Annotated in this window: 102 protein-coding genes (2 of these 102 running past the window's edge); 55 read left to right on the forward strand and 47 right to left on the reverse strand. The window is 62.2% G+C overall.

Translation table 11 applies throughout. The features are described 5' to 3' along the window. A protein-coding gene (trxC, locus tag KO539_RS21135) for a thioredoxin TrxC (protein WP_219311476.1) crosses the window boundary here: on the reverse strand, window positions 1-145 show its 5' end (the start). The gene continues 308 nt to the left of window position 1, outside the view; only the first 145 of its 453 coding nucleotides appear in the window; the start codon lies at window positions 143-145; its stop codon lies beyond the left edge, outside the window. A gap of 147 nt (window positions 146-292) precedes the next feature. Between trxC and KO539_RS21140 the strand changes: the two genes are divergently transcribed. After that, window positions 293-1,723, forward strand: coding sequence for a coniferyl aldehyde dehydrogenase (locus KO539_RS21140; RefSeq protein WP_219311478.1), 1,431 nt, complete (start codon window positions 293-295; stop codon window positions 1,721-1,723). Here the strand turns inward: KO539_RS21140 and KO539_RS21145 are convergent, their stop codons facing one another. Further along, the gene (locus KO539_RS21145) at window positions 1,724-2,329 is read right to left on the reverse strand and encodes a LysE/ArgO family amino acid transporter (RefSeq protein WP_034757131.1); all 606 of its coding nucleotides are present in this window, start codon (window positions 2,327-2,329) and stop codon (window positions 1,724-1,726) included. Window positions 2,330-2,533: 204 nt separating this feature from the next. Here KO539_RS21145 and KO539_RS21150 point away from each other — a divergent pair, with 204 nt between their 5' ends. Both KO539_RS21150 and KO539_RS21155 read left to right on the forward strand, forming a co-directional pair. After that, the gene (locus KO539_RS21150) at window positions 2,534-3,424 is read left to right on the forward strand and encodes a LysR family transcriptional regulator ArgP (RefSeq protein WP_035817600.1); all 891 of its coding nucleotides are present in this window, start codon (window positions 2,534-2,536) and stop codon (window positions 3,422-3,424) included. A 105-nt stretch (window positions 3,425-3,529) separates the two neighbouring features. After that, a complete protein-coding gene (locus tag KO539_RS21155; protein WP_219311480.1) occupies window positions 3,530-4,564 on the forward strand; it encodes an alpha/beta hydrolase in 1,035 nt (344 codons plus the stop codon). A 118-nt stretch (window positions 4,565-4,682) separates the two neighbouring features. On the opposite strand, the gene KO539_RS21160 is transcribed toward KO539_RS21155, so the two are convergent. The 6 genes from KO539_RS21160 to KO539_RS21185 form a co-directional block, all read right to left on the reverse strand. Next, entirely contained in the window at window positions 4,683-5,321 is a 639-nt protein-coding gene (locus tag KO539_RS21160) for a phasin family protein (RefSeq protein WP_035817596.1), read from the reverse strand. 280 nt (window positions 5,322-5,601) lie between these two features. Next, on the reverse strand, window positions 5,602-5,937 hold the full coding sequence (locus tag KO539_RS21165) for a hypothetical protein (protein ID WP_219311482.1): 336 nt from the start codon (window positions 5,935-5,937) through the stop codon (window positions 5,602-5,604). Window positions 5,938-5,963: 26 nt separating this feature from the next. Continuing rightward, the gene (locus KO539_RS21170; protein WP_219311484.1) at window positions 5,964-6,335 is read right to left on the reverse strand and encodes a VOC family protein; all 372 of its coding nucleotides are present in this window, start codon (window positions 6,333-6,335) and stop codon (window positions 5,964-5,966) included. Window positions 6,336-6,450: 115 nt separating this feature from the next. Continuing rightward, entirely contained in the window at window positions 6,451-7,722 is a 1,272-nt protein-coding gene (locus KO539_RS21175) for a YncE family protein (protein WP_219311486.1), read from the reverse strand. A 55-nt stretch (window positions 7,723-7,777) separates the two neighbouring features. Beyond that, window positions 7,778-8,662, reverse strand: coding sequence for a creatininase family protein (locus KO539_RS21180; protein WP_307789190.1), 885 nt, complete (start codon window positions 8,660-8,662; stop codon window positions 7,778-7,780). Between the two features lie 153 nt (window positions 8,663-8,815). Beyond that, window positions 8,816-9,280 (reverse strand): SRPBCC family protein, encoded by a 465-nt coding sequence (locus KO539_RS21185; RefSeq protein ID WP_219311488.1) that lies wholly within the window; start codon window positions 9,278-9,280, stop codon window positions 8,816-8,818. Between the two features lie 204 nt (window positions 9,281-9,484). Here KO539_RS21185 and KO539_RS21190 point away from each other — a divergent pair, with 204 nt between their 5' ends. The 6 genes from KO539_RS21190 (at window position 9,485) to KO539_RS21215 (ending at window position 13,342) form a co-directional block, all read left to right on the forward strand. Then, window positions 9,485-9,904 (forward strand): hypothetical protein, encoded by a 420-nt coding sequence (locus tag KO539_RS21190; RefSeq protein ID WP_219311490.1) that lies wholly within the window; start codon window positions 9,485-9,487, stop codon window positions 9,902-9,904. A 90-nt stretch (window positions 9,905-9,994) separates the two neighbouring features. After that, on the forward strand, window positions 9,995-10,846 hold the full coding sequence (locus KO539_RS21195; protein WP_219311492.1) for a toxin-antitoxin system YwqK family antitoxin: 852 nt from the start codon (window positions 9,995-9,997) through the stop codon (window positions 10,844-10,846). A 292-nt stretch (window positions 10,847-11,138) separates the two neighbouring features. Further along, window positions 11,139-11,351, forward strand: a complete 213-nt coding sequence (locus tag KO539_RS21200; RefSeq protein WP_219311494.1) for a hypothetical protein — start codon at window positions 11,139-11,141, stop codon at window positions 11,349-11,351. 43 nt (window positions 11,352-11,394) lie between these two features. After that, window positions 11,395-12,186 (forward strand): hypothetical protein, encoded by a 792-nt coding sequence (locus KO539_RS21205; protein ID WP_219311496.1) that lies wholly within the window; start codon window positions 11,395-11,397, stop codon window positions 12,184-12,186. A gap of 117 nt (window positions 12,187-12,303) precedes the next feature. Continuing rightward, window positions 12,304-12,828: an HAD family hydrolase gene (locus KO539_RS21210; protein ID WP_219311498.1), complete on the forward strand. Its 525-nt coding sequence runs from the start codon at window positions 12,304-12,306 to the stop codon at window positions 12,826-12,828. A gap of 109 nt (window positions 12,829-12,937) precedes the next feature. Then, window positions 12,938-13,342, forward strand: a complete 405-nt coding sequence (locus KO539_RS21215) for a hypothetical protein (protein ID WP_035817575.1) — start codon at window positions 12,938-12,940, stop codon at window positions 13,340-13,342. Between the two features lie 603 nt (window positions 13,343-13,945). Here the strand turns inward: KO539_RS21215 and KO539_RS21220 are convergent. The 3 genes from KO539_RS21220 to KO539_RS21230 all read right to left on the reverse strand — a co-directional run bounded on the left by KO539_RS21220 (window position 13,946) and on the right by KO539_RS21230 (window position 18,024). Further along, window positions 13,946-15,592 (reverse strand): methyl-accepting chemotaxis protein, encoded by a 1,647-nt coding sequence (locus tag KO539_RS21220; protein ID WP_219311500.1) that lies wholly within the window; start codon window positions 15,590-15,592, stop codon window positions 13,946-13,948. Window positions 15,593-15,675: 83 nt separating this feature from the next. Then, window positions 15,676-16,797, reverse strand: a complete 1,122-nt coding sequence (locus KO539_RS21225) for a patatin-like phospholipase family protein (RefSeq protein WP_257626388.1) — start codon at window positions 16,795-16,797, stop codon at window positions 15,676-15,678. 312 nt (window positions 16,798-17,109) lie between these two features. Continuing rightward, complete coding sequence (locus tag KO539_RS21230) at window positions 17,110-18,024, reverse strand: LysR family transcriptional regulator (RefSeq protein ID WP_219311502.1); 915 nt, start codon at window positions 18,022-18,024, stop codon at window positions 17,110-17,112. Between the two features lie 116 nt (window positions 18,025-18,140). On the opposite strand from KO539_RS21230, the gene KO539_RS21235 reads away from it, so the two are divergent. The 13 genes from KO539_RS21235 to KO539_RS21295 all read left to right on the forward strand — a co-directional run bounded on the left by KO539_RS21235 (window position 18,141) and on the right by KO539_RS21295 (window position 37,810). Beyond that, window positions 18,141-19,697, forward strand: a complete 1,557-nt coding sequence (locus tag KO539_RS21235) for an MFS transporter (protein ID WP_219311504.1) — start codon at window positions 18,141-18,143, stop codon at window positions 19,695-19,697. 218 nt (window positions 19,698-19,915) lie between these two features. Then, a complete protein-coding gene (locus tag KO539_RS21240; RefSeq protein WP_219311506.1) occupies window positions 19,916-21,136 on the forward strand; it encodes a carbohydrate porin in 1,221 nt (406 codons plus the stop codon). A gap of 416 nt (window positions 21,137-21,552) precedes the next feature. Beyond that, complete coding sequence (locus KO539_RS21245) at window positions 21,553-22,563, forward strand: substrate-binding domain-containing protein (protein ID WP_219311508.1); 1,011 nt, start codon at window positions 21,553-21,555, stop codon at window positions 22,561-22,563. A gap of 240 nt (window positions 22,564-22,803) precedes the next feature. Continuing rightward, the gene (locus tag KO539_RS21250) at window positions 22,804-24,441 is read left to right on the forward strand and encodes an alpha-amylase family glycosyl hydrolase (protein ID WP_219311510.1); all 1,638 of its coding nucleotides are present in this window, start codon (window positions 22,804-22,806) and stop codon (window positions 24,439-24,441) included. 88 nt (window positions 24,442-24,529) lie between these two features. Beyond that, the gene (locus KO539_RS21255) at window positions 24,530-25,615 is read left to right on the forward strand and encodes an ABC transporter ATP-binding protein (RefSeq protein WP_219311512.1); all 1,086 of its coding nucleotides are present in this window, start codon (window positions 24,530-24,532) and stop codon (window positions 25,613-25,615) included. A gap of 109 nt (window positions 25,616-25,724) precedes the next feature. Beyond that, the gene (gene malE, locus KO539_RS21260; RefSeq protein WP_051958308.1) at window positions 25,725-26,945 is read left to right on the forward strand and encodes a maltose/maltodextrin ABC transporter substrate-binding protein MalE; all 1,221 of its coding nucleotides are present in this window, start codon (window positions 25,725-25,727) and stop codon (window positions 26,943-26,945) included. 128 nt (window positions 26,946-27,073) lie between these two features. After that, on the forward strand, window positions 27,074-28,585 hold the full coding sequence (malF, locus tag KO539_RS21265; protein ID WP_219311514.1) for a maltose ABC transporter permease MalF: 1,512 nt from the start codon (window positions 27,074-27,076) through the stop codon (window positions 28,583-28,585). A 10-nt stretch (window positions 28,586-28,595) separates the two neighbouring features. Then, entirely contained in the window at window positions 28,596-29,486 is an 891-nt protein-coding gene (malG, locus tag KO539_RS21270; RefSeq protein ID WP_034783032.1) for a maltose ABC transporter permease MalG, read from the forward strand. A 1-nt stretch (window position 29,487) separates the two neighbouring features. After that, the gene (locus KO539_RS21275; RefSeq protein WP_219311516.1) at window positions 29,488-31,116 is read left to right on the forward strand and encodes an alpha-amylase family glycosyl hydrolase; all 1,629 of its coding nucleotides are present in this window, start codon (window positions 29,488-29,490) and stop codon (window positions 31,114-31,116) included. Then, window positions 31,113-32,024 (forward strand): carbohydrate kinase family protein, encoded by a 912-nt coding sequence (locus tag KO539_RS21280; RefSeq protein WP_219311518.1) that lies wholly within the window; start codon window positions 31,113-31,115, stop codon window positions 32,022-32,024. Before KO539_RS21275 ends, KO539_RS21280 begins: the two co-directional genes overlap by 4 nt. Window positions 32,025-32,118: 94 nt before the next feature. Continuing rightward, on the forward strand, window positions 32,119-33,405 hold the full coding sequence (locus KO539_RS21285) for an O-acetylhomoserine aminocarboxypropyltransferase/cysteine synthase family protein (protein ID WP_219311520.1): 1,287 nt from the start codon (window positions 32,119-32,121) through the stop codon (window positions 33,403-33,405). Window positions 33,406-33,958: 553 nt separating this feature from the next. Continuing rightward, window positions 33,959-36,655 (forward strand): TonB-dependent receptor, encoded by a 2,697-nt coding sequence (locus KO539_RS21290; RefSeq protein WP_219311522.1) that lies wholly within the window; start codon window positions 33,959-33,961, stop codon window positions 36,653-36,655. A gap of 186 nt (window positions 36,656-36,841) precedes the next feature. After that, a complete protein-coding gene (locus KO539_RS21295) occupies window positions 36,842-37,810 on the forward strand; it encodes an IS1595 family transposase (protein ID WP_219311525.1) in 969 nt (322 codons plus the stop codon). 78 nt (window positions 37,811-37,888) lie between these two features. On the opposite strand, the gene KO539_RS21300 is transcribed toward KO539_RS21295, so the two are convergent. The 9 genes from KO539_RS21300 to KO539_RS21340 all read right to left on the reverse strand — a co-directional run bounded on the left by KO539_RS21300 (window position 37,889) and on the right by KO539_RS21340 (window position 47,216). Then, window positions 37,889-38,929 carry an AAA family ATPase gene (locus KO539_RS21300; protein ID WP_219311526.1) on the reverse strand — a complete coding sequence of 347 codons (1,041 nt, stop codon included), beginning with the start codon at window positions 38,927-38,929 and terminating at the stop codon, window positions 37,889-37,891. Then, the gene (locus KO539_RS21305; RefSeq protein WP_219311528.1) at window positions 38,926-40,305 is read right to left on the reverse strand and encodes a capsule biosynthesis protein CapK; all 1,380 of its coding nucleotides are present in this window, start codon (window positions 40,303-40,305) and stop codon (window positions 38,926-38,928) included. The genes KO539_RS21300 and KO539_RS21305 overlap by 4 nt, the downstream gene beginning before the upstream one ends. Next, window positions 40,302-40,895 (reverse strand): hypothetical protein, encoded by a 594-nt coding sequence (locus KO539_RS21310; RefSeq protein WP_219311530.1) that lies wholly within the window; start codon window positions 40,893-40,895, stop codon window positions 40,302-40,304. The genes KO539_RS21305 and KO539_RS21310 overlap by 4 nt, the downstream gene beginning before the upstream one ends. Window position 40,896: 1 nt before the next feature. After that, a complete protein-coding gene (locus KO539_RS21315; RefSeq protein ID WP_219311532.1) occupies window positions 40,897-42,660 on the reverse strand; it encodes a VWA domain-containing protein in 1,764 nt (587 codons plus the stop codon). Further along, the gene (locus KO539_RS21320; protein WP_219311534.1) at window positions 42,657-43,628 is read right to left on the reverse strand and encodes a hypothetical protein; all 972 of its coding nucleotides are present in this window, start codon (window positions 43,626-43,628) and stop codon (window positions 42,657-42,659) included. Before KO539_RS21320 ends, KO539_RS21315 begins: the two co-directional genes overlap by 4 nt. Window positions 43,629-43,637: 9 nt before the next feature. Further along, a complete protein-coding gene (locus KO539_RS21325) occupies window positions 43,638-44,105 on the reverse strand; it encodes a hypothetical protein (RefSeq protein WP_219311536.1) in 468 nt (155 codons plus the stop codon). Beyond that, a complete protein-coding gene (locus KO539_RS21330; protein ID WP_219311538.1) occupies window positions 44,102-45,682 on the reverse strand; it encodes an AAA family ATPase in 1,581 nt (526 codons plus the stop codon). Before KO539_RS21330 ends, KO539_RS21325 begins: the two co-directional genes overlap by 4 nt. 74 nt (window positions 45,683-45,756) lie before the next feature. After that, window positions 45,757-46,362, reverse strand: coding sequence for a glutathione S-transferase (locus tag KO539_RS21335; RefSeq protein WP_046683630.1), 606 nt, complete (start codon window positions 46,360-46,362; stop codon window positions 45,757-45,759). After that, complete coding sequence (locus KO539_RS21340) at window positions 46,359-47,216, reverse strand: alpha/beta fold hydrolase (RefSeq protein WP_219311540.1); 858 nt, start codon at window positions 47,214-47,216, stop codon at window positions 46,359-46,361. Before KO539_RS21340 ends, KO539_RS21335 begins: the two co-directional genes overlap by 4 nt. 99 nt (window positions 47,217-47,315) lie before the next feature. Here KO539_RS21340 and KO539_RS21345 point away from each other — a divergent pair, with 99 nt between their 5' ends. After that, complete coding sequence (locus tag KO539_RS21345; RefSeq protein WP_219311542.1) at window positions 47,316-48,179, forward strand: LysR family transcriptional regulator; 864 nt, start codon at window positions 47,316-47,318, stop codon at window positions 48,177-48,179. Between the two features lie 59 nt (window positions 48,180-48,238). On the opposite strand, the gene KO539_RS21350 is transcribed toward KO539_RS21345, so the two are convergent. The 8 genes from KO539_RS21350 to KO539_RS21385 form a co-directional block, all read right to left on the reverse strand. Then, a complete protein-coding gene (locus KO539_RS21350; protein WP_219311544.1) occupies window positions 48,239-49,387 on the reverse strand; it encodes an ABC transporter permease in 1,149 nt (382 codons plus the stop codon). Continuing rightward, a complete protein-coding gene (locus KO539_RS21355) occupies window positions 49,384-50,565 on the reverse strand; it encodes an ABC transporter permease (protein ID WP_219311546.1) in 1,182 nt (393 codons plus the stop codon). The genes KO539_RS21350 and KO539_RS21355 overlap by 4 nt, the downstream gene beginning before the upstream one ends. Before the next feature lie 6 nt (window positions 50,566-50,571). Beyond that, the gene (locus KO539_RS21360) at window positions 50,572-51,546 is read right to left on the reverse strand and encodes an HlyD family secretion protein (RefSeq protein WP_035817531.1); all 975 of its coding nucleotides are present in this window, start codon (window positions 51,544-51,546) and stop codon (window positions 50,572-50,574) included. 2 nt (window positions 51,547-51,548) lie between these two features. After that, the gene (locus tag KO539_RS21365; protein WP_257626389.1) at window positions 51,549-52,958 is read right to left on the reverse strand and encodes a TolC family protein; all 1,410 of its coding nucleotides are present in this window, start codon (window positions 52,956-52,958) and stop codon (window positions 51,549-51,551) included. Window positions 52,959-53,135: 177 nt separating this feature from the next. Then, a complete protein-coding gene (locus KO539_RS21370) occupies window positions 53,136-54,740 on the reverse strand; it encodes a bifunctional aspartate transaminase/aspartate 4-decarboxylase (RefSeq protein WP_219311548.1) in 1,605 nt (534 codons plus the stop codon). Between the two features lie 46 nt (window positions 54,741-54,786). Further along, window positions 54,787-56,475 (reverse strand): aspartate-alanine antiporter, encoded by a 1,689-nt coding sequence (aspT, locus tag KO539_RS21375; protein WP_219311550.1) that lies wholly within the window; start codon window positions 56,473-56,475, stop codon window positions 54,787-54,789. 56 nt (window positions 56,476-56,531) lie between these two features. Beyond that, window positions 56,532-58,214: an aspartate-alanine antiporter gene (gene aspT, locus KO539_RS21380; protein ID WP_219311552.1), complete on the reverse strand. Its 1,683-nt coding sequence runs from the start codon at window positions 58,212-58,214 to the stop codon at window positions 56,532-56,534. A gap of 29 nt (window positions 58,215-58,243) precedes the next feature. Continuing rightward, window positions 58,244-58,423, reverse strand: a complete 180-nt coding sequence (locus tag KO539_RS21385; protein ID WP_219311554.1) for a hypothetical protein — start codon at window positions 58,421-58,423, stop codon at window positions 58,244-58,246. Window positions 58,424-58,726: 303 nt separating this feature from the next. Between KO539_RS21385 and KO539_RS21390 the strand changes: the two genes are divergently transcribed. Continuing rightward, window positions 58,727-58,975, forward strand: a complete 249-nt coding sequence (locus KO539_RS21390; RefSeq protein WP_181877857.1) for a heavy-metal-associated domain-containing protein — start codon at window positions 58,727-58,729, stop codon at window positions 58,973-58,975. A gap of 18 nt (window positions 58,976-58,993) precedes the next feature. On the opposite strand, the gene KO539_RS21395 is transcribed toward KO539_RS21390, so the two are convergent. Genes KO539_RS21395 through KO539_RS21405 form a run of 3 tightly spaced genes read right to left on the reverse strand, consistent with a single transcriptional unit; the run spans window position 58,994 to window position 61,482 of the window. Then, window positions 58,994-59,521 carry an SCP2 domain-containing protein gene (locus KO539_RS21395; protein WP_099380266.1) on the reverse strand — a complete coding sequence of 176 codons (528 nt, stop codon included), beginning with the start codon at window positions 59,519-59,521 and terminating at the stop codon, window positions 58,994-58,996. A 20-nt stretch (window positions 59,522-59,541) separates the two neighbouring features. Continuing rightward, window positions 59,542-60,438 carry a U32 family peptidase gene (locus tag KO539_RS21400; RefSeq protein WP_219311556.1) on the reverse strand — a complete coding sequence of 299 codons (897 nt, stop codon included), beginning with the start codon at window positions 60,436-60,438 and terminating at the stop codon, window positions 59,542-59,544. Between the two features lie 9 nt (window positions 60,439-60,447). Then, on the reverse strand, window positions 60,448-61,482 hold the full coding sequence (locus KO539_RS21405; protein ID WP_219311674.1) for a peptidase U32 family protein: 1,035 nt from the start codon (window positions 61,480-61,482) through the stop codon (window positions 60,448-60,450). A 165-nt stretch (window positions 61,483-61,647) separates the two neighbouring features. On the opposite strand from KO539_RS21405, the gene KO539_RS21410 reads away from it, so the two are divergent. The 7 genes from KO539_RS21410 (at window position 61,648) to KO539_RS21440 (ending at window position 70,658) form a co-directional block, all read left to right on the forward strand. Further along, complete coding sequence (locus KO539_RS21410) at window positions 61,648-62,064, forward strand: hypothetical protein (RefSeq protein WP_176390219.1); 417 nt, start codon at window positions 61,648-61,650, stop codon at window positions 62,062-62,064. 118 nt (window positions 62,065-62,182) lie between these two features. Next, a complete protein-coding gene (locus tag KO539_RS21415) occupies window positions 62,183-63,931 on the forward strand; it encodes a ribonucleoside triphosphate reductase (protein ID WP_219311558.1) in 1,749 nt (582 codons plus the stop codon). Continuing rightward, window positions 63,928-64,125 carry an anaerobic ribonucleoside-triphosphate reductase gene (gene nrdD / locus KO539_RS21420; RefSeq protein WP_219311560.1) on the forward strand — a complete coding sequence of 66 codons (198 nt, stop codon included), beginning with the start codon at window positions 63,928-63,930 and terminating at the stop codon, window positions 64,123-64,125. The genes KO539_RS21415 and nrdD overlap by 4 nt, the downstream gene beginning before the upstream one ends. Next, the gene (locus KO539_RS21425) at window positions 64,118-64,822 is read left to right on the forward strand and encodes an anaerobic ribonucleoside-triphosphate reductase activating protein (RefSeq protein WP_219311563.1); all 705 of its coding nucleotides are present in this window, start codon (window positions 64,118-64,120) and stop codon (window positions 64,820-64,822) included. Before nrdD ends, KO539_RS21425 begins: the two co-directional genes overlap by 8 nt. Window positions 64,823-64,970: 148 nt before the next feature. Further along, a complete protein-coding gene (locus tag KO539_RS21430; protein ID WP_219311565.1) occupies window positions 64,971-69,026 on the forward strand; it encodes a Pls/PosA family non-ribosomal peptide synthetase in 4,056 nt (1,351 codons plus the stop codon). Window positions 69,027-69,047: 21 nt separating this feature from the next. Continuing rightward, window positions 69,048-69,563 (forward strand): 4'-phosphopantetheinyl transferase superfamily protein, encoded by a 516-nt coding sequence (locus KO539_RS21435; RefSeq protein ID WP_219311567.1) that lies wholly within the window; start codon window positions 69,048-69,050, stop codon window positions 69,561-69,563. 198 nt (window positions 69,564-69,761) lie between these two features. Continuing rightward, entirely contained in the window at window positions 69,762-70,658 is an 897-nt protein-coding gene (locus KO539_RS21440) for a LysR family transcriptional regulator (RefSeq protein WP_219311569.1), read from the forward strand. On the opposite strand, the gene KO539_RS21445 is transcribed toward KO539_RS21440, so the two are convergent. Next, entirely contained in the window at window positions 70,655-71,332 is a 678-nt protein-coding gene (locus KO539_RS21445; RefSeq protein ID WP_219311571.1) for a phosphoribosylanthranilate isomerase, read from the reverse strand. The genes KO539_RS21440 and KO539_RS21445 overlap by 4 nt on opposite strands. Before the next feature lie 21 nt (window positions 71,333-71,353). On the opposite strand from KO539_RS21445, the gene KO539_RS21450 reads away from it, so the two are divergent. After that, window positions 71,354-71,491, forward strand: a complete 138-nt coding sequence (locus KO539_RS21450; protein WP_219311573.1) for a hypothetical protein — start codon at window positions 71,354-71,356, stop codon at window positions 71,489-71,491. Window positions 71,492-71,553: 62 nt separating this feature from the next. Further along, a complete protein-coding gene (locus KO539_RS21455) occupies window positions 71,554-71,958 on the forward strand; it encodes a hypothetical protein (RefSeq protein WP_219311575.1) in 405 nt (134 codons plus the stop codon). A gap of 89 nt (window positions 71,959-72,047) precedes the next feature. Here KO539_RS21455 and KO539_RS21460 read toward each other — a convergent pair whose 3' ends face one another. The 7 genes from KO539_RS21460 to KO539_RS21490 all read right to left on the reverse strand — a co-directional run bounded on the left by KO539_RS21460 (window position 72,048) and on the right by KO539_RS21490 (window position 77,208). Then, window positions 72,048-73,082, reverse strand: a complete 1,035-nt coding sequence (locus KO539_RS21460; RefSeq protein ID WP_219311577.1) for an RNA methyltransferase — start codon at window positions 73,080-73,082, stop codon at window positions 72,048-72,050. Between the two features lie 64 nt (window positions 73,083-73,146). Then, entirely contained in the window at window positions 73,147-73,488 is a 342-nt protein-coding gene (locus tag KO539_RS21465; RefSeq protein ID WP_034756972.1) for a zinc ribbon domain-containing protein YjdM, read from the reverse strand. 90 nt (window positions 73,489-73,578) lie between these two features. Further along, complete coding sequence (gene dmeF / locus KO539_RS21470; protein WP_219311579.1) at window positions 73,579-74,550, reverse strand: CDF family Co(II)/Ni(II) efflux transporter DmeF; 972 nt, start codon at window positions 74,548-74,550, stop codon at window positions 73,579-73,581. Window positions 74,551-74,560: 10 nt separating this feature from the next. Continuing rightward, window positions 74,561-74,836 carry a metal/formaldehyde-sensitive transcriptional repressor gene (locus KO539_RS21475; RefSeq protein ID WP_034756961.1) on the reverse strand — a complete coding sequence of 92 codons (276 nt, stop codon included), beginning with the start codon at window positions 74,834-74,836 and terminating at the stop codon, window positions 74,561-74,563. 58 nt (window positions 74,837-74,894) lie between these two features. Then, window positions 74,895-75,719: a TlpA disulfide reductase family protein gene (locus KO539_RS21480; protein WP_219311581.1), complete on the reverse strand. Its 825-nt coding sequence runs from the start codon at window positions 75,717-75,719 to the stop codon at window positions 74,895-74,897. Window positions 75,720-75,793: 74 nt separating this feature from the next. Beyond that, window positions 75,794-76,330, reverse strand: coding sequence for a DUF2325 domain-containing protein (locus tag KO539_RS21485; protein WP_225242253.1), 537 nt, complete (start codon window positions 76,328-76,330; stop codon window positions 75,794-75,796). Window positions 76,331-76,602: 272 nt separating this feature from the next. Beyond that, complete coding sequence (locus KO539_RS21490; RefSeq protein WP_219311583.1) at window positions 76,603-77,208, reverse strand: hypothetical protein; 606 nt, start codon at window positions 77,206-77,208, stop codon at window positions 76,603-76,605. A gap of 222 nt (window positions 77,209-77,430) precedes the next feature. On the opposite strand from KO539_RS21490, the gene KO539_RS21495 reads away from it, so the two are divergent. The 15 genes from KO539_RS21495 (at window position 77,431) to KO539_RS21565 (ending at window position 95,061) form a co-directional block, all read left to right on the forward strand. Then, the gene (locus tag KO539_RS21495) at window positions 77,431-80,772 is read left to right on the forward strand and encodes a type VI secretion system Vgr family protein (protein WP_219311585.1); all 3,342 of its coding nucleotides are present in this window, start codon (window positions 77,431-77,433) and stop codon (window positions 80,770-80,772) included. Then, window positions 80,769-82,310 (forward strand): hypothetical protein, encoded by a 1,542-nt coding sequence (locus KO539_RS21500; protein WP_219311587.1) that lies wholly within the window; start codon window positions 80,769-80,771, stop codon window positions 82,308-82,310. Before KO539_RS21495 ends, KO539_RS21500 begins: the two co-directional genes overlap by 4 nt. A gap of 2 nt (window positions 82,311-82,312) precedes the next feature. After that, a complete protein-coding gene (locus tag KO539_RS21505; protein WP_081922354.1) occupies window positions 82,313-83,323 on the forward strand; it encodes a PoNe immunity protein domain-containing protein in 1,011 nt (336 codons plus the stop codon). Window positions 83,324-83,415: 92 nt separating this feature from the next. Beyond that, window positions 83,416-83,829: a PoNe immunity protein domain-containing protein gene (locus KO539_RS21510; protein WP_219311589.1), complete on the forward strand. Its 414-nt coding sequence runs from the start codon at window positions 83,416-83,418 to the stop codon at window positions 83,827-83,829. 107 nt (window positions 83,830-83,936) lie between these two features. After that, window positions 83,937-84,962, forward strand: a complete 1,026-nt coding sequence (locus KO539_RS21515) for a PoNe immunity protein domain-containing protein (RefSeq protein WP_219311591.1) — start codon at window positions 83,937-83,939, stop codon at window positions 84,960-84,962. Continuing rightward, on the forward strand, window positions 84,913-86,067 hold the full coding sequence (locus tag KO539_RS30600) for a PoNe immunity protein domain-containing protein (protein WP_219311593.1): 1,155 nt from the start codon (window positions 84,913-84,915) through the stop codon (window positions 86,065-86,067). Before KO539_RS21515 ends, KO539_RS30600 begins: the two co-directional genes overlap by 50 nt. Next, complete coding sequence (locus tag KO539_RS21525; RefSeq protein WP_219311595.1) at window positions 85,988-87,397, forward strand: type VI immunity family protein; 1,410 nt, start codon at window positions 85,988-85,990, stop codon at window positions 87,395-87,397. Before KO539_RS30600 ends, KO539_RS21525 begins: the two co-directional genes overlap by 80 nt. A gap of 292 nt (window positions 87,398-87,689) precedes the next feature. Beyond that, window positions 87,690-88,715, forward strand: a complete 1,026-nt coding sequence (locus KO539_RS21530; RefSeq protein WP_219311596.1) for a PoNe immunity protein domain-containing protein — start codon at window positions 87,690-87,692, stop codon at window positions 88,713-88,715. Window positions 88,716-88,805: 90 nt separating this feature from the next. Next, entirely contained in the window at window positions 88,806-89,831 is a 1,026-nt protein-coding gene (locus KO539_RS21535) for a PoNe immunity protein domain-containing protein (RefSeq protein ID WP_219311598.1), read from the forward strand. Continuing rightward, window positions 89,831-90,208, forward strand: a complete 378-nt coding sequence (locus tag KO539_RS21540) for a hypothetical protein (RefSeq protein WP_219311600.1) — start codon at window positions 89,831-89,833, stop codon at window positions 90,206-90,208. Before KO539_RS21535 ends, KO539_RS21540 begins: the two co-directional genes overlap by 1 nt. A 40-nt stretch (window positions 90,209-90,248) precedes the next feature. Beyond that, window positions 90,249-91,325, forward strand: coding sequence for a type VI immunity family protein (locus tag KO539_RS21545; protein WP_219311602.1), 1,077 nt, complete (start codon window positions 90,249-90,251; stop codon window positions 91,323-91,325). Next, complete coding sequence (locus KO539_RS21550) at window positions 91,322-92,203, forward strand: PoNe immunity protein domain-containing protein (RefSeq protein ID WP_219311604.1); 882 nt, start codon at window positions 91,322-91,324, stop codon at window positions 92,201-92,203. The genes KO539_RS21545 and KO539_RS21550 overlap by 4 nt, the downstream gene beginning before the upstream one ends. A gap of 1 nt (window position 92,204) precedes the next feature. Next, entirely contained in the window at window positions 92,205-93,122 is a 918-nt protein-coding gene (locus KO539_RS21555; protein ID WP_219311606.1) for a PoNe immunity protein domain-containing protein, read from the forward strand. Between the two features lie 2 nt (window positions 93,123-93,124). Beyond that, window positions 93,125-93,961, forward strand: a complete 837-nt coding sequence (locus tag KO539_RS21560) for a PoNe immunity protein domain-containing protein (protein WP_219311608.1) — start codon at window positions 93,125-93,127, stop codon at window positions 93,959-93,961. After that, on the forward strand, window positions 93,958-95,061 hold the full coding sequence (locus KO539_RS21565; RefSeq protein WP_219311610.1) for a hypothetical protein: 1,104 nt from the start codon (window positions 93,958-93,960) through the stop codon (window positions 95,059-95,061). Before KO539_RS21560 ends, KO539_RS21565 begins: the two co-directional genes overlap by 4 nt. Window positions 95,062-95,079: 18 nt before the next feature. Here KO539_RS21565 and KO539_RS21570 read toward each other — a convergent pair whose 3' ends face one another. From KO539_RS21570 to KO539_RS21590, 5 genes are read right to left on the reverse strand one after another with little or no spacing between them, the layout of a single operon-like run. Continuing rightward, window positions 95,080-96,723 (reverse strand): DUF2235 domain-containing protein, encoded by a 1,644-nt coding sequence (locus tag KO539_RS21570; RefSeq protein ID WP_219311612.1) that lies wholly within the window; start codon window positions 96,721-96,723, stop codon window positions 95,080-95,082. Between the two features lie 3 nt (window positions 96,724-96,726). Next, on the reverse strand, window positions 96,727-97,389 hold the full coding sequence (locus tag KO539_RS21575) for a hypothetical protein (RefSeq protein WP_219311614.1): 663 nt from the start codon (window positions 97,387-97,389) through the stop codon (window positions 96,727-96,729). Beyond that, on the reverse strand, window positions 97,386-98,321 hold the full coding sequence (locus tag KO539_RS21580; protein WP_219311616.1) for a DUF4123 domain-containing protein: 936 nt from the start codon (window positions 98,319-98,321) through the stop codon (window positions 97,386-97,388). Before KO539_RS21580 ends, KO539_RS21575 begins: the two co-directional genes overlap by 4 nt. Window positions 98,322-98,323: 2 nt before the next feature. Further along, a complete protein-coding gene (locus KO539_RS21585; protein WP_219311618.1) occupies window positions 98,324-101,221 on the reverse strand; it encodes a type VI secretion system Vgr family protein in 2,898 nt (965 codons plus the stop codon). Then, on the reverse strand, window positions 101,218-101,967 hold the full coding sequence (locus KO539_RS21590) for a hypothetical protein (protein ID WP_219311620.1): 750 nt from the start codon (window positions 101,965-101,967) through the stop codon (window positions 101,218-101,220). Before KO539_RS21590 ends, KO539_RS21585 begins: the two co-directional genes overlap by 4 nt. 267 nt (window positions 101,968-102,234) lie before the next feature. Here KO539_RS21590 and KO539_RS21595 point away from each other — a divergent pair, with 267 nt between their 5' ends. From KO539_RS21595 to tssA, 7 genes are read left to right on the forward strand one after another with little or no spacing between them, the layout of a single operon-like run. Next, window positions 102,235-103,077, forward strand: a complete 843-nt coding sequence (locus tag KO539_RS21595; RefSeq protein ID WP_219311621.1) for a M15 family metallopeptidase — start codon at window positions 102,235-102,237, stop codon at window positions 103,075-103,077. Between the two features lie 11 nt (window positions 103,078-103,088). Next, on the forward strand, window positions 103,089-103,358 hold the full coding sequence (locus tag KO539_RS21600) for a PAAR domain-containing protein (protein ID WP_035817470.1): 270 nt from the start codon (window positions 103,089-103,091) through the stop codon (window positions 103,356-103,358). 31 nt (window positions 103,359-103,389) lie between these two features. Continuing rightward, window positions 103,390-104,826 (forward strand): hypothetical protein, encoded by a 1,437-nt coding sequence (locus KO539_RS21605; RefSeq protein WP_219311623.1) that lies wholly within the window; start codon window positions 103,390-103,392, stop codon window positions 104,824-104,826. 55 nt (window positions 104,827-104,881) lie between these two features. After that, entirely contained in the window at window positions 104,882-108,646 is a 3,765-nt protein-coding gene (tssM, locus tag KO539_RS21610; RefSeq protein ID WP_219311677.1) for a type VI secretion system membrane subunit TssM, read from the forward strand. After that, window positions 108,643-109,626, forward strand: coding sequence for a type VI secretion system-associated protein TagF (gene tagF, locus KO539_RS21615; RefSeq protein ID WP_035817466.1), 984 nt, complete (start codon window positions 108,643-108,645; stop codon window positions 109,624-109,626). The genes tssM and tagF overlap by 4 nt, the downstream gene beginning before the upstream one ends. A gap of 2 nt (window positions 109,627-109,628) precedes the next feature. After that, on the forward strand, window positions 109,629-110,441 hold the full coding sequence (locus KO539_RS21620) for an OmpA family protein (RefSeq protein ID WP_176391020.1): 813 nt from the start codon (window positions 109,629-109,631) through the stop codon (window positions 110,439-110,441). Window positions 110,442-110,489: 48 nt separating this feature from the next. After that, on the forward strand, window positions 110,490-111,527 hold the full coding sequence (tssA, locus tag KO539_RS21625; RefSeq protein ID WP_219311625.1) for a type VI secretion system protein TssA: 1,038 nt from the start codon (window positions 110,490-110,492) through the stop codon (window positions 111,525-111,527). A gap of 13 nt (window positions 111,528-111,540) precedes the next feature. Here the strand turns inward: tssA and tssH are convergent, their stop codons facing one another. The 3 genes in view from tssH to tssF are tightly spaced (at most 55 nt apart) and all read right to left on the reverse strand, a layout consistent with a single transcriptional unit that may run on beyond the window. Further along, window positions 111,541-114,198 (reverse strand): type VI secretion system ATPase TssH, encoded by a 2,658-nt coding sequence (gene tssH / locus KO539_RS21630; RefSeq protein WP_219311627.1) that lies wholly within the window; start codon window positions 114,196-114,198, stop codon window positions 111,541-111,543. 55 nt (window positions 114,199-114,253) lie between these two features. Next, complete coding sequence (gene tssG / locus KO539_RS21635; RefSeq protein WP_219311629.1) at window positions 114,254-115,339, reverse strand: type VI secretion system baseplate subunit TssG; 1,086 nt, start codon at window positions 115,337-115,339, stop codon at window positions 114,254-114,256. Further along, on the reverse strand, window positions 115,303-115,343 hold the 3' portion of the coding sequence (gene tssF, locus KO539_RS21640; RefSeq protein WP_035817455.1) for a type VI secretion system baseplate subunit TssF. 1,804 nt of this gene lie beyond the right edge of the window; the window shows 41 of its 1,845 coding nt (coding positions 1,805-1,845); its start codon lies beyond the right edge, outside the window; its stop codon occupies window positions 115,303-115,305. The genes tssG and tssF overlap by 37 nt, the downstream gene beginning before the upstream one ends.

Below are 115,343 nucleotides of genomic sequence, written 5' to 3' on the forward strand. Positions count from 1 at the left end.
CCAGGTCCACGGGCTGTCCCGTAAACAAATCCTTCTGGCACTTGCCGCAAGTGGGCTGCTCAATCAGGCGGCTGGCCGGCAAGCGGTTGACGGCGTCGCAATGGGGGCACACGATGTGCAGGGAGTCTGGCGTGGTCGAGGTCATGGCATTCCTGGAAAGGGTAGCGTACAGTTGCCGGACATTTTACGGCGTATCGTGCAAGGCCGTCGGCACGCTGGCGGCGCCTATCTGGATACTCGACTATAGTGTGCCGGAACGGCGCGCGCATTGCCGAGCCAGCCAAGGAAAACAATGCCTGATGTCGCAGAAAATAGGGAATTGAAGAACGCCGAGCTGGCTGCTGCCCTGGCCTTGCAGCGTGCCGCCTGCCTGGCCCACCCCGTGCCGACCCTGGCCGAGCGCAAACGCGACCTGCAAACCTTGCAGCGCTTCATTCGCGAGCATAAAGACGCGCTCTGCGAAGCGATCAGCGCCGATTATGGCAACCGTTCACGCCACGAAACCTTGCTGGCGGAGATCTTTCCCGCCATTGACGGCATCACCCATGTATTAAAACACTTGAAAAAATGGATGCGGCCGCAGCGCCGTGGCGTCGACTGGCGCAATTTCCCTGGCGCCCGCAACCGCGTGATGCCGCAGCCGCTGGGCGTGGTGGGTGTCATCGTGCCGTGGAATTTTCCCGTGAACCTGAGCCTGGTGCCCTTGACCTACATTTTTGCCGCCGGCAACCGCGCCATGGTCAAGATGAGCGAAAACTCGCGCCACCTGGCGCGACTGCTGATCGACACCATGCCCGCCTACTTTCCGCCTGAAAAACTGCAGTTCTTTGACGAGACGGGCGGCGTGGGCATTGACTTCTCGCAACTGCCGTTCGACCATCTGCTGTTTACGGGCTCCGGCCAGACGGGCCGGGCCGTCATGGCGGCCGCCGCGCGCAATCTGTGCCCCGTGACCCTGGAGCTGGGCGGCAAGGCGCCCGCCATCGTCTGCGCCGATTTCGACGTACGCACGGCAGCCGAGCGCATCCTGTTCGTCAAGTACCTGAACGCGGGGCAAATCTGCACCAGCGTCGACCACGCCTGGCTGCCCGAAGCCAGCATCGCCGCCTTCGTCGACCATGCGCGCCAGATCATGCCGGCCCGCTATGCCGGGCTGAATACGCCAGACTACACGTCCATCATCGACGCGGCTGCCTTTGAACGGCTGCTGCAGGCGCTCGACGAGGCGCGCACACGGGGCGCGCAAGTGATTTCGCTGCTGCCGGGCCCGGCATACGACCGGGCCACGCGCAAGATCGCGCCGCACATCGTGCTCGACGCACCCGAAGACAGCCTGCTGCTGACGCGGGAAATCTTCGGCCCCATCCTGCCGCTGCGCGGCTACACGAATCTGGAAAGCGTCATCGACAGCATCAACGCGGGGCCGCGCCCGCTGGCCATCTATCCGTTCAGCAATGATGCCCGTACGGTGCAGCTGCTGATCGACCGGGTGATGTCGGGCGGCGTGTCCGTCAACGACGCCCTGTACCATGTGGGCCAGCACGACCTGCCCTTCGGCGGCGTGGGCGAGTCCGGCATGGGCCACTACCATGGCGTGGAAGGTTTTCACACCTTCAGCAAGCTGCGGCCCGTGTTTTACCAGGCCCGCTACAGCGCTTTGACACTGCTGTGGCCGCCGTATGGCAAGCTGGCCAGCCGCGTGCTGGCCTTTCTGACCCGCTGATTACAGGAACAGCGAGGCGGCGATGGCCCACATGACGAGGGCGATGATACCGTCGAGCACACGCCAGGCCATGGGCTTGGCAAACACGGGCGCCAGGTAGCGGGCGCCAAAGCCCAGCAGGAAGAACCACAGGGCCGAAGCCATGATGGCGCCGCCGGCAAAGTAGAAGCGTCCCACGCCTTCATGCTGGCCGCCGATCGAACCGAGCAAAATCACCGTATCGAGGAAGGCGTGCGGGTTCAGCAGGCTGAACGCCAGCGCCGCGCCGATCACGGCCCAGTAGCCTTCCGGCGACTTGGCGGCCGACACCGTCAGGGCCGTTGGACGCCAGGCGGACTTGGCCGCGCGCAAGCCATACGCGATCAGGAAGGTGGCGCCGCCGGCCTTGGCCCACAGCAGGAAATTAGGATTGTCGGCAATGAAGGTGCCCATGCCGGCCACGCCGGCCGTGATCAACATCGCATCGCACACGAGGCAGACCAAGATGCAGGTGAGCACGTAATGGCGCTTCAAGCCCTGCTTGAGCAAGAAGGCATTTTGCGTGCCGATGGCCACGATCAGGCTCGCTCCGAGCCCCATGCCTTTCAAGAAAATTGCGCTGTCCATATCGATTCCTTTCTATTGCTTTCCATCACGCGCACGGCCGCCCACGCTCTGCCGGCAACGGCAAAGTCATCAAAGGTAGGTGGAGGGTGGTGCGGAACCAGGAGGACCGCGCGGGAGAGTGGAGTTGTTACCCTATTTCAACAGTGTAAAGAAAAAGTAAATATAAGTATAATGAATGATTCTAAACATATATAAGAGAAACTTATGCGCGTCGTCGATTACCGTGGATTGGCCGCCCTCGACGCCGTGATCGGCCTGGGCAGCTTTGAAAAGGCCGCGCAGGCGCTGGCGATCAGCCAGCCGGCCGTGTCGCAGCGCATCCGCACCCTGGAAAACCTGGAAGGCACCTTGCTGATCATCCGCAGCCACCCGCCCCTGCCGACGGAAGCGGGACAGCGCCTGATCGCCCACTACCGGCAAGTCAAGCTGCTCGAAGCGGCCCTCGACGCCCAGCCCGGTCCCACCACGCAATTGCCGGCGCTGGCCATCGCCGTCAACGCCGACAGCGCCGCCACGTGGATTCCGGAAGCGCTGGGGCCGCTGCTGTCGCCGCCGTCCTGCCTGCTCGATATCCGCCTCGACGACCAGGACCACACCCTGAGCCAGCTGCGCGAAGGGCGCGTGTTTGCCTGCGTCACCAGCGCCAACGACCTGGTGGCCGGCACCACGGCCACGCCGCTGGGCGGCATGCGCTACCTGTGCGTGGCCTCGCCCGCGTTCGCGCAGCAATGGTTTCCCCATGGTTTTACGGTGGAAGCCGTCAGCCAGGCGCCCGCCATCACGTTCGGCAGCAAGGATGCGCTGCACGAGCGCTATCTGCAGCACCGCCTCGGCTACACGGGCCGCTATCCGCACCATGTGCTCGGTTCGGCGCGCGACTTCGTGCGCTTCATCGAAGCGGGCTATGCTTATGGCATGGTGCCCTTGCTGCAGGCGGAAACGGCGCTGGCCGCCGGCAGGCTGGTCGACGTGGCGGCCGGTCAGGCGCTTGACGTGCCCCTGACATGGCATGCCTGGGATATCCAGACGCCCCTCACGCGCACCCTGTCGGACGCCGTCATCGCCACGGCGCGCAAATGGCTGTTACAGGATTGATTGACGCATGCAACATTTTTCTATGCTATACAGCAACTTCCCCGTGTGCGCCCTGCCCGGCCTGGCCTACACTGCAAGCATCAACCATCACCATCAGGAGCAAGCATGACGATCCTGCGCACCACCCTGCTCGGCGTGCTGGGGGCCATCCCGCTGGCTGCCGGCCTGGCCGCCTGCTCACCCTTGATTGCCATCAATGCCTTGTCGTCCGGCAGCGCCTCGCAAGTGACGCGCGGCCTGGCCTACGGCCCCTTGCCGCGGCAAAAGCTCGATGTCTACGCGCCAAAAGTGCGCACGGGACCGGTGCCTGTGGTGGTGTTCTTTTATGGCGGCAACTGGACGACGGGCGAGCGCGCCGACTATGCCTTCGTTGGCCACGCGCTTGCCGCGCGCGGCTACCTGGCCGTGATCGCCGACTACCGGCTGTATCCGGACGTGCATTACCCTGAAATCTTGCAGGATGCGGCCCGCGCCGTGGCTTGGGCCGCCATGGAGTCCAGCCGCCATGGGGGCGATCCGGCGCGCCTGTTCGTCATGGGCCATAGCGCCGGCGCCTACAATGCGGCGATGGTGGCGCTCGACGCCAGCCTGCTGGCGCGCCACGGCATGCGCCCGCACGACTTGCGGGGCTGGATAGGCCTGGCCGGCCCCTATGATTTTTTGCCGATCGAAAATACCACCACCCGGCCCGTTTTCTTTTACCCGGACACGCCCGCCGCTTCGCAACCCATCCATCACGTGACGGCCGAGGCCCCGCCCTCCCTGCTGATCGCCCCCTTGCCCGGACAGGATAAACTGGTCGATCCGCAACGCAACACGGGCGGCCTGGCCCAGGCTTTGCGCGCGCTTTCCAGACCTGTGACGGAAACCTATTTCGACCACGTGGGCCACGCCACCCTGGTTGCCACGCTGGCCGCACCGTTGCGCAGGCTGGCGCCCACCCTGGACGCCGTCAGCGCTTTTATCGATGCCAACAGCGGCACCGGTGACGCGGTCTCGTCCGCGCTCTTGTCCGCAGATTTGTCCGCAGACGTGCCAGCCAAGGCCTTGCAGGCAAGCATAGCCTTGCCGTCCCGCTCAGCTGGCGCGGCCACGATCGCCCCCGAGCTGCACGCATACGACAGAGCGCCCGCCCCGTGAAGGGCGGGCGCTCTACCCAGACCAATACGCACGATATTGCGTGCCAGTTGGCCGCATGGCTAGCCACATATCAAGGCTCGGCCCTTGCGATGCGGCTTAGCTGCAAGCAGCCTCGTGCTTACTCTTTACGGCTGGCGGTGCTGCTTTTGCTTTGTGCGGAGCCCGCTTGCGAGGCGCTGCCGCTGGCCGAGCTTTCGCTGCCGGCCGACTGCTGGCTGCCCTGGTGGCTGCCGCTTTGCAGGCTTTGGCCATCACGGCTTTGCGCGCCGCGTTGCTGGTCGCGGCTGGCGCCGTTTTGCTGATAGGCCTGGAACGGTTCGGCGATGCGCTGCATGGCTTCCTGCTGCTTGCGCACGTTTTTCTCCGTTTCTTCCGAAGCAGTACGGGCGACTTCTTCGGCCAGGGCCTTGGCGGTACGGCTCGTTTCATTCACATGACGCTCTGCCACGTTGGCCAGTTCGACCTGCGTATCGGCTGCCAGACGCGACACTTGTTGCTGGTACTTGCGCAGTTGCTCGGCGGCTGGCTGGCCCGAGGCGGCAGCCACCTGGAACACATCTTCAGCACGCTCGACCGTCAGCAGGTTCTGGCTGGTGACCGTGGTTTCTTCCAGCAAGCCTTGCGCCAGTTGCATGTTCAGGTCGCTGAAGTGCTGCACCGACTGAAACAAGGACTTGGACAGGCCATTGAAGAAAGCCAGTTGCGCTTCCAGGTGGTTTTTGGCGGCGGGGGTAACACTACGGGAATATGGATACATGGAGTTCCTCATTAAATAGCGGTTGGGTGGACATAAACAGATGGCGACACCACCGGCAGTCAAACGGTGAGGCAGACGGCCGGGCTACGCCACGAAACGCGAAAAAACATATCCGGTTGGTGGGAAGATGCTTTGCAACGCGAGTCCCAAGGCTACGTGAGCACCGCAGGTGAGGGATGATCTGGATCAAAGGTGCGCTCGGCTGCGCAGAAAGTTTTGGCTGGACGGCTTGCCCTTGGCAAACGTCAGTGACGGGAAGGAAAATCTGTGCCAGGCACGCTCAAGCAGCGGCGCTCGCGCCCGGCACGACGGGCTTGTAGCCATGGCTGCGCAACGACGCTTCCAGCCAGCGGTTGCCATACCAACCACGCGCCAGCAGGTAACTGAGCTCCGCGGCGGCCATCAGCAGCATCATCGGGCCGATGCGCAGTTCGGTGGCCAGATGGCTGCCAAACCACAGGCAGGCATCCATCGCCAGCATGAGCAGCAACAGCCACCAGCGGCGCTTGGCGACGGCCCAGAACGAGCCCAGGAACAGGGCCGGCCAGGAAAAACCCGCTTTCACGTAGGCATAGCGGCCGGCATCGTCGGCAAACAGGGTGGCGCTGTGCTTCATGCTGCTCTCTTCAGAAAATAACGGTATCAGGGTTCGGGACGGTGGCAGACGGCTTCGACATTGTGACCATCGGGCCCCAGCACGAAAGCGCCATAGTAATTCGGATGGTACAGGGCGCGGATGCCTGGCGCGCCGTTATCCTTGCCGCCCGCTTCCAGCGCGGCCTTGTAAAACGCATCCACCTGGGCACGGTTGTCCGCCGCGAAGGCGAGATGCATGCCGGCATGCGGCGCGCCGCCCACACCGAACCAGAAATCGGGCTTGCCATCCTTGCCCAGGCCGACCCAGCCCTGCTCTTCCATCACCACCGACACGCCCAAGGGCGCCAGGGCGGCCGAAAAGAAGGCCTTGCTGGCCTGTGCATCGCTGACATTCAAACCAATGTGATCAAGAATCATGATGGCGCTCCCTGGAGGTAATGGAATAGGAAATACAGTATGCGTTAGTATTGCCTTTTAAGCAAGCATAACTGCAGATCCCGCACCGTTGCTCCAGAGAGTGCCAGGCACCCGCTTAGCGCAGATTGCCCGTGTGACCAAGTGAATAGCGGCCCGGCTGCGGCCACACAGTCAGGCCGTGCGGTTCCTGGCCGACTTTCACCTTGGCAACGTCGCCGCTGTTCGTATCGATGCGGTAGACCACGTCGTCGAAACGACCGGACAGCCACAGATACTTGCCGTCGGCGGACACATTGCCCATGTCTGGACTGCCGCCACCGGGAATTGGCCAGTTCGACACGACTTTTTCCGTGGCGAAATCGATCACGCTGACGCTGCCCTTGCCCTTCGGCTTGCCATGGATGCGGTGCGTGCCGCGGTTGGCCACGTACAATTTTTTGCCGTCACGGCTAGGATACAGGCCGTGCGCGCCCACGCCCGTCTGGATGAAGCCGATTTCCTTCAGGGTGGCGCCATCGACGATGTGCACGCCGTCGGCATCCATGTCGGCGATAAAGAATTTCTTGCCGTCCGGCGAGATGCGTATGTCTTGTGGCATGCCTTTCTTGACGCTGCAGATTTCATTTGCCGGGCCGCCCACGGGGCCGGATTCGGCAAAGCGCTTGGCCGGCATCTGCAATTTCAGGTAGCCGTCGACCTTGCGGCCCACCAGGTCGATCTTGGCGATGGTGCCGTCGAACTCGCAGGTGAACATGGCGTAGCGGCCGTCATTTGAAAAATCCGCATGGTTGATGCCGCCGCACTGGGGCGTGTCGATCGAATACTGCACGGCCATGGTCTTCGGATCGCGGAAATCGAGGCGGTGGCGCGCTTCGGCCACGACAATGGCCGACTTGCCGTCCGGCGTGTAATACATATTGTAGGGATCATCGACAGGCACTTCCTTGCCCGGCTTGCCCGTCAACGGGTCGATCGGCGTCAAACTGCCCTTGTCCGTGCGCTCGGCATTGTTCGCCACCCACAGGGTGCGCAAGTCCCACGACGGCACCACGTGCTGCGGGCCGCTGCCGACCTTGAACTTGTCGACCACTTTCAGGCTGTCCTGATCGATCACATACACGTCGTTCGAGCGCAGGTTGGGCACGTAGACCCGGCGCAAGTGATCCTTGACGACGGCGCTCATATTGCTGCTGGCGATGCTGCCATACACGTTTTTCGGATCCACCAGCGGCGGCATGCCCGGCAGCGGCGAATACGCGGCGGCCGGCGCTGCGGCGGCTGGAGCCGCTGTGCTGGCGCCGATGACCTGGCTGGCCACGCCCAGGCCGGCCAGTGCGGCAGCCAGGGCGGACAAGGTGACGATGGTGCGTCGTTGAGATTTTTTCATGTGATTTCGCGTCGTTTCGTTGCAAAAAGCCGGAAGTTCAGCACTTCCAGCGGAGTTATTTAGTACGTTGCAGCAGCTGCTTGATGGCAGCCACCGAAGTGTCCACCTGCAGCTTGATACCGATCTGGCCCAGCTCCGCCGTGGCACGGGTCGCGTCGCCGCGCACGCCGTCCGCCACGCCCGGTTTCGGGCCGTGCGCCATGGCCTCGCTGCGTACCAGCGACGGGTCCGTCGCCAGCATCAGCGCCGCGTCCGCCAAACCAGCGTGCAGGCCGATCTCGGCGCTGCTGTGGCCGCGTTTCTGCAGCTCGGCGATATAGGCCGATTGCGTGATGTCATAGTAGTCGAGCAAGGCGTATGCACGCGCATCCTTGGCGGCGGCAGCCTTGCCCCAGGCCCGATTGAGCTTGTTGGCCACGTTCTGCTCGTTCTTTTGATAGCCGCCATGGTCGCCGAGAAAGATGATGTCGCGGAAACCATGCTGGCGCAGGCTGGCGGCCGCCCCTTCCAGCACGGCTTCGAAGGCGGCTGGCGGTATCGAGATCGTGCCGGCAAAACGCATGTGGCCGGTTGGCGGAGCAATCGCGCCTTCGGGCACATAGGAAACGACGGGCGCGACGATGGTATTGCCCAGCTTTTGCGCAATCTGCCGCGCCAGCAGCCCGGCGCGCACATTGTGCTTGCCCAGCGCGATATACGGCCCGCTCTGCTCGACGCCGCCTATCGGCACCAGCACGGTGGTGGCGCCGTGGTCTATACGGCTGCGCAACTCCGTACTGGTCAGCTCTTCCAGCATGACGCTGCTGCTGGCGGGCGCGGCCGCCATGGCGGACGCCGCTGGAATCAGGCAGAACAGGGTCAGTGCAAACAGGGAGCCGAGTGGCTGGGACAGGCTGGATGGCGCGCAAGGCGCCGTTCGCTGGGGGAACTGCAGAGTCATAAGCCAACATCTTTCCGAGGTCATAGCGTGACGCCGTGCCCGGCCTTGCCAGGCAAGCTGGCTGCCACGCAGGAATTGTATTCCATCATGACAGGAAGGGCACGTTAATTTGACGCGGTGCTTTGCAAGGAATTGACGAGGGGAAACTATCTATCAGGCTGTCGTCGCGTTTGCCCCATTCACCTCGCCATCATGGAGAGCCGCGTGGCGTTTCTCGGCATAGGCCTTGAGCGAGCGCATCGTCTTGGGTAGCCCTTGCCGCACTTGTTTGGCAACGGCTGGCCCGAACAGAAAAGCAAGCGCTCCCGTGAACCACACGCGGTGAACGACTTGCGATCCGCCATCTGCGGCAACCACCGTGTGCTCGAAGTGGATGCGGAACAAAGGGATGTAGCCCTCGACGGTGAACGAGCGCCCTGCAGTGCGCTCGGTGACCACCATCGGAATACCCATCCCCTTGTTCGGAACTATCCTGCCCTGTGTTCCCACCGCAAATGGCCCATTGAGCCGGGCTTGCTTGGTGTCCGGATCCCACAGCTGCCATCGGTCGACCTCGCTCCAGATTTGATCAATGACCGTGGGCGGGACCGCAACGTGAATGCTTTCTTCGATTTGCATCAATCGGGTTCTCCCTACTATTATCAATATAATTGCATTCCGGCTGTACTGGCCGGGCCATGAAGAGCGCCTTGTCTATAGCCAGGCTCAAGCGCTATGCCATTGAGCAGGCGCGCTTGACAAGGCCAGTGACCAGGCATGTAGTCACACCTGAGCACGATGCTACCTTAGAAACGCTGCCCAGGGCACCTTGGATGTTGAAAGATGATAAACAAAACACATTGGCGGGTTGAGGAGCTAAAACATCACTCGGCCGATATCGTCTGGCTTGATGCCGAGGATGCTCGCCGTGCCTATGATTTGGTGGTCCTGCATGACTCGAAGACGCATCTCGGCTTGAACATTCACACCGTTGATTCCATCGAGCGGTTCGCCTTCGGAGACGACGTGGCCATCGCAACCAGCTGGTTACGGGAGCGCGTGCCAGGAATTCAGCAGGTCGTGGTGGTGTTTGGCGAAGACGAATGCTTCGCATGCAGCAGTGTGTTCCTGGTCGAGAATTGGTCGGATATTTTTGTACCGTCACGTGACGACGCGATGATCTATTCGAACGACACGCCGTTCATCCTGTTTTATTGCCATGAAAATGCATTCGAGGTGGGGCAGCGAATTGTCTTTGATTAAAGGCCGAGTTCGGCCAGGAACGGACGTTGGAAAGCACTCATCGGTTCCCCCCAACCATTATTATTAGAGGCGTATTGTTTAGAGATGTGCTTGATCAATCAGAAAATGAAATACCTGGCGTTAAGTGCCATGCTCCTTTGGCCAATAGCTGCGAAGGCCGATATTATTCAACGGCATGTGTTTACGGCTATTTCTAGCGGGCAGGACAGCGAAGGTACCGAGGTACTCACTGTGGCGGAAGCTACTGCCTGTGGTGGCAATCAGCTGCGCATGAAGGAGGGGATGCTCGAGAACAAAGACGAATATGCGGACCTCAGATCCGGACTCGTCCAACGGATCCACGATAAGACACCAATGGCCGTGACCTTGTTTGGCTGCCCTGTAGGGAAAACTGGCGAGGAGGCGGTGCCGTTTGCACGCATGATTGCCGGTTGCGGCCCCAGTTCCTGTTTCGACGATAAGGCGCGCCTGTACTTGGACGAAGAGCTCATGCCGCAGGTCAAGGAGCGCTCGCCTTATCTGCTGGTGTTGCCCTTGCCGAAAGCAGCGCTTCCCGGTACTTGGAAGGTGGAGATCTTCGATACGATAAGACGCGACGTGGTGCGAATCTCCGGACAGACCGATGCGGCTGATTTTGTTTCAGGCAAGATGGTAGGTGATTACAGGGATTATGATAGCGATGGCAATATCGGATCACAGGTAGGGCTCGATGCAAATGGGCGCAAACATGGAGTCGGGACTACATATTTTAACGACGGCAAGCTGGAGTCGTTGGGGCAATGGCGCAATGGTCTGCCCGTAGGTGTGCAAAACAGTTACCACCGTAACGGTAAGCTATACATTCGGCTAGTTTACAATGAGAAAGGCGAGCTCCTGGGTACTGAGCAGTTCAGCGAGCAAGGCGTACTGGTGCATTCAGATGGTCAAATGTCGAAAAAATGAACTGATGCAGTGTGCCAGGCGCCAGAAGTATGTAGAGAGATGTAGCAACCATGCAAGGCGCCGTAGAGTGTAGGATAGTTTTTCTATTAAGTGAGGTTGACTGAAAGCGGCCATAAGCAGACAAAAAAACATGGGAAAGCCCATGAAGATCAAACTCTATCCTATGAAATCCTTGTTTTTGGCGCCGCTGTCGGGTATCCCGGCAGTCACATAGGCAGGTATCGCCGGCTCCCAAGCGCGCATCCACGCGACGGCAGCGGTACGCGGCGGTGCCATCGCGGCATTGAGTTTTGTGGAAGAGGACGGCTATTTCATTTTGCCTGTGAAAAAAGACGAGGAGCGTATATCGCTCATCCTTCGGCTGATCGCGTTGCGCTCCGTATTCTTCGCCGGCTGGGGCTGGAATGCGGCCGAGGTGGTAACGTACTACAGGGATCAAGGCCATATCAACGGCCCGTTCAGGATCATCGCCTGGACCGGTCCCGGGCAGTACACGGCCACTTAGCGTCAGGCTTGACGGCCTGTCGACCATCGCTTAAGTTAATGCAATGGAAAAACACACTGAAACGACACCACTCGATCTGCGTTCTGCCGCATGGGCAAGTCTGACGGATGGTTACGGCGGCGCTGAAAAAATTCCCGCGATGCTGCAAGACCTGCGGCGGGGAGACGCAGAGGCCCTGGACGATTTGTATGGCCATATTTGTCACCAGGGCTCGATTTATCCGGCGTCGGTCGCCGCATTCCCGCACTTGGTTTCCCTGGCGGCGGCGGTGACATCGCCGGACCTGCGCGCCGGCGTGCTGTCGCTGGCGGCGTCGATTCATGAAAGCGCCGGCCTCGACGAGGAATTGAAGGCATCCCCTTATGTCGCGGCCTTTCATGCCGCAGTCCCGGCCGCGCTCGCCATGGCAAGCTCCGACCTGCGGCAGGTCGAGGACACGGTGACTGGCATCTACATGCTTAAGGCCGCCGCTTCATTCGCTGGATTTGCCGGCGTGGCGCGAGTGCTGAGCGGCTTTACCAACGAGGAGTTCTGCCTGGCATGTCCTGCCTGCGACGCAGAGCTCTATGTCTGGCCGGTAGCGCAAGGGTTGTCAGTCGCCGCCGAGGATCCCGTCTTTACGCCTGCAGCGAAAACGCTGCTGGTGATTGCCGGCCCTGCCGACAATTCACCCCACCTTGCCGCCTTTGCCTGGTTGCAAGCGCAAACGGACGCTTTGCCATTGCTGGATGACATCGCGTTTCGCTTACCTTTCCTATTTGGCAGCGCATGTTGCGCCGGATGCGGTCACGTTTTTTCACTGATGGATGCGCTGCTCAGCGATGCAGTGGATTAATCCGGCTGCCTCACTGGAGCGCGCCTATTGAAGTCAAGCACAAAACAATAATGTTTGGCACAGGAGGCCGAGGTAGACATGCTCTCGGGGAGTTCCGCTTTCGGCCAAAAGCAGACAATGAAAGACAGGAATATGGCGCAAGTTCGACTGATCGTTTTTGACTTAGACGAAACTCTGGTGCACGCAACCGAGGTCGTTTTGCCTTGCCCTCACGCTTTTCAAATTGGGCCGTACTTTGTCTACGTACGGCCGTTTGCAGCCGAACTGATCAGGTTTTGCGCATCGCACTTCGAGATCGCGGTCTGGTCCTCATCAAGTGAACGTTACGTCGAGACGGTCACAAGCCAGCTGTTCGGCACTTCGTTTCCGGTTGCATTTTCGTGGACGATTTCGAAGTGTGTTCAGAAGGTCGATGCAAAAAGTAACGGTTATGTGTACATCAAGGACCTGCGCAAAGCGTTGAAGTACGGGTATGCGGCAGACGAGATCATTATGATCGACGACAGCCCCGAAAAGATTCAACGGCAGCCGACGCGGCATCTCTGCCTGCCCGCTTTCACAGGCGATCCGCTTGATAATGAGCTTCTTGGCGTTATCGAACGCGTCAAGGCAATGGCGGGAATCCAGTCAGCTACCGCTTAATGGGAATGTCCGCAATGGGGCGCAACCTGCCAACGACGGCAAACGGCCAGGAGCGGACATTTAGCGTTAATGCAGTCGTCACCTAACAAACTTATTTCGGCACGGATAAATGGCGACCTTACTTGAGAACGGCGGGACAGTTGATCTGTGGGGCGGCTGGGTCGTAAGGCTACCGCCTGCATACCATGAGCGGAATGACAATGGCTTGTGGTCTGCATGGGGCGCCGACTGGACAGTCGATGTGCACATCATGGAGGTTGGGGGACAAGCAAACGGCCAGCCTGCGTCACCTGAGGAAATGCTTGGCAAAGAGCGTACAGTCAACGTAAGCGGAAATGGCTGGGTAGGCAGTCGCGAGGTCTTGCATGAGGCCGACAACGGGCGCGAAGTATATCGGCTTGCAGCAAATCTAGCGGCGACAAATACCGTGATGTCTTTCTGGGTTTCGTATTTCGAAGCACACCGGAAGCCTTTCGCCGAAGAACTCATGCTTAACGTTGCGCACAGCGATTAAGGGCAAGGTAAGCAACGGCGCGGAAGTTGCCAATGACTGTAACCGGCCAAAAGCGGCCCTTCATTCCAGTCCGTGTGAAACGTAAGGTCAACAATGAAACGAATTTCAGGCATATCGATAGCGCCGAAGGAATTGGACGAGCTGCAGGCGATCGCCCGAGTGGCGACTCGTACTGCGCTCGACGGATACGAACCAATGCCCGAGGAGTGGGCAAAAAATCTAACGCTTGGAACGGTTTTCGATGGTGACGACCGAATTTTTGAGCTATACATCGCCGCAGAAAAGCCAGCTGACGCTGTGGTAATCAGTACTGCACGGGTCAACCGAAAATCGAGAAATGTCGTGGTCACAATCTCAAATCTCACGGAGCGAAAGCGAAGCTAGTCTCTTAGTTGCTGAGGAATGGCTACTATGGGGCGAAAGCGAACTCACGCGCCCGACAGTGAAGCAGACACCCTGACTGGCGAGAAGCCGGGCGGTGCCCCTCCCTCCGCCCTGCCAGCCCGAACAACTTTACTGCCACTCGCCACAGTTGCAGAACTCAAGGCCCCCATCCGACGACGCCAGCACCAAACCCCCGGCGTACCGGGGCAGTCACAAGGTTCAAGCGCGGGTGCTGCGGCCCGGCAAGGCCAGGCGCCGGCTGGCGGCGGCTGTTGCCGGGGCCGGCAAGCCGCCCGCCACTTTCAACGCTTTCCCTTGGGTATCGCCGCGCAGGCGGAACACGGCCACCACGTCGACCAGCTCGATGGCACGGTCTTGCAGCGAGGAGGCTGCCGCGGCCGCCTCTTCCACCAGGGCTGCGTTTTGCTGGGTGACCTGGTCCATTTGCGAAATGGCCTGGTTCACTTGCTCGATGCCGGCGCTTTGTTCGTGGCTGGCGTTGGCGATGTCGCCCATGATGTCCGTCACGCGCAAGATGCTGGCGACGATTTCTTCCATCGTCGCGCCGGCCTGGTCGACCAGCACGCTGCCCGTGTTGACTTTATCGACGGAATCCTCGATCAATCCCTTGATTTCCTTGGCGGCCGCCGCCGAGCGCTGCGCCAGGTTGCGCACTTCGGTGGCGACCACGGCGAAGCCCCTGCCCTGCTCGCCTGCGCGGGCCGCTTCGACGGCCGCATTCAGCGCCAAAATGTTGGTTTGGAAAGCAATGCCGTCGATCACGCCGATAATGTCGGCGATCTTCTTCGCCGATTCGTTGATCGAACCCATCGTGCCCACCACTTGCGCCACCACGGCGCCGCCTTTGCGGGCCACGTCCGAGGCCGACACGGCCAGCGCGTTCGCCTGGCGCGCATTGTCCGTGTTCTGGCGCACGGCCGAGGTCAGCTCTTCCAGGCTCGATGCCGTTTCTTCCAGGGAAGACGCCTGCTGCTCCGTGCGCACGGACAAGTCCGCATTGCCAGCGGAAATCTGCGCGGCCGCCACGCTGACCGTATCGGCCGAGGTGCGCACGGTGGCGATCACGCCGACGATACGCTCGAGGAATTTGTTGAAGGCCGTGGCCGTGCGGCCCACTTCATCCATGCGTTCGACGGGCATGGCGGCGGACAGGTCCAGCGAGGCGCTGACCCTTTCCAGCGTATGTTCGATATTGCCCAGGCCGCCGCTGATGGTGCGGTAGATATGCCAGGCCAGCGCGCCCGTCAGCAGCACGGCCACGCCCAGCACGGCCAGCATGGTGTTGAACGCCGTGTCGTAGGCGGCCAGGCTCTCGGCCTTCACGTCGTCGACCAGCTTGTTGTTGTAGGCGATGTGGTCATCCATGCTCTTTTTCGCGGCGGCGGCCGTGATGGCCAGCGGCGTGCCGGCCAGCAAGGTGGCGCGCACGCCATCCATATCGCCCGCGTAGGCGGCGGCAAAGAATGGCGCCAGCGCGCGGCGGTACGCTTCCATGGCGGCCTGGTCGGCGTCGAGCATCTTGCTGTCCGTCGCGTCGTACAGGCGCTCGGCGCGGTAGGTGGCGATGACCTTGTCGAAATTCGTGTTGGCGTCGGCCACGGCCTTGTCCAGCGCTGTCTTGTCGGCCAGGTTAGAGAACACGGACAGGCGGTAGCCGGCCAGACGCGAATCGGCCAGGAAACCCTTGGCCGCATTCAAGCCCTGGATGCTGGGGATGATGCGGTTTTGCACGGTGTCAAAACGCTCCTGGGCGCGCTGCAGCTGGATGGCGCCGCCGGCGCCCAGCAATAGCAGGGCCAGCAAGGCGATGGTGAGGGTCAGAATTAATTGCTTGGTGATATTCATGGTGTGTCACAGTAAAAAGTAGCCTGGCAAGGCCAGGCGGGATATGAGCTGCCGATCGGGTGGCCGGGATCGCTTGCAGGCGGCTAAGCCGCCAGCGGGGAAGCCTCGGGCGCGCGGCGCAGCAAGTCGCCATGCTGGCGGCAAAACGCCAGGCCCGCCTTGTGGCCCACGTCGAACAGCAGCTGCATGTTCGAGCTCGACCAGTCCAGGGTGTCGGGCCAGTGCTGCTCGGGAATGCCGCCCATCAGGTCGAGTTTCAGCAGACGCCGCTTGGGCTGGCCCGTGCTTCTGTCCGTGTTGTGCTCGAGTTCAAACAGGCGCAGCTCGCTCTTGGAAATTTTCACCAGCGGCGTGATGATGGAGCGCACCCAGGCGTCGTACAGGTTGCGCGGCTTGCGCAGCAGGCGCTCGTCACCGAGGATGTCGAGGATGACCAGGGTGTCGGCGTCATGGTGCTCGCCCTTGCCTTCGATAAACGGGTCGAAATTGAGCGTATCGAGCGCCGCGCCTTCGATGTAATCGTCGCCCGCGATGGTCGTCGGTGCATACAGAAACGGAAACGACAGCGCGGCGCGCACGTGAATCGGCTCGATCTCGTGCTTGCCCCAGATTTGCATGCGGTGCTCGCTGAGGTTGTAGGCATTGATGTAGAAATCGGGGCGCATGCGCGCCACGCCCGAAAAATCCACGGCTTTTTCCAGGAAGGGCAAGTGCGCGCACAGGCCCAGGCTTTTCGCCGACAGGTCCGATGGCGACAGCGACGACACCATCAATTTCCCCCAGTCCGACCAAGCCGTGGGCACGCCCGCAAACGTTTGCTGGAACGCCTGAAAAAAAGGATTGTTGGCCGGCGGCTGGAAGGCGTCGCGGAACGTGCTCGCCTGCATGCCCGGCTTCTGGAAGACCTTGTAGTTGATCGGAATCATCTTGTAGATGCTGTCGGCCACGCCCGTGTCGGCCCAGCTTTGCAAGGCCTGGCGCGGCGTGGCTTCATGCGGCGTCGTGTAAAGCAAACCCATCAACACACCGGCGCCCGAGGCGGAAATGACGTCGAACTCGATGCCTTCGTCGAGGAACGCGGCCAGGGCGCCGGCGATCAAGGTGGAATTTGGTGCGCCGCCACCCAGCAGCAGACCCGTTTTGCGGGCCGGTTTCGCTGGCGCGGCTGGCGCCGGATCCGGCGGCGTCGTCGTGACTGTCTTCATGCACACTCCCTGAACGGAACGGGGTAATTACCCCTAATTGTTAGTTACTACACGCTTATGGCGCCTCGTCATGTATTTATTTCCACAACCATGAAGTTGATGCAATGTTGTGGAAACAGATATTAAATTAACATAAATAAATTCCTTATGGCAATTTAGTTAACGCATGATGGGTATTCAGAAAGGACATAAGGTGACGGCGCGCGGCGTAGCGTGGTGCATTGCAACAAATAAATGTTCCGCAATGCTAGGAAAAATCTCTGTAGGGTAGGAATATTCCTCAACCAGCCGCCATGGCGGCTGTCAGAGCATTCAGGGGATGGAAGGTGGCGAGGAGAAATGCAGGTGGGTACACAAATGGTCAACAAAAACACGAATCTTGGGCGACAGGTGGCGGCTTGACGGCCACAGCACCCAGAACTTGCTTGAGTACAGTAAGTACTCGGCCAGCACGGCTTGCAGCTCACCCCGTCCGATGGCGTCACGCACGATAAAGTCCGGTAAATAAGCAAGGCCCACACCCTGCGTGGCGGCGCCGATCAAGGCTTCGATATTGTTGCAGGTCAAGGCGGTCGGCAAGCGCAACTCGCCGCCGTTGTCGCCCCCGGCGCGCTGCAACGCCCATTCCTGCAGCTTGCCCGTGGTGGGAAATTTATAGCGCACGCAAGCGTGCCCTTCCAGCGCGCGCGGTGTGGCTGGCACGCCATGGCGGGCGAAATACGCGGGCGAGCCGACGATGGCAAAGGCAAACGGCCCCAGTTCGCGCGCCATCAGCCGCGAATCGGTGAGCGTACCGCTGCGCACGGCCACGTCGACGCCTTCGGCCACCACGTCGACCAGGCGGTCATTGAAATCGAGGTCGAGCTCGATCTCCGGATACAGACGGGTAAACTCGGCCAGCAAGGGCAGGATGATGCGGTAGCCGATCACGGGCAGGCTGACCTTGAGCTTGCCGCGCGGCGCCTCGGCCAGGTGCGACAGTTCCGCCTCGGCATCGCCGAGGTCGGCCAGGATGCGCTGGCAGCGCTCGTAAAACAGCGCGCCCTCGTTGCTCAGGCTGATGCGCCGCGTGCTGCGGTTGAGCAAGCGCACGCCCAGCTTTTCTTCCAGCCGCGCCACGCTCTTGCCCACGGCCGAAGCCGACACGCCGAGCAGCCGACCGGCCGCCACATAACTGGAAGTTTCCGCCGCGCGCACGAAGGCAGCAATGCCGTTCAGATTATCCATACCGTCTCGCCATCTTGATTAGGGAATATTTGTCCGTTATGAGTGGATTTTCAGCCACTTTTTCATGGATTGCGTCCATATTATCATCAGATTCCCCTCTTTCTGGAATCATCCCCATGGATACGAATCTTCCCGCGCAAGCCCCGGAACCAGCGGCAGCACGCCGCACGCTGGTGCTGGCCGCCGTCAGCCTGGCTGCGCTGTGCATGCCGCTCAGTTTTACGGGACCGGCCATCGCCATTCCCGCCATCGCCGCCGACCTGCACGGCACGCCGCTGGCGCTGGCGTGGATCACGAATGCCTTCATGCTCAGCTTTGGCGGCTGCCTGATGGTGGCTGGCGCGCTGGCCGACCGCTATGGCCGCAAGCGCGTGTTCTTGCTGGGCATGGCTGTGTTTTCCGCCGCCGCGCTGGCGCTGGCGGCCGCGCCCGGCATTGTGTGGCTCGACGTGCTGCGCGCCGTCCAGGGCCTCGGTTGCGCCATGGCCCTGTCGAGCGGACTGGCTGCCCTGGCGCAGGAATTCGATGGCCCTGCCCGCGCGCGCGCCTTCAGCCTGATCGGTACTGCCTTCGGCGTGGGCCTGGCCTTCGGCCCCTTCCTGGCTGGCACCTTGATCACGCACACGGGCTGGCGCGCCATTTTTATCGCCACGGCCGCAGCCGGCCTGGCCGCCCTGCTGGCCGCCGCGCACGCCATGCGCGAAACGCGCGACCCGCAAGCGCAAGGCGTCGACTGGCCCGGCGCCCTGACGTTTACCGGTGCGCTGTCCCTGTTTACCTATGGCTTGCTGCAGGCGCCCGACAGTGGCTGGGGCAGCGCCGCCAGCCTGGGACTGCTCGGTGGCGCGGCCATGCTGCTGGCCGTTTTCATCCGCGTGGAGCGGCGCGCGGCGCGGCCCATGCTGGACTTGACCCTGTTCCGCCTGCCCGCCTTTGCCGGCGTGCAGCTGCTGGCCGCCGCGCCCGCGTTTTCCTTCGTCGTGCTGCTGGTGCTGCTGCCGGCCCGCTTCATCGGCATCGAAGGCTACAGCGCGCTGGAAGCGGGACGCATGATGATCGCCCTGTCCGCGCCCATGCTGGTGCTGCCGGTACTGGCCGGCATGGCGGCGCAACGCATTGCCGCCGCGCACATTTGCGCCAGCGGCCTGCTGCTGGCGGCGGCCGGCTTGCTGTGGCTGTCGACGTGCGCGCCGGGCCAGCCGCCTGCCACCTTGATCGGGCCGTTGCTGCTGATCGGCTGCGGCATCAGCCTGCCGTGGGGTTTGATGGATGGCCTGGCCATCAGCGTCGTGCCCGTCGAGCGGGCCGGTATGGCGGCCGGCATCTTCAATACGACGCGCGTGGCGGGCGAAGGCCTGGCGCTGGCCATCGTCAGCGCGCTGCTGGGCACGTTCAGCGTCGCGGCGCTGGGCGGTGCCGGCATCGGCGCGCACGAGGCGGCGCACGCCGGCCCCTTCCTGGCGCTGGGCGAGCTGCGCCATACAGCTACCCTGTTGCCGCAGGCCGGCGCCGGCGAACTGGCGCAAGCGTACGGTACGGCCTTCCGCCATTTGCTGTATGTGCTGGCCAGCATTACGACGGCGTCGGCACTGCTGATCCTGACATTCCTGCGTCATCCGGCCGGTGCTACCGAACATATTGCCACCGCGCCCGCCAGCAAGACGACAAACTGACCCGCTAGCTTCGCCCCTGCAAGACCGGGCGGCTCACGTGCCGCCCTTCCTCCCCTGATGTTTCCCCGCAACACCTCAAAAGTTTCAAGGAATAAAACTAGTTTACTGATCAAAGCGCTTTGAACTATACTCAAAGCGCTTTGAGACATAACTAAAGCGCTTTGGTTGTGCGAAGTTATGCGCACCGATCCCACACCTATAAAAACACTGGAGACGCAATGAACAAACATTTCTTGAAAACTTTGCCTGCCGCCGTGGCGTTGGCCTTGAGCGCTTCGGCCGCCCAGGCCGCCCTGCCGATCGATTTCGGCGGCTACATCCGCTCGGGCTTCGGCACCAGCAGCGAAGGCGGCAAGGAAGCGTGTTTCGGCCTGGCCGGCGCCTCGTCCAAGTATCGCCTGGGCAATGAGTGCGAAACCTACGGCGAGCTGAAATTCGGCGGTGAAGCCTTCAAGGCAGCCAACGGCACCACTTTCCGCATCAATACCCTGGTGGCCTTCTCCGTCAACCAGAACCAGGACTGGGAACAATCGGACCCGTCGTGGCGCGAAATGAACGTCGTCGCCGACAAGATCGGCACGGGCGCCTTCGCCGAAGCGCGCGCCTGGGTCGGCAAGCGCTACTACGACCGCCAGGACGTGCACATCACCGATTACTACTTCTGGAATAACAGCGGCCCTGGCGCCGGCCTGGAAAACATCGACCTGGGCGCCGCCAAACTGGCCTACGCCATCGTGCGCACGGCCGACGACGGCGACAGCAATCGCATGGGCCTGTCCCACGACCTGCGCTTCTCCGGCATCAAGGTCAACCCGGACGGCGAACTGACCCTGGGCTTGCAATTCAACCAGAAACGCAACGCGCAAGGCGCGGCCCCCATCGCCAGCGGCCACTTGCTGACCATCATGCATACGCAAGGCAATCTGCTGGGCGGCTTCAACAAGGTGGCATTGCAGTACGGCAAAGGCAGCGCCGCCAACACGGGCGGCTTCAGCCTGGGCGCCGGCAAGGATGACAAGGTCGTGCGTCTGACGGAACAAATCATGATCCAGCCCAAAGGCGCCTGGTCGGGCATGGGCACCTTCGTCTATGAAGACAAGGAAACGGCAGGCGTGAGCAGCAAGTGGACGTCGATCGGCGCGCGCCCCGTCTACCACTTCACGGACAACTACAGCCTGGCCGTGGAACTGGGCCACGACATCGTCAAGCCGGAAGGCGGCGAGAGCCGCAACCTGACCAAGCTGACCTTCGCGCCGCAACTGTCGGCCGGCAACAGCTTCTGGTCGCGCCCCGTGCTGCGCGCCTTCTACACCTACGCCAAATGGAACAAGGCAGCCCAGTCGGCCGCCGCCGCGGAATCGGCGCTGTCGTCGACGGGCGTGTTCGGTGGCAAGACGAATGGCAGCTCGGTCGGTTTCCAGGTCGAGTCGTGGTGGTAAGAGCATCTGAAAAACGTCCATGGCGGCGTTGCACGGTCTTGCCGTATTAGCGTACTGTCTGCGACCGTGCGCCTTGCCCTGAACGTTTTATCAGACGCTCTTTATTGATCAGAGGCATCCAACACTGGCTGACGCCGCAAGGCTCCAGCCACTGGCAGCAGCACCGCCCGCATTTCGGGGCAGGTAGTAACCGGACCCACCATTTCGCCGCTGCACGCGATGGCCGGCAGCTTCAATGTAGTGATTCAGCAGTATCCTCTTTTAGCGCGGGCGCCCCTGGGTTTGCCCGCGTATTTTTTTGGGCGCCGCCGCCGCTTGCCATACCCCTGATCAATCCGGCATTTATCAGATAAACTACCCTTTATCGCGCCGCAACGCTCCCGACCCACCCTGGATAGACCCCGACTGCAGCATCCATGAACCTCAAAAATCTCGCCAAAACGCTAGGAATATCCGAAACCACCGTCAGCCGCGCCTTGAATGGCTATCCTGAAGTAAGCGAACGCACGCGCGAGCGGGTGCTGGCTGCCGCGCAGGCCGCTGGCTACCGCCCCAATCCCATGGCGCGCAGCCTGGCCGTCGGGCGCACGAATATCGTCGGCATCATCTACCCGCTGATGCCGAACGACCTGGCCGACCCCATGTTCATCGAGATCGTCGGCGGCATGTCGGAAGCGCTGGAAGCGCAGCAGATGGACATGATGATCGCGCCCGCCTCGGCCACCAATGAATTCCACACGTATGAACGCATGGTCAAGGGCCGCCGCATCGATGGCCTGATCGTCGGCCGCACAAAGCCGTTCGACGAGCGCATCGCCTACCTGGCGCAGCAGGGCATGCCGTTTGTCGCGCATGGCCGCACGCAGCTGAACCAGCCGCACGCCTGGTTCGACTATGACAACGAGGCCGGCATGCGCCTGGCCGTCGAGCGCCTGGCGCAGCTGGGCCACCAGCGCATTGGCCTCATCAGCGCCACGCCGGACCTGAACTTCGTGCGCCAGCGCGTCGACAGTTTCCAGCACGCCATGCAGGCGGGCGGACTGCCCGTCGACCCGGACAACCTGGTCGACAACGCGCACGACCGCCGCGCCGGCTACCAGGCCATGCAGCGCCTGCTGGCCCGCTCGCCCCGTCCCACTGCCGTCATCGTCGACAATCACATGTCGGGCGTGGGCGCCGTGCGCGCCCTGCTCGACGCGGGCATCGCCATCGGCAGCGAGATGTCGCTGATCGTCTGGGGCGTGATGGAAGATTCCCTGGCCGGCCACAACGTCACCACCGTCGTCCAGCCCGACCCGCGCGGCGCCGGCGCGAAGATGATCCACATGCTGCTGGCCCTGATGGACGGCACGCCCGTCACCGACCTGCAGGAACTGTGGCCGTGCGAACTGTTGCCGGGCGAGTCGGCCGGCCCCGTGCCGCAGTAAGCGTTTTTCGCTGTCCCTACGCCGCCGGCCGCCTGGCCGGCGCGGCCGCATTGTTGTCCTGAATCACCCTCATAAAAAAATCGTATGTCTGGCGCGTGTATCGCTTTACTTTTCAAAGCGCTTTGAACTATACTCATTTCATACCCAAAGCGCTTTGAATTTTAAAATAAGACGTTCGCCTACCAACCAGCAGCGCCGCCTTGATAGCCACGGCTACAGGCAACTTTTAAGAAATCATTCATGCCGACCATCCAGAACAATCTCGCCCACCTGCCCGCCGACTGGTGGCGCAGCGCCGTCATCTACCAGGTGTATCCACGCAGCTTCCTCGACAGCAATGGCGACGGCATCGGCGACTTGCCCGGCATTACTTCCAAGCTCGATTACATCGCCGCTCTGGGCGCCGACATCGTGTGGATCTCGCCCTTCTTCACGTCGCCGATGAAAGACTTCGGCTATGACGTGGCCGACTTCTGCGACGTCGATCCCATGTTTGGTACTTTGGCCGACTTCGACCGCCTGGTGGCGCGCGCCCATGAACTGGGCTTGAAAGTGATGATCGACCAGGTGCTGTCGCACTCGTCCGACGTCCACCCGTGGTTCGTGGAAAGCCGCTCCAGCCGCGACAATCCCAAGGCCGACTGGTATGTCTGGGCCGACCAGAAACCGGACGGCACGGCGCCAAACAACTGGCTGTCCGTGTTCGGCGGCTCGGCCTGGCAATGGGAGCCGCGCCGCGGCCAGTATTACCTGCACGATTTCCTCGTCAGCCAGCCCGACCTGAACTTCCACAATCCGGCCGTGCAGCAAGCGCAGCTGGACAATCTGCGTTTCTGGCTGGAACGCGGCGTCGACGGCTTCCGCTTCGATTCCTGCAACTTCCCGTATCACGACCAGCTGCTGCGCGACAATCCGCCAGCCGCGCAGCGCGATGCCAGCAGCGTATCGGCCATCAACCCCTACGGCATGCAGGCGCACGTGTACGACAAGACGCAGCCGGAAAACATCGCCTACCTGCAGCGCGTGCGCGCCGTGCTCGATGAATACCAGGCTATTTCCATCGGCGAAGTGGGCGACGACAATGCGCTGGCCACCATGGCGGCCTACACGGGCGCCGACAAGCTGCACATGGCCTACAGTTTCAACTTGCTGACGGCGGAGTTTTCCGCCGCGCACATCCGCAAGCAAGTGGAAGAGTTCGAGGCGCAAGTGGCCGACGGCTGGGCTTCCTGGTCCGTGGGCAACCACGACAGCGTGCGCGTCATGACGCGCTGGGGCGGCGAAAACCCGTCGCCATCGCTGGCCAAGGTCGTGCTGGCCGTGCAGGCAGCGCTGAAAGGCACGCCGTGCCTGTACCAGGGCGACGAGCTGGCCCTGACGGAAGCGGACATTCCTTTCGAGGCGCTGCAAGACCCGTACGGCATCCCGTTCTGGCCACAGTTCAAGGGCCGCGACGGCTGCCGCACGCCAATGCCGTGGGTGGCCGATGCGCCGCATGGCGGTTTCAGCAATGCCAAACCTTGGCTGCCCTTGCCGCCCGAGCATCTGGCGCGCGCCGTTGATGTCGAAGAAAACGATTCCGCTTCACCATTGCGGTTTGCGCAGAACATCCTCGCCTGGCGCCGCACCCTGCCGCAATTGCTGCGCGGCGACATCGTCTTCTTCGATGCGCCGGAACCCGTGCTGGCCTTGCGCCGCGACTTGCCAGGCCAACCGTCCATCCTGGCGGCCTTCAACCTGGGCACGCAAGCCGTCACCTTCGCCTGGCCAGACGCGGCGCCGGCGGCCGACCTGGCCGGTCACGGCTTGCCAGGTAATAAAGATGGCCAGCAGATCACCCTGCCCGCGCATGGCGGCTGGTTCGGCACCCTGGCATAAATCGCAGGCTTTGGCGGCCATGCCGCCAATTACAATAACGAGCCCCGCGCATCAGCGGGGACGAATTGACAGATTGAGGACGACAGACATGGCTGGACTGAAGTTAGCAGGACTGAAAAAGGCATATGGCGACGTGCAAACCCTGCACGGCATCGACCTGGAGATCGCCGATGGCGAGTTCATGGTCTTCGTGGGCCCATCGGGTTGCGGCAAATCCACCTTGCTGCGCAGCATCTGCGGCTTGGAAGAAATCAGCGGCGGCGACTTATATATCGGCAAGACACGCATGAACGATGTGCCGCCCGCCAAACGGGGCATCGCCATGGTATTCCAGAGCTACGCCCTGTACCCGCACATGAGCGTGGCACAAAACATGGCGTTTGGCCTGAAACTGGCTGGCATGAACAAGGTGCAGATCGCCGACGCCGTGCAGCGCGCCGCGCAAATCCTGCGCATCGAACCGTTGCTGGAACGCAAACCAAAAGACTTGTCGGGCGGCCAGCGCCAGCGCGTGGCCATCGGCCGCGCCATCGTGCGCAAACCCGACGTTTTCCTGTTCGACGAACCGCTGTCGAATCTCGACGCCTCGCTGCGCGTGCAGATGCGCATCGAACTGGCGAACTTGCACCGCGAATTGCGCTCGACCATGATTTACGTCACGCATGACCAGGTCGAAGCGATGACCCTGGCCGACCGCATCGTCGTGCTCAACGCGGGCCGCATCGAGCAAGTGGGCGCACCGCTGGAGCTGTACCACCATCCGGCCAACCTGTTCGTGGCAGGCTTCCTCGGCTCGCCCCGCATGAACTTCCTCAAAGGCAATATCCACAGCTATGCGGACGGCGTGGCCACCATCGCCACCAATGCGGGCGGCATGCTGCAGGCCGTCCTGACGCAGCCGCTTGCCAGCGGCACCCCCGTCACCGTCGGCGCGCGTCCCGAACACGTGCAGGCGTGCGCGCCCGGCGCCACTGCCGCCATCACGGCCACCGTGCAGGCGGTGGAAAAACTGGGTGACATCAGCTATCTGTATGTGCAGGTAGCGGGCGGCGACGAGCCGCTGGTGGTGCGCGCCGATGCGGAAACGGACTGGGCCATTGGCCAATCCGTGGCCCTGCAAGTGGCGCCCGCCCGCGTCCACGTGTTCGACGAGCACGGCCAGACCCGTACCTGATTCCGAATTTAAAGGGCCAGGCGCTACAGGCGCCGCCTGGCCTGGTTGCATCGTTTCAGCCTTGATACTCAACATAAACTTAGCATAAAAAAAGATACTGGAGATTGACATGTCCTTCACGCACCCGAAACGCAGCTTCATCAAAACCACCCTGATCGCCGCCGCCCTGGCCGGCATCGGCAATCTGGCCGCCGTCAGCATGGCGCACGCGGCCGAAGCAGGCACCCTGCTGATCTGGATCAATGGCGACAAGGGCTACAAGGGCCTGGCCAAGGTCGGCGAAGAATTCACCAAGAAGACGGGCATCAAGGTCGTCGTCGAGCATCCGGAAGATGCACCAAACAAATTCCAGCAAGCAGCGGCCGCAGGCAAGGGCCCGGACATCTGGATCTGGCCGCATGACCGCATCGGCACCTGGATCGACGCCGGCTTGCTGCAACCATTGACGCCAAGCAAGGAAGCGCGCGCCGCCATCCTGCCACTGGCCTGGAACGCCTTTACGGTGAGCGGCAAGACCTGGGGCTACCCGATCTCCATCGAAGCCGTCGCCCTCGTCTACAACAAGGACCTGGTGCCGACGCCGCCAAAAACCTTCGAGGAAATCGCCGCACTGGACAAGAAACTCTCCGCGCAAGGCAAGAAAGCCATCCTGTGGGATTACACGAACACCTATTTCACGTGGCCATTGCTGGGCGCGGGCGGCGGCTTCCCGTTTGAAGTCAAGTCCGACGGCCGCTACGATGCAGCCAAGACGGGTGTCAACAATGCCGGCTCGCAAGCGGGCGTGAATGCGCTGATGACCCTGATCAACAGCGGCGCCATGCCGAAGGGCGCCGGCTATGCCGAGATGGAAGCCGGCTTCAACCAGGGCAAGATCGCCATGATGATCAACGGCCCATGGTCGTGGGACAACGCGCGCAAGTCGAAGATCAACTTCGGCGTGGCAACGATCCCTACCGTGGCAGGCAAGACGGCCACCCCATTCGTGGGCGTGCTGGGCGCGATGATTTCGAAGGCCAGCCCGAACAAGGATCTGGCCACGGAATTCCTGGAAAACCAGATGCTGCAGCTCAATGGCCTGAAAACCATCAACGCCGACGTCCCGCTGGGCACGCCAGCAAACAAGGTGCTGTTCGCGGAATTGAAGGCCAATCCGAACATCCAGGCAACGATGGAAAGCGCGCAAGCTGGCCGTCCAATGCCGAACAACCCGGAAATGGGCCGCTTCTGGTCGTCGATGCAATCGGCGCTGGAAAACATCACGCAAGGCCGCCAGACGACCAAGGATGGCCTGGATGCGGCGGCGAAGCGGATTACGACCGCCAATTAAGCCATATTTTGTTTGAGCGTAGGTCGGATTAGCGTGTAGCGCGTAATCCGACATGTGCCGCCAACAATGTTGTCGGATTACGGCCCTTTGGGCCTAATCCGACCTACGTATCATTACAGGTATCCATCGTGCGCAAGTTTATCGGCCCTACGGTATTGACCATCAGCATGGCGCTGGGTCTGTATCTGCTCTTCATGTTGTACATTTCCGGCCAGACCATGCTGGCCGCCGTTTTCCTCGGCTTGCTGACCCTGACGACGTTCGTCTTCACGTCGCCGCGCGCCTATGCCTACCGTTATCTGTTTCCCGGCATCACGGCGGTCATCGTCTTCGTGCTGCTGCCGATGGTGTACACGGTGTCGATCGGTTTTACCAATTTCAGTTCGCGCAACCTGCTCACCTACGAGCGGGCCACGCAATATTTGCTGGACGAAACGCAGCGGGTGGAAAGCGCCGGCTATGCCATGACCGTGCATGCCGACAACAAGGAATACCGTTTGCGCTTGGAAAGCCCGGACACGGGCGAAGTGCTCTTGACGCAGCCGCTGGCCCTCAAGCGCGCCGTGCCCCTGAACGTGGAAGTGGCGCCGATCGATCCCGTACAGACGCCCGTGCTGGCCGCGCCGCTGGGCATCAAGGACATCATCGCCCTGCAAAAGGATTTGAAACTGCTCACCCTCGTGCTGCCGAACAAGATCGAGTTGCGCATGGTGGGCTTGCGCGAATTCGGCCCCGTCGCGCACGTCTATAAGCAACTGCCGGACAAGACCCTGAAGAAAATCGCCACGGGCGAACTGGTCACGCCGAACTTCAAGACGGGCTTTTATGAAATGCCGGACGGCACGAAACTGGAACCGGGCTTCAAGGTCAACGTGGGCTTCGCCAACTTCGTCAAGATTTTCTCCGACGAAGCGTTCCGCGGCCCCTTCCTGCGCATTTTCGTGTGGACCATCGTTTTCGCCCTGATCAGCGTGGCCACGACGACGGGCCTGGGCATGGTGCTGGCTGTACTGCTGAACTGGGATGCGCTGCGCTTCCGCGGCCTGTACCGTACCCTGCTGTTCCTGCCGTACGCCGTGCCCGGCTTCATTTCCATCCTGGTCTTCAAGGGCTTGTTCAACAATAACTTTGGCGAAATCAACCTCGTGCTCGACGCCCTGTTCGGCATCAAGCCCGCCTGGTTCTCGGATACCACCCTGGCCAAGGCCATGATTTTGATCGTCAACACCTGGCTCGGCTACCCCTACATGATGGTGGTGTGCATGGGCTTGATCAAGGCTATCCCGTCAGACCTGTATGAAGCGTCGGCCCTGGCCGGTGCGGGACCGCTGACGAATTTCTTCAAGATCACCTTGCCGTTGATCATCAAGCCGCTGACGCCCTTGATGGTGGCCAGCCTCGGTTTCAATTTCAACAATTTCGTACTGATCAGCTTGCTGACGGGCGGGCGTCCCGATTTCCTCGACACGACTTTACCGGCCGGCACGACGGACTTGCTCGTGTCCTATACCTACCGCATCGCGTTCGAGGATTCCGGCCAGAACTTTGGCCTGGCCGCCGCCATCTCGACCCTGATCTTCTTCCTCGTGGCCGCGATTTCGCTGGTCAACATGCGCCTGACGCGCATGAACAAAGCATAAAGGACAGCATATGGCTATCGTTGTCGACCGTTCCAACCGCTGGCGCATCCTGGCGGCCCACGTCGCCGTGATCGCGCTGATCGCGCTGGTGATGTTCCCCTTCCTGATGATCTTGTCGATCTCGCTGCGGCCCGGCAACTTCGCCTCGGGCAGTTTGATCCCGCCCGAGATCAGCTTCGAGCACTGGCGATTGGCGCTGGGCATGTCTTACCAGGCGCCCAATGGCGCCCTCGTCGAGCCGGACTTCCCCGTGCTGCTGTGGCTGTGGAATTCCATCAAGGTGGCCAGCATGAGCGCCACCGTTACCGTGCTGCTGTCGACCACCTGCGCGTATGCGTTCGCGCGCATGCAGTTCCGCTTCAAATCGCAAACCCTGTCCGCGCTGATGCTGCTGCAGATGTTCCCCGCCGTGCTGGCCCTGGTGGCCATCTACGCCATCTTCGACGTGCTGGGCAGCTACGTGCCATGGCTGGGCATCGACCACCACGGCAGCCTGGTGCTGGCCTACACGGGCGGCATCGCCCTGCATATCTGGACCATCAAGGGCTACTATCAAACCATCCCCATCGAAATCGAGGAAGCGGCCAAGGTCGACGGCGCCACGCAGTGGCAGGCCTTCATCTACGTGCTGCTGCCGATGACGGTGCCCATCCTGATGGTGGTGTTCCTGCTGTCGTTCATTGGCGCCATCATCGAATACCCGATCGCCTCCGTGCTGCTGCATGAACAGAACAACCTGACCCTGGCCGTCGGCTCCAAGCTGTTCCTGTACGAGCAAAAATACCTGTGGGGCGACTTCGCCGCGGCAGCCATCTTGTCCGGCCTGCCCATCACGGCCGTGTTCCTGCTGGCGCAAAAATGGATGATCTCCGGCCTGACGGCTGGCGGCGTGAAAGGCTGACATGAAGACCATGCTGACCGCCCTCGCCGCTTTGCTCGTCAGCCTGCCGGCGCAGGCGGGCAGCTTTGCAGACAATCCCATCGTCTACTTTGCCGTGACGGACCGCTTCGCTAACGGCAATCCCGGCAACGACCACAGTTATGGCCGCGCCGCCGACCCGCAAGGAGGCGATGTCGGCAGCTTTCACGGCGGCGACATCGCCGGCATCACGCAGCAACTGAAAGCCGGCTATTTTCAAGACCTGGGCGTCAACGCGCTGTGGATCACGGCGCCGTACGAGCAGATCCACGGCTGGGTAGTGGGCGGCAAGCAGCAATTCCAGCACTACGCCTACCACGGCTACTGGGCGCTCGACTACACGACGATGGACGCCAACATGGGCACGCGCGAAGAATTGCGCGAGATGATCAACACGGCCCACGCGCAAGGCATCCGCGTGCTGTTCGACGTGGTGCTGAACCATCCCGGCTACGCGGACCTGCGCACCCTGGCCGAGTACAAGGTGCCCGTGCTGTGGCCCGGCCATGAAAAGGCCGTGCTGCGCGATTATCACAGCTTTATCGACTACAACAACTTCGCATTCGCGCAGTGGTGGGGCCCGGACTGGGTGCGCGCGGGCTTGCCAGGCTACCCGGACGGCGGCAAGGACGATTTCACGATGCAGCTGGCCTACCTGCCCGACTTCCGCACGGAAAGCGGCAAGGCCGTGGGCTTGCCGCCCATCCTGCAACACAAAGCCGACACGCGAGCCGTGGCCCTGCCCGACACCACCGTGCGCGGTTACCTGGTCCACTGGCTGGCCGACTGGGTGCGCGAATTCGGCGTCGACGGTTTCAGGGCCGACACCGTCAAGCACGTGGAGCCTGCCAGCTGGCTGGCCCTGCGCGCGGCGGCCACCGACGCATTAAAAGACTGGAAAACGCGTCATCCAGAACAGAAAATCGACGACGCACCGTTCTGGATGACGGGCGAAGCGTGGGGCCATGGCCCCGAGCGCAGCAGCTGGCATGACGCTGGATTCGACTCGATGATCAATTTCGACTTTCAAAGCCGCGCTGGCGGCGACTGGAAAAGCATCGACGGCGTGTACCGCCAGTACGCAGGCTTTCTGAATAAGAGCCCCCGCTACGACATCCTGTCGTATATCTCCTCGCACGACACCAGCCTGTTCCCGCGCGACCGATTGAAGCATGGCTTGTCCGCCCTGCTGCTGGCGCCGGGCGGCGTGCAGCTGTTCTACGGCGATGAAAGCGCGCGCCAGCCTGGCGCGGCGCCCATCGGCGACGAACAGCAGGCAACCCGCTCCGACATGAACTGGAACACGCTCGATGCGGCCACCCTGGCGCATGCGCGCAAGCTGGGCCAGTTCCGGCTGCGCCACCCTGCCCTGGCGCGCGGCGAACACCGGTTCATCAACGACAAGCCGTATGCGTTCGCCCGCGTGATCGATGGTGACGCCATCATCGCCGTGCCCGAGGCGCAAGGCAGCATCGCATTGAAAGTTCACGGCGTGTTTGCCGATGGCGCCAGCCTGCGCGACGCCTATACAAACCAAACCTACATAGTCAAGGACGGCGCCGTCGCGGTACACGCGGCCGGCACCGTCCTGCTGGAGAAAGCTGCACCATGAGTACCTATGACATCTTAGTGGTCGGCGGCGCCGGCATCGACACCATCGTGCGCGTCCCCGACCTGCAATTGCCCGTCGCCGACTCCGTCCACGTGCCGCCCATCCGCGACTACGTGGCGCACACGGGCAATGGCGTGGCGCTCGGTTGCCATGCGCTGGGCTTGCGCTGCAAGTTCATCGACTTCATCGGCGACGACGCGCAAGGCGCAGCCATCCTGCAGCGCTATAAAGATGCCAAGCTCGATTTCTCGCACATCGTCGAACCTTCCGGCACGCGGCGCAGCGTCAACCTGGTCGATCCGCAAGGACGCAGGCTGTCGCTGTACGACGGCCGCCACCCGGAAGACGTGCGCATGCCGGCCGCTTTTTATCTGCCCTACCTGGGACCGGCGCGCCACGCGCATTTTTCCATCATGGGCTGGGTGGCCGAACTGTTTGACGACGCGCTGGTGTGCGGCACGACGGTGTCGACCGATCTGCACGACTGGGATGGCGTCAACCCGCACCACAAAAAATTCGCACTGCGCGCCGACCTGGTGTTTCTCAGTACGGCCGCGCTGGGCGAGCGCCGGGAGGACGTCATGCGCGCGATTATCGCGGAAGGCCGCGCGCAAGCCGTCATCGCCATGGCGGGCGCGCACGGCGCCTACCTGCTGGAACGGGATGGCGCATCCGTGCGCCACTATCCGACGGCAGGCTTGACGCTGCCCGTGGTGGATACGAATGGCGCCGGCGACTCGTTTGTCGCGGCCTTTTTGCATGCCTGGCTCGATGGCGCGGGCATCGACACCGCCATGCTCCGCGGCGCCATCGGCGGCGCGTTTGCCTGCGCGCAGAACGGCACGCATGAACGCTTCATCGGGCTGGCAGAACTGGATGACTTATATCAAGACAGCACTAGCTTATGACTTAATATTCTATCAAGCGTAACAACCAGCTAATGGTCGCATGGCACAATGGCTGCGGATTTCACCACCGCATACCATCGACACCGGAGACCACATGAGAATCGAAACCCTGGCCGTGCACGCCGGCTACACCCCCGACCCGACCACCAAGGCGGCCGCCGTCCCCATTTACCAGACGGTGGCCTACGCCTTCGACAATGCCCAGCATGGCGCTGACCTGTTCGACCTCAAGGTGGCCGGCAATATCTATACGCGCATCATGAACCCCACGCAGGACGTGCTGGAAAAGCGCGTCGCGGCGCTGGAAGGCGGCGTGGCCGCGCTGGCCGTGGCCTCGGGCATGGCGGCCATCACCTATGCGATCCAGACGATTGCCGAAGCGGGTGACAATTTCATCTCCGCCAGCCAGCTGTATGGCGGCACCTACAACCTGTTTGCCCACACCCTGCCGCAGATCGGCATCGAAGTGCGCTTCGCCGATGCGCGCCAGCCGGAAACCTTCGCCGCGCTGATCGATGCGCGCACCAAGGCCATCTTCTGCGAATCGATCGGCAACCCGCTGGGCAACGTCACCGATGTAGCCAAACTGGCCGAGATCGCGCATGCGCACGGCATCCCGCTGATCGTCGATAACACGGTGCCGAGTCCCTATCTGTTCCGCCCCATCGAGCACGGCGCCGACATCGTCGTCCATTCGCTGACCAAATACCTGGGCGGCCACGGCACCACCGTGGGCGGCGCCATCGTCGACAGCGGCAAGTTTCCATGGTTTGATCACAAGGAGCGCTTCAAGCGCCTGAACGAACCGGATGTGTCGTATCACGGCGTCGTCTACACGGAAGCGTTCGGCCCCGCCGCCTTCATCGGCCGCGCGCGCGTCGTCCCGCTGCGTAACATGGGTGCGGCAATTTCGCCCCTCTCCGCCTTCCAGCTGATCCAGGGCATCGAGACGCTGGCCCTGCGCATGGACCGCATCTGCGACAACACGCTGGCCCTGGCAAAGCATCTGAAACAGCATCCGAAAGTCGCGTGGGTCAATTACGCGGGCCTGGAAGACCACCCGGACCACGCGCTGGTGAAAAAATACATGGACGGGCGCGCCTCGGGCATCTTGTCCTTCGGCCTGAAACTGGCGGCTGGTGAAGATCCGCGCGCGGCAGGCGCCCGCGTGCTCGACGCCTTGCAGTTGTTTACCCGCCTCGTCAACATCGGCGACGCCAAGTCGCTGGCCACGCACCCCGCGTCCACCACGCACCGCCAGCTCAATCCCGAGGAACTGGCCAAGGCGGGCGTGTCCGAAGACATGCTGCGCCTGTCCGTCGGCATCGAGCATATCGACGACTTGCGCGAAGACCTGGAACAGGCCTTGAACGCGGCCTGAGTAGGCAGCAATTCAAGTAGCAATCAGGCTGACACCAGGCGGCCAGCCTGTCCCGGCACATGCATGCCGCCCCTGCCGGGACGGGCGCAGCGCTCTCTGGAGCCGGTGCCTGCACGAGCCGATGCCTGCCTTCGGCTTGGCCGCGGACAGTACGTTCAGCGATAGAATCTTTCCTTAAAGGCAATATCCGGCTGCGCCACGTTCGTGGCAAAAGTACCCGTCAAGAGAAAGGCGCCGCCCTGATTTTTCATCCTTGGGATGCGCCGGTGCGCCTGGTGCCCGGGAAAGTCAAACGAGGAATCCATTAATACAGATAAATATTGCTCAAATACATATTTTTCCGTTGTTTATTGGCAACATTATACAAACCGCATTCAGCCCGTAGTTGTATAGTTAACTTCGCCTTATGGAGAAGACCATCGACAGTCAATCCATGAGCCTGTTGGCAAAAACGAAGCAACAATGATTTCAGCAGCGTGTCGTTAACTGATACCGCGGGCTTGAATTTTGTTGTTTATTAAAGCAATCAACTATTTACTAGGGCTCGGAGAATATGATTTTTCAAGAAAAAAAGAGCGTTCATGCGGTGAAAATCGCACTGAGCGTCATGGCCGGAAGCATTTTCATCGTCAGTCAGGCGCAAGCGCAGCAAACCGACGTCGCCAACGATAAAATCCAGCGCGTCGTCGTTACCGGTTCCAATATTTCGCGCGTCGATATGGAAGGCCCTACGCCAATCGAGGTCGTCAAGCGTGCCGACATCGCCAAGTCCGGCGCCTCCACCGTGATCGAATTGTTAAGCAAACTGCCGTCGATTTCCGTCTCCCTCGACGGCAACAGTAGTTCCACCTTCGCCTCTGGCGCCTCCTCGGCCGCCTTGCGTGGTCTGGACTCCAAGTACACGCTGATTTTGTTGAATGGCCGCCGCCTGGCCAACTACGGCTTCGCGATCGGCGCGGAGAATTCTTTCGTTGACTTGAACAGCCTGCCTTTGTCGGCCATCGAGTCGGTGGAAATCCTGCGTGATGGCGCTTCGGCCATTTATGGCTCCGACGCCGTCGCTGGCGTAATCAACTTCAAGACCCGCACCAACTACCAGGGCGTAGAAGGTACCGCCAACATCGGCGCCAACCAGAAGGGCGACGGCCAGACCGGCAACGTCAGCCTGACCTCAGGCTGGGGCGATCTGGAGCAAGATGGGCGCAACTTGCTGTTGACGCTGGACTTGTATCGCCGCAATCCGCTCGTTTCGAACAAGCATTCGAACCTGGCGGCGCACGATTTCCGCAAGTTCGGCGGCTCCGACAACCGCAGGACCAACGAGTACATGGGCTGGATCCGCAACCAGAGCAGTGGCGACAAGGGTTATGTGATCCCCGGTTGCCAGGGCACGGTGGGCGTCTCCAGCACCGGCGACAATGTCTGCTTCACCAATCCGGCTTCGAACCTGACGCCGAGGCAGGAACGCGCCGGTATTTCCACCATTTTCACGCAGCGCCTCAACAGCAGCGACGAATTGTTCGTGGAAGCCGCCTACACCCAGAACTCGTCTACCTTTATCGGAAATCCCCCCAACTTCAGCAGCGCCAACTACAGGACGGCCGGCTCGACCAACCCCGGTCTGGCAACGCTGCCGGACGGCAGCGATGGCAGCGTGAACGGCTTCATGCCTGGCGATCTGGTGCAGGTTTTCCGCAGCGTCTACGAGGCCGGCAACCGGACCTCGAAGGTAACGAGCAAAACCGCACGCGTGGTCGGCGGCTGGCGCGGTACGCTGGGCAAATGGGATAGCGAAGGCGCAATCAGCCTGAACCAGAACAAACTGAGCGACGACGCCGACAAGCAATCGCTGCTGGACAAGTCCACTGCGGCCTTGCAAGCGGGCTTGCTGGGCAAAGCGGGTGGCTACGATCCCTTTGTCCTGAATAATCCGGAAAGCGCCTACTTGCCTTTCTTGACAACAACTTCGCACCGCTCTACCTCCAAGCTGAGCAGTGCCGAATGGAAGATGAGCACGCCTGAATTGTTCTCGCTGGCCGGCGAACCCGTTGGCTTCGCCTGGGGCCTGCAAGGCAGCCACGAGTCGATCGACGACGTCGCCGATCCACAGATGACAGCGGGCAACATCGTCAACTTTGGCGCAACCAGCAGCAAGGCCAGCCGCACGGTGTATTCCATCTACGGCGAGTTGAACGTACCGATCGCCAAGCAAGTGGAAATGCAATTGGCGCTGCGCGGCGACCATTACAGCGATTTCGGCAATTCCTACAACCCGAAAGTGGCACTCGCATGGCGTCCGAACAAGCAAGTGATGTTGCGCGGTTCGGCCACGACCTCGTTCAAGGCGCCGACCTTGCCGGAGATCGCCTCGACCACCACTGCCTACTCCACCGTGGCCGACTGGGCGCGTTGCGGGCCCTTGGGTTACACGGGCGTGCAATGCTCCTACAGCCCCAAGGTTTACCTGTCCGGCAATCCTGATCTGAAGGCGGAAAAAGCGAAGAACTTCTCCCTGGGTATCGTCCTGCAGCCGATCAAGGACCTGTCGGCATCGCTGGATTGGTATAGCGTGCGTCAAAAGGACACGATCCAGACCCTGGATGCGCAATACGTGCTCGATCATGAAGATACGATCCCAGGCTTCGCCGCACTGATCGGCCGCGATCCGCGCAATCCCGCGCTGGAAGCGGCAAATCCCGGTTTGAACAAGGGCCGTATCAAGGACATGACACTGCCTTTCCAAAACGTTGGCAAGACGAATGTCGCAGGCCTGGATCTGGATGTGAAGTACTCATTCAAAGTGGGTGAATACGGCACCGTGAAACTGCGCGAGTCCAATAGCTACAATTTGAAGTACGAGCAAAGCATCGCGCCGGGCAGCGAGCCGACCGATCGCCTGGACGGCATTAACCATCCAAAATGGTCAAACACGCTGCGTATCGGCTTCGAGCGCAACGACAAGGAAGTGGCCCTGACCGCCCGTACCCGCTCCAGCACGAAAAATATTGACGATCCGACGAAACTGCAGGACGCCGCCATTACCAACAAGCGTATTGGCGCGTTCACGGCATGGGACATGAATGTCAACTTCAAGCCCGTCAAAGACCTGGATGTGAGTTTCGGCGTCAACAATATGTTCGATAAAGGTACCGTGTACGCGAACAGTGCGTATGTCGATACCTACGTCAATGCGATGAACGATATCGTCGGCCGTTATATTTACTTGAACGCACGCTACAAGTTTAAATAATCGCTGATTGCACATGGCAGTCCCCGGACTGCCATCGCTGACAATCCTCGCCTGCGGGCAAATGCCGTTCAGTCTAGACTGGACGGCATTTTTTTTTGGCTCTGTCATCGATAAATAGGGGATCTGCCTGAATCTTTCCTTGGCTGGGCTGTCTGACACTGCATACCCACCATGCAGGAGCCGATCATGCAGCCAGCCGAATGGATACGCTTTATCGCGCAGTTTGCGCAGTTGAACCGACGCCAGCGGCAGGCAGGAATAGCCTTGCTGTATGGCAATGGCCCACACGATGTGACCGTCACGCTGCTTGAAAACGCTACGCAAGCACGCCTGGGCTGTCCCGCCTGCCAATCGTGTCACCTGCACCGGCATGGCCATGCGCACGGCCTGCAGCGCTACCGCTGTGTATCCTGTGGGCGCACATTCAATGCCTTGACGGGCACGCCGCTGGCGCACTTGCGCCATAAATCGCTGTGGCTCGACTATGCGGATTGCCTGCTTGATTCCAGGTCGGTACGCCAGGCCGCTCAGCAGTTGGGACTGCACCGCAACACCACGTTTCGCTGGCGACACCGTTTTCTCAGCGTAGCAAAGACGGACCGGCCGCATTGTCTGCATGGCATTGCCGAGGCCGATGAACTCTACGTGCTGGAATCCGAAAAGGGATCCAGGCAGATGACGCGTCCGGCGCGCCGCCGTGGCGGCCATGCCCATCAGCGCGGCATTTCCAATGAACAGGTTTGCATCCTGGTGGCGCGCGACCGTACGGGCCAGACCCTCGATTTCGTCACGGGCAAAGGGGCGTTGACGAAGGCACAGCTGCATCATTCCCTGTTACCCGTTATCGACAAGGACGTGCTGCTGGTGACCGACGGTCATGCCGCCTATCTGGCTTTTGCGAGGGAAGCGGGCATCAGCCACCGAGCAGTCAACTTGCGCGCTGGCATCCGTGTGCGAGGGGCCGCCCACGTGCAGAACGTCAATGCCTATCACAGCCGCTTGCGCGCATGGCTACGGCCCTTTCACGGCGTGGCGACGCGCTACCTGCCGAACTACCTGGGCTGGCGCTGGATACTCGACGCCAGGCGCATCCGTTCATCGGAAACGTTATTGAAAGCAACGTTGGGCGCATTCCCACACTTGACGGTGACATAGCCTTTTTTTGCCGTGGCGCAGCGACATCCGACATCACCGCGCACGCCAGCAACGTTGTCGGATTACGGCCGTTCGGACCTAATCCACCCCACGCACGAGCAACCGCGCCACCTGCCGGACCCTGTCATCTACCGAACCTGACACATCGACAAAATCGATCCCGCGCCGCGCCAGTTCGTCCTGATACCACGCATGCTGGCGCGCGCGGAAATCCTCGTCGCGGCGCGTGCCATCCTGGATGAACGGGAAGTCGGGGGCGCACAGCAGCACCAGGTCGTAGCCGTGTTCGGCCAGCTGCGCCAGTTCCTGCTCGGCCTTGCCGAACATCTCGACGCAGTAGAAATACGTGGTCATGGGCGAGGTGTCGCAAAACAGCCAGCGCCGCGCCGCCAACAGCGCCTGCGCTTCGCGGCGCAGCTGCTCCCGGCCGATCTTGAGCAGATCGTCATAAACCAAAATACCATCCTGGCTTTCCCACAGTTCGCGCCCATATTCAGCCACCCAGGCCGTCTCGAAATGCGCCGCCAACGCGGCCGCCAGGGTCGTCTTGCCGCTCGATTCGCCACCAAGCACGCACACGCGCGTGACAAAATCGGCGCGCACGATGGGCGACAGGAAGGCGCCGTGCGCATGCGGGTCTTGCCGCGCCACGGTACCGGACACGGGCACCACGGTTCTCGACTGATCCACGCTCACGTGCGCCACCGTGCCCCGCGCATAATGCTGCTGCAGCACTTGCGCAAAGCCAGGGCCGTAATCTTCGCTGGTGAAGACGGCATCGACGGGCAGCTCCAGCACCGTCCAGCACAGCCAGCCCATGAAGTGGCGATGCAGCTCGCCATCGTCGTCATTGTGCGGCAGCGCGCGCGCCGCCACGCCGCGCGCGGCGCACAGGGCGGCCAGGCGCGCATCGTCCAGCACGACGATGTACGCCTGCGGGAACTGCGCGCGCAGCCAGCCTTCCCGGCGCGCCGGCTCGTAGCCCGAAAATTCAGGCCTGGTGTAGCTGACCACCAGCAGTTCTTCGCTGGCGTCTTGCGCACGGTTGATCAACAGTTCGTGGCCCTGGTGCAGCGGGCAAAATTTGCCGACCACGAGGCCGCGTTTATATAGGTTCATGCCACTGCTTCCTGCAAATCCGAGGTGTATTGAATGATCTTGTCTTCCGCCAGCAAAGTCTCAACCGCGATGGCGCCGAAAAAAGGCGCGAGCAAGGCGCGCGCCTGGTCGGCCTGCGGCATGGCGCCCGGCGCCAGACGCAGCGCGATGGTGCCGTCGCCATGCTGGTGCACGCCGAACAGGGCGATGGCCAGCGGTTTCAGGGCGTGCGTGATGTCGATATTGTTGATCCACTCGCCCTTGACCGTGCGATAGCGCAAGGGGCTGCGGCCGGCCAGCCCCACCAGCACGGGACCGTGCGGGCCATGCGCCAGCGAAGCATAATCGCCCGTGCGGTAGCGCACCAGGGGCAGGCAAAAGTTAAAACCGCCCGTCACCGTGATTTCGCCGCGTACGCCATCGGGCACGGGCTGGCCTGCACCATCGAGGATTTCCACGTATAGCCGGTGCTGCAGCAGCACGTGACCACCCGCCCGTTCATCGTAGACGGCGACGGGCCCCATTTCATTGAGCGAATAGACGTCGAGCACGGGACAGCCGAAGTGCGCTTCCAGGCGCGCGCGCATGCCCGGCAACAGCATCATCGACACGGACATCAATGCGGCCGGCTTGTGCGCCATGGGCAAGGTCAGCAACTCGGCAAACGAGATGGGGTCGCCCGCGATGAGCTCCGGCGCCATGGCATCGAGGTAGCGCGCGCGGTCCTCCGGGTCGCGCCAGTCGTCCACGTGCAGGTTGATCTTCGCCAGGCCCGATTCGTTCATCGTCGGCGTGACGGAGACATAGGTGAAGCAGCGGCGCTGGTGCCCCAGCAGCATCACCCCCACCTGGCCCGCGCCATGGCGCAGAGTCACGCCGAAACGGCGCAGCGCGCGCTTGTGGAAGGCCAGGTAACGGCCCGCCACCAGCGGGTGCGAGGCGATCAGCAGCGGGTGGCCCGTGGTGCCCGTCGTCTGGAAATTGATCATGCGCGCCAGGTCCGCATCGTCAGGCACGAAGGCGGCGATGTCGTGCGCCAGTTCGGCGCGGCTGATGGGCGCCACGTCCGCAAGGCGAGAAGGCGGCGAGCCGCAGGCGCGGTAATGCGGCACGGTGGCGTAGGCCGTCCTGAGAAAACCGGACAGCCAGGGCGGCGGCGCGTCTGTGCTCCAGCCTATCTCCGCCTGCATGACTTCCTGCTCGTAGGCGCGCAGTGATTCGACCTCCGCTGCCAGCAGCTTGTTGCCGCTGCGGTTGCGGTACACGGGGGCGCTAGGATGGCTACGCAAGTGCGCCAGCATGTGCGCGCCCGCCGGCGTCAGGGTGGGACAGTAGTCGCGGTCCGATTCCCAGGCGCCACCCGGCAGATTGACGTCAGGTTTGCCAGCGAGCGTCATTCGCGCGACCACTTGTCGGCCGATTCCTCAGCCGCCTTTTTTGCCAGCGCTTCGCGGATTTCACGCGCGCGCTGTTCCGCCAACCGGCTCGCTTCGAGCAGGCGGCGGCGTTCCGTGCCGCTGATGGCGGACAAGCGATCCGTGGCCTGCGCCACGCTTTCGTCGCGGGGCCGAAAGCCCAGGCGCGCCAGCACGATGCGCGCCAGTTCCTCGCGCCGCTCGGGGTCTTGCGTGAACTGGTGGGCCGGCGTGGCAGCGGCCAGTTCGCGCGCCGCCTCGCCCAGCAACTGCAATAAATCGTGCTGCGGCAACTGCTGTCCGATGAACCACTCGTCGGCCAGCAGCCAGCACACGATCATGGCCAGCGCCAGCCGGTTGCGGTCCGCCTTCACCTGCGCGCCGATAAAACCCTGCAGGGACGCGGCCGGCGCGCGGGCGCCGTGCAGCAGCAAAATGTCGTTGACGAGCGCGGCAACGGCCACGGCCTGCGCATTGGCGACGCCGGCGATGCGGGGCTCGGCCAGGAATTCGACGGGCGTGTCGGCCAGGCGGTGGGTTAATATTTCGAGGTGGGGACCGGGAGTCTGCATGTCATTGTTGTATATAGTGGCGCCGGCTGAACGCCCGCGCAAAGTCCAGCAAGTCCTCGTAGCGCTCGACGGCGTGGATATCCCAGCCCTGCTCGCGGCGCGCGCGCTTCAAATCGTCGTAGGTTTTCTGCAGCCACGTGTGGCTGGCCGCGCCCTCCCAGTCGCGCTCCAGGTTCAGGGCCATGGTGCCGCCCGCGCCCCCCTGCGCCAGCGCCTTGCCGGAAATATCCCAGCCGCTGTTGCCCAGTTCATCCTTGTCGAACATGGTGGTGATGCCATCATCGGAAATCATCAAAATGTGCGCGGGCCGCTCGCGCTTTGCCGCATAGGTCTGGCGCAGGCGGTGGATGGGGAAACAGGTGCCGCCGCCGAAAAATTCCGTCAGCACGCCCAGGATCATGTCTTCATCGCGCACGAAACCCGGCGTTTGCATCACTTCGTTCTTGCCGCTCCACAGGGTCACCTGCACTTTCGCCCCTGCCCGCAAGGCGCACAAGGCGATGACGGCGCCAGCCAGTGTCAAAAACGAGGTGTGCGCCTGCGGGTTCGGCATGGAGCCGGAACTGTCCACGTACATATCGAGATCGACGGGCACGGCGTCGATGGCGCGCGCCGGTTCGCGGCCGTACACGCGGCGCACGGTGGTCACACCAGGCACGGGGCGCGGCGACTGCATCACGGATTGCAGCCAGTCGATGTCTTCCAGAGGGTCGCCGATTTCCCACGGTTCCAGCCCTTCCATCTGCGGCTCCTGCGATTCGGGTGCAGGACGGCTGGGGAAGGCCACCAGGTGCGGCAAGGCCCGCTCGCGGTAATAGCGGATGGCGATTTCATGGTCGCTCAGGTCCACGCCCGACGCCTTTAGAATGTCGCCCAGCTCGAACGGTTCGCGCAGCTGGCCGGCGCCCTGCCTGGCCGGCGCCTCGGCTGGCGGTTCTTCACCATCAAGGCCCGAGATGCGCTTGTCGTGCACGGGATGGATGGCACCGTCCTCCTCGTCATCCTCGATCTGCTGCGCGCCATACGTCTGGCAGCCACGGGCCGCGTCGCGCGTGTCGAGCAGATAGCGGCTCGGGCTCAATGCATCCGTGTCTTCCACCAGGTAAGGCAGCAGCAAGGTGGCGAAGCGGCCCGCCGCCAGCATCCAGTCATTCGCGTAGACGCGGATCAGGCGCGCACCGAGCCAGGCATCCGTGTCCAGGCGTTCATCGGCCTGGCCGCCGCCAAGCTCTCCCTTTTCCAGCTGCCACAGGTTTTCATAGATGCGCATGTACAAGGTCCATACACCGCCGCTGGCCTTGGCTTCCACAGTTCGTCCCTGCTCCAGCTTGCGGTAGATGTCGGCCATGCGCAGATTCGCCTGGCGCTGCAAGCGGTCGTTGATGAACAGGTCCGTGTACAGATTGGCCACCATGGGCGCGTGCTGTTCCAGGGTGGGCAAGGCGCGGCGCATGCGCGCCAGCAGGCGGAACTGGTCGCTGGCGCTGCCGGGCGCCAGGATATGGTGGCCGATTTCATGGGCGAGCACTTCCAGCGCGTAGTCTTGCAGACCCAGCTCCGTCACCAGCGGCAAGTCCACCACCACGCTCTGGTCCAGCAAGCGGATCATGGCGAAGCTGCCGGACAAGCCCTGCTTGCTGGCCTCGACGCGGCTGGCGCACAGGTTCGGGTCGCGCAGGCGCGTAAATTTGCTCCACACGGCCAGGGCCTCGGGCCAGGCGGCGCGCCAAGCGTCGATCAGGGCGGTGTCGGCGGTCGTCTTCATGCGAGCGGCAGCAGGCGGATCGCGTGCGTCCACGGCGACGTGATGGCCAGCGTATGCGCATTCGCGGCAAGCGCGATGTCGCCGGCTGGCAGGTCGAGCGCGATACTGCGCGCGCCGACATGCACGGTGGCCCCATCGAGGCGCACGGATGATGGCATGCCGGTATTGGCCTGTTCATACTCCTGCGCCGTGGCGCTGTGCAGCACGGCGCCATAGGCGTCGGCCACCAGCAGGTAGTGGCGCTCGGCGCTGTGCACGACAAAACCGTCGTTTGTCGCGCGCACTTGCGGCGGCGTGCCGAAAGCGCCACCGAGGCCGCTGAAGCTGCCGAACTCCCGGCCATCGGCATTGCCCCGCCATGGATTCGCCATGAGCTGCGCATGCATCTGCGGCCATTGCGCGCCCAGTTCGTCAAAGGCGGCCAGCGCCAGCGCTGGCGGCAAGGTGTCGGCGGCGGCCAGCGCGCCCTGGCGGAAATGTGCGACGCCGGCGCGCCAGGCCAGCACCTGGCCCACGGCGCGCAGCTGCGCGACGCTGCCCACTTGCGGCGCCATGGCAGCCAGCTCGCGCTGCCATTGCGCGGGACGCGCACCCGCCACAGAGGCGATGTGGATGGCCGCGTTGCTGAGCATGCCCAACACGTCGACGGGGGCCGTCGCCAGCAGCGGTGCAAACTGCGGCGCCACTTCTCGCCACACGGTATTCAAGAACGGATTTTTTGCAGCCGGTCCGGCCAGGCCATGGCCCACCAGTTCCAGGGCCATGTCGTAGGCGGCCAGGGTCACGCCGCCCACGCGCTCGGGTGCGGCAGCGGTCACGGCCAGCACCAGTGGATCGACGCCGTCGTGCAAGAAGGCGCCGAAGGCAGCCATGTCGAGCGAGGGAAAGCGCCGGCGCGCTTCCACAGCGCGCGCATTGAACTGGGCGCGGCCGCTGGCAAGTATCGAGGCGAAGGCAGGAGAAATCATCGCAGCCTTTCAGTCGCTGTGCGAAAAGTGCAGCAGATAGCGTTCGCCATCGCGCTCGAATGCGATCTCGTCCCAGTGGATCGCGTACCACATTGGTGGCGTCATCGTCACGGCGTGCAGGGAAAATCCACCGAGCGCGTCGTCGAGCGATTCCAGGAAGGCGGCCACCAGCTGCGCCCGAAAACGCCCGGCAGGCGCCGCCTGCATGTGCTGCGACGAGAAAAACCAGCGCTGGCAGACTTGTTCCAGCTGCGCGCGTCCGCACGGCGCCGCACTAATGTGCCACAGCGGCGCCGGCAAGTCGCGCGCGGGTGCGATGACGTTCAAGGCGTAATCTTCCATGCGCAAGCCCAGCGCCGTCGTCACATCGGGCGCATCGGGCAGGCGCTGCAATTCGTAACTGGCGCACAGGTCGCTCGCTTCACTATTCAGTAGCGCCAGCGCTTCCAGGAAGCCTTGACAGCGAAGGACGCTCATTGCGAACGCAGCCAGCTGCGGTAGTTGGTATAGCGCTGGTGCAGGTATTTGAGTTTCAACAGATCGTCGTACAAGGGACCGTACAATTTTCTCCCTTTCGTGCGTTCGCCGATCAGCTTTTCGATGCGGTTCAAACGCGCCAGGGTTTCGCGCTCGCTGACGCCATCGAGGCCCAGGTCGAATTCGGCCGACAGCACGCCCACCGGGTCGTCGCGGTCCAGGTCCAGGCGGTTGAATTCATCGTTCGACAAATCGAACAAACGGCGCAGCCAGCCCAGTCTGTCACTGCGGTAGGCGGCGTTTTCCGGCAGCGCGAAAAATGGCGCGTCCGGGTCCGGCTGCAGCTTGTTATGCAGGACGAACGGCAGCACCTGGCGCAAGTCTTCCAGCTCCACTTCGCCATTGCCGCGGAAATACGCCATGGCCTTGGCGTAGATCATGAGCGCCATCAGGGTGCGCACGGAGATGCCGTTGAGGGTCTGGCAGCCGAGGTCCTTCAGGCGGTCGCGCCCATTGTCGGCAGCCTGCGCGGCGCCACGATCGGCGCCTGCCAGGCGGGCCGTATCCTTGGTCATGTATTCGAACTGTCCGCCGGCCGTTTCGAACAGCTCGAACTGGCTGGCGAAAAATTCCAGACGGCGGCGCACGGCGTCGGGGATACCCACCTGGCGGATCGCTACGCCGATCTGATCGACCTCGCTTTCCGTGAAGATGATATCGGGCGGCACCAGCTCTTCGGGGCGCACGTTTTCTTCCACGCGCAGCAGCAACTCGTTCAGGAAGCGCGGGTTGAAGGCCAGCGCCTGCACCGTCACGTCGACCCGGTCGCGCAGCGCTTCGATCACCTGGTAGGTACCGCCACCCTGGTCGTCGTTGGCCGTCAGATACCAGGCCGCTTCCGGGCACTCATAAATATGGTTCAGCACTTCCGCGTAATTGTCGCCCATGACGGTGAGCAGCGCGCTTTGCGTGCGCGTGGGGATGCGGTTGTATTCATCGACGATTTTCACGCGCATGCCCAGCCAGGCGCGCCAGGCGATGCGGATATCGTCCATGCTTTGCGCGTTCACCAGATCGGCGGGCAACGGATTGCCGAGCAGGTCGGCCACCGTCATCTGCGGGTGGCCATGCTGCATGGCGCGTTTGACTTCCTTGACGGTGGAACCGGCCAGCACGCCCATCAGCAAGGCGCTGGCCGTCTTGCCCCGCCCCGGTCCGCCGACGAACAGACATTTGCGGCGCGTGGCGAACGTCAGCAGCGGCAGCAAAATGAAGCTCGAATAGCTTTGCGCCGACGGCAGATTCAGGGTGCGGCGGCTGTCGCCCACCGAATACGTCTGCGACGGGCCATCGTTGTATTCGATGTCGTAATGGGGGCTGATGATGGCGTGGTTGACGATCCAGAAATACGCCTGGCGCAGCTTTTCATCGAAAGGCCGCGCTTGCGGCTCGCCTTCCGCTCCCAGCGCGATGGGGCCCTGGTACAGGTCGGCCACGTCGAACTGCCGCGCAACGGGCGCGGACTTGGGTTTGGTGGGGGCCTGGGAAAGGCGCTGGAACAGATTAAAAGACGGCATGGCAATACTCTTCCGTTAAGGAAATGAAATTATTGCACAAGCCGCCTGCAATTACCGGTTCGGATGAAAGCAGATTAGCCCGCCATCGGCGTAGCCAGAAACACCGGCTGCCGCTCGGCCAGCGCCGTCAGCGCGGCCACGGCCGGATAGTCGCCGGCCGCCATCACGTCGGGTACCATCTGCTGAGCAAAACTCCAGGCCACCGCAATAGTGATGCCTGCAATACTCAGGCAGTCCGGCGCCTCTTCGCGCAGTGACGCTTCCAGCTGCCGCCAGGCCCCATGCAACTGCAGCTGGACGCGGTCCAGCCAGGGCTGGTGCTGTTTTTCCTGCGGGCGCAAGCGCCGCTCATAGACGATCTGCACGGCTTTGTCGCAGGCCGCCAAAGCATAGCTGGTCTGGCACAGCGCGCGCAGGCGTGCAGGCTCCGGCTCCGGCCTGATGCGGGGAGCATGCGCTGCCAGTTCTTCCAGATATGCGAGGATCAGGGTCGAGTCCATCAGCACCTGGCCGTCGCCGGTGACCAGGGTCGGCACTTTGACGGCAGGATTGATGGCTTGTACCTGGTCGAAATCGGAAAACACCGACAAGGGCCGGTGTTCATGTTCCAGACCCAGCACTTTCATGCCAATGGCAACGCGCCTGACGTAAGGCGAATCGAGCATTCCGATCAATATCATGGTTTCCTCCTCTCCAGCTGATGAATAAACGCGATCACTTGTGCCGCGACGGCCGCTGGCGCATCTTCCATCAGGAAGTGCCCGGCCTCGTCAAACAGGTGCAAGGTGGCGCCGGGAATATCGCGCTGCAAACGATGACCATAAGCCACCGGCTGCCACTCGTCCTGCCGGCCCCATAATACCTGTACCGGCAAGGTTAACCGCGGCAGTTTTTCGGTAAAGTCCATCGTATGGCAGGCGTTGTAGTGCGCCACCTGATGCTGGTAAAACGAGGGTTGCCCCACCACGCCGCACAGCGGCTCCAGGTAACACCGCAAAAGCTCGCCCTGCATCCTGTCCTTGTGAAAAACGGCCATGCCCAGCTGACGCGCCATCGTGGCGCGATGCTCGCTGGCCGGGGTCAAAACATACCGGGCGAAGTCGTCGCGCAGATGCTTCCAGGTGGGCGATGGCCAGGAATCGTAGCTGGGCGCGTCGGCGATGCTCAGGCTGCGCAGGCGCGCTGCGTGGTCGAACGCCAGGCGCAGCGCAATGGCGCCGCCGATATCGTGACCAAACACATGGGTGGTCGGCAGTTGCCAGTGGTCGAGCAAGGCCGCCAGCAAGGTCACCTGCGCCGCTACCGAGGTATCGGCCTCGACGGGCCGCTCGGATTGCCCAAAGCCCAGCAAGTCATACAGGTGCACGTGGAAACCCGCATCGACGAACAGCGGCACCAGCTCGCGCCAGATAATGCTGTGCGCCGGCGTGCCATGCACCAGCACCAGCGGCGTGCCTGCGCCATGGATGCCGGTGGCGATACGCTGGCCGTGGATCAGGGCGTGGCCATTCAACAGCGGTTCTTGACTCGTCATCAGGTGTCCTTTTGTTTGCAGAACCTGCAGGCTAAGGCTAGACTGAACATGACGCCAGTGACATTCTTTTAACCTTCAATCCAACTTTTGTCATAGTCCATGAATTTACGTCTATCCGTCGACGCCCTGCGTGTATTCAGGGCGGTGGTACAAACCGGCAGCATGAGCCAGGCCGCCAGCCTGCTCCATCTGAGCCAGTCGGCCGTCAGCTGGAAAATCAAGCGGCTGGAGCAGCAGCTCGATTGCCAGCTGCTGGCACGCAGCGGCGGGCTGTTTGGCACGACCGACCAGGGAGCCGTGCTGCTGCGGCATGCGTTCAACATACTCGACGCCCACGATGACGCCGTCGCCCATTTTTCGCCCTCGGCGATGCAAGGCCGGCTGCGCATTGGCGTGACGGAGCAGATTTCATTGGCAGACGTGTGCGCGGTGCTGTCGCAGTTCTCGCATCACCACCCCAAGGTGGACGTGCAGCTGGTGGTGGAGCAAAGCCAGGTATTGCGCGAACGCTTTGCCGACGGCGTGCTCGATGTGATTTTGCACCAGGATTTTGCTGGCAAGACAGCGCCGGGCGACACGCTGTTATGGACAGAAACCCTGCATTGGTGCGCTGCCTCGGCAGAGCAGACTTTGCCGGGAGAGACCGTCAAACTGATCACCTACGGGCCGCACTGCTTTTACCGCCGTCTGGCCGAGGAAAAGCTGGGCCAGGCCGGCATGGCCTGGAGCGTGGGCCTGGAATGCCCATCGGTGGCGGGCATGCTGACCGCGGTTGCCGCCGGCCTGGGCATGGCGGTGGTCAATGCACGCAACCTGAGCCAGGGCGTGCACCGGCACACGGCACTGGAACGGCTGGCCCCGCTGCCCCGCGTCGACTGCCTGCTGCGGGCCAACGACAACCTGCCCGACCCCGCACGTGACGGTTTTTGCCAGTTGCTGCTGGCGGCATTGCAGAAAGCCTGATGGCTCCCGTCGCTAACGATGCGGCAGTTGGGGCTCCAGCTCTTTCCCCGGTTTCATGCTCATCCTTGCTGGACGATGGGCGCTGGCGTCTCGGCGCGCCAGCGCCACCAGCCCAGCACCACGCAGGCCAGCAACAAGGCCAGCAAGCCCGCCACCTCATGGCGGATTTCATACAATGAGGCGCCCATCTGGTTGAGCGCGACAAAGCCCTGGATGCCGGCCGTCGATGGCAGCAGCCAGCGCAGCCATTGCAGCACGACGGGCATGGACGACACGGGCCAGGTCAGGCCCGCGAGGAACAGCACCGGCATCGAGGTGGCGATCATCAGCTGCGTGCCCCGTTCGCGCGTGCGGAACAGCATGCCCAGCAGCATGCCGAAGGCCGCTTCCGCCAGCGAAAACAGCACCAGCAGCAAGAGCATGCCGCCGAAGTTGCCGCCACGCGGGTAATCCTGGAACCAGAAGACAAAACCGAAGAAATAGCAGCAGTTGAGGAAAGCCACACAGGCAAACGCCAGCAGCATGCCGATGTAACCACCCGCCGTGCGCTTGCCGGCCACGGGGAAACTCTTGCGCTGGTACCAGGTGCCAAACAGCATGGTCATGCCGATCAGCAAAGTCTGCTGCACGATCAAGGTCGCCACGCCGGGCACGACATAGGCGCCATAGCCTTCCTTGACGTTAAACAGGGGCACGGCGTCGAAGGCGATGGGCGAGCGCTGCTGGTTGGCTTGCACGGCCGATGGCGTGCCCGCCCCCAGACGTTTCAATTCGATACCGGCCGACACCGTGCCCACCACTTCGGCCAGGCCGTTCAAGGCCACCTTGTTGAGCATCAGATACAAGCCATTGCCCGCCACCTGCGCGTGGGCGGCGCGCCCGGCCAGCACGTCCGTCTGCAAGCCGTCGGGAAGGATCAGCACGCCCATGACTTCGTCGCGCCACAATAAATCTTGCGCGACGGGCAAGTCCGGCGTGACGGCGATCACCTGCAGCGAGGGATGGGCCATGGCAAAGCGCGTCAACTGGCGCGACATGGCGCTGCGGTCCTGGTCGACGACGGCCACGGGCACGCGCTGGACGATTTCCGTCGAGTATGGCAGCGGATAAAAGAAGGAATAAATGATGCCGCCGATGAACAGCAAGGTCAGCGCGCCCTTGTCCGTCAGCATGGCGCGCCAGGTGGCGAGAAATGCCGGCCACATCATGCGCGCCCCCAGGCGGCAGGCGCATTCGCGCGGCGCGCCAGCAGGAAGACGCCCACAGCGCCGCAGCCGATGGCAAAGCCGGCCAGTATCAGCATTTCCTGCACGCCATAACGCCACGGCGCGCCAGCCAGCCAGTATTTCGTTTGCAGCTGCAGATAATGCGTGAGCGGCAAGGCTTGCGCCCAGGCGCGCGCTGGCGCCGGCATGGCCATCAAGGGAAAGGCCTGGCCCGCAAACGCGAACGCCGGCGCCGTGATGAAGGCAGCACCCGACAGGGCCAGACGCAAAGACAGGGTGGCGCCGATCAGCAAGGTCGCCATGCCGCAATAGGCCAGCACCAGCAACAACATGCTCAGTAGTAACGCCGGCAAGCTGCCCGCCACGGCCCAGCCCCGCGCCAGGCTGAAAAACAGCAGGTACAGCAGCGCCAGCGCAACATAAGCAAGCAAGGGAAACAGCAGCTTGGCGCCGATGGCGCGCAGCCAGCTGCCCTTCGCCGAGGCCAGCCATTGCGGCACCGTGCCATCGCGCAACTCGCGTCCGATGGAAGTGACGACGGCGACGACGATGAAAATCTGCAGCATGGCCGGCATCAGGGCCAGGGTCAGGAACGCTTCATAGCTGGTGTTTTCGTTGTATAAACTGTTCAAGGTCGTGCGTATCGGTTCGAACTGGGCGGCAGCCTGCACGCCCGACATGCCCTTTTTCGCCCGCGCCGTCATCTCGATGCCCGCCGACAAGGTCGTGCTGACCGTGCGCACGTCGCGCAGCAAGGCGCCCGCGTGCGAGGAAAACTGCGCGTTGTACAGCCATTGCACGGTGGCTTGGCGGCCACCCAGCAGTTTCTGCTCGAAATCGTCGGGGATCAGCAGGTAGCCGAATGCCGTGCGTTCGCGCAAGCGATGCAAGGCTGCGTCGCTGGACGCCACTTTCGCCGCCACCTTGATGCCGGGCGAGGCGTCGAGCCAGCGCGTCAGCTGGCGCGACAGGGTGGAGTTGTCGTGATCGATGACGACGATGGGCAAGTCGCGCGCGATGCCGGCGGAAAACACCAGCCACAACATGCCGCACAGCACAACCGGAATCCAGCTGAGCATGCCAAAGTCCCAGAAGTCGCCGCGCAAGCGCCGCCACTCGCGTGCCAGCGCCGAAACCGGCTCTTTATCCGCGTCGTTCATCTAGGATCAGAGCGGCGGAAACACGACCGACATGCCCGGACGCAAGCCCTCGACCTTGATGGCGGGACGCAAGCGGATTTCAAACGTGCGCAAATCCGTGCCACCCGGACGGGCCGCGCGCCACGTGGCGAAGTCCGGCAGCACGGCGACCGAACTGACCTTGAAGCTCAGCTGCTGTTTCAGTGCCGGCACATTCGCCGTATGCGTGCTGCCCATGGCAAACGCGGCCATTTCATCTTCGCGCACTTGCAGCACGGCCCAGGCGTCGTCGAGGTTCACCAAGGTAATCACGGGAAAGCCTTGCGGCGCCAGTTCACCGGGCTGTATCTGGATCTTGCTGACCTGCCCCGCCACGGGCGCGGCGATCTTCGTCTCGGCCAAAGCGATCTGCGCTTCCGTCAACACGGCACCCACCTGGCGCGCCTGGGCGGCGGCGGCCGTCTTGTCCTCGGGACGAGCACCCTTTTGCGCCATGTCATATTGCGCGCGGGCAGCCTGCGCCAGCTGGTCGGCGGCGCGCCATTGCGCTTGCGCCTCGTCGCGTTTCTGCTGGGCGATCACGCCCTGCTCGTACATATTATTGACGCGGGTGTACGTGGTCTTGGCGATGGTGGCGCCCGTTTGCGCCCGCTCCCAGTTGGCTTTGGCAGCCGCGACTTCTTCCGGACGCGCCCCCGCTTGCGCCTTTTGCGCCACGGCCTCGGCCGCTTGCGTGGCGGCTGTCGCTTGCGCGATCTTCGCATCCACTTCCGGGCTCGTCAGCTGGAACAGCAGCTCACCTTTCGGCACCGTCTGGCCCAGTTTGACGTACAGCTCGCCCACCCGGCCCGGCACTTTCGACGAGACATTGACTTCCTGCGCATCCATCTGCCCCTGCAAAGGCAGGCGCTGCGGCTGGAACGCCTGGTACAGGCCCCAGCCGACGAAGGCCAGCACGATGACAGCGGCGACTATGGCCAAGGGTTTTTTGGAGGTACTCATTATTATTTGTCCACAGGTAATTGGATATCGGCCGCGGCAGCCAGGCTGCCCAGGCGCTGCGTCTCGCCCGTCGCTTCCAGCAATTGCGCCAGGCCCATCACATAGTTATAGGCCGTCTGCGCGCGCTGGGTCTCGACCTTGGCCAGGTTCAGGCGCGCGTCGACCACTTCCAGCGACGTCACTTGCCCTTGCTGGAAAGCCACCGTTTGCAAGCGGATATTTTCGCGCGCCAGCTCCACCGACGACGCCGTGGACAGGTACTGGATGCGGGCGTTTTCCAGCGCGCGCCAGTTCTTTTCGATCAGGGTGGGAATGTCGCGCTCGGCCTGGCGCGCCACCACTTCCACCCGTTCCTGGTCCAGCTTGGCGGCGGCGATCATCTTGCCCGTATTGATGCGGTGCACGAGCGGTACGGACACGACCAGGCCGATGGCCCAGTTCGAGCGCACGAGCTTTTCATTGCCGCGATTCAAATTGTAGTTACCGATGGCAAAGACGGTGGGCGCGTATTCCTTGCCGTGCAGCTTCAAGGCTTGCTCGGCCTGCACGCGCTTGCTGTCGATCTTCTTCCAGTTCGCATTTTCCCGCATGCCCGTGCTGATGAACGATTGCAAAGTACCCACCGGCAAGCTGTTGACGAATAGCGGCGTGCTGGGCAGCACTTGCGTGTTGACGGCAAGCAAGCGATCAAGCGCCACCTGGGCGATTTCCTCGTCGCTGCGGGCCTGTGCTTCGTCGCTGCGGGCACTGTCGAGGGCCACGTCGGCGCGCAGGCGTTCCGCGCGCGAAATCAGGCCGCCCTTTTCCAGCTTGGCCGCGTCGCGCTGGTGCTGCGTCACGCCAGCCGTCACTTCGGCCCGCACGGCCACCACTCTTTTGGCCAGCAGCAACTGAAAATAACGCTGCGCCACCAGGGTGGCCAGTTGCTCTTCCGCTTCCGTGCGCTCCGCTTGCGCGGCCAGGGTCAGGCTCGATGCGAGTCCCTTGACGGCGTCCAGGCGCCCGCCCGTGTAGATGGGCCACATGCCCAGCAAGCCGAACGACGTCAAATCCGTCACCACTTCGCGGTTCAGGGAATTGGGAATGTGTGGCGTGGGCAAGCCGGGAATCGCCGGCAGCGCGGATTCGATGCCGCCCACCACGCCGGCCAGGCCGCTCGTATCGATACTCAAATCCGTCGACAACCGGCCGCGAAACGCCGTCAAGTCCACGGAAGGACCATCGATATTCGACAAGGCTTCGGCCTTCAGTGTTTTGGCCCGCACGTCGAGCGCGGCGCCCTGCACGGCGCCCGAAGCCTTGGCCGCTTGCTGCAGCGCTTCGTTAAATGTCAACGGTTCCGCCTGGGCGGGCATGGCCGCGCCCAGCGCGCCCGCCAGCAATAATGATAAGTGTCCTTGCAATCTGCCCATGTAGCGTCCAGTCAATGAATGAGGGGAAAGCACGGGGTTGCCATGTTTATACTTTCACAATAACAATTATATCCACGGATGTCCATTCCAGCCTGCACTATTGGTTACTGGAACTGAAACAAAAAAACGGGCGCCTCTTGCGGGGCGCCCGTTGCGCTCAAACCTCTGCCAAGCCAGTTATTTCTTGGCCTTCTTGCCGCCCTTCTCCTTTTCAAACACGGCAAAGAACTCGGACGCCATGTTGCGGATGGCGCGGCCGATGTTGGCGTAGTCGTATTCGTTCAGGTTGGCCAGCGACACGCGGCCGGACGGGTGCGTGGTGCCGAAGCCGCGGCCCGGCAGCAGGATGACGCCCGTTTCCTCGGCCAGGCGGAACAGGGCTTCGTTCGGTTTCAGTTTTTTCAGCAGCCACTGCGAAAACTCCACGCCATGCATCTGCGCGGCCAGGGACTCCATGTCCAGCAGGTGGTAGTAGCGCACGGAATTGGCGTCGTGCACCATTGGCAAGCCCAGCTCGCGATACAGCGCTTCCTTGCGGCGCAGCACAATGCGCTTCATCGACTGTTTGTACTTTTGCTCTTCATCCATCAGCGAGAACAGGGAGAACAAGGTCATCTGCGCCTGCACGGGGGTGGACAGGCCGGCCGTGTGGTTCAGCGCCACCGTGCGGCTGTCGGCCACCAGGCGGTCGATGAATTTCAGCTCGCGTGGCTCCGTGGTGATCGAGTGGTAGCGCGCATCGAGCTGCTTCTTGATGGTTTCAGGCAACTTGGCAATCTTGGCGTCAAGCACATTGTTTTCATGCGTGGCCACCACGCCCATGCGCCAGCCCGTCGCGCCGAAATATTTCGAGAACGAATACACGAGGATGGTGTTGAACGGGCAAATGGCGAACAGCGAGACGAAATTGTCGGCAAAGGTGCCATACACGTCATCGGTCAAAATGATCAGGTCCGGGCGCTTCTTGATGATCTTGGCGATGTATTCCAGGGTCTCGTCATCGATCTTGACGGATGGCGGATTGCTGGGGTTGACGAGGAAGAAAGCTTTGACTTTTGGATCGAGCAGCTTGTCCAGTTCCTTCTTCGTGAATTGCCAGTTGTTCGATTGCGGCGCATCGATGTGCACGGTGTTCAGCTTGTAATCGTTCAGCTGGGGAATTTCAATGTAGGGCGTGAAGATCGGCATGCCCAGGGCGATCGTGTCGCCTTCCTGGATGATGTGGTTCGATTTCAGGCTGGCAAACAGATACGTCATGGCGGCAGTGCCGCCTTCGACGGCGTACATGTCGAAGTTGCCGACGAACGGGTGCTTGCCGATCATTTCGCGGTGGATATACTGGCCGACGATTTTCTCGGACAGGCGCAGCATGCGGTCCGGCACGGGATAGTTGCAGCCAAGGATGGCTTCGCACATCTCGTAGAGGAAATCGCCCGCGCTCAAGCCCAGCTGGTCGCGCACGTACGACACGGCCGCCTCGATGAAATGCACGCCGGGGTTGCCTTCGTGTTTACGCACGAAGATTTCAAAGCGCGCCTCGATGCCGTCGCGCGTGGGGAAACCACCCACGTCGTCCATGTAGACATAGGAACGTTCCGCTTCCGTCATGGCGAACTGGCCAAACTGGAAGAAGCCGTGGCGTGGCGTGGTGGCCAGGAAATTCGGGTTGCCGCGGCCCGCATTGAGCATCAAACGGTTGCTTTGCTTGGCCGTCTGGATCAGCGCATCCTTCAATTCGAATGGGCTCAACAGGGCGAGTTTGCTTGGGTTACTGAAATCCATTTTTTGCTACTCCTTTAGACAGACAATGTGCAGGGTTCTTGCAGACTCAGACGAAGGCCACGATCAGCGGCCCCAGCAAGGTCAGGAAAACGTTGGCCAAGGCATACGTGATGGCAAACGGTACGGTGGGAATCGAGTTTTGCGCCGCGTTCAGCACTTCGCCGAACGCGGGATTGGCGCTGCGCGAGCCGGACAAGGCGCCCGCAAAGATGGCGACGTTGTCATAACGCAAGATGTAACGGCCGATCAGCATGGTCAAAATCATCGGCAGGATGGTCACCACCACGCCGACGCCAAACAGGGTCAGGCCATGTTCGCGCACGGTTTGCACGGCTTGCAGGCCTGACGTGAGGCCGACGACGGCAACGAAGCCGGCCAGGCCCAGGTCTTTCAAGATTTGCACGGCGCCGCTAGGCATGTAGCCAAAGGTCTGGCGCTTGGCGCGGAACCAGCCGAATACCAGGCCCGACAGCAGAACGCCGCCGCCGCTGCCCAGGGTCAGTGGAATCGAACCGATGCGCGCCACCAGCAAGCCCACCAGCAGCCCGACGACGAGGCCGGCGCCCATGTAAACAAAATCCGTCTTGGCGCTTGGCACGATCATGTAACCCACTTCGGCCGCCACGCGCTTGACGTCCTGCTCGGCGCCGTAGATGGTCACCACGTCGCCCGTCTGCACGATGGTTTCCGCCTGCATCGGCAGGATCTTGCCCATGCGGCTCAGTTGCACGACAAAGATGCCGTGCCGCACGCCCGGCGCCGTGGCGCTGCGGATCTCGCCCACCGTCTTGTTGTGGTAAGCCTTGTTGGTCAGCACCATGTCGCGGCGCTGCATCACCAGTTCCATGCCTTCGACGGCCAGCAATTCCTTGCCCAGCTGGGAAGACACGCTGAGCATGGCTTCGCGCCGGCCCACCAGCAGCACGATATCGTCGGCCGCCAGCACCAGGTCCGGACTGACGTCGATGATCTGGCCATTGCGTTTCACGCGCTCGATGGTAATCGCCGTGTTCGGATGGGCGCTTTCGATCTCTTCCACGGAACGCCCTGCACCGGGGCCCACGTCGTAGATGCGGCCGATCAGGTCAGGCGCGGCCGGCGTCTGGCCCGGCCCCAGCACCTGCACGCCCGCCTGCAGCGCCGTTTCCGCCTTGATCGCGTCTTCGCGGATGGTGCGTCCCATGAGCTTTGGCAAGATGTTGACGCAGACGATGATGGCGCCAAACGAGCCGAACACATAGGTGACGGCATAGCCGACGGCCACGTTGCCCTGCAGGCGCGCCACTTCCTCGGCCGCCAGGCCCAGCTTGGTGATCGCGTCGCCGGCCGTGCCGATGATGGCCGACTGCGTCAAGCCGCCCGCCGCCACGCCAGCCGCCAGGCCCTTGTCCAGGCCAAAGAGTCTGGCCAGGATGACCACCGTCAGCAGCGACGTCACGGCCAGCACGACGGCCAGAATGATTTCACGCACCGACTGGCGCCCCAGCGAATTGAAAAATTGCGGTCCGCTTTCATAGCCGACCGCGTAAATGAACAGGGCGAACAGCACCGACTTGACGCCAGGATCGATGGCGACGCCTACCTGGCTGACGAGTACCGCCACCAGCAATGAACCGGCTACCCCGCCCAGCTGAAACGAGCCGAACTTGATCTTGCCGATGTAATAACCCGCTGCCAGGGAGAGAAACAAGGCAATTTCAGGCGACTTCTTGAATAACTCATGCAACCATTCCATGCGGACCGCCTTTCATGTTGAAGGAATTCTTTACTGCTTGTGCTCTTGCTGATTACTTATGCGTGCACCGACCCGGCCAGGGCCACGATGAGCGGCCCCAAGAGGGGCAGCACCACGTTCGAGATCGCATACGTGATCGTGTAGCCCAGCAAGGGCGTGGAATTGCCGGCCGCGTTCTGCACGGCGGACAGGGCCGGCGTGCTGCACTGCTGGCCGGCGATGGCGCCCAGCAGCACGGGCGCTTCCAGCTTGAGGAAAAAGTGCCCCACCAGCAGGGACAGCGAGGCGGGGACGACGGCGATCAACACGCCCATCAGCGGCAGCGACAGCCCGTATTGACGGATCAGATCGATCGCCTGCGGCCCCGACGCCAGGCCCACGCAGGCGATGAAGGTGGCCAGGCCGATATCTTTCATCATGTCGAGCGCGCTCGGGTGGATGCCCGGCATGCCCGGTTTTCTCGCCTGGTACCAGCCGAACACGAGGCCCGTCAGCAAAGCGCCGCCACCCGTGCCCAGCGAAAACGGGATGCCGCCCAGCTTGGCACTGAAACCGCCGATATACACGCCCAGCACGATGCCGATACTGGCGTAGACGATATTGCTGCGGTCGCCCGCGGGCACGCGCTTGCCGATGGCGGCCAGCGCCGTGTTCAGCTCGCGCCCTTCCGTCGTGCCGTACAGGCGCAGCACGTCGTCGCGCTGCAGGGACAGATCGGGCAGCGGCGGCATGCTGTGCTCGCCACGCACGACGGCCGCCACATGCACGCCGGAAGGCAAGGCCAGCTGGCGCAGGGGCTGGCCCACGAGGGCCGCCTGCTGCAGCACCACTTCGACGGCCGAGACGGCCATGTTCAAGCCCGTCGTATCGGCAAATTCTTCGCCCAGGATGGCTTCGGCCGCCACCAGCGCGGGACGGTGGCCGATCACCAGCACTTCATCGTTGTTGCGCAGGCGCAGTGCCGGTTCCAGGTCCAGCACCTTGCCGTGCCGGCGCACGCGCGTGATGCTGGCGCGGCCCGCAAAAATATGCTGCAAGGCATCGAGACGGCGTCCCGCGCCACGGCTGATGCGGTAGGCGCGGCCCACCATGTCCGGCGTGGCCTGCGCCCCGTCGCCATCGGTCTGCGCGCCGCCCATCTTTTCCCACAGCTTGTCGGCTTCCTCGCGCAGGTTGACGCGCAGCAGGAGCGGAAAAATCTGGCTGGTGGCGATGACGATGGCGATCAGGCCGAAGATATACGTGATGGAATACGCGGTGACGACGTTGGCTTGCAGCTCGGCGATGCGGGCGGCCGGCAGCGCCAGCTTCGAGATGGCGTCCGTGGCTGTGCCGACGACGGCCGATTCCGTCGCCGCGCCCGCCATCATGCCGGCCGCCGTGCCCTGGTCCAGGCCGAGGAAACGCGTGGCCAGCAGCACCAGCGCCAGCACCACCACCACTTCGATCAGGCACAGCAAACCCAGGCGCAAGCCCTTGGCGTTGAGGTTGGCAAAGAACTGGGGACCGCCCGCATAGCCGAGGGCAAAGATGAACAGCATGAAAAAGACGTTCTTGACGCTGGCGTCCAAGGTGATGCCCAGCTGGCCGATCAGCAGCGCGGCGATCAGGGTGCCGCACACACCGCCCAGCTGGATGGGGCCGAAGCGTATCTGCCCTACCGCGTAACCGAGCGCCAGCGCCAGGAACAGGGCCAGTTCCGGCACCTGGTGCAATACCGACGTGATCGACTCGAGCATGGGTGAACCTTCGAAAAGATAACGGATGGTTACAAGGAAACAGAGCGCTCGGCGACTGGCGGCGGCTGGCTGTTGAATGGGAGCACAGGGTCCCGCACGACACCTGCGGTAAGCGCTTGCGCCGGAGAAATGTTGTTACGAGGAATCATGTTCGGTGAAAAATTTACAAGTGTCAACAGCTGTTCTGTTGAACTCGCCTTGCGTTTCATCAAACATCCTGCACACGATTGAGACGTCTGTTTGACATCGATCAATAAAACCATTAGTAATGTTTTTGACGATACCAAAGTGCCTTACGCGCCAGCGGCGTTGCCTCCAGCAAACTGAAATAGAGCCGCCATGGAGGGCACAACAGCACTTCCAGGCTGGCCAGCAGGGTTGGGAATTAATCCAGATCAATAAAACCGCAAATAGAAAATAAATCTTGCGTGCTGCTCTGGACGGCATGCGCGCCCCTCGCCTACGCTGTTTTTTTATTTGAAAAACAAGAGGAACCCATGCGGACAGCGCGCTTGAATATTATTGGAATGGATCACGAAGGCTGCGCCGACAGGCTGACGGGCGCGCTCGAAGCCGTCACGGGCGTGGCCACCGTGTGCGTCTCGCTGGCGCGCCACGGCGCCACGGTGCAATTCGACGAACGGCTGGCCACGCAGGAACGCCTGCTGGCCGCCGTCAATGACGCCGGCTTCATGGGTGAAGCAACGGATGAAGTACAGCTGGCCTCGTGCAGCGGCGCCTGCGGCCACTGCCGCCACTGAACGCAGCCAACTCCCCGCTCAGCCTTCCCGCGCGCCCCGGTCGCGCAGATGCGCCAGCACGCGGCGCGGTCCCAGCGCCTGCAGGTCGAACGGCGGCAACTCGATGGCGTCGAGCGTATTCTTGAACAGCAGACCCAGTTCCGTGTCCCCTTCCAGGCTCAGGCGGCGGCTGAAGAACAGGGTGTCCGGGTCTTCCTGGCGCCGCGCCAGCAGCATCAAGTCATGCACGCTGGCGGCGATGCACAGGTCCGGCACGTCGACATAGCGCTCGGCCACGAACACCGTGCCCTGCCACTCGAAATCGAAGGCGATGCCCGCGTCCAGCAGCCGCAAACGCAGGCTGCGCCCTTCCAGGCTGCGCCGCACGTCGTCGGGCAGTTGCGGCGCCAGCAGGCGATTCAAACCCTGCACGAACAGCCAGGAGGCCGGATACGGCGGCAGCTTGGACAGCAATTCGGCCAGCGGCTCGGGCAGCCGGTACGACACGGCGGGCTTGCTCATACTCGGCTTGGCCGGGACGGGCAATCTTTCCAGTTGATCTTGCATGGTGCTTCCTTTCGAGGCGTTCAATGGGCGGCGTGCTGTTCCATGCCGGGCTGGCCGTGCCAGTAACCGTCACAGGCGCCGGCCGGCTGGCAAGCCGCCAGTTGGGCCTGGGCGCCGATGCCGCTGACCTGGCCGCGGCGGACGCGGTCGAAGATGGCAATCACCTGTTCCGTATGCATGGCCTGCGGGCTGATGCGCGCCACCGCCACGCCCATGTCGCGCATGGCATCGAGTTCGCGCACCAGGTTGTAGACGAGCGCCGACTGCGTCTGCGTGCCGTTCAACACGAGGAACGGCACTTCGTCGCGCGTACGCAGCAGCAGGCCATCCGGCTCTTCCAGACAGCTGTAGCCGCAATCGTCCTTCGGCAGGTTGCGGTTGCGCGCCGTGAAGCAGCGCGCCGAAAACGCCAGCGGCATGCGGCCGTAGGCGAACACTTCCGTCTCCAGCCCTTCCGGTTTCTGGCGCTGCATCTCGGCCAGCGCCGTCTGTCCCATTTCCAGCGGCATCACCCAGCGCCGCGCCCCGAGGCGCGCCAGCAACTGCAGACTGGGGCCATTGAACAGGTTCAAATGGGGGCCGGCGACGAAGGAGGCGCCCTTTTCCATGCAGTGCACGGCGCCCATGTCGTTGGCCTCGACGCCGTAGCGGCCATTGCCCGTGATGCGGCGCAGGGTCGCCAGTTCCGCGCCCGCCTCGATCAGCGCCTGCGTCGACAGTACCACTTCCTTGCCAGCGGCGGCCAGCATGTCGGCGATATCGAGCCAGTCGGCCAGGCGCACTTCATGCCGGCGCGAACACACGGTTTCGCCCAGGTAGACGATATCGACGGCCGTGCCGGCGATCTGCTGGTAAAACTCGAAGACGGTGGCGCGCGGCCAGTAGTACAGCAAGGGGCCCAAAGAAAGCTTCAGCATGTTCATCCTTTATTTCCAAGATCTATGGTAGGCACCTAATGTGTGCTGCTGGCCCTCGGCCAGCTTGTCCATGGCCGCCATCCAGCCCGGCTTGACGGCGTAGCGCGCATTGCCTTCGCGGCAGGCGTCGATCGCTTCGCGCCACACGCGCGTCACCTGCGCCACATAGGCGGGGCTGCGCTGGCGTCCTTCGATTTTCACGGCGCGCACGCCCATGGCAATCAGCTGCGGCAGCAGCGCCAGCGTGTTCAGGCTGGCCGGCTCCTCGATGGCGTAATACTCTTCGTCATTGACTTCGAAACGTCCCTTGCACAGGGTCGGATAGCTGGCGTTTTCGCCCGGTGCATAGCGGTCGATCAGCACGCCGTTCAGACGCGATTCAAGGCCGTTCGGCGTTTCCAGCCAGCGCACGGATTTCGCCGGCGAACACACGCCGTGCGTGTTCGGCGCCTCGCCCGTCGCATACGACGACAGCGCGCAGCGCCCTTCGACCATCACGCACAGGCTGCCGAAACCGAAGACCTCGATCTCGACTTCCGTCTTGGCGATCAATTGCTCGACCTGCGCCATCGACAGCACGCGCGGCAGCACGGCGCGGGCGATGCCAAAGTGCTCATGGTAAAAATTGATGGCTTCGTAGTTGGTGGCCGAGCCTTGCACGGACAGGTGCAAACGCAGCTGCGGGTGGTGCTGGGCCGCATACGCCATCAGGCCCGGATCGGCCACGATCATGGCGTCGATGCCGGCTTGCGCGGCGCGGTCGATGGCACTGCGCCACACGGCCCAGTTGTGCGGCTGCGGATAGGTATTCAGCGCCAGCAGCACCTTGCGTCCATATTGATGGGCATAGCGCACGCCCTCGGCGATGGCCTTCTCGTCGAAATTGAGGCCGGCGAAATTGCGCGCATTGGTGGCGTCGCGAAAGCCCAGGTAGACGGTGTCGGCGCCATTGTCGACGGCCGCTTTCAAGGCAGGCAGGCTGCCGGCGGGGCAGACCAGTTCCAGCGGTCCGGCCACGCGGGTGGCGGTGGTTGAATCAAGCATCATGATATTCACAGTCCTGTATCGGCTCAGGGTGCAGACTATAGCCCCGCCCATGCCGCCCAGTCCTTGACGCAGGTGAAGGAATGCATGCATGGCTGGCGCGCGTTCAACTTGCTTGACCTGGCTGTAAAATGCCCCACTTTTCACCCTCGTCGATTGACCGCCATGACCCGCAAACCGCTGCTGATTTTCCTGCTCACCCTGTTCCTCACCGCGCTGCAAGTGCAGTGGGCCGGCCCGGCCGATGGCTATGACGCAAACACCATCTCCGTCCTGTCGCCGGAAGTGCTGGGCGCCTATCCGGGCGTGCTGCTGCTGTTCCTGCTGGCCGTGTTCGCGCGCCGCCAACTGCCGCTGCTGCGTCAGGCCGCCATCTGCACGGGCTTGCTGGCCGTCTACTGGCTGCTGGCGAACTACGTGACGTTCGACGCACGCGTGGCCAGCTGGAGTACCTACTCGCCGCTGGAAATCTGGGCGCATGTGCTGCCCGCCTCCGTCGCCAGCATCGCCGCCTGCGGCGTCGCATTCTTTTGCGCGAGCTGGCTGATCCTGCGCGAAACGCGCTGGAACAAAACCGGCTGAGGTGGTTTTTTCACCTGCATCAAGGATTCGTCACGCAACTGCACGCACCCTTTGACGCCACTATATTTAGTGATTAATCTCCATAAAAACACCGCATGTTGTGTTTATTGGAGGTTTCATGACGACAAATGCAGTTTCCCCCACACGCGGCCAGGTCGATGTCGCCGCGTCCATCAATGAATACCTGGACCGGCGCGACTGGCGTGTCAACGCCAACGCCAACCAGGGCTACTCGCTGGGCGGCCTGATACTCAACGTGTCGGGCAAGGTCATCGCCAACTACTGGCTGGACCAGGTGTATCCGCCGGAAGTGGGCGCGGCGCACCGCGAAGCGGCGCTGCACATCCACGACCTCGACATGCTGGCCGGCTATTGCGCCGGCTGGTCGCTGCGCACCTTGCTGCACGAAGGCTTGAATGGCGTGCCGGGCAAGATCGAATCGGGCCCGCCGAAGCACATGTCGAGCGCCATCGGCCAGATCGTCAACTTCCTCGGTACCCTGCAAAACGAGTGGGCCGGCGCGCAGGCGTTCAGCTCCTTCGACACCTACATGGCGCCCTACATCCGCAAGGACAGCCTGCGCTACGAAGACGTGCGCCAGTACATGCAGGAGCTGATCTTCAACCTCAACGTGCCATCACGCTGGGGCACGCAAACGCCATTCACCAACCTCACGTTCGACTGGGTCTGCCCGGACGACCTGCGCGAACAGATTCCCGTCATCGCCGGCCAGGAGATGGACTTCAGCTATGGCGAGCTGCAGGCCGAGATGGACATGATCAACCGCGCCTACATCGAGATCATGATGGCGGGCGACGCCAAGGGCCGGGTCTTCACCTTCCCCATCCCCACCTATAACATTACCGAGGATTTCGACTGGCATAGCGAGAACGCGGAACGCCTGTTCGAGATGACGGCCCGCTACGGCCTGCCCTACTTCCAGAACTTCATCAATTCGGAACTCAAGCCGAACATGATACGTTCCATGTGCTGCCGCTTGCAGCTGGACTTGCGCGAACTGCTCAAAAGGGGCAATGGCCTGTTCGGTTCCGCCGAGCAGACCGGTTCCCTGGGCGTGGTGACGATCAACTGCGCGCGCCTGGGCCACCTGTGGCGCGGCGACGAGCCTGCGTTGCTGGCCGACCTGGACCGCCTGCTGGAACTGGGCAAGAGCAGCCTGGAAATCAAACGCCGCACCATCGAGGAACTGATGCAGCAAGGCCTGTTCCCGTACACGAAACGCTACCTGGGCACCCTGCGCAATCACTTTTCCACCCTGGGCGTAAACGGCATCAACGAGATGATCCGCAATTTCAGCGGCGACGCTTACGACATCACGTCCGCCGAGGGCCATGCGCTGGCGATACGCCTGCTCGACCACGTGCGCGCCCGCATGGTGCAATTCCAGGAAGAGACGGGCCATATGTACAACCTGGAAGCGACGCCGGCCGAAGGCACGACGTACCGCTTCGCCCGCGAAGACCGCAAGCGCTATCCCGCCATCCTGCAGGCGGGAACAAGCGACAACCCGTATTACACGAATTCGTCGCAGCTGCCCGTCGGCCACACGGACGATCCGTTCGAGGCGCTGGAATTGCAGGACGCGCTGCAACGCAAGTACACGGGCGGCACGGTGCTGCACCTGTACATGACGGAAGCGCTGTCGGACGCCAACGCCTGCCGCGAGCTGGTAAAACGCGCGCTGAGCCGCTTTTCGCTGCCCTACATCACCGTCACGCCCACGTTTTCCATCTGCCCGCGCCACGGCTACCTGGCCGGCAAACATGAATTCTGTCCCACCTGCGACGCGGAACTGATCGCCCGCAAGCAGTCCGATCTCGCTCACCCACTCAAGGAAACGCCATGAACGCACGTCCCGACTTCACTCCCGCCATCACCCTGCTCGACACCGAACGCCAGCGCTGCGAAATCTGGACGCGCGTGATGGGCTACCACCGCCCCGTCGCCTCGTTCAACATCGGCAAGCAGGGCGAATTCCACGAGCGCCAGTATTTTACGGAAGCGAGCGCCAAGGTGGGCCAGCGCGCCTGCCATGGCTGAGTTGAAAGTGGGCGGCCTGACGCCCTTTTCCGCCACCGACTATCCCGGCAAGCTGGCGGCCGTGGTGTTCGTGCAAGGCTGCCCCTGGCGTTGCGGCTATTGCCACAATCCGCATTTGCAGGCGCGCACGCCGGAAGGCGCCATGCCCTGGCAGGACGTCCTGACCTGGCTGCGCCGCCGCGTGGGCCTGGTCGACGCCGTCGTCTTCAGCGGCGGCGAAGCGTGCATGGACCCGGCGCTGGCGCGCGCCATGCAGGACGTCAGGGCGCTGGGGTTCGGCATCGGCCTGCACACGGCCTGCATCTATCCGCAGCGCCTGCAGGAAGTGCTGCCCCTGGTCGACTGGGTCGGCTTCGACATCAAGGCGCCGTTTGCCGACTATCGTCATGTGACCCGCGTGGCCGGCAGCGGCGACCCGGCGCGCGCCTGCCTGGACGCCATCCTCGCCAGCGGCGTGGCCTACGAATGCCGCACCACCACCCACCCGGACCTGCTGCCGGACGAACAGTTGCTGGCCCTGGCCGCCACCCTGGCCGCCAAAGGCGTCGAGAACTACGTGCTGCAACAGTTCCGCGCCGAAGGCTGCGCGGATGCGGCGCTGGCCGGCCGCCCCCTGCACGGCTATCCGGCGGCGACTACTGTGGCGCAAATCGGCGCCATGTTTCCGCGATTTACATTCCGTAATCATGGCGGTTGATCCTGCAGCCACATAATTGTTGAAAGTCCCACAAAATTCCCCGTTCTGCAACGCTGAAACGTCTTGCGTACTGTAATGTATCAACTGTGCCGCGCACCTTGCGCGGCACAGCAGATTCCTCACACCGCATTACAGATAAGCGTCATCCATGAACGATTTCACCGCAGTCAGCCCAGCCCCCCCTTCCACCCACGCCGACATCCTGTACGGCCCACCGCGACCGGATCTGCTGCGCGAGGAAGTGCTGGCCGACCTGCTGGAAGCGACGGCCCGCCGCTGCCCCGAGCAAATCGCCCTGATCGATGGCGCGCGCCGCATCACGTATGCGCAGCTCGATGCGCAGGCCGGCCTGGCTGCGTCGCGCCTGGTGGCGGCCGGCGTCAAGCCCGGCGACATCGTGGGACTGTGGCTGCCGCGCGGCGCCCATCTGCTGCTGATGCAGGCGGCCATTGCCAAGGCGGGCGCCGCCTGGCTGCCCGTCGATGAAGACACGCCCGTCGAGCGCCTGCAGGTGTGCCTCGATGACGCGAATGGCTTTGGCGTCATCAGCTGCGCGCAGTTCGCGCCACGGCTATTTGACGCCGGCGTCAAACGCCACGTGTGGACGGCGGAAAGCCTGCTGGCCCCCGCCGCGCCGGGCGAACTGCTGCCGACGCGCGGAGCCGTGCTGCCCGAGCACCCCGCCTACGTGATCTACACGTCCGGCTCCACGGGCAAGCCCAAAGGCATATTGATCAACCAGCGCAGCATCTGCCACTTTCTGCGCAGCGAAAACGCCGTGCTGGAAGTGGCGCAAGACGACACCGTCTACCAGGGCTTTTCCGTCGCCTTCGACATGTCGTTCGAGGAAATCTGGATCGCCTACCTGGTGGGCGCCACCCTGTGGCTGGGCCCCAAGGAGATTTCGGGCGACCCGGAAGCCTTGCCGCGCGCGTTGGCCGCCAACCACGTCACCGTGCTGCACGCCGTGCCGACCTTGCTGGCCCTGTTCGCCGAGGAAGTGCCGAGCCTGCGCCTGATCAACCTGGGCGGCGAGATGTGCCCGGAGTCCCTGGTCGAACGCTGGTCGCGCCCAGGCCGCGCCATGTTCAACACCTATGGCCCCACGGAAGCGACCGTCTCGTGCAGCCTGGCGCGTTTGCGGCCGGGCGAGCCGGTGACCATCGGCACGCCGCTGCCCAACTACGGCTTGCTGGTGCTGCAGGTGGCAGAAGCGGGAGAAAACCGTCCCTTGACTTTGCTGGCGCGCGGCGAGACGGGGGAGCTGTGCATCATCGGCCCCGGCCTGGCCGAGGGTTACCTGGGCCGGCCCGACCTGACGCTGGAAAAATTCCTGCCCAATCCCTGGAGCACGGGCTCCGACGACGCGCGCCTGTACCGCACGGGCGACCTGGCGCGCATCGATCTTGATGGCCAGGTGCTGTGCCTGGGCCGCGCCGACGACCAGGTGAAAATCCGCGGCTTCCGCGTGGAGCTGGGCGAGATCGAAGCCGTGCTGGCGCAGCAACCTGGCGTAGGCACGGTGGCCGTCTTGCTGCGCAAGGATGACGGCATCGACCAGCTGGTGGCGTACATCGTCGGCAGCGACGATGCGCCGGCCGACGCCCTGACGGCGAAAACCCTGCGCGCGGCCCTGAACCTGCATTTGCCGCCCTACATGGTGCCGGGACGCTTCGAGTTGCTGCCGCTGATGCCGCGCCTGACCTCGGGCAAGATCGACAGAAAAGCCTTGAAAGCCATGCCCCTGTCCGCACCGCCGGCTGGTGAGGCGGGAGAGTCGGACGTGCCGGAAACGCCGGCCGAAGCGGCCCTGTTCGCGGCGCTGGCCAAGCTGTTTCCGGGCCAGGCGATTTTGCGTCAGCTGGACTTCTTCAGCGACCTCGGCGGCCATTCCTTCCTGGCCGCGCGCCTGGCGTCCGCACTGCGCGCCGATCCGGCCTACGCCCACATGACGGTGCGCGACATTTACCAGAACCGGCAGATCGGCAAGATCGCCGCCGTACTGAATGAAGCGCCGGCGCTGGCCACGCCGGAAGCGGAGTGGACGCCGCCATCGACCGTGAAACGCTGGCTGTGCGGCGCGGCGCAGGCGGCGGCCGTGCCGGGTCTCGTCACCCTGCGTATGGCGCAGTGGATGGCACCGTTCTTTACGTACCACTTCTTCACGGGCGACACGGGCGACACCGTGCCGCGCGCCATCGCCGCCTCCATCGGCGTGTTTTTACTCGCGACCCTGGCAGAATTTGCCATCGCGATCGCCGGCAAGTGGCTGATCGCGGGGCGTTTGAAGCCGGGCAGCTATCCGCTGTGGGGCGTCACCTATTACCGCTGGTGGCTGGCCGACCGCCTGGTCGAATCGGCGCCCGCCTACCTGCTCAGCGGCTCGTCCCTGAACAGCTGGTGGCTGCGCGCGCTGGGCGCCAAAGTGGGCAAGGAAGTCGTCATCGGCTCGATGACCCTGCGCGCGCCCGACCTGCTGTCCATCGGCGACAACGTCAGCGTGGGCAATGCCGTCAACTTTGAAAACGCCCGCGTGGAACGGGGCCGTTTGCTGCTGGGCCGGATCAGCATCGGCGACGATGCCTGCATCAGTTCTTACGCGATCATGGAAGGCAATACCACAGTGGGCGCCTTCGGCCACCTGGAAGGTCAATCGGCGCTGGCCGATGGCGCGGCGGTGCCGGCCGGAAGAGTCTACACAGGTTCTCCCTCGCGCGACATTGGCGCGTTCGACCCTGCCAGCCAGCCGCCGCGCCCCGCCGTCTCGCGCCTGCGCCTGACGGGCGAAACCGCGTTCTTTTGCTTCGGCATGGTCTTGATCGCCGTGCTGTTCTTCATGCCCGTCTTCCCCAGCTTCGTGCTGATCGACTGGTTCGACGAGCGCGAAATGATGCCGTGGCTGCAGGGTCGCGACGTGACGACCCAGCTGGCCCGCTACTTCCTGCTGGCCTTCCCCGCCAGCGCCGTGCTGATCGTGCTCACGGCCCTGCTGTCGGCCGCCATCCGCTGGGGCGCGCTGCCCCGTTTGAAGCCGGGCAGCTCGCCCGTGCACAGCAATATCTATTGCGCCAAGTGGCTGGTCAGCCATATCCAGGAATCGAGCCTGAACGTCCTGCACGGCATTTACGCCACCGTCTACGCGCCGTACTGGTATCGCCTGCTGGGCGCCAAGGTGGGCAAGGGCGCCGAGATTTCCACGGCCCTGGGCGTGGTGCCCGACATGCTGACCCTGGGCGACGACACCTTCATCGCCGACGCCGTCATGCTGGGCGACGAGCAGATCGACGGTGGCTGGATGACCATGCGCCCCACCGTCATCTCGCACCGCAGCTTCGTCGGCAACGGTAGCTATATCCCGGATGGCACGGTGCTGCCCGAGCACGTGCTGATCGGCGTGCATACGCATGCGCCGCGCAATGAGCAGATGCACAGCGGCGATACCTGGCTCGGCTCACCGCCCATGCATTTGCCCGCGCGCGAACAGGTCAGCGGCTTTGCCGAGCACCTGACGTTCAAGCCGTCGCTGTTGCGCCGCCTGGGCCGCAGCCTGATCGAAGCGTTCCGCATCGTCGCGCCGCACGCGGTGGTGATCGCCGTCGGCTATACCCTGGTGCTGGACGTGATGCCGATCGCGGGCGCGGGACGCTGGGGCGAAGTGGTGAGCGACCTGGCGATTGCCGGCCTGGCCTACGGCATCGGCAATTTTTTGGTGGTCGTGCTGTTCAAGTGGTTGCTGCTGGGACGCTACCGCAAGCACGCGGCCCCCATGTGGACGCCGTTCGTGTGGATTTCGGAAGGCGTGACCAATCTGTACGAAGGCATCGCCGTGCCCAACTTCATGCGCTACCTGCGCGGCACGCCGTGGCTGCCGCTGGCCTTCCGCCTGTTCGGCTGCAAGATCGGCCGCGGCGTCTACATGGACACGACCGACATCACGGAATTCGACTGCGTGCACATCGGCGACTACAGCGAATTGAACGCCCTCACCTGTCCGCAAACGCATTTGTTCGAGGATCGCGTCATGAAGATCGACCATGTGGAAATCGGCCAGCGCGTCTACATGGGTCCGCGCAGCTCCGTGCTGTACAGCGCCAAAGTGGGCGACAACGCGCGCCTGGGACCGTTGACCCTGGTGATGAAGGGCGAGCACATCCCCGCCGGCAGCAACTGGGCGGGCTGCCCGGCCGCGCCTTTGCGCAACTGATCGTAGCTGATGGACTCTACGGTGCTCTGGTCCGGGGATGGCGTGCTGGTGATCGGCATCGCCGCCGTGCTGCCGCGCGCCGAAGCGCGCCTGCGCATCCGCGCCGCCGTATGCGAGGCGGCGGCGCAGTGGCTGAAGTTAAATATCGAGACGATTTCGGTGGCGTCGACGCCGGGCGCCCCTCCGCGCCTTCTGCTGGCCGGACGCGCGGCGGGCCTGTCATTCAGCCATGACGAGGGGATCTCGCTGGCCGCCATCAGCCTGCATGGCGCCGTTGGCATCGACGTGATGCGCGTGCAGGACATTGCCGACTGGTTCCATCTGGCGCGCGATTATCTGGGGCCGCAGGTGGCCGAAGCACTGAGCGCCTGCTCCGATGCGCAGCGCCCATTGGTCCTGGCGCAGGCGTGGACGGCGCGCGAGGCGGCGCTCAAGTGCGCGGGCAGGCAGTTGGCGGAATGGGATGCACGGCCCATAGACTGCCATTTACAGCCCCTATCCCTGCCTGCGCCTTACGTCGCGACCCTCGCCTCTTAGTCTTCCTTTCCTTTTCCAGCGCCTCCGATCTGGACGAAAATCAGTTTTACGATAATACTGACGAGCAATCCCAGCACCCCGATCAATTCCAGCATGGCCATTCCTTTGCAGTGACAGCAGACCAGGCCACTGTAACGCGAATACCGGGACCAGGCTAATATCAAATCAGGCAGTCTCCGATCTCGAAAAGGCATACGATTGATTTCCATCAGACAGTTCCGCTATTTTGTCGAAGTCGTCGATGCGGGCAGCTATTCGCGCGCGGCGGAAAAGTTATTTATCGCGCAGTCGGCCCTGAGCCGGCAAATCAAGGAGCTGGAAGGCGAAGTGCAAGCCCTGCTGCTGACGCGCGACGCGCGCCATATCGAACTCACGCCCGCAGGGCAAGTCTTTTATGAACGGGCCAAACGCATCCTCGAAGACATCGACGAAACCGTGCGCCAGACGCGTCACGTGGGGCAAGGCGCGCAAGGCATCATCCGCCTGCTGCATTCGAGCTCCGTCACGCTCACGCCCGCCATCGGCGCCGTGCTGAACCGTCTGCTGGCGCAGTTCCCCGGCGTCTCGCTCGATGTGTCGAAGGGATCGTCGGAAAACCAGGCTGCCGATATCGAGGAAGGCCGCGCCGACCTGGGCCTCGTGCGCCTGCCCACCCTGCGCAAACACGCCAACATCGTCGTGCGCGAACTGTTTGCGGAAAAGCTGGTGGTGGCCGTGTCGGCGATGTCGCCGCTGGCCACGCTGGAACGCACGACGATAGCCGCGCTGCGCGACGAAGCCTTCGTCTCGATCCCGCACAAGGACCGGGGAGGTCTGAGCTACCTGGTGGCAGGCATGTGCCTGGCGCAGGGCTTCTTTCCGAAGGCAGCGCGCGCCCTGTCGCGCAAGACCTCGCAGCTGAACCTGATCGAGGCGAACATGGGCATCGCCATCGTCCCCGACAGCATGCGCCTGGTGGCGCCGCCCGGCGTGCGTTTCATCGGGCTGCCGGACGAGGAATCGCATTCCGTCGTCGGCCTGATTTCGCCGCGCGCGGCCAGCGGCATGGTGGCCGCGTTTACGGAAGCGTTCGTGCGCGAGATGAATACACTCTAGCCTTCCGCATACAGCGCCGCGTCCACGTCGCGCACGGCCGCCATCAGCAAGGCCAGCTTCATGACATCGAGCTGGCCATCCGTGCGCACGCGCGAGCACAGGTCGATGCCGTAGGGGCGCACCTGGCGCAGCGCGTCGGCAACGTTGGTGTCGTCCAGCCCACCGGCGAGGAAAACGGGACGGGGACTGGCGCGCACGAAGCGCGCACTGATGGACCAGTCGTGCGTGCGGCCCGTGCCGCCCAGTTCCGGGACCAGCGCGCCGGGGCGGCCCGAATCGAGCAGGAAAGCGTGTACGTGGGGCGCGTAGGCGGGAATCAGCGCCAAAGCCTCGGGTCCTTCCACGTGGATCACCTGCACGCGCCGCACATGCGGCAGCAGGTGCGCCAGTTCCTCGACTTCACGCGGGTCGATATGGCCGACGATCTGCACGGTGGATGGTTGCGTGGCGCGCACGTGTTCGGCGATGCGCTGCGCCGTCGTCTCGGACGTCAGCAGGAACGTGGCCACGGGCGGCGGCGTCCAGGCGGCGATCTGCGCGATGCGCGCGTCGGGAATCGGGCCGGGACCGGACGGCATGGCCGCCACCAGGCCCAGCGCGTCGGCGCCGGCGGCTATGGCCAGTTGCGCTTCGTCGATGGAAGCGATGCAGCAAATCTTGATGCGGGTTCTCATGGCCTTGCGTGTTCAAATGGAATGAGCAACATTACAACACAGGGCGGCACGCGCGCCAAGACACGCGGTCAAGGCCGCGTCATGCCGCCGCAAACCCATCACCAGCACAGCAACGAGCAAGGGCAGACTCTTTGGCGCCTGATCGTCAGCCCGCGCTGATTGACATGCGCTAGGTGGCGGACGATACTTGATTTATCCCGGATCGCCATTGGAAGCCGCACATGCGTATCGTCGACTTTGAAGTCCGCAAGGAGTGTCCGCCGCAGTTGTGCGACTGCGCGCGCGAGCGCCTGCTCGGCGATGCGCAGGCGGACCTGTCCATCCTGCGCCTGAACCTGACGGAAGAAAAACGCCTGCTGGCGCACATCGACGGCATCGCCACCCTTGTCCAGCTGAGGAAACTGCAACTGCTGCTGCAGAAAAACCTGGGCGTGGAATTGCAGATTACACCGGGCAGCGGCGAAGTGCGCACCGTGCGCGGCTTCCAGATCCGCCTGCTGGAGCGGCCCGGCCTGTGCCGCAAGACGCGCGCCGCCATTCCGGCGGCCGTGCGGCGCTGCCTGGCCGCGCACCCAGAGATCGCATTTGCGATATTGAATGAAAACGATTTGCTCGGTGGGGTGTGAGCCGAGTAGGTCGGATTAGCGGGCACCGCGTAATCCGACACCATTGTTGGCGTATGTGCGAATGTCGGATTACGCTCCGCTAATCCGACCTACGCCGCCACGCTGGCGCGGATGGGAATGACCTTGCCCTTCGCTTCGCGCGCGCGCAACTGCCCGCAGCCGCCCTCCACATCCTGCCCCGCCGAATCGCGCAATTTGGTCAGCACGCCGCGCGCATGCAGGGCGGCGGCAATCGCGCGCGCCTTTTCCCAGCTGGGGCGCTTGAACGGCAAGTCGGCGATGGTGTTATACGGGATCATGTTGAGCACTGCGTACTTGCCCTGCAAGAGCGCGACGATGCCATCCATCTCGTCGTCGCCATCGTTGACGCCTTCCATCAGGGTCCACTGGTACTGCACCGGGTAGCCGGTCAGGCGCGCATATGATTCGCCGAAGTCCACCAGTTCGCGCGGCGACAGCCTGGGCGCGCGCGGCAGCAGCTGTTCGCGCAACTCCGGCTTGGTCGTATGCAGCGACAGGGCCAGCGCCGGCTTGACCCGCCCTTGCGGCAGGCGCTCGAAGGCGCGCGGGTCGCCCACGGTGGAAAACACGAGGTTCTTGTGGCCGATATTGCCCTCGGTGCCCAGCAGCTCGATCGCTTCCATCACATTGTTCAGGTTATGCGCCGGCTCGCCCATGCCCATGAAGACGACTTTTTTCACGGGACGCATGGTGCGCGCCAGCACCACCTGCGCGACGATCTCTCCGCTGGTGACTTGCCGGATCAAGCCGTCGCGGCCCGTCATGCAGAACTGGCATCCGACGGCGCAACCGACCTGGCTCGATACGCACAAGCCGTCGCGCGGCAGCAGCACGCTTTCCACCGTCTGGCCATCGTGCAGTCCCACCAGCAGGCGCGCGGAACCGTCCGCGCCCGGATGGGTGCTGAGCAGTTTCAGCATGCCCTGCAATTCGAGGTCGAGCGCGGGCAAGGCCACGCGCACGGGCAGCGGCAAAAAATCTTCGGCGCGGCGCCGGCCCTGGTCGTGCGGCTGGCCCTGGATCCAGTCGCGCAGCACGCGCTGTTCGTGCAGGGGCTTGGCGCCCAAGGCGCGCAAGCGCTGGCGGAGATGATCGATTTGCATGGCGTCTGAATAAAAAAACGGCGCGCAGGAATGAAGCCGGCGCGCCGTGTTACGGATAAAAGCTTTAGACTTTCTTGACGAATTCCGTCTTCAGGCTCATGGAACCGAAGCCGTCGATCTTGCAGTCGATATCGTGGTCGCTGTCGACCAGGCGGATGTTCTTGACCTTGGTGCCCATCTTGACGACACCGCCGCCGCCCTTCAATTTCAAATCCTTGATGACGCTGACCGTGTCGCCGTCCTGCAGGATATTGCCGGCCGAATCGCGGTACACCTTGGCGCCCTCTTCCACCGCTTCGCCGGCCGTGGCCGACCATTCATGCGCGCATTCAGGGCAGATCAACTGGCTGCCGTCTTCGTACGTGAATTCGGATTTGCATTGCGGGCATGGTGGTAATGTGCTCATTTTATTCTCTGTCTGGTGAACAGCGCGTGCTGTAAAAGCCGACATTATACTGCCTACGCCCCGCATCAGCATGCTTTTTCACCATCATTGTCAAGGCCGGCGAATAATCTCGATGGTGCTGTGGACGATTTCCTCGTGGATGCCGATGCGCATGCGCAGCTCGGCGGCCGTCAATGCGGCATCGCGGCTGACGACGGACAGCGCGCACGAGTACAGCTGCTTGCCGACTCGCCACACATGCAGATCGACGATGCGCGGCGTGTCGCCGGCGCTTGCCACTTCCACGGCTTCGCGGATTTCCTCCACCACGGGGTGGTCCATCTCGCGATCCAGCAAGACCTTGCCCGTTTCCTGCATCAGCTTTTTCGCCCACAGGGCCACCAGCACGGCGCCCGCGATGCCCATCACGGGATCGAGCCATTGCCAGCCGTAAGCCCACGCGCCGCCCAGAGCGACGATGGCCAGCACGGACGTGGCGGCATCGGCCAGCACGTGGATGTACGCGGCTTTCATGTTCAGGTCTTCGCCATGGCCATGGTGGTCGTGGTGACCGTGATGGTCATGGTGATCGTGGCCGTGGTCATGGTGGTGATCGTGATGCCCGCCGAGGATCAGCGCGCATACGAGGTTGACGGCCAGGCCGAAAGCCGCCACCGCCATCGCCTGCGGATAGTGGATGGGCTGCGGCGACAACAGGCGCTCGATCGAGGCCACGACCATCAGCACGGCCACGCCCAGCAGCAGGATGGCGCTCGTGTAGCCGGCCAGCACCTCGATCTTCCACGTGCCGAAGGCAAAGCGCGGGTCGCGCGCATAGCGGCGTGCGGCCGCATACGCAAACGCGGCCAGGCCGATGGCCAGCGCGTGCGAACTCATATGCCAGCCATCGGCCAGCAGGGCCATGGAGTTGTACCACCAGCCGGCGACGATTTCCAGCACCATGGTGGCCAGAGTGATCCACATGACGATGCGCGCACGGCGCTCGGCCTTGTCGCTGGCTGCGCCAAAGACGTGTTCGTGCTGCCAGGCGGAGAGGTCTTCCTTGATGAATGGCGTTTGCATGACGGTCTCCTTATTTGAGGTAGGTGCGCAGGATGCCCGCGATGTCGTCGGCGCCCCTGGCCCGCTCCTCGCCGGAGATATCGGGACTGGCCACGTGCTCGCGCAAGTGTTCTTCGATGACTTCGGCCATCAGACCATTGACGGCGCCGCGCACGGCGGCGATCAGCTGCAGCACCTCGCCGCAATCGCGCCCCTCTTCCAGGCCCCGCTCCAGACCTTCCACCTGTCCCCGAATACGCTTTACGCGATTGAGCAGTTTGGTCTTGTTGTGCGCCGTGTGTCCCATGATTCACTCTCGATAAATACTATAGGGGGGTATACTATCAGAAACGGCTGTAGCCGCGTCAAGGCGCCGGCGCGATCTTTTGCAGCTTGCTGGCCAGCGAGGCGTCGGACAATTCGCCCAGGTGGGTGTCGATCAACCTCCCCTGCGCGTCGTAGAACAGGGTGGTGGGCAGGGCCGAGGAACCGGCAGCCTTGCCCAGCGCCGCCTCGCTGTCGAGCAGCACATTGCGCAGGGTCACGCCGCTCCGCTCCAGAAAAGCGCTGGCGGCAGCCGCATCCTCGCGCTGGTTCGCATACACGAAGACGATATCGTCGCGCGCCTGCTGCGCGACGGCCAGCACGGGCATCTCGCGCCGGCATGGCGGGCACCAGCTGGCCCACAGGTTGACCACCATGGGCTTGCCGCCGGCCAGCGCCGCCAGGGTCACTGGCGCGCCGTCGAGCGCCTGCAACGCCACAGCCGGCAAGGCCGACGGCTTGTCGTACGCCAGCGAGATCCCTGCGCTCAGCACGCCCCAGGCCAGCGCGCCAGTAGCCACGCTGACAGCCAGCGGGCGGCGCATGGCCGCCATGGCGGGGCGCCGGCAGCGCCACGCGGCGATGGCCAGCGCGGCCGCGATGCCGGCCGGCGCGAGAAAACCGCCATCGCGGATATTGATGATGGACCAGGGCGCCACCAGATATTGTTCGTGCCAACGCAGGACGAACGCCAGGCGCGCCGCCAGCAGGCCGGCGATCAGCATGTCGGAAACGAGAGGACCGGCGTCCGGCTGTTGGCGATACCGCCTTAGCGACCACGCCACGCCATAGGCGACGCACAGGGAAACGATCAGCAGGACGAGGCCCGTGGGCAGGGCCAGGGGACCGATTTGCAGGGACAGCATGGGCGCTTTCAGGAACGTCGGGGGACGGCCATTGTGGCCCATGCGGATTAAGCAGGCGTTAAGCGGTGCGAAGGTCAGGTGAGCAGCGCTTCCTTGCGCACGAAATGCATGGCTTGCGGCTGGTCCACCAGCACGCACTGCTTGCCCGTGCGCTTGCAGTGGTCGTGCACGCGCCAGTAGGCGTCGTGGCTGACGCAGCCCGTCTGGCAAATCACCAGGTCGGCCGCCACCAGGCCCGCTTCCAGCGCCGCCACGTCGTCGGCGCCATCGTCGCCGCCAGCATGGTGCAGGAAGCGCCCGCCGGCCTGCTCGATGGCTTGCTGCGCCACGTTGGCGCCGGCGGCCTGTTGGCCCGCATTCTGCTCCAGATAGCTGCCCACATACAGCACGGCTTTTTCGCGCACGTCGGCCTGCAGGGCTGGCGCAGGCAGCCACTGCAGGCGCAGCAGCTCGCGCATCAGGTCCTGCACCCGCTCACCGAGCCATTCGACCCGGCGCGCCAGCCTTGCACGCGTCGGCAAGCCCGGCACGCTGGCCGCCAGTTCGGCCAGTTCATCGCGCGCCAGCGCCAGTTTTGTATCGCGGATCACGACCTGCGCCCGCGCGCGCATCAAGTCCGACTCCAACTGCGCGATGCGGGCCGCCTGCGCAGCCAGCTGCGCACTGCAGCGCGCCTGCGCGCGGCCATATTCCCCCATCAGCACGCGATGCTCGCGCGCGATCATGTCCTCGTTGCCATACATACTGCCCATCATGCCCTCCTTCACCGACCGTGGCGCCATGGCGCCAGCCCATCGCTACCCCATGGATCCGCATTATAAATGAGAATCATTATTATTTGTCCATGCGCGCGCGCTCGAGGGGTATGCGGTGGGCGCCAGCGTCACGCAGCCGGCGGACAATACAGCAGGCGCTTCCATACGTCGTCCTGCACCTCCCGCACATGCCGCAGGCCATCGGGGCCACGATAGATTCCCAGCGTGTTCGGCCACGCCATATCGATGAACAACAGCCGCGCCGGATCGATCAGCAGGGACTGGCCCACATAGTTCCCCTTGATTTCGCCCTTGTTGACGGTCAGCAGGCGCGCGCCACCGGCAAGCACCCGCTCGTCCAGCGCCACGCCACTGCGCTCGGCCACATCGCGCAGCCAGCGTTCACGCCAGCGCGCCTGCTCGCCGAACTGCCCCTTGGGCGGCCGGTCCAGCTTGACGATGGCCACCACGGGCCCGTCTATCCCCGCCTGCAGCGAAAAGCCCAGGCGTTCCTGCAGTTCGACCGTGTAGGCCTCACCCTTGACGTCGATCTGATAGCGCCCCACCCCGTCCTGTACCCGCAGGTCAGCCTGATGGTAGGAAGGTTTGACGCAATTGGCGTATTGATGGACGAGCACATCGAGAAACGGCGGCTCGACGGGGGATGTCGCCGCCATGGCGGGCGACAGGCTGGCACACAACATGGCGGCAGCCACGCATTGCATCGTATTCATTCTTGCTCCGGTTGTTGCACAATTTTTTCAATGGTGAAATTGGCAAGATCCGCACTCTACCTGATAGGGAGAAAACAGCCCGCACGACATGGAAGGACAGGCCCCGGCGCACGATTCAATTGAATCGCGCTTGTTAAATCATTATTTCTGAGGTGTAATCTTATAAGTAAATCATTGAATTAATTGCAAGCACACTCATCTCGCCACACGGAGTTCCAGTCCATGTCCGAATTGGTCCAAGCAAGCGCGTCGCCGTCACCCGGTACGTCACCCATCGCCAACGGTTTCAGCCAGGCCACGCGCCTGCTGAAGCTGAGCACGCCCCTGGGCCCGGACAAGCTGCTGGCCGAATGCGTGCGCGGCGAGGAAGGCCTGGGGCTGGGCTATACCTTCAACATCGCCGCCCTGTCGCTCGACGCGGCCATTCCCCTCAAGTCGCTGATCGGCCAGCCCATCCTGCTGGAATTGCTCATGGCCGATGGCGGCTGGCGCCCGTTCCACGGCCACGTCACCGGCGTCGAACTGGCGGGCGCGAACGGCGGCTTTGCCCGCTACAACCTGACCATGCAGCCGTGGACGGCCTTCCTGGCGCACGGCCGCGACAGCCGCGTCTTCCAGGACCTGGCGGTGCCCGACATCCTCGAAGTCGTCTTTGCCCGCTACCAGGGCCAGGGCATGCTGGCGCCGGCCTGGCGCTTCGACCTGCTCGACCGCGCAATCTATCCGAAACGCAGCATCTGCAGCCAATACCAGGAAAGCGACTGGGCCTTTGCCGAGCGGCTGATGAGCGAGGAAGGCCTGTTTTACTATGCCGAACACACGGGCGACGCGGGCAGCGCCAGCCTGGGCAGCCATACCCTCGTCATCGCCGACCACAACGGCAGCTTCAAGCCCAACACCCAGGCCAGCATTGCCTACAGCCAGCCAGGCGCCGTCATGCCGCAAGACACGATGGACCGCTGGCGCATGCAGCTGCGCCAGCAAACCAACGGCATCGAACTGTCCAGCTGGGACTACCGCGCGCTGGGCCAGCGCCCCATCAGCGCCGCCAGCGCCCATGACGGAACGATGGCGCTGGTCAGCCGCGACGCGCCCGGCGCCTATGCCTACCCGTCGCGCGAACACGGACAACGGCTTGCCGAGCGCCAGTTGCAGGCGCTGACGGCGTCCAGGGAAGTGTTTACGGGCGCCGGCACCGTGCGCACCCTGGCGCCCGGCACCACGTTTACCCTGAGCGGCCAGGCGCAAACGGATGCGGCGGGCGGTGGCGACGCTGCAAGCTTCCTCGTCACCCGCACGGTGCACCTGATGCATAACAACCTCGATGCGGAACTCGGCGGCGGCCTGCTGCAGCGCTTCGGCCAGGGCTTGCTCGACGCGCTGATCGGCGAAGAGGCGGCCGGCAGCCTGCATGCCGTCGGCGACACCATCAGCGAACGCCCGCCCTACCGCAACCGCATCGACGCCATCCGCAGCAAGGTCCCCTACCGCAGCAGCTATGCCAACGACCACGGCCAGCTGCTGCATCCACGCCCCGTCATCATGGGCCAGCAGACCGCCATCGTCGTCGGCCCGGCCGGCGCCCAGCTGCATACGGACCGCGACCACCGCATCAAGGTGCAATTCCACTGGCAGCGGGGGGCGCAAAGCCATAGCCGGCTGGCGCACCCGTCCGCCGACGGCCATACGGGCGCGCCCGGCGACGATAGCGCCGGCACGTGGGTGCGGGTAGCCACGCCGCTGGCGCCCGTTGCCGGCGCCAACTGGGGCAGCAACGCCCTGCCCCGCGTGGGCCAGGAAGTGCTCGTCGATTTCCTTGAAGGCAATATCGACCGCCCCGTCGTCATCGGCACGCTGTACAACGGCCGCGGCCAGGCGGACGCGCAAAACAACCAGGTCAGCCAGGGCACGGGCGCGGCGACGGGCAACGCGCCGGCCTGGTTTCCCGGCCAGGCCGGCGCCCACGCCCACCCGGCGGCCTTGTCGGGCATCAAGACGCAGGCATTGCCAACGAGCCAGGGCGGCGGCGGCGCCTACAGCCAGCTGGTGTTCGACGACAGCCCGGGCCAGGGCCGCGTCGCCCTGCAGCGCCACGCCGGCCCTCACCAGGGCACGGCCGAACTGAACCTGGGCCATTTGCGCCACCAGAGCGACAACCAGCGGCTGGCGCCGGCAGGCTTTGGCGCCGAGCTGAAAACGGAACACAGCGCCGCCCTGCGCGCGGGAGCGGGCATGCTGCTGTCGGCGCATGGCCGCGATGCCAGCGGCAGTCAGATGGATGCGCAGGAAGCGCTGGAACAGCTCAGGCAAAGCTTGCAACTGCAGACCTCGCTGACTGAGCAGGCGCAGAAACATTTCGCGCTCGAAATGCCCAGCCCGGCCACAGCCGGTGCGGCCGCGCCAGCTTCCGCTGCCACGCCGGACCAGACGGAGACGCCTTCGCCAGCCGCCCAACTTCCCGCCCTCGCCCAGATGCAGCACAGCATCGAGATCCTGGGCGCGACGGCCGAGGGCGCCGCCACGACGGGCCAGGGCCAGCAGGCGGCGGGCGGTGAAGGCCAGGCCAGCGCGTATGGTGACCCGCAACTGCAATTATCCAGTCCGTCCGGCATCGCCGCCACCACGCCAGCCAACGCCGTGCTGGTTGCTGGCGGCAATGGCAGTCTGACGGCGGGCGCGGATCTCAACTTTGCCGCGCAGGGCAACAGCCTGTACGCGCTGGGCAAGGGCATCAGCCTGTTCACCTACGGCAAGGCCAGCAGCAAGGACAAGCCCAACCAGGAAACCGGTATCCGCCTGCATGCGGCCAGCGGCAAGGTCAGCAGTCAAAGCCAGTCCGATGCGACACGGCTGACGGCGGACAAGGCCATCACCGTCAGCAGCACCGCCAAGAGCGTCACGGCGGCGGCCAAGCAGTACATTCTGATGACGGCCCAGGGCGCGTACATCCGCCTCGAAGGCGGCAACATCATGCTGCATGGACCGGGCAAGATCGATTTCAACGCCAGCATGAAGGAATTGACGGGGCCGGCGAGCAGCACCCCAAAATTACCTTTGTTGCCACAGGCTGGAGACGTAAGCAATTTCATGGAATTGAATTATCGCTGGGATGATTTACAGCCCATGGTGGGGGCGCCATACGCCTTGCTGTTCGACAATGGCACCCGCCTGGAAGGCAAGCTCGATGCAAACGGCTTTGCCCGTCTGGAAAACCTGCCTGATCGCAATGCTGTCGTGATCTACGGCGAAGACGAAAGGGAAGCGGTTCCCCGCCACAAGCAGAAACCGAACCAGCTGGCTGGCAGCAAGCCGAAAAGCGACGACGAGGCGCAATCGGTCCTCGAACGCTATCTGACGCAAGAGGCCGCTTACTACAAAGACAATTTCTTTCCGGATGAGCTCGCTGAAATGGCTGAAGACTTTCCTGCAGGCGCCACCGTCAGCACACTTGAATATGATTTTCACTACGACGATTATCGCTACAAGGACGAGGACACCATTGCAGACAAAGCCGCAAGCAAAAGCTACCGGGACTTGCACGATCAGGAAGGCGACGAGTCATGAGCGGCCTCACCCCTACCGTCCCGGCCAGCGCGATCCGTGGCGCCTCGCCTGCCAGCCGGGCGCTCAGGCAGGCCGATGACGGCATCGGTACTTGGCTGAGTGACCTCGTCACTGGTTCGGGCTCATCTCCCGCGCACATCATCATCACCGGTATTCTCGGTGTCGTCCCTGGTGTGGGACAGGCCATGGATGCGCGCGACTTGATCCTTGGCATCATTGTCATCAGCAAATCGCCGTCCGCCATCGGCGCCTGGGTGGAACTGGCCATCACCCTGGTCGGTTGCGTACCCGCCGTGGGCGATACGCTCAAGGTCGGCTTCAAGCTGATGAACAAGGGACACAATTTTGGCCGTGTGCTGGAAGCCGTCTCGCCCAAGCTGCGCGGCAACGTCGAAAAATTCATGCGCAAGATCGACTGGAACGTACTGGCCCGTGAAAGCAAGAGCTTGTTCAAGGGTGTAATCGATACGTTTATCGACGGCATCGATAGCTGGATCGTCAAAGCCGTGGCGGGAAAGTCGGAAGTCAAGCTGTTGATCCAGGAAATGCAGGCAATCCAGAAGCGCGGACCCAAAATGATCGAGGACGCCTTCGCCGAACTGAAAAAACTGCATGGCAAGATGATGGGCCATGACCTGCCGCACAACACGGCTGCGGTCGGCAACGCGACAGGAAAAGGCGTGCAGCATGCAGTACAGGAGGCGGGAAAGGACATTGCCGGCAAGGAAGCAAAAGCCGCCAGCAAGGCCGAAAAGAGACTTGCAGCGAAAAAGAACAAGGACGTCACCGGCAATCAGGCCAAGCCCAATTCCAGCAAGGTCAATACCAAGAAAAAAGGCGAAAAGAAAAAGCAGGGCTGGCACACCGGCGTACCGGCCGAGCACATCACGGATTACTTCGTGAAGAAAAGACATGCGCTGTTCAAGAAGGCGAACAATGCCGGCAAGCTGACCGAAGAACATAGCCTGCCGCACGCAGGACTCGATCATCTGTGGTTCAAAGGCGCTGCACTTAGCCAGCCTTTCGTTGTCGGCGAAACCAAGTCGAGCCTGTTCGATTCCTTCCGCCTGATGGCGGCGCTACCGGCCGATCTGCAGGAAAAATTCAGTTCCCTGAGGGCGGACGAAGCGGCGAATCCCACGAAAAACAATAACAAACCGAATATTTTCGAAAATGCGGACCGCGATGCCCATGCAAATCAAGACGTAAAAATAGGGAACCAGGAAGCGGATGAAAAAGAACTGAGAAAGGGCTTGAACAAGGAAAATAAAGAAACGAAGCTGCCGACGCAAATGAGCCACGAATGGATCGCCCGCTCGATAAAATCGGAGAAACTGACGGCTACCGGAGTCACCATCAAGCCCTTGATGAAAAAATACGCGGCAGGCCAGCTGCTCAATCCCAAAGCCAGCCCCCCCTATCTGCGCTGGATTTCACTGGTCACCGGTCGTCAATTGACCAAGCATCGGCAGTCAAAGGGGCGCAATCATGAAATCCAGTTGATGCTGGATATTCCAGAAAATATATTAAGGAAATAAGCATGCAGACACTGGATGAAAAGACTTTTCTCGCATCCCGTAGGGAGTTGCTGTTGTCATACGCCATCTATGTTGAAAGCAAAGACAGCCAGGACGAGTGCTTCGACATGGTGGAGGCAGGCTTGCAACAGCCCGCGGAAGTACTGCAGAATATCCCGCCAGAAAACTTCATGACGGCGACGCGCCAGCGGGCCTGGGAAGGTATCGACCAGCTCACCCTGGCCTACAGCGCAGGCCATACGACAGCCGATCTGCGCGCGCTGTATCCCACGATACTGGAATATTGGGAAGAGTTTGCCAGATATGACACGGCTTTTGACCTGCAGGCCAGCGCCGCGGAACGGGGCTTTCCCCACTTCGCCCTGCCAGATGTCGCATACGAACAAGTCAACCGGATGATCTGCCTTGGCATTCTCCTGGGTTGGGGTAATTTGCTGCCCCGCTTGGCGCCTGTCATCGATTTCAACAACCATGAAAAAGATGGGCTGGTTGAACGCCTGCTGGCATTTTCCATCGATGGCAGGGATACCGACTGGCCGGAATGCACGCGCCACCTGCCCTATTTCAAGACACTCAAGATATTCGCGGCAGAAGAAAAAGATCGTCCGGCGTTGATGCAGGACTACCTGGAAGAATGGTATTACGCCAGCCGCCGTGAACCCTACTATGACAGTCACGAGCGCGATACGTCATTTTTAGGCTACTGGTCATGGGAAGCGGCAGCCATCACCTGCCTGCTCGATATCGACGACAGCAGCTATCGCGATGCCACATTCTATCCGGCAGACCTGACGGCCTTTTTCCGGCAGGCACGCGTGGACTATGAACCGGACGGCGGCGGTCCTGTGCCGGCAAACGAGTTGCGCGCCAAGGCTGGCGACCCCTGCCCCAAGGCGGGAACGTGGGAATCGCTCGATATTCCTCCGCGTGCCATGTCGTATGAGCGGGAACAGCCCATGCTCGACCTCGAGTCAGGATATGGATTGACTGTCTGGCGATATCTGGAAAATTGAATATGCCCGCGGGGCGCCAGGCGCTCAAAAACATCCCAAGGCGGCAAGATGCCGGTTTTCGATGACTCCAACTATGGGGAAACAATTTGGTATTGGAGTACGGAACGGTATCCGGCCATGAAAATCATCCGCGCTGGTACGATGAGCATCTCAAAATCAGCGAAGAAGGCTATGCCGCCTTTTACGGCTACGTGACCTTCGAAGCGGCTGCAACCGTCTTTATGCTCGACCTGGACGACAGCCAAATCGAGCATCTCGTCTACCCCAAAGATCTGGTCGACTATGCGCGACAGTTATGGAAAGAAGGCCGCTACACCAGTCAGGAAACAGAACCACTGATACGCAAGGGACGCGTCGAGGGTGGCCAGCCCTGCCCTCAAACAGGTTTCTGGGAAACCCCAGCAAAGTTACACAGCCGCAGTCATTTCGCGCAAGGCCAAGTGATGCCTGTTTTTGATGACGCTGCATACGGTGAAACCATCTGGCATTGGAGTGAAGAACAATAGCCAATTTTCCATTTCGCACAACCAAGTATCTTAGGTATTTACATTGAACGCAAGTTCGACAAAATCTTGCAGAAATCTGCGCCAAACAAGAAAAATGGTACTTCGCCATGAAAAATAGCGTCTTTCACGAACGGCGTCGGCAACAATTCCTCTACGAAGAGCTTTACAATAAAACACGGGAAAATCAATTCCTCCTCATTAAAGTAGGACATGATAATAAAAAAGTAGCCAGCACGATACAAAGCAAAAATTCGATTTATCAGTTCTTGCATCTCGAATTATTTTGGATCTGGATGTTGGACTACACCGCAGGCATCCCCATCAATGAACTTGCCTCGCGCCTTGTCGCCATTGTCGATGCATTTGAAAAATGGAATGATGCATATCAATTATTCCAACAGGATGCTGCACTCGAATTTCCAGAATTTGGGCATTACGAATATGTCGGCGCCCCGCAATTTTCCAATCCTTTTGAATACGAAAATACGCTTCAATTAATTAGCATTGCCATTTTGCTGCGCGACCAGCAATCGGTCATGCGCATCATTAATGTACTACGTAGTCACCGTGGGCAAGATGGAGTATTCGAACAATTAATTGGAGGATATGTCGAAAAAGAAATAACTCTAGACAGTTGCGTTCTTGGGAAACCCTATGACACGCTGCTGCAGGTATTTTATGAAGAAGATGAAGGTGCCACGCTCAATCTTTTGAAAAAATATCTGAAAATATGGTATCCAGCTATGAAGGATCATCCACGCTGGTATGATGAACACTTGCATATCAACGAGGAAGGTTATTCCGGTTATTATGGTTACTGGGCATTCGAAGCAGGTGCGACAGTCTATCTTCTCGATCTAGATGACAGCAGCATCAATCATCTGGTCTACCCAAAAGACCTTGTGGACTATGGGAGGAAATTACGCAAAGAGAACCGTTACACCAGCTTGCATACGAAACAACTGCACAACATTCACCGTGTTGAAGGGGGAAGTCCATGTCCCCAAAGTGGTTTCTGGGAAACCCCTGCAAAATTACACAGCCGCAGTCATTTTGAGCAGGGCCAAATCATGCCTGTTTTTGATGATGCTGCATACGGTGAAACCATCTGGCATTGGAGTGAAGAACAATAGCCAATTTTCCATCTGGCACAATCAGCGACTGGCCCACCGCCGAGCTGCGCCAGCGATCAGAAAAAACGACGGAAAAACAATGATGACAACCCCGTTCGACATGCGTCGCCGACAGCAATTTCTCTACGAAGATCTTTATAATAAAACGAGGGTAAATCAATTTGCGTTAATTAACGGGGGCATTGAAAACAAAAAAGTAGCCGACTCGACGCTGGAAAATTCTTCAGTGCATCAGTTTTTATATTTAGAAGCGTTCTGGATATGGATGCTCGACTATACGGCGGGCGAGCCGATCGCTGCACTGGCGCCGCGCATCGCCGACATCGTGGATAAGTTTGAAGAGTGGAATAAGGTCGATCAATTCTGTCAGCAGGAAGCAGCGCTCGAGTTTCCAGAGTTTGGGCCGTACGAATATGAGGGAGCACCGGAGTTTCCCATCCTTTCCGACTATCAGGACACACTGCAACTACTCAGCATTGCCATCCTTCTGCGCGACCATCATTCGGTTAAACGCATCATCTACATGCTACGCAGTCACCGTGGCCGCGATGGCCTGTTCGAACAATTGATTGACGGGTATGTGGAGGATGGACAAGCCCTCGACACCTGTATCATCGGCAAGCCCTATAGCACGCTGTTGCAAGTGTTCTATGAAGAAGATGAGAAGGCCACGCTCGACCTGCTCCAAAAATATTTGAGACAGTGGTATCCAGCCATGAAAAATCATCCGCGCTGGTATGACGGGCATCTGAGAATCCGGGACGAAGGCTACGCGCCCTATTACGGTTACTGGGCATTTGAAGCGGGTGCGACGGTTTTTTTACTCGACCTGGACGACAGCCAAATCGACCATCTTGTCTATCCCAAGGACCTGGTCGATTATGCACGTCAGCTGCGGAAAGATGGCCGCCACACTCGCCTGGGCACAGAACCTCTGATACGCAATGTGTGCGTCGAGGGCGGCCAGCCCTGCCCCCAAACTGGCTTCTGGGAAACCCCAGCAAAATTACACAGCCGTAGCCATTTTGAGCAAGGCCAAGTCATGCCTGTTTTTGATGATGCGGCATACGGTGAAACCATCTGGCATTGGAGTGAAGAACAATAGCCAATTTCCCATCTGGCACAGCCAGCGACTGGCCCAGCGCCGGGCTGCGTCAGCGCATGAGCCTTTGGAATGGCGCGCCTACGCAGGCCGGTCAGCGGCAAGCACTGGACATTCGGCTGCCAACCCGCAGATTGGAACAGGGCGAGATCATGAGCAATCTGGATGCTGCCTGTGGCTTGACGGTGTGGCATTTTCTGAAGGTATAAAAAACAACGACGTGAGAGGAGAAAAGATGAGCACAACGGAACGTTTTTTTACTGCCGAAGATGTAGAGGGAATGGTTGCGGACCTCAAGGAATGGCCAAACATGTCCTGTGACGATGGAAATCAAGATCTAGGTGTGTCTCCATTTACTACTTTCTATTTCCTCTACAACACTAAGCATCACCTTGATACGTCACTGCTGATGGTGGGTATTCATGAGGAATTTGAACGACTGACAGGGCATCCCTATCTTATCGGCACACATCCCGACTCGGAACGTCCCCACCCTTACGGGTCCAAGCGCTTACCCGATCTGCGTGAATTTGCGCGAAAAACAAAAAAAACAGACTATTTCGCCTTCAAATTTACCGATCAGAAAAAACACAACTCGTCTCCTTCTACTGCTGGATATTTCTGGAAAATGCGGGATCATATGAACGATGATCCAGAACCATCAAACAGGGATTACTCATCCATTCAATTCTACTATCGCTGGTCATGGTGGAAGGATAACAAGAATGCGTGGCGGCAGTTTGTTCTGAAAACCATGGAAAAACTAAAACCTGATCAGGTTTACAGCGGCTTTTCGATGGCCAATCCGCTTGCTTTCGGCACCCGCTCGGAAGTGACCGTGTGGGAACGCTCTCTGGCGCCGCGATTTTTTGGTTTGGACATTGATTATCCTTTTTCCATGAGCGGCTCGCTGGCAGACGGCATCCGCCCGCCAACTTGGGGCTTTTTGCTATCGGATACGTGGCGTGAAAAATTGGACCTCAGCCGCGACCACATAAAACTCAGCCTGCAGCATCCGCAAATCCGGATCGACGAGCTCGACTCCGGCCTATGGATCGAACTGGGCGAGGAGCCAGCGCTCTACCCGGTAGAGGACGGCGTACCGGAATTGCCGGCGCTGCTCAACAAGCTGCTCAAGCCGATCCGCAACGATCACATGGCCCTGCTGGGCTTTGGCCAATGGGACGGCGATCCCAACGAACGCTTCAACGATGCCGACTCGCTGCGCTGGATGCGGCGCTTCGATGCCGACAGCGACTGGCCCAGCACAGAGCTGCATCAGCGCCGCGATGACGGCGGCCCAGATGACGCCGCGCCAGCACAGGAGCCTTAGGAATTGCGCGCCTACGCCAGCGAGGCCTGCCCGCAGGCCGGACAATGGCAAGCGCTGGACATTCCGCCGCAAACCCGGCGATTTGAACAGGGCTAGATCATGAGCAATCTCGATTCCGCCTATGGCTTGACGGTGTGGCGCTTCCTGAACGCATGAAGAAACAGCGACGGTACCGAGGTTCGAGACCATCGACCTGATGCTCGATTGGAAAAGGCAATCATGCATTGCGGTTCGAGATACGCGTACCTTCTTTGACACGAATACAATTTACCCAAGAGAAAAGCACGTAACCATGGAAGATTTACCCTTTCATCAACGACGTAGACAGCATTTTCTCCATGAAGAACTTTATCAAAAAACACGGACAAATCAACTTTCCTTGATCCGGGGAGGAGAGGAAAACAGAAAGGATGCATATTCGATAGGCGAAAGTTCCTCCGTTCATCATTTTCTGTATCTGGAATTGCTCTGGATATGGATGCTTGACTACACGGCAGGCATAGCCCTCGATCAACTGGCGCCTCGAATCGCCGATATTGTGGACAAATTTGAAGTGTGGAACGAAGTGGATCAAAAGTATCAGCAGGAGTGTGCGCTGAAGCTGCCTGAATATGGTCCGTATACATATTCGGGGGCGCCCGATTTCTCGAGACTTTCCGACTACGAAGACACGCTGCAACTGCTGAGCATTGCCATCTTGGTACGCGATCAGCGTTCTGTCCAACGCATCATCCACGTACTACGTAGCCATCGCGGTCAAGATGGCCTGTTCGAGCAATTGATCAGTGCTTATGCCGACAACGTCGTCGAGCGCGATACCTGCGTACTTGGCGCCCCTTATGACACCTTGCTACATGTGTTTTATGAAGAAGACAAGACGGCCACACTCACCTTGCTCAAGAAATATCTGCAACAGTGGTATCCGGCAATGAAGGACCATCCACGCTGGCATGACGAGCATCTTAGAATCAGCGAAGGGGGCTATGCCGGCTATTATGGCTATTGGGCATTTGAAGTCGGAGCGGCGGTCTTTATTCTCGATCTGGACGACAGCGCTATTGATCATCTGATCTACCCCAAAGACCTGGTCAATTATGGCCGCAAGTTACGCGCGGAACACCGTTACACCAGTATGGATACTGACTTAATAAATAAGGCCGGTCGTATCGAGGGAGGCCAACCTTGCCCGCAAACCGGCTTCTGGGAAACCCAAGCAAAGTTACACAGCCGTAGCCATTTTGAGGAAGGTGACAGAATGCCAGTTTTCGATGACTCTAGATATGGAGAAACCATTTGGTATTGGAGTACGGAACAGTAACCTCAATGACAGCATGGGAGATGCTTCCCTCGAAATTCGTCAGCACTGATATATATTAATGTTCCACGGTGTTTAGCTTACAGGGAAACAATGAGTACCAGTTCATTCAATGCGCGGCGCCGGCAAAAATTTCTCCATGAAGACATTTACCATAACACGCGAAAAAACCAACTCGAATTATTTGAAGGACAACTTCTCAACAAAAATATCGCTGAGTCGACACAAAGTCAAACTGTCATTTACCAGTTTTTGTATTTGGAAGCGTTCTGGATATGGATACTCGACTATACGGCAGGTGAACCGATTGATGCACTGGCGCCGCGCATTGCAGACATCGTGGATAAATTTGAAGAATGGAATGAGGTGGATCAACTCTATCAGCAAGAATTGGCGCTCGATTTTCCAGAAGATGGGCCATATGAATATGAGGGTGCGCCGCAGTTTTCCACCCTTTCCGACTATGAGGACACACTACAACTGCTCAGCATCGCCATCCTGCTGCGCGATCAGCGTTCGGTGCGACGCATCATCCACGTGCTGCGCAGCCACCGTGGCCACGATGGGCTGTTCGAGCAATTGATTGGTGCATATGTCGAGGACAGTCAAGACTTGGACACCTGCATTATCAGCAAGCCCTACAACACTCTGCTGCAAGTGTTCCATGAGGAAGATGAGAAAGCTAGCTTGATCCTGCTTCAAAAATACCTGAAACAGTGGTATCCGGCCATGAAAAATCATCCGCGCTGGTACGATGAGCATCTCCACATCAACGAGGAAGGCTATGCCGCGTATTACGGTTACTGGGCCTTTGAAGCGGGGGCGACCGTCTTTATACTCGACCTGGACGACAGCCAGATCGACCATCTGGTCTATCCCAAAGACATGGTCGACTATGCGCGAACATTATGGGAAGAAGGCCGCTACACCAGTCAGGAAACAGAGCCACTGATACGCAAGGGGCGTGTCGAGGGCGACCAGCCCTGCCCTCAAACAGGTTTCTGGGAAACCCCAGCAAAGTCACACAGCCGTAGCCATTTTGAGCAAGACCAAGTCATGCCTGTTTTTGACGGTGCGGTACATGGCGAAACCATCTGGTACTGGAGTGAAGAACAATAATGATTACAAGGGACAGTTTTCTTGGCAATGACGATATCGAAGGATTTGTTTCCGATCTCAAGGAGTGGCCGAATTCATCTTATGGAAATGACCATATCACACATAATGTCAGCCCTTTCGTCAGCTTTTATTTTCTCTACGACAGCAAGCATCATCTTGATACGTCACTGCTGATGGTGGATATACATGAGCAATTTAAGCGTCTGACGGGAAACCCCTATCTTGTTGGCACGCACCCCGATTCGGAACGTCCTCACCCTTACGGCTCAAAGCGTTTGCCAGATCTGCGTGAATTTGCCCGAAAAAATGGGCCAGTAGCGAGTCGCATTGCTGCGTGTACCGGAAGACTGCATAGGCGTCGCAGCGAAGGAACCTAAAGAAAAAGAACGAACAGGAAACCAGATTGAGGAATAGACGATGAGCACAACGGAACGTTTTTTTACTGACGAAGATGTAGAGGGAATGGTTGCTGACCTCAAGGAATGGCCAAACATGTCCTGTGACGATGGAAATCAAGATCTGGGAGTGTCTCCTTTTATTACTTTCTATTTCTTATATGATACCAATCACTCTTTAACAACATCGCTACTGATGGTAGACATCCACGAAGATTTTGAGCGTTTAACTGGAATGCCTTATCTTTTCGCCACGCATCCAGATTCAGAACGGCCACATCGTTACGGGTCCAAACGCCTACCTGATTTGCGGGAGTTTGCGCACAAGAGAAAACCCGGTCAATCATTCATTTTCGATTTTTCTGATCAAAAAAATCACAGGTCATCTCCTTCCACAGCGGGATATTTTTGGAAGATGAAAGATTACATGAACGATAATTCAGAACCGTTAAACAAGGTTTACTCATCCATTCAATTCTACTATCGCTGGTCATGGTGGAAGGACAACAAGATAGCGTGGCGGCAGTTTGTTCTGGAAACCATGGAAAAACTAAAACCTGATCAGGTTTACAGCGCCTTTTCGATGGCCAATCCGCTTGCCTTCGGTACCCGCTCGGCAGTGACCGTGTGGGAACGCTCTCTGGCGCCGCGATTTTTTGGCTTGGACATTGATTATCCTTTTTCCATGAGCGGCTCACTGGCAGACGGCATCCGCCCGCCAACCTGGGGCTTTTTGCTATCGGATACGTGGCGTGAAAAATTGGACCTCAGCCGCGACCAGATAAAACTCAGCCTGCAGCATCCGCAAATCCGGATCGACGAGCTCGACTCCGGCCTATGGATCGAACTGGGCGAGGAGCCGGCGCTCTACCCGGTAGAGGACGGCGTGCCGGAATTGCCGGCGCTGCTCAACAAGCTGCTCAAGCCGATCCGCGACGATCACATGGCGCTGCTGGGCTTTGGCCAATGGGACGGCGATCCCAACGAACGCTTCAACGATGCCGACTCGCTGCGCTGGATGCGGCGCTTCGACGCCGACAGCGACTGGCCCAGCACCGAGCTGCGTCAGCGAGCAGCAAAAACGACGGGAAAACAATGATCACCACCCCGTTCGACGTGCGGCGCCGGCAGAAATTTCTCTACGAAGATCTTTACCATAAAACGCGGGAAAATCAACTCGCGATAATAGATGTTGAACTCGAAAATAAAAGAATAGCCGACTCAATGCAGGGAAATGCTTCCGTCCATCATTTTTTGTATTTAGAAGAATTCTGGATCTGGATGCTCGACTATACCGCTGGTGAGCCAATCGAGGCACTGGCGCCGCGCATCGCGGGTATCGTGGATAAATTTGAAGAATGGAATGAAGTCGATCAACTCTATCAGCAGGAAGCGGCGCTCGATTTTCCAGAAGATGGGCCATATGAATATGAGGGTACGCCGCAGTTTTCCACCCTTTCCGATTATGAAGACACGCTTCAACTGCTCAGCATCGCCATCCTGCTATGCGATCAGCGGTCGGTGCGACGCATCATCCACGTGCTGCGCAGCCACCGTGGCCACGATGGGCTGTTCGAGCAATTGATTGGTGCATATGTCGAGGACAGTCAAGACCTGGACACCTGCATTATCAGCAAGCCCTACAACACTCTGCTGCAAGTGTTCCATGAGGAAGATGAGAAAGCTAGCTTGATCCTGCTTCAAAAATACCTGAAACAGTGGTATCCGGCCATGAAAAATCATCCGCGCTGGTACGATGAGCATCTCAACATCAACGAGGAAGGCTATGCCGCGTATTACGGTTACTGGGCCTTTGAAGCGGGGGCGACCGTCTTTATACTCGACCTGGACGATAGCCAGATCGACCATCTGGTCTACCCCAAAGACCTGGTCGATTATGCGCGCCAGCTACGGAAAGAGAGCCGCCACAGCAGCGTGGAGATGAAACCATCGGCCAAACGAGAGCGCGGCGAATAAAATGAAAAATCCACCATTCGATGATCGCCGCCGCCAACAATTTCTTTGTCGGCAGTTATATGAAAAAACCCTGGAGAATTCACGTGCGCTGCTACAAGTTCAGCTAAGAAACAAGGAATCAGCTGAATGCGCTGGAGACACCAGTTTGGCTTGCCATTTCCTATATCTGGAAAATTTCTGGATCTGGATGCTGGATTACACCGCTGGCGTGCCAATCGAGGAACTTGCGCCACGGCTGTCCGATATCGTGGACAGGTTTTCGGAATGGAACGAAGCCGATCAGCATCAACAAAAGGAAATATTGTCGCAATACCCCGAGTATGGCCCATACAAATACAGGGCGGCGCCAAATTTCGGCGATCTTTCCGATTATGAAGATACGCTGCAATTACTAAGTGTCGCCATATTATTGCGCGATCAGCGCTCGGTCATGCGCATCATCCGCATATTTCGCAGCCACCGAGGACAGGACGGCCTGTTTGAACAGCTGATTGGCGCGTATGTGGACGATGAGATGCCCCTCGATACCTGCGTACTGGGCCAGCCCTACGAGACGTTGCTGCAGACGGTATATGAAAGCGATGAGGATGCGGCACAAACTCTCATTAAAAAATATTTGAAGCAGTGGTACCCTGCCATGAAGGATCATCCCCGCTGGTACAACGGCCATCTGCGCATTAGCGACGAAGGCCACGCTCCCTATTACGGTTACTGGGCATTTGAAGCCGGTGCAATGGCCTTTGTGTTTGACCTCGATGACAGCGGTATCGATCATTTCGCCTACCCGACAGATCTCGTTGCGTATGGGCGTGCACTACGCGAGGAAAACCGTTATACCAGCATAGATATGAATGCGGCGGGCGATGTCGGACATGTCGAAGGCAAACAGCCCTGCCGTGACACGGATTTTCGGGAGTAAGGATGCAGACTCTGGACGAACACACTTTTTTGGCCAGGCGCAGGGAACCGCTGCTGTCCTACGCGATTTACCTTGAAAGCAAGCACGGCATGGAAGAAGGCATCGGCATGGTGGCCGCCGGCTTGCTACAGCCAGCGGAAGTGCTGAAAAATATCCCGCCAGAAAATTTCATGACGGCCACGCGCCAGCGGGCATGGGATGGCATCGACCTGCTCAGCCTGGCTTACAGCGCTGGCCATACGACAGCCGATCTGCGTGCGCTGTACCCCACGATACTGGAATACTGGGAAGAGTATGCCAACTATGACAGGGCCTTTGACGTGCAGGCTGGCGCTGCGGAACAGGGGTTTCCCCACTTCGCCCTACCTGGTGACGGCTACGAGCAGGTCAACAGGATGATCTGCCTTGGCATTCTCCTGGGTTGGGGCAATTTGCTGCCCCGCCTGGCGCCCGTCATCGATTTCAACAACCATGAAAAAGATGGGCTGGTCGAACGCCTGCTGGCCTTTTCCGTCGATGGCAGGGATACCGACTGGCCGGAATGCACGCGCCGCCAGCCCTATGTCAAGACGCTCAAGATATTTGCGGCAGAAAAACAAGAGCGTCCGGCATTGATGCAGGACTACCTGGCAAAATGGTATGACGCCAGCCGCCGCGAACCCTACCATGACAGCCACGCGCGCGACACGTCATTTTCGGGCTACTGGTCATGGGAAGCGGCAGCCATCACCTGCCTGCTCGATATCGACGACAGCAGCTATCGCGATGCCGCATTCTATCCCGCCGACCTGGTGGCATTCCAGCGTCAGCCACCCTCCATGCGATTGGATCCAGCATGAGCAACAAACCCGCCGTGATGGCAGCCTGTCTCATTTTCGCCATGCCCGCGCTTGCGCACGCCGCCGACGGCCCCTTCCCAGGGATTTACTCCGTCATCGATCCCGTCACGGGCATGACACAAGATGTGCTGAAGATCAAACCCTTCATCGATGGCGAATTCAACGTCTTTCCCCGTTTCGCGGGCGAACGGGCATGGGCCGGCGTGCTCTCCGCCAAGGTCATGGGCGCCAAGGATCGCTACCTGGCGGAAGCATTATTCCCTCAGGACGGCAAGGTGCGCGCCCTGGCGATAGAGGACATCGGCTATCTCTACTACACGCCCGGCGGAAGTTATTCGCGCGACGGCCGCTCGGATACCGGCTACCTGAGCCATATCTTTGCCATCGGCATCAAGTCCATGCAGCGCCGTCCGCTGCTGGCAGGCCATGCCGAACGGGGCGAGCGCGGCCAGCATGACTACCGGCCCGGGGCCGATGAGGCAAAGATAGCGGTCAGCACCTTGAACTACAGCGCCCGGCCCATCCAGGTCGGCGTCAGCGATGCCGGCAATCCTGCCAACGCCGTCGATACCGATCCCCTGAATCCTTACATGAGCAGCGCCGCCAATTGCTGTTTCTACCTGCCAGCCGCCCCACAGAAGCCGGTACAGCTCAACATCGAGTACCACTGGCTACCGGACGGCAAGCCGGAAACGCGCACCTTGCCGCTGCCGGCCGGCACCGCCACCGAGGAACTGCTGGTCATCGTGCAGGCCGATGGCAAGCTGGCGCTGGAATTTCGCGCCCCGCACGCGTCGCTGTCGATGACGGCCGATGGCAATGTCGAGGCTGGCAATGGCCGGCTGTATCCGGCCCTGCCCGCCGCCGAGCGCAAGGCCGTGCTGGCCGCGGAACTGGCGCGTCAAAAAAATTCGCTACAAGACATCACCAGAAAACTGGAGAAAATGCCCGCGACGACATCGATGCAGCTCACGCAGCAGGTGGCTGAACAGGTCGCAGAGCGGCAGAGCGCCGTGACCTATCTGGAAGCGTTTTCCGCATGCAAAGCGGCCGTGCGCGAGTGCGACAAGCAAGCCAGGGCAGCGGTCCGCGCCAGATAGCGGCAAAGCCCGTTTCTGCTAGGCTATCGCCGTATCGCCACCTGCCGACGCTTCTTTCGGCACCAGCATCGCCTCTTTTACGCCGCCCAATTCCGGTTTTGAACCCTCATATCGCCAATAAAGATATTTCTTGCCCCGTTTCCCCATGAAATACTGCCGGTTTCGGGCCCAGCGACTGGCTTCAACAAAGCCGATACTGGCGTCAGTCATCTGATTCTTGAATCCCGCAACAGAATCATGCACATAACGATCGAAGAATTTGTCAAATAAAGTCCGCTCCGCAACCGACATCGACTTTCGGAGCTTGCCTTTCCAGGCATCGTAGATCGCGTCTTCCAGCGGTTCCGTGGCACTACGAAAAAAGCCTGTTTTCTTTTCTGCGATGTTCTGCACGTCGCGCTCCCATTCGCTGTCCGTCGTGGTCATGTATTTATCCGGCGTGGCATACATGACGGACTGCCCCTTTGCGATGATGGCTTCGCGTTCTTTGCGCGCCGCGCGCTGGCGTTCCGTGCGCCCCCAGCGCCAATGATAGTAATTGTTCATGTGGCTGATGACTTGTTTCTCGAGCCGCTTGTCTGCGCTGACGTGCTTCATGTAGGTGTCGAAGCATCCCTGCAATTCGCTGCTGATGTTAAACAGCGAGCCATAATCCTGAAGAACCTCTTCGGGAGACTTGAACGGCACCCCCGCCGCATATGCCGACAGATACATATTGCACAGCGGAATGCGCGACAACTCGTTTGAGCGTCCTTCCTGATTCATGTCGTCATAACCGCCGCCCACGTCGGAGTGGGCCCCGGGATAAAGGGTTTCCCGGCAGTTTGAGTCAGTGGCCTGATCGATTCGAATAGAATCGGATGGAAATTTCTCCCGCACTTCATGCGCTGCGACATAATGTTCGCAGAAGCGCACGTATGGTGGAATACGCAGATCGGCGGCCCATTCCGCATGGCCGCCCTCGTCTGCCAAATACATCACGCCCCCCCACACAGGTCCCAGGTAATATTTGAGATCGGACTCAAGGCGACTGCCGCCAAACCCCACCGAGGCCACGGTATCAAAAATGCCGAGGAAGTAAATCACCAGACGCGGCTGAATAAATCCGCCACTTTTGGTCCAGATCAGCCCATCTCCTTGCTGATAACATTGTCCTGCCAACTGACGCACAAAGGCCCGCGCCTGGGCTGCCCCCCGACTGAAGCCAAACACCGCAACATTGATTTGATTTACATGCGGCATGTGTTTGTCCACCCGCATCTTGAACTCCTTCAGCATCCAGCTGATCCGGGCCTGCCCTTTTGCAGCAGATGCCATGCCGAGCGCCCCATCGATTCCATCACCACTATCCTGAACCTCTGGAAACGGCGTGCCGACCCCTGGCGCATATATGGCGTAGGTCTTGTTTTTTTCATCTTCGGCCGTATGCGCAAATTTTCCCAATTTCGCAATATTGCTGTACTTTACCTTCGACGAAGCCAGCGAGCCATTGCCATCTTTTTTGAAATTATTTCCAGTGCCGTCAAAAAAACAACTGATCCAGACGGGCTTTCGGCAATCCGACTCCTTCGCACATTTTTCCAGTTCCTTGCGATAAATTCCTCGCGCAAGCCGCTCACTCTTCGTGACGTCGCTAAGCCGGCGTATCGTTGGATTGCTCATGGTCTATTCCCTGTGCGGTGTCTGCGGTATGCCATAAAAAGGATTCTCGATTTCCTGCTTGCAGAACTGGCCTTGGGGAAGGCGCGCCGAATGCAGTTTTACCTGCTCGGCAGCAAGCGGCGCCTGCGTCTTGAATGTGCCCAGATGTGCCTGAACCGTACCATCGGCAAGAAAGTGCAAAAGCACGATGGTTGGGCGCTCGGGCCCTTTGGCGGGCAGGATGTCAACAGTAGCCTGACACCAGCGGCTTCCAGGAGCACTCATCCTGAAAGTGCGTTCGTCATAGTCGACACTCGATTTTCCATCGTGGTAGGTCGTATCGAAAACCACGCTCCAGACCACGCGCACGCGCAGCGGTTTATCCACAGGACTATCCCAGATGAAACAGCAATTTCCACTGCTGAAACTGACTTTTTCACCATTGTCCATTTCCGCCTCGCTTGCATCGCGAAAAAAAATGGAACCACCGCTGGGCGCTTCATCGACATTGAATGGCAGTGAAATGCCCTTGAATGCGATCGAATAAATATCGTACGGCGTGTAGTTATATGACGTGGTAGTGAAGGTTTTCTCGCTTAATTCCTGTTGCAAGCGTTCTTCCTTCGCCCTGGAATCGCAAGCGGCCAAAATAAATAGGCATAATATGATGCAGGTCAGTTTTTTCATGTCGGGATCGCATTCATATTGGAAGCGGAAACTTCTTCGAGCGCAGCCCATTGCCCAGGAGTCCAGGCCAGGATCCGGTCACTGAAGGACTGCGCCGTTCCTTCGGCCTGCAAAGCGATGGCGGCGAGTGGCGCCAGATGAAAATCGGCACCTAACATGAGCGACAACATGCAGTAACTTTTCAAGTCTGTGGGCGAACTTAATCCATATGCCTGCGCCCTGCCCAGTTGTTCAAAAAAAAAGTCGTAGCGCTGATCCGGAGGCAAACCATCGAGCGCCTGCGGATCATCGCTCTCCATTTGCTTCATCAGCATGTACGGCGCTGCTCTATGCATCAGTTCGAGATATTGATGTTGTGTCAAAAGCATGCATTCACTGCCAGGCGGGGCAGGCGCCTCATTTTTCTCGCCAGGTACAATTTGTGGCACCCCACGCACGTCCTTGTACAACCAGCCCGTGATGCCTGCGAGTGCAGTCTTGCGCTGCGCCGTTTCCAGCACGTCCAGCCAATGCGGCAGGATAAGCGGATCGTAGTAGCGCATGATCCACTCGGTACCGTCATCGTGCACCACCTCTGTCAACCAGGTCAGCCGTTCTAACAATTGCTGCAGGGGCTGGCCAGAAACAATCAGCGACATAAAATGGGCGCTGCCGGCAGTGCACAGCAATTTGGCGAGCAAGGGACATTTCTCGCGCTGCATATGCCGCAACAATATCGGGCCAGCGTACAGGGCGTCCGGCTCAGCCAATTCACCCAACAGGGAATACAACTCAACGCTGTGATCGCCAGGCAAGCGGATACGGGCCACACCATCCAACTTGGCACCATCAATCAAGCTGTAGAGGGACTCCCCCTTGTCGAGAGCAGGACGATCGAGCAGCGCAAGCAACTGCAAACCACACGCGGGGGCCCCGCCATCGTTTTCGCGCATGATCATTCCCCCTTCGCGGCAAAGGGCGAGCCGCTCCTGGCCGCATTTAACAGACATTCCTTGCAAATACTGCGAGGCATTACCGGCAGTGGATAGCTTGCACGGGATGGCCCGTCAAAACTCTTCTTGCCGGCATGCACCGTGATCTTGCCCGGGCACTGCACGGTGATGTTGCCGCCCTCGATGGTGATATTCGCCCCGCCCGCCGTCGACAGGCGGATGCTTTTCGCCGCCGCCCAGTCGATGTGCGCGGCGGCGCTGACGATATTGACTTCCTCGCGCGCCTGCACGTTGAGCATGTCGGCCTGCGCCTGCAGGTCGATGGCTTGTTTGGCGGCGATCAGTTGCAGGCCGATATTGTTCTCGCCCGCCTTGACGACGCCGGCCAGCGCGCCGATGGCCTGGCCGCTGTGCACGCGCAACTGGCCGCCGCCGACGAATTGGGTGTCCTGGCCGCTCATCAAGGAGGTGGTTTCGCCATTGACCAGCTGGATATCCTGGCCCGCCAGCACGCCCAGGCCGGCGCGGGCGGCGATGGCGATGATGGCGTCGCTGCTGTGCGGCAGCTTGTCGTCGCCGGGACTGGTCGGCTTGTCCGCCGCGTCGCGCCTGGCGGCGGCCGTATTTTCCTGGCTCAGCATGCCGGAAACGCTGGTCAGGAACGCGGGCAAGGGCGCCGCCTTTTCGTCGAGCACGCTGGCATTCGCCTTGGCCGGGCCCAGGTGGCTGGCATACGCGACCGTCTTGTGCGTGACGGCGGCGGCGCTGAAGGTTGCACCCAGCTTTGCTGCCTGCTTGAGCAAGACCATGCCGGGCGCATTGTCGCCGGCCGGATCGCGCGCCTGCGCGTCGTGGTTGACGAGGTAGCTGGAAATCAATAGCCCGGCGCCGGCCCGCACGGCGCCGTAAGCGTCCGTGCGCAGCTCGGCGCCCGTGCCGCGCAGGCTGCCCCGGTAATTGTCGGCCGCATGAATCAGGTGGCCAAGATTGAGTTCGCTTGCCGCATGGCTGCTCTTGAGCTGGATGCGCCCCTGCTGGTCGGTATCGTCGAACAGCAACTGGTTGTAGCCAGAGCCGGAGCCGGCGGCGCCGAATTCCTTGCTGCGGATGCCCCATTGCGCCGCGCCGTTGCGGTGACCGGCGCTGCCGCCAGCCGCGCCATGCCAGAGCGGACTGTTGCCGCCGGCCACGTTGCCCTGCGCCGATGGCGCATGGTCGCGCGCCGGCTCGAAGACGCTGGCGTCCGCAGGCTTGTCCGTGATGCCGCCCGGCGTGGGCGCGACGCCGCCCTCGCCTTGCCCGTTGTACAGGGCGCCGACGATGATGGGCCGGTCGATATCGTTTTCCAGAAATTGCACCAGCACTTCCTGGCCGATGCGCGGCAGGAACTGGCTGCCCATGCCGCCGCCGGCCGAGCGCTGCGCCACGCGCACCCAGCAGGTGGCGCTGCCGTCAAGTTGCCAGTGGAAACGGATGCGCACCCGGCCCAGCTTGTCGCAATGGATCTCGCTGCCGCCGCTGGCGCTGGTGCCGCCGTCGGCGCCGACGACGATGGCGCTCTGGCTGCCGCAGGCCGTCGGTTTCGGGTGGTGGCGCGCGTCGCCGCCGTCATGCACGGGGCGCCATGGCGTATCGGCCGCGATCGCTTCAATATGGTTGGCATAGCCGCTCTCGGCCGCCTGCGCGATCACTTGCTGGAATTGCGCGATATCGCGCGGCGCCAGCGCCTGGCCAGCCAGGCTTTCCTGCAGCAATTCGGGGATGGGGCCGAACAGTTCAGCCAGGCCCTGCCGCGCGGGCGCCGGCAGATTATTCACGCCCACGCTGCACACGCGCAGCACCACCAGCGCCGGCGCCTCGGCGCCATCCTGCTGCAGCGGTCCTTGCGTCAGGGTAAAGCGCGTGCCGGCACGCAAGGTGCGCACGGTCGAACGCGCCTGCCAGCGCTCGCCGCGCGCTTCGATCGCCTGCATCTGCAGCAAGGCGTAGCGTTCGGCCTGGGCCGCACTGGCATAGAAATACTGGCCCGGCGTGTCATAGCTTTCCAGCGCGGGCGCGTTTTTCCCGCCCGGCGCCAGCCGCGTCGGCACGCTGGCGCTGACGGCTTTCTTGGCCTTGTAATCGTAGCTGAGCACGCTCGCCACCGCCGTGCGCAAGACGCGCGCCCGGCTGAGCGCCTGGATGGAATCGGCCTGTTCCATGGCCCGCGCGCCATGAAAACGGATGCCACCGCCTTGCGCGCTGCTGGCGTCTTCCGGCACCGCGCTCAAGGCGCTGCTGTCGGCGAACAGCACCAGGCAATGGCCGCCCTCATGTTCTTCAAAACGCCAGGCCAGACCTTCTTCGCTCAGCAGGCGCGTGACGAAAGCCAGGTCCGACTCGCGGTACTGGCAGCAATAGCTGCGCGGCTGCGCCTCGGCCATGAACGGTCCCGTGTCGCCGCTCCAGCGCCAGTCGGCTTGCGGCGCGTACGCCTGGAACACGCTGTCGACGATCTCGATCACGCTCTTGTCTTGCCAGACGCGGCTGTTGCGCACCTGGCTCAACAGCCATAGCCACGGCGTCAGGCGCAGCCGGAAACGGGCCAGTCCGCCATCGCTGCCCAGCATGGCCGCAGCACTGATATAGCCGGAAAACTGCGTGCGCGTGCCATCGGCCAGGCTGGCGTGCAGCGCGGCCGGCTTGCCCAGCAACGGCGCCAGCGCCACATTCGCCTGCGTGGACAGCACGATGATGTCGCGCGCGCCCACGGTCTGCAACTGCTCGTCGGCGACAAACGCTTCCACCAGCCACTGTGACGTCCCGCCCTCGCCGCCGTCCAGCGACAGCTCATACAGCCGCGTCACGCTGCTGAAACCAGCCAGGGAAGCGTTGACCTGATCGGCGCTGGCGGCACTCATTTTCCGCCTTTCGCGGCAACTTGCCCGGCCTTGCATTGCGCGTTGTCGGCATGGCCCTGGCAGGCGCGCGCGCGGCAGGCCACGGCGGCGTCGCGCTTGAGCGTCGCGCATTGCTGCAACTGGGTCCGCAGGCCTGAAGCGGTTTTCTTCGGCACCGGCGCGGCCTGCGTGTGGGCCAGCAGGGCCGACAGCAGGGCGACATCGCTGTCTTCGGCGCGGCGCGCGGGCGTGGCAGCCGGCCCTTTCACCGGTGGCTTTTTGGCTGCAGGACGTGGGGCCTTGACCGCCGGTTTCACGGCAGCCGGTGGCGGCGATGGCGTTTCCAGCGCCTTGCTCAGCACATCGTCGGGATGCGCGGCACGCGCGTTCCCGGCAGCGGCTGTGGCGGCTGTGGCGGTCGCGCCGGCATCGAGCATCTCGCTCAGGCTCTGCTGCGGTGCAACCGCGCCGGACGGCGCCTCGTCATGGATGCTGGCGACGGCCGGCGGCGCCACGGCGGCGGGTGCGGCGGTGGCGGCGGGCAGGGGAAGCGGCGCAGCTGGCGCAGCGTCGTCGCCAGCCCGTTCTCCGCGCTGGCCCAGCCAGACGCCGGCGGCCAACAAGAGCAGCAGCGCGGCCACCGCGCCCATGCCCCCGCGCAGCGCCAGACTGCCGCGCCTGGCCCTGACGGGCGAGCCGGTATTGCCACCCTCGAGCGTGGTCAGGATGCGGTTACGGTCGGCCTCCGCCTGCTGCGCCTGGGTCAACAGGCTGGGCCGGGCCGGGAGCCGGGGGCTATCGTCATGAGTTCGCAAAATGTGCGCTCCTGTAATATTTGCAAGACTTTACGCTATTCAACAAAATCATGACGCGTGCCATAAAATCAACAGTGCGCACCCCCCGCACAATTGAAAAAGCCCCCCTTAATTATCAGTTTTGTAAGATATACTTCCAGGCAATATCCATCGCTTCCCTGTTTTCCCTGATGGACAGCACCGTTCCCCGCAGCCAAACATTTATTGATTGAGGTTAGCGTGTTCCTACTCGCGGTAGCGCTGTATTTCATCCTGGCATGCCTGATCAGCTGGCTGATCCTGTTTCCTGCCGGGCGCGATTTCGTGCTGCACGCCGTCGATGGCGCGGAGCAGCGCCTCGCCGCCTGCCTGCAGCGCGTGGCCAGGCGCCGGCAGACGGGCATGGCCAGCCTGGGACTGCGCGGCGCCACGCTGTGGGCCCGCACGGCCGACCTGCTGCGCCGTCATTACCTGCTGTGTCTCGCGGGCGTGGCCGCGATCAGCCTGCCGACCCTGCTGGCCCTGATGGCCGACAGCAAATCCATGCTGGGCGCCTACGATGTGTCGACGCGGGAAATGAATACGCAGGTGGCAAGCCTGTTGCAGGGCGAGCAGCTGGTGCCGCCCGTCGACCTGCCGCCGCTGGTGTTTGCCACCGAAGAAGTGCGCCAGGAGCGTCCGCTGCTGGTATCGGCCAGCCGCAACTGGACCTTGCTGAATGTGGAATACGCCCAGCGCCTGCTGCTGGTCTTCAAGATCATGAAGGAAAAACATGGCTACGAGATGGCGCTGCTGGAAGGCTACCGCAGTCCCGAGCGGCAAGACATGTTGGCAGGCATGGGCCCCAACGTCAGCAACGCGGCCGCCTTTCAAAGCTGGCACCAGTACGGCCTGGCGGCCGACTGCGCCTTCCTGCGCAATGGCAAGCTGGTCATATCCGAGAAGGACCCATGGGCCATGCGCGGCTACCAGTTGTATGGCGAAGTGGCCGAATCGGTCGGCATGACCTGGGGCGGACGCTGGAAGATGATGGATTTCGGGCATACGGAACTGCGCCTGCCCGGCGTCATGAAAAAACACTGAAGGGAGCGCGTATGGCGGGTCCGGTAATCAGATTAGGCGACAAGACATCGCATGGCGGCACCGTGCTGGAAGCATCGGCGGTGAGCGACAGCGGCGGCATCGGCATGGCGCGGGTCGGCGACAAGGTCGCCTGTCCCCTGCCCGGCCATGGCGTATGCCCCATCGTCAGCGGCGACTCCAGCCTCATCGTCGATGGCAAGCCCGTGGCGCGCCACGGCGACAAGACCAGCTGCGGGGCGCTGCTGATCGCCAGCCAGCAAGCCACCACCGACCAGGCATGACGACCCTGCCCATATGCGGAGGAGCCCGCTGATGCGCCCCTGGTTGCGACGCTGCCTGCTGACCGTGTCCGTCTTTGCGCTGAGCTGGACGGGCGCCATCGCCTACTGGCGCGACAGCACGCGCATGCCGACGCCGGGCGAGCTGGCCGGCGCCATGCTGGCACTGCCGCTGGCCCTGCTATTCATGCTGTGGCTGGGCAAAAAAGTGCTGGCCAGGCTGCTGGCCGGGCCAGCCCTGGCGGCGCCGAGCCCTGCCGCGCCCCTGCAGGCCGAGGCGGCGACACCTCCCGCGGCGGCGGTGCCGCTGCATATCGTGGCCGCCAGCCTGCGCATGCCGGGCGGCGCCACGCCGTCAGAATTGCTGGCCGCCATGCGCTCGCGCCAATGCCGTCCCGCGCTCGACGGCCAGTTGCTCGATGCGGACGGCTATCCCCTGCTGTGCGCCAGGGTGGACGGCATCGACGAAGAACTGCAGCAGCAATTGCTGGCCGCCTGGCTGCGCGAGCATCCGCAGGCCGGCCTGGCCAGCGAACCGTTTCCCTTCAATCCGGAAGACTTGCGCGCGCTGGCCCTGGGCGCCGTGGTGCTTGCCGAACTGGTGGACGAAGCCCTGCAGCATGCGCTGTCCGCAGGCGCTCCGGCCTCGCCGGCCAGCGCGCTGCCCATGCTGCGGCTGCACCTGCTGACGCCGGCCTCGTGGAGCGCCGCCCAGCACCAGGCCGGCGACGCCTGGCTGCGCCATCTGGCGCACGAACAGGGGTGGCCGGCGCAGCAATTGCTGCCGCCCACCGAGCCGGCCACCCGGCAAGCGGCGCCGTTTGCCCTGTTGAACCAGCTTGCCGGCCACGCGGCGCCACCGCAGCCGCCCTGCCTGTCCATCGTGCTGGCCTGCGATTCGCACCTGGGCGAGCTGCGCGTGCATGTCCTGGCGAGCCAGGAGCAGCTGTTCAGCGCCAGCCAGACGAATGGACAGATTCCCGGCGAAGGCGCGGCCGGCCTGCTGCTGGATATCCCAGGCGCGGCGCCACCGCTGGACGAGCCGGCGCCAGTCCTGCTGCACCGCGCCGCCACGGGCGAACTGCCGCAAGGCGCCAGCCAGCGGGGAGCAGCCGACAAGAACATGCTGGCGGACCTGGGCAGGCAGGCGCTGGCGGCGGCTGGCGGCGAGGCGACGGCCGGCATCGCGCTGGTCAGCGCCGATACCGACCAGCGCGCCAACCGCATGCTCGAACTGATGCAGTGCGCCGGCGCCCTCTTGCCCCAGCTGGACCTGGGCGAACAGGTGCTGGGCGTCGGCGCCGCATGCGGCCAGTGCGGCGCCGTCACGACGCTGGCCGCCCTGGCCATGGCACGGCAGGCGGCGGCCGACGACGGCGCGCAAGTTTTATGTTTCAGCAACCTCGATCCACTCCAGCGCGGCGCCCTCGTCATTGGTCCGCCCGCGCAAAACAGTCACAGCACCACCTGATACACAGCGACGTCCCATTCACGCACCTTAACGGTTTGCACACGATAAAACTATGATGCAACGATTCTGGCACTTCCTGACTTCACGCACCAGCCTGCTCATCCTCGGCATCGCGGCCGCCATCCTGCTGCTGTTCGCCTGCGCCGTCATTTTCGACTGGCCAGCCATCCGGCTGCTGCCCTTCCTGGCCGCGGCGGCGCTGCTGGGCGCCATCGTGTGGTGGCTGCGCCGCCGCCGGCGCCGGCGCGAGGGCGCCAGTTTCAACAGCATGCTGGAGCAGCAGGCAGCCGGCGCCGCGCCCAAGGCCGGCCCGGTGCAACGCGAGGAAACCGAAGCCATCCGCAAGCGCATGCTGGAAGCGATCAATACCATCAAGACATCGCGGCTGGGCCAGCTGTCGGGCGATGCCGCGCTGTATGAATTGCCGTGGTACATGATCATCGGCAATCCCGCCGCCGGCAAGAGCACGGCGATCGCCAATTCCGGCCTGCAGTTTCCTTTTGTCGACAGCAAGATCGTGCAAGGCATGGGCGGCACGCGCAACTGCGACTGGTTTTTCACCACCGACGGCATCCTGCTCGACACGGCCGGACGCTACGCCATCAACGATGAAGACCGCGCCGAGTGGTTCGGCTTTCTCAACCTGCTGAAAAAACACCGCAAGCGCGCACCGATCAACGGCATCATTATCGCCGTCAGCATTGCCGAGCTGACCGGCAGCAAGCCTGAATTCGCCATCGAACTGGCCAAGAACCTGCGCCAGCGCGTGCAGGAACTGACGGAGAAGCTGGAAGTCCATGCGCCCGTGTACGTGGTATTCACCAAGGCCGACCTGATCACCGGCTTCAGCGAATTTTTCCACGATGCCGAGCGCGCCGAACGCGACAAGGTCTGGGGCGCCACCCTGCCCTACGGCGTCAACAACTCGAAGCAGGACGTGCTGGAACAGTTCGACCAGCGTTTCGACGAGCTGTACGATGGCCTGAAGGACCTCAGCCTGGCCAATATGTCGCTGCTGGGACGCGAGCGCATGCCGCCCGGCGTGTTCACCTTCCCGCTGGAATTCAGTTCCGTGAAAGGGCCGCTGCGCGCCTTCATCGCCACCCTGTTCGAGGAAAACCCGTTCCAGTTCAAGCCCGTCTTCCGCGGCTTCTATTTCACCAGCGCGCTGCAGGAAGGCGCTTCCGTCTCCGCCTCGTCGGAGCGTGTGGCGCAGCGCTTCGACCTCAAGCCGCAGCCGCAGGAACACCAGGCTGTCCAGGCACAGGACCAGCACGGCTACTTCCTGCTGAACCTGTTCCGCAAGGTGATCTTCGCCGACCGGGAACTGGTGGCGCAATACGCCAGCCCGCGCAAGACGCGCTTGCGTTATGCCACGTTTTTCACCGCCATCACGCTGGCCGGCCTGGCGCTGGGCGGCTGGAGCTGGTCCTATCTGGCCAACCGCCAGCTGGCGGCCAACGTCCAGGCCGACCTGGAGCAAGCCATCAAGGTGCAGGACAAGCGCCTGGATCTGCAGTCGCGCTTCCAGGCCCTGGAAATCATGCAGGACCGCATCGAGCAGCTGGAAGCGTACCGCAGCAAGCGGCCACTGGCGCTCAGCCTGGGCCTGTACCAGGGCGATTTGCTGGAGCGCAAACTGCGCGAAGAGTATTTTTCCGGCCTCAAGGAAGTCATGCTCGCGCCGGTGGCGCAATCGCTGGAATCGTTCCTGGCGGAAGTGAACGCGGGCGCCGACCAGCTGCAGCCGCTGACGGCCGTGCCGGCCGGCACGACGGCCGCGACCACAGCCAGTGCGCCAGCCAGTGCGCCAGTCAATGCGGCAAGCCAGCCCTTCAAGGATGCCGCGCCGACGAATGTCGAGGATGCCTACAATGCCCTGAAAACCTACCTGATGCTGGGCGACAAGTCGCGCGCCGAGGCCGGCCACCTGAACGACCAGCTGACCCGCTACTGGCGCGGCTGGCTCGACGCCAACCGGGGCAACATGCCGCGCGAACAGATGATCCGCAGCGCCGAGCGCCTGATCTCGTTCTACCTGACGCAGATCGACGATCCGTCCTGGCCACAGATCGAGAACAAGCGGGCCCTGGCCGACCAGTCGCGCGACAGCCTGCGCCGCGTGGTGCGCGGCATGCCGGCGCGCGACCGCGTGTATGCGGACGTGAAGGCGCGCGCCGCCACGCGCTTCCCGTCGATGACGGTGGCGCGCATCGTTGGCGAGCAGGACAAGGAACTGGTGCTGGGCAGCTACGCCATCCCCGGCACCTTCACGCGCGACGCGTGGGAAAAATACATCCAGCAGGCGTTCCAGGAAGCGGCCAACCGCGAATTGCAAAGCGCCGACTGGGTACTCAAGACGGCGTCGAAGGATGACCTGACACTGGAAGGCAGCCCGGAACAGATCCAGAAGGCGCTGGTGGAACTGTACAAGACCGATTACGCCAGGGAGTGGCAGAAATTCCTCCAGGGCGTGAGCATCCGCGAATTGAACGGTTTCGACAACGCGGCGCAGGCGATGAACCGCCTCGGCGATCCGCAAGCGTCGCCCCTCAACAAGCTGATCGAGACGGTGTACCAGGAAACCTCGTGGGACAATCCTTCGCTGCTGGGCCAGGGCTTGCAGCGCGCCCAGCGCGGGGCGATGGACTGGTTCCGCGAAACGGTGCTGCGCCAGAAGCCCGCAGTCGCGGCGCCGGGCCAGGGCGGCGGCACCATGCCGATGGGACCCGTCGGCCGCGAATTTTCGGGCGTGGCGCGCCTGGTGGTGGCGCGCGACAAAGAAGCCTCGCCCATGCGCGGCTACCTGGCGGCCCTGTCGAAGCTGCGCGTGCGCTTCAACCAGATCAAGAACCAGGGCGACACGGGCCCCGGCGCCAAGCAGCTGATGCAGCAGACGCTCGATGGCAACGGCTCGGAGCTGGCCGACGCGCTCAAGTACGTGGACGAGCAGATGCTGACCGGCATGAGCGACCAGCAAAAGCAGGCCATCCGCCCGCTGCTGGTGCGCCCGCTGATGCAGACCTTCGCCGTCATCGTCAAGCCGACCGAAACGGAGATCAACAAGGTCTGGCTGGCGCAGGTGCTCGAACCGTTCCAGAAAACCTTGGCGCCGAAATATCCGTTCGCGCCCGACTCGCGCATCGAGGCGAGCAATGCCGACATCGGCCAGGTCTTCGGCCCGGAAGGCGCCATCGCCAAGTTCTTCAACACCACCATCGGCCCGCTGGTCGTGCGGCGCGGCGACGCCATCAGCGCCAGGACCTGGGCCGCGATGGGCATCACCCTGGCGCCGCCGGTGGTGGCCAGCCTGCCCGGCTGGGTCGCCCCGCTCAGCGCCAACGGCGTGGCCACGGCGGCCGGCGCCGCCGAAGCGCAAACGCGCTTCGACCTGCAGGCGCTGAGCGCGCCCGGCGCCGCCGAATACACGATCGAGATCGATGGCCAGGCGCTGCGCTGGCGCGGCCAGCCGCAGCCCTGGGTGCACATGGTCTGGCCCAACCCGCAGGGCGTACCCGGCTCGCGCATCAGCGCCATCACGCCGGAAGGGCGCACCGTGGTACTGCTGAACGAACCGGGGCATTTCGGCCTGAAGAAGATGATCGACTCGGCCAGACGCACGCGCAAGGAGGGCGGCGTATTCGAACTGAGCTGGGAAAACAGCGGCGTCACCGTGACGGCCAACCTGAAGATCGTGACCGCGCCCGCGCCGGCCGCCGCCTCCGCCGGCAACCAGGGTTTCCGTGGCCTGAAACTGCCGGAATCGGTCGCCATCGGCGCGCCGGAAACGGCCACCGCCATCGCCGGGAACACGCCATGAGCCGCCCTACCGTTACCCAGATCGGCTATTTCGGCAAGATCCCCAGCCGCGGCGACTTCATCAAGCACGGCGACAATCCGCCCCTGCTGAAGATGCTCGATGACTGGCTCGCCAACGCCATGGAACTGATGACGGCCGATGCGCGCTGGAAGCTCACCTACGATGCGCTGCCGCCGCTGCATTTCGCCTTCATCGGCCCGCGCCGCGGCCGCGCCATCGCCGGGCATATCGCCGCCAGCAGCGATGCCTCGTCGCGCCGCTTTCCCTTCCTGATGATGGGCGCCATGGAGGTGGCGCAGCCGGCCGGCTTTGTACCGACCAGTCCGCTGGTGCTGTCGCGCCTGTGGAACCGCCTTGATGCCCTGAGCGCCGAGATGTGCGGCGCGGCCGCCGGCGCCGCGCTGCCGGCGGCCGCCGCGGGCGCCAGCATCGAACTGGACTTGCGCGGCAGCGCCTACGAGGCCGCCTTCGACGATTTTCTCGCCTTGCAGACGGTGGGCGCGCTCGACGCCCTGCTGGCGCCCACGGGTTTTGGCGGTTCCGTGCGCCAGGTGCTGCTGGCCCTGGGCATGCTGCTGCAACCCGTCATGGCCAGCAGCTCCAGCCGGCTGGAAAAAAGCCTGGAACTGCCGCTGCCGGCCGACCCGCTGTACCGCAACCTGGTGGCGGCCTTCTGGATGCACCTGATCTCCCCGTTCCTGGCGCGCGCCGACTTCGAACTGGCGCTGTTCATCACCCGCATCCGCGGCCGCCATGCGCTGGTACTGGGCTTTTGCGGCGCTTCGGCGCAAACCCTGCACGCCATCATGGAACCGCAGGCGGCGCTGGAGCACCACATCGCCTTCGACGACCTGGCCTGGGTCGAGGAACACGCCGACAGCGACTACGCCATCAAGAAAGCCTCGAGCTACCTCGCGCAGGCCAACCTGTCACTCAAATCGGCGCACGACACGTTTCGTGCCGCCTTCATCGGGACCTGATCATGCGCCACATCCGCCTTGCCATCCTTCTCAGCCTGGTCTTCGCGCCGGCCGGCGCCAGCGCGCAAAGCGCCGCCGCGCCGGCGGCCACTGTCTCGGCGCCCGCCGCCGCCACGCCGCAGCCGGGCCAGGTCCTGGCCAGCGGCACGGTGCCGGACGAAGCGGCCAAGGCGGCCGTGCTGGTGCGCCTGCGCGAACTGTACGGCGCCGACAAGGTGGTCGACCAGATCGCCGTCGGCCAGGTCGCGCAGCCGGCCAACTGGAACGCCTATGTGCAAAAGCTGCTGACGGCGGACCTCAAGCAGATCCGCCGCGGCCAGCTGAAGATCGAAGGCAGCGTGGTCAGCGTGCGCGGCGAAGTGGCCAACGAGGCGCAGCGGCAAAAGATCGCCAGCGACTTCGCCACCAGCCTCAATCCCACGTACACCGTCAATAACGGCTTGCGCGTGTCCGCCTCCGAGCAGAACATCCTCGACGGCGCGCTGGCCAACCGCACCATCGAATTCGAGAGCGGCAAGACCACGCTGACGCCGTCGGGCCGCGCCATCCTCGACGAAATGAGCGCGGCGCTGCACAAGCTGGCGGGCCGCAAGGTGGACATCATCGGCCACACCGACAACCAAGGACTGCGCGCCAGCAACCAGAACCTGAGCCAGGCGCGCGCCGAGGCGGTCAAGACCTACCTTGCCGGCAAAGGCATCGACGGCGACCTGCTCAGCGCTTCCGGACAGGGCCCGGACCGTCCCATCGCCAGCAATGACAGCGCCGATGGCCGCGCGCGCAACCGCCGCATCGAATTTCGCATGGTCCAGTAAGGCCGCCATGCCGCCAGCAAGCCATCCGCCCCACTGCCGAGAACACACATGATTTCAGCCGACCAGCTTCTACTTCCCATCAGCGCCGAGCAGCCATGCGGCGTCGACCTGTCCTTCTCCACCGACTTCGACGCCATCGGCCAGGCGCGCAAGTTCGACGACCCCACGCTCGACCAGGGCGAGTGGGTCACCGACCTGAAGGAAGCCGACTGGGCCTTCGTCCAGCAGCGCTGCGCCGCCCTGCTGGGCGACAAGAGCAAGGACTTGCGGCTCGCCGCCTGGCTGGCCGAAGCCAGCGCCAGGCAAGACCATTTGCGCGGCCTGGGCGAAGGCTATCGCCTGCTGGCCGGCCTGCTGCGCCAGTACTGGGACCTGGGCCTGTACCCGCAGCCCGATGGCGACGACCACGAGCAGCGCATCGGCAACCTGAGCTGGATCCTGGCGCGCACGCCATCCCTGGTGCGCGCCATGGCGCTGACGGACAAGCAATCGGGCGGCTGGTCGACCATCGACTTCGAGACGGCGCGCAAGCGGGCCGCCAGCAACCAGGACGGCGTCAACGGCACCAAGCTGGTGGACATGGAGGCGGCGCGGCGCGCCACGTCGGCGCAGTTCCGCGCCGCCTTTGCCGCCGACGCCCAGTTCTGCCTGGACGCGCTGGCCGAGCTGGAACAGGCCGCCGATAGCCGCCTGGGCAAGGATAGTCCGGGCTTTTCACTGGCGCGCGAGGCGCTGCAGGCGATGCAGCTGGCCCTGCCCGCCGCGGCCGTAGCCATCCCTGCCGCCAGCGTCGCCGCCGCACCGGTGCCGGCTGTCGGCCTGGCGGCACCGGCCGCCGTGCCGGCGCTGCCGCCGGCGGCGCCCGGAGAGTTGCAAAGCCGCGCCCAGGCGCTGGCGCAGCTGCGCCAGGTGGCGCAGTACTTCCGCCAGACGGAGCCGCACAGCCCCGTCTCGTACTTCGCCGACAAGGCCGCCAACGCGGGCGAACAGAATTTGCACGAATGGCTGCGCGGCGTGGTCAAGGACGGCGCCTCGCTGGCCCACATCGAGGAGCTGCTGGGCATCGCGCCCGGCAGCGGCCACTGAAGCGGCTTGCCGCCTATTTGATCGTATACCGGAACTGCCCCTGCTTGCCGGCGCTGGCCTTGATACGGCTGATGCCCTGCCCTTCGGCCATGCGCGCCAGCACGGCTTCGGCGATTTCCGGCAGCAGGCTGCCATTCAGGATATTGTCGACATTGCGCGCACCCGAATCGACTTCGGTGCAGCGCGCCAGCACCGCCTCGACCAGCGCCTCGTCGTAGAGGAACTCGGCCTGGTGATTGGCGGCGATGCGCGCGGCGATGCGGCCCAGCTTCAGGCCGATGATACGGGCCAGCACATCGTCGCCGAGCGGATAAAAGGGGATCACTTTCAGGCGCCCCAGGAACGCGGGCTTGAAGACCTTCAGCAATTGCGGCCGGATGGCCAGCTCGAGCTGCTCCGGCGTCGGCAGCTGCTCTGGCGGCAGGTTCAGGCACGCCTGCATCATGCTGGCCGACGCCACGTTCGAGGTCAGGATGATGATGGTATTCTTGAAATCGATCTCGCGTCCCTCGGCATCGTCCATCACGCCCTTGTCGAAGACCTGGAAGAACAGCTCCATGACATCGGGATGCGCCTTTTCCACCTCGTCGAGCAGCAGCACGCTGTACGGATTGCGGCGCACGGCCTCGGTCAGCACGCCGCCCTCGCCATAGCCGACATAGCCGGGCGGCGAACCCTTCAAGCCCGACACGCTGTGGGCTTCCTGATATTCGCTCATGTTGATGGAAATGAGCTTGCGCTCGCCGCCATACAGCACGTCGGCCAGCGCCAGCGCCGTTTCCGTCTTGCCGATGCCGGACGGGCCGACGAACAGGAACACGCCCTTCGGCTTGTCCGGGTCGTCCAGGTTGGCGCGCGCCGTGCGCACGCGCTGCGCCACGGCCTCGATCGCGTGGGGCTGGCCCAGCACGCGCTCCTGCAGCAAATCCTTCAGCCGCAGCACCGTCTTGAGTTCATCCTTGACCATCTTGCCCAGCGGGATGCCGGTCCAGCCGGCGACGATTTCCGCCACCACGTGGCCGTCGACCTGCACCGGCACCAGCGGCGTCTCGCCCTGCAGCGACGCCAGTTCGGCCTGCAGCGCCAGCAGCTCGCGCCCCTGGCCCGCGTCGGCCGGCGTGCCCTCCTCGAGCTGGCGGCGGATCGCCTGGATCTGTTCCGACAGCGCCTTTTCGCTGTCCCAGCGCGCGGCCAGCTGCGCGTGTTCCTGCGTGGCGGCGCCGCGTTCGGCCTCGAGCAGCTGCAGCCGCGCGCCGTGGCGCGCGCCGCCGCTCTCCTCGCGCGCCAGGGCCGAGGCTTCCGCATCGATGCGCTCACGCCGGCGCGCCACGCTGTCGAGCAGGGCCGGCGTGGCGCTCTGCCCCAGCGCCACCCTGGCGCAAGCCGTATCGAGCACGCTGATGGCCTTGTCCGGCAGCTGGCGGCCAGCGATGTAGCGGTGCGACAGTCGCACGGCTTCGGTGATCGCCTCGTCGAAGATGCGCACCTTGAAATGCTGTTCCATCAGCGGCGCCATGCCGCGCAACATGGCGCACGCCAGCTCTTCGCTCGGTTCCTCGATCTTGACGACCTGGAAGCGGCGCGCCAGCGCGGCATCCTTTTCAAAATATTTTTTGTATTCGCCCCAGGTGGTGGCGGCGATGGTGCGCAACTCGCCGCGCGCCAGCGCCGGTTTCAGCAGGTTCGCCGCATCGTTCTGGCCGGCGCTGCCGCCGGCGCCGATCATCGTGTGCGCCTCGTCGATGAAGAGGATGATGGCGTGCGCGCTCTTGCCCACTTCGGCGATGACGTTTTTCAGGCGGTTCTCGAACTCGCCCTTGACGCTGGCGCCGGCCTGCAGCAGGCCCATGTCCAGCGTGTGGATTTCCACGCCCTGCAAAATGTCGGGCACGTCGCCTTGCACGATGCGCAGCGCCAGGCCTTCCACCACGGCCGTCTTGCCGACGCCCGCCTCGCCCGTCAGGATGGGATTGTTCTGGCGCCGCCGCATCAGGATGTCGATCGCCTGGCGGATTTCCATGTCGCGCCCGATCACGGGATCGACCTTGCCGGCGCGCGCGCGGGCCGTCAGGTTGACGGTGAACTGGTCCAGCGCCGGCGTTTTCGACGTCGCCGCACCGGCCAGTTCCCCCACGGGATCGCCGCCGGCGTCGCCCGCATCCTCCTGCCCCGTCGCCGCCTCGCCGGCTTCCTGCGACCCCTCGGTCAGCTTGTCGAGCCCGTGCTTGATCTCGTCGAGCTTGAATTCGTGGAACAGCGCCGAGCCCCGGTAGGCCAGCTGTGCCAGTTCCGGCTCGGTTAGCAGCGCCTGCAGCAAATGACCGCTGCGGATGCTCACCTGCCGCCCGGCGCGCAAATCGAGCGAAGCGATCAGCCAGGCATGCTCGAACAGCTTGGGCAGGCGCACGGAAAACACGGGCGTGCGCGTGTTGCCCGTCTGCAGGCGCGCCACTTCGGCGCGCAAATCCGCTTCCAGCATGCTCACGCTGACGCCGCTCCTGCGCGCTATCAGCACGAAATCGCTGCGCGGCTGCTCCAGCAGCGCGAGGAAAACGTGCTCCAGGTCGACTTCATACTGCCCCAGGCCGACGCAAAGACTGGCCGCCCGCGTGGCGGCCGTGCGGCAGGTGTCGTTCAACTTGCTGATCAGGGTTTTCAGGTTGATGCTCATGGGGCGGCGGTCCTTGTCGGGTAATGGTTGGCGAAATCAATGGAGAAGCGCGAGGTCAAGCCTGCGCATGCAGTTCATAGCGGACATCGGCGCGGTCGCGCGCCTCGCCGCCGGTGATCAGGAAACTGTCCCAGCCCAGCCGCCCGCCGCTGCGCGGCACCGTCAGCGCAATGCCCTGCACGTCGGCGGCGCGCAGCACCAGCTGCACTTCGTATTCCAGGCACAAGCCGGTGAACATGGCGAGCATCTTCTCGAGCGCGAGGGCGGCCGCGCCGCCAGGCAGGAAGGCGTCGAAGTGGCAACGGGCCAGCGGACCGATGGTCAGCCGCAGGCGCAAGTCGCGCTGCCAGACGCGCGCGCCGACCATGGCGGTGGCGCCCAGCAGGGCGTTGCTGCCGCCCAAGGTGCTTTGCTGCTCGCGCGGCACGTCGTACCAGCAGCCGACAAACTGGCTGACGGCGATGCGCTGCCCGAAATACTCGGACAGCACCTGGCCGATCAGCACGGCCGACGGCGGCCGGTGGCGCATGGCGGCGGCAAAGTAGCCCACCGATTCATCGAGCACGCCGGCGCCATCTCCCGCCAGGCGCTGGCGCAGCGAGGCATTGCCCAGCCCGGCCAGCGCCAGCAGCAGCGGCAGGAACTGGTCCTTGCCGTCGAGCTGGTATTTGAGTTCCAACCGGTATTTGCGCCACGCTTCATAGAACAGGGCCAGGGCGCGGTTCGAAAACGTGTCGAGGAAGGCGCGCGGCCCCTCGTCCTTTTCATACAGCTGGTGCGTGGCGATGCGTTCCGTATAGTGCAGCGGCAGCGCGCCGGCGACGCCGAGAAAGCCCATGAAGGCCGGCGTGACGCGCACGTATTTCAGCTGTCCGCCGCGCAGCGCCGTGCCCAGAGCGTTGGCGTCCGTGGCCAGTTCGCGCGGTTCCGGCGCCAGCGCCTCGATCTGGCTGGGGGCGAAGTCGAGCGAGACGGAATTCTGGAAGCGCAGGAAACTGGCCACCGCATCGTCGTGCGGCAAGCCGTTGCGCCTGAGCCAAAGCTCCAGCATGCGCACCGCCTGGAAGTACTGGAAGCGGCAAGGCTGGGCAAACAGGCGCTCGATTACACTAGGCTCGAATCGCCGCTGCGTGGTTTGCATCGCC

This window comes from Janthinobacterium sp. NKUCC06_STL (genome assembly GCF_019345455.1).
In the GTDB taxonomy this organism is placed as follows: Bacteria; Pseudomonadota; Gammaproteobacteria; order Burkholderiales; family Burkholderiaceae_D; genus Janthinobacterium; species Janthinobacterium rivuli.

Excerpts from the sequence above, each read along its gene's own strand:
- KO539_RS21275 (WP_219311516.1), top strand. The coding sequence starts at position 29,488 with ATGAAGACCATGCTGACCGCCCTCGCCGCTTTGCTCGTCAGCCTGCCG.
- KO539_RS21460 (WP_219311577.1), bottom strand. The coding sequence starts at position 73,082 with ATGCAAATCGATCATCTCCGCCAGCGCTTGCGCGCCTTGGGCGCCAAG.
- KO539_RS21490 (WP_219311583.1), bottom strand. The coding sequence starts at position 77,208 with ATGAATACGATGCAATGCGTGGCTGCCGCCATGTTGTGTGCCAGCCTG.
- KO539_RS21365 (WP_257626389.1), bottom strand. The coding sequence starts at position 52,958 with ATGGGCAGATTGCAAGGACACTTATCATTATTGCTGGCGGGCGCGCTG.
- KO539_RS21465 (WP_034756972.1), bottom strand. The coding sequence starts at position 73,488 with ATGAGCACATTACCACCATGCCCGCAATGCAAATCCGAATTCACGTAC.
- malE (WP_051958308.1), top strand. The coding sequence starts at position 25,725 with ATGTCCTTCACGCACCCGAAACGCAGCTTCATCAAAACCACCCTGATC.
- KO539_RS21325 (WP_219311536.1), bottom strand. The coding sequence starts at position 44,105 with ATGAGCGTCCTTCGCTGTCAAGGCTTCCTGGAAGCGCTGGCGCTACTG.
- KO539_RS21485 (WP_225242253.1), bottom strand. The coding sequence starts at position 76,330 with ATGCGCGCGCGGGCGCAGGTCGTGATCCGCGATACAAAACTGGCGCTG.
- KO539_RS21310 (WP_219311530.1), bottom strand. The coding sequence starts at position 40,895 with ATGCAGACTCCCGGTCCCCACCTCGAAATATTAACCCACCGCCTGGCC.
- KO539_RS21140 (WP_219311478.1), top strand. The coding sequence starts at position 293 with ATGCCTGATGTCGCAGAAAATAGGGAATTGAAGAACGCCGAGCTGGCT.
- KO539_RS21335 (WP_046683630.1), bottom strand. The coding sequence starts at position 46,362 with ATGATATTGATCGGAATGCTCGATTCGCCTTACGTCAGGCGCGTTGCC.
- KO539_RS21305 (WP_219311528.1), bottom strand. The coding sequence starts at position 40,305 with ATGACGCTCGCTGGCAAACCTGACGTCAATCTGCCGGGTGGCGCCTGG.
- KO539_RS21145 (WP_034757131.1), bottom strand. The coding sequence starts at position 2,329 with ATGGACAGCGCAATTTTCTTGAAAGGCATGGGGCTCGGAGCGAGCCTG.
- KO539_RS21220 (WP_219311500.1), bottom strand. The coding sequence starts at position 15,592 with ATGAATATCACCAAGCAATTAATTCTGACCCTCACCATCGCCTTGCTG.
- KO539_RS21355 (WP_219311546.1), bottom strand. The coding sequence starts at position 50,565 with ATGAACGACGCGGATAAAGAGCCGGTTTCGGCGCTGGCACGCGAGTGG.
- KO539_RS21165 (WP_219311482.1), bottom strand. The coding sequence starts at position 5,937 with ATGAAGCACAGCGCCACCCTGTTTGCCGACGATGCCGGCCGCTATGCC.
- KO539_RS21415 (WP_219311558.1), top strand. The coding sequence starts at position 62,183 with ATGACGACAAATGCAGTTTCCCCCACACGCGGCCAGGTCGATGTCGCC.
- KO539_RS21160 (WP_035817596.1), bottom strand. The coding sequence starts at position 5,321 with ATGTATCCATATTCCCGTAGTGTTACCCCCGCCGCCAAAAACCACCTG.
- KO539_RS21565 (WP_219311610.1), top strand. The coding sequence starts at position 93,958 with ATGAGCAACAAACCCGCCGTGATGGCAGCCTGTCTCATTTTCGCCATG.
- KO539_RS21605 (WP_219311623.1), top strand. The coding sequence starts at position 103,390 with ATGCGCCCCTGGTTGCGACGCTGCCTGCTGACCGTGTCCGTCTTTGCG.
- KO539_RS21230 (WP_219311502.1), bottom strand. The coding sequence starts at position 18,024 with ATGGATAATCTGAACGGCATTGCTGCCTTCGTGCGCGCGGCGGAAACT.
- tagF (WP_035817466.1), top strand. The coding sequence starts at position 108,643 with ATGAGCCGCCCTACCGTTACCCAGATCGGCTATTTCGGCAAGATCCCC.
- KO539_RS21550 (WP_219311604.1), top strand. The coding sequence starts at position 91,322 with ATGATCACCACCCCGTTCGACGTGCGGCGCCGGCAGAAATTTCTCTAC.
- KO539_RS21175 (WP_219311486.1), bottom strand. The coding sequence starts at position 7,722 with ATGAAAAAATCTCAACGACGCACCATCGTCACCTTGTCCGCCCTGGCT.
- nrdD (WP_219311560.1), top strand. The coding sequence starts at position 63,928 with ATGAACGCACGTCCCGACTTCACTCCCGCCATCACCCTGCTCGACACC.
- KO539_RS21340 (WP_219311540.1), bottom strand. The coding sequence starts at position 47,216 with ATGACGAGTCAAGAACCGCTGTTGAATGGCCACGCCCTGATCCACGGC.
- KO539_RS21170 (WP_219311484.1), bottom strand. The coding sequence starts at position 6,335 with ATGATTCTTGATCACATTGGTTTGAATGTCAGCGATGCACAGGCCAGC.
- KO539_RS21600 (WP_035817470.1), top strand. The coding sequence starts at position 103,089 with ATGGCGGGTCCGGTAATCAGATTAGGCGACAAGACATCGCATGGCGGC.
- KO539_RS21155 (WP_219311480.1), top strand. The coding sequence starts at position 3,530 with ATGACGATCCTGCGCACCACCCTGCTCGGCGTGCTGGGGGCCATCCCG.
- KO539_RS21445 (WP_219311571.1), bottom strand. The coding sequence starts at position 71,332 with ATGAGAACCCGCATCAAGATTTGCTGCATCGCTTCCATCGACGAAGCG.
- KO539_RS21150 (WP_035817600.1), top strand. The coding sequence starts at position 2,534 with ATGCGCGTCGTCGATTACCGTGGATTGGCCGCCCTCGACGCCGTGATC.
- KO539_RS21245 (WP_219311508.1), top strand. The coding sequence starts at position 21,553 with ATGAACCTCAAAAATCTCGCCAAAACGCTAGGAATATCCGAAACCACC.
- KO539_RS21210 (WP_219311498.1), top strand. The coding sequence starts at position 12,304 with ATGAAAGACAGGAATATGGCGCAAGTTCGACTGATCGTTTTTGACTTA.
- KO539_RS21235 (WP_219311504.1), top strand. The coding sequence starts at position 18,141 with ATGGATACGAATCTTCCCGCGCAAGCCCCGGAACCAGCGGCAGCACGC.
- KO539_RS21580 (WP_219311616.1), bottom strand. The coding sequence starts at position 98,321 with ATGCGCGAAAACGATGGCGGGGCCCCCGCGTGTGGTTTGCAGTTGCTT.
- KO539_RS21190 (WP_219311490.1), top strand. The coding sequence starts at position 9,485 with ATGATAAACAAAACACATTGGCGGGTTGAGGAGCTAAAACATCACTCG.
- KO539_RS21585 (WP_219311618.1), bottom strand. The coding sequence starts at position 101,221 with ATGAGTGCCGCCAGCGCCGATCAGGTCAACGCTTCCCTGGCTGGTTTC.
- KO539_RS21320 (WP_219311534.1), bottom strand. The coding sequence starts at position 43,628 with ATGATTTCTCCTGCCTTCGCCTCGATACTTGCCAGCGGCCGCGCCCAG.
- aspT (WP_219311550.1), bottom strand. The coding sequence starts at position 56,475 with ATGGAATGGTTGCATGAGTTATTCAAGAAGTCGCCTGAAATTGCCTTG.
- KO539_RS21280 (WP_219311518.1), top strand. The coding sequence starts at position 31,113 with ATGAGTACCTATGACATCTTAGTGGTCGGCGGCGCCGGCATCGACACC.
- KO539_RS21225 (WP_257626388.1), bottom strand. The coding sequence starts at position 16,797 with ATGAAGACAGTCACGACGACGCCGCCGGATCCGGCGCCAGCCGCGCCA.
- KO539_RS21495 (WP_219311585.1), top strand. The coding sequence starts at position 77,431 with ATGTCCGAATTGGTCCAAGCAAGCGCGTCGCCGTCACCCGGTACGTCA.
- KO539_RS21455 (WP_219311575.1), top strand. The coding sequence starts at position 71,554 with ATGCGTATCGTCGACTTTGAAGTCCGCAAGGAGTGTCCGCCGCAGTTG.
- tssH (WP_219311627.1), bottom strand. The coding sequence starts at position 114,198 with ATGAGCATCAACCTGAAAACCCTGATCAGCAAGTTGAACGACACCTGC.
- aspT (WP_219311552.1), bottom strand. The coding sequence starts at position 58,214 with ATGCTCGAGTCGATCACGTCGGTATTGCACCAGGTGCCGGAACTGGCC.
- tssA (WP_219311625.1), top strand. The coding sequence starts at position 110,490 with ATGATTTCAGCCGACCAGCTTCTACTTCCCATCAGCGCCGAGCAGCCA.
- KO539_RS21295 (WP_219311525.1), top strand. The coding sequence starts at position 36,842 with ATGCAGCCAGCCGAATGGATACGCTTTATCGCGCAGTTTGCGCAGTTG.
- dmeF (WP_219311579.1), bottom strand. The coding sequence starts at position 74,550 with ATGCAAACGCCATTCATCAAGGAAGACCTCTCCGCCTGGCAGCACGAA.
- KO539_RS21400 (WP_219311556.1), bottom strand. The coding sequence starts at position 60,438 with ATGCTGAAGCTTTCTTTGGGCCCCTTGCTGTACTACTGGCCGCGCGCC.
- KO539_RS21360 (WP_035817531.1), bottom strand. The coding sequence starts at position 51,546 with ATGAGTACCTCCAAAAAACCCTTGGCCATAGTCGCCGCTGTCATCGTG.
- KO539_RS21425 (WP_219311563.1), top strand. The coding sequence starts at position 64,118 with ATGGCTGAGTTGAAAGTGGGCGGCCTGACGCCCTTTTCCGCCACCGAC.
- KO539_RS21205 (WP_219311496.1), top strand. The coding sequence starts at position 11,395 with ATGGAAAAACACACTGAAACGACACCACTCGATCTGCGTTCTGCCGCA.
- KO539_RS21560 (WP_219311608.1), top strand. The coding sequence starts at position 93,125 with ATGCAGACTCTGGACGAACACACTTTTTTGGCCAGGCGCAGGGAACCG.
- KO539_RS21290 (WP_219311522.1), top strand. The coding sequence starts at position 33,959 with ATGATTTTTCAAGAAAAAAAGAGCGTTCATGCGGTGAAAATCGCACTG.
- KO539_RS21555 (WP_219311606.1), top strand. The coding sequence starts at position 92,205 with ATGAAAAATCCACCATTCGATGATCGCCGCCGCCAACAATTTCTTTGT.
- KO539_RS21345 (WP_219311542.1), top strand. The coding sequence starts at position 47,316 with ATGAATTTACGTCTATCCGTCGACGCCCTGCGTGTATTCAGGGCGGTG.
- KO539_RS21540 (WP_219311600.1), top strand. The coding sequence starts at position 89,831 with ATGATTACAAGGGACAGTTTTCTTGGCAATGACGATATCGAAGGATTT.
- KO539_RS21285 (WP_219311520.1), top strand. The coding sequence starts at position 32,119 with ATGAGAATCGAAACCCTGGCCGTGCACGCCGGCTACACCCCCGACCCG.
- KO539_RS21255 (WP_219311512.1), top strand. The coding sequence starts at position 24,530 with ATGGCTGGACTGAAGTTAGCAGGACTGAAAAAGGCATATGGCGACGTG.
- KO539_RS21395 (WP_099380266.1), bottom strand. The coding sequence starts at position 59,521 with ATGCAAGATCAACTGGAAAGATTGCCCGTCCCGGCCAAGCCGAGTATG.
- KO539_RS21405 (WP_219311674.1), bottom strand. The coding sequence starts at position 61,482 with ATGCTTGATTCAACCACCGCCACCCGCGTGGCCGGACCGCTGGAACTG.
- KO539_RS21505 (WP_081922354.1), top strand. The coding sequence starts at position 82,313 with ATGCAGACACTGGATGAAAAGACTTTTCTCGCATCCCGTAGGGAGTTG.
- KO539_RS21300 (WP_219311526.1), bottom strand. The coding sequence starts at position 38,929 with ATGAACCTATATAAACGCGGCCTCGTGGTCGGCAAATTTTGCCCGCTG.
- KO539_RS21315 (WP_219311532.1), bottom strand. The coding sequence starts at position 42,660 with ATGAAGACGACCGCCGACACCGCCCTGATCGACGCTTGGCGCGCCGCC.
- KO539_RS21500 (WP_219311587.1), top strand. The coding sequence starts at position 80,769 with ATGAGCGGCCTCACCCCTACCGTCCCGGCCAGCGCGATCCGTGGCGCC.
- KO539_RS21385 (WP_219311554.1), bottom strand. The coding sequence starts at position 58,423 with ATGAAACGCAAGGCGAGTTCAACAGAACAGCTGTTGACACTTGTAAAT.
- KO539_RS21410 (WP_176390219.1), top strand. The coding sequence starts at position 61,648 with ATGACCCGCAAACCGCTGCTGATTTTCCTGCTCACCCTGTTCCTCACC.
- KO539_RS21185 (WP_219311488.1), bottom strand. The coding sequence starts at position 9,280 with ATGCAAATCGAAGAAAGCATTCACGTTGCGGTCCCGCCCACGGTCATT.
- KO539_RS21545 (WP_219311602.1), top strand. The coding sequence starts at position 90,249 with ATGAGCACAACGGAACGTTTTTTTACTGACGAAGATGTAGAGGGAATG.
- KO539_RS21620 (WP_176391020.1), top strand. The coding sequence starts at position 109,629 with ATGCGCCACATCCGCCTTGCCATCCTTCTCAGCCTGGTCTTCGCGCCG.
- KO539_RS21570 (WP_219311612.1), bottom strand. The coding sequence starts at position 96,723 with ATGAGCAATCCAACGATACGCCGGCTTAGCGACGTCACGAAGAGTGAG.
- malG (WP_034783032.1), top strand. The coding sequence starts at position 28,596 with ATGGCTATCGTTGTCGACCGTTCCAACCGCTGGCGCATCCTGGCGGCC.
- KO539_RS21535 (WP_219311598.1), top strand. The coding sequence starts at position 88,806 with ATGAGTACCAGTTCATTCAATGCGCGGCGCCGGCAAAAATTTCTCCAT.
- KO539_RS21530 (WP_219311596.1), top strand. The coding sequence starts at position 87,690 with ATGGAAGATTTACCCTTTCATCAACGACGTAGACAGCATTTTCTCCAT.
- KO539_RS21215 (WP_035817575.1), top strand. The coding sequence starts at position 12,938 with ATGGCGACCTTACTTGAGAACGGCGGGACAGTTGATCTGTGGGGCGGC.
- KO539_RS21430 (WP_219311565.1), top strand. The coding sequence starts at position 64,971 with ATGAACGATTTCACCGCAGTCAGCCCAGCCCCCCCTTCCACCCACGCC.
- KO539_RS21475 (WP_034756961.1), bottom strand. The coding sequence starts at position 74,836 with ATGGGACACACGGCGCACAACAAGACCAAACTGCTCAATCGCGTAAAG.
- tssM (WP_219311677.1), top strand. The coding sequence starts at position 104,882 with ATGCAACGATTCTGGCACTTCCTGACTTCACGCACCAGCCTGCTCATC.
- KO539_RS21450 (WP_219311573.1), top strand. The coding sequence starts at position 71,354 with ATGAGCAACATTACAACACAGGGCGGCACGCGCGCCAAGACACGCGGT.
- KO539_RS21480 (WP_219311581.1), bottom strand. The coding sequence starts at position 75,719 with ATGCTGTCCCTGCAAATCGGTCCCCTGGCCCTGCCCACGGGCCTCGTC.
- KO539_RS21330 (WP_219311538.1), bottom strand. The coding sequence starts at position 45,682 with ATGCCGTCTTTTAATCTGTTCCAGCGCCTTTCCCAGGCCCCCACCAAA.
- KO539_RS21240 (WP_219311506.1), top strand. The coding sequence starts at position 19,916 with ATGAACAAACATTTCTTGAAAACTTTGCCTGCCGCCGTGGCGTTGGCC.
- KO539_RS30600 (WP_219311593.1), top strand. The coding sequence starts at position 84,913 with ATGATGCTGCATACGGTGAAACCATCTGGCATTGGAGTGAAGAACAAT.
- KO539_RS21350 (WP_219311544.1), bottom strand. The coding sequence starts at position 49,387 with ATGATGTGGCCGGCATTTCTCGCCACCTGGCGCGCCATGCTGACGGAC.
- KO539_RS21370 (WP_219311548.1), bottom strand. The coding sequence starts at position 54,740 with ATGGATTTCAGTAACCCAAGCAAACTCGCCCTGTTGAGCCCATTCGAA.
- KO539_RS21575 (WP_219311614.1), bottom strand. The coding sequence starts at position 97,389 with ATGAAAAAACTGACCTGCATCATATTATGCCTATTTATTTTGGCCGCT.
- KO539_RS21515 (WP_219311591.1), top strand. The coding sequence starts at position 83,937 with ATGAAAAATAGCGTCTTTCACGAACGGCGTCGGCAACAATTCCTCTAC.
- KO539_RS21180 (WP_307789190.1), bottom strand. The coding sequence starts at position 8,662 with ATGACTCTGCAGTTCCCCCAGCGAACGGCGCCTTGCGCGCCATCCAGC.
- KO539_RS21250 (WP_219311510.1), top strand. The coding sequence starts at position 22,804 with ATGCCGACCATCCAGAACAATCTCGCCCACCTGCCCGCCGACTGGTGG.
- tssG (WP_219311629.1), bottom strand. The coding sequence starts at position 115,339 with ATGCAAACCACGCAGCGGCGATTCGAGCCTAGTGTAATCGAGCGCCTG.